Below are 87,913 nucleotides of genomic sequence, written 5' to 3' on the forward strand. Positions count from 1 at the left end.
CGTCATCGGGCCGCCAATGCCAATGAGCCTTTACAGAGGTTTGTCCGACGATGACGTTTACTCCATCGTTGCATTCCTCCGAACGGTTCCAGCAAGCGAGAATGAAACGCCATTCTCCACATATAATATTCCGTTGCCGCCCGCCTATGGGCCACCGCTTCAAAGTGTTTCCGCTCCCCCTCGTGCGGTAAGCGTCGAATACGGGGAATACCTCGCAGGACCGGTTGCACACTGCGTCGAATGTCATACTCCAATGGGAGAAAGAGGGCGGATGTTTGATACGCATCTTGGCGCAGGAGGGGTTGAGTTTCACGGGCCATGGGGAACATCGATAGCAGCTAATTTGACCACACATGAAGATGGGTTGGCCGGGTACAGCGATGCAGAAATAAAGACTATGATTACCAAAGGCGTACGGCCGGATGGTTCCAGGATGCATCCGCCCATGGGATATCATCATTATGCGGCGATGAAGGCAAACGACCTGGACGCTGTTGTATTGTACCTACGCCAGCTGCCGCCCCTCCCAGACGATAGTTAAACCATTTGAAGCTTGGTGGTGCACTGACAACGTAAGGTCTCCTTGGTCCGCAGACTGCAAGTTCGCTGATCATCATAATTCGCGGTCGCCGCGAATGGCGGCAATGACTGGACCTGTCGCGGTTCGATGCCGCTCCTTTGATAGCATTTACTGCCACAAAGGAGATTAAGTATGGGACTGAAACGGACAGACGAATTCCGCCATGATGCGGTGCGCATTGCATTGACCAGTGGGCTTACACGCAAGCAGGTCGCTGACGATCTTGGTGTTGGGATGTCGACGCTGAACAAATGGATCACAGCGCATCGAGACACGGATGTGGTGTCAAGAGGGGATATGAGCCTCGCCAAAGAGAATGATCGACTTCGACGTGAGATCCGGCTCCTCAAGGAGGAGAGGGAAATCCTAAAAAAGGCCACCCAGTTCTTCGCGGGCCTAAAGCAATGAGATTTAGGTTTATCGAAGAGCATAGGTCCGACTTTCCGGCCAGCCGAATTTGCAATGTTGTCGGTGTCAGCGCACGCGATCTACGTGCTTTCCGAAGTCGCCCCGCAAGCCGTAGACAGCGGTCCGATCTCGTCACACTGGCACATATCAAAGAACAATCTCGTCTCAGCTTAGGCAGCTACGGCAGGCCACGGATGACGGAAGAGTTGAAGGAAATCGGCTTGGACGTCGGACATCGCCGGGTTGGCAGGTTGATGCGCCAGAATGGTATATCCGTCGTCAGAACCCGTAAACACAAGGTCACCACAGACAGCAATCACAAGTTCAACATTGCGCCGAACCTAATGGATCGTGACTTCACCGCCTACGCGCCTAACCAGAAATGGGCCGGTGACATCAGCTATGTTTGGACCCAAGAAGGTTGGCTTTATCTTGCGGTGATCCTGGACCTGCATTCACGCCGTGTCATTGGCTGGGCGGTCAGCAATCGGATGAAGCGTGATTTGGCGATCCGTGCGTTGAAGATGGCCATCGCCTTCCGGTCACCGCCAACAGGCTGCGTCCATCACACGGATCGCGGGTCGCAATACTGTTCTCATGACTATCAGAAAATCCTGCGCCAGCATCGCTTCAAGGTATCGATGTCTGGCAAAGGTAATTGCTACGATAATGCGGCCGTTGAGACGTTCTTCAAGACGATCAAGGCAGAGCTGATCTGGCGGCATCCTTGGGAAACACGACGCAAGGCTGAGATGGCAATCTTCGAATACATAAACGGCTTTTACAATCCGCGCCGTCGACACTCAGCATTGGGTTGGAAAAGCCCGGTCGCTTTCGAACGCAAGGTGGCTTAAACGAGCACTTGGGGCGGCACAAAAGCGGGACAGGTCCAAACTTCGATTTGTATTTGTAGAACGACGCTGTGCTGATGCCATGCTTGCGGCACACCTCAGCCGTTGGGACACCGCCCTCCTGCTCTTTGATCATCCCGATGATCTGCTCTTCTGAAAACCGTGACTTCTTCATATTCCGTCTCCAATGCTTGGGACGGATCCTACTCAAAAGTGGAGGAGGTTTAAGGTCTCAGGTCAAGTCTGGAGCCTAAGAAAGGGGCACAACCGTGTTAAAGTCGCAAGAAGCGGCTATAGTGATATCGCATATAACGTAATTTAACGCTTGCGAATCATCGAGTGAGCGGCGACAACAGTGATACGAAATATCACTAAGGACGCCTACATGGATGACGCCGCTCTACCACTTACTATTCACGCCAGACAGCGCGCTGCTGAGCGCGCAATCTCGATTTCCGTGGTCAAGATGATCCTCGAGTATGGAGAGAGCCGAAAGGCCCGCGATGGAGCACGGAAGTATGCGCTTTCCAAAACCAGCTTGAGAAAGTTACGCGAGGACTTTGGGGTTAACGTTTCAAGTTCTCTGAACAAGTTTCGCAAAGCTTACGTTGTCTCTTCGAATGACAGGATAATCACTGTTGCTTTCTCTCAACGCCCACTCTTCCACTGAAGGAACCAATATGCCCTATACATTTGCACACAAATTTCTGCCTTGGATCGAGAACGCATCCGATGAAGAGCTGAAACGTGAAATTGACACTCCGGCCACCCTGTTGATTGACGGAGCGCAGCAAGGTCCCAAGCGGATCCATATTGCCTATGCGCCCTTCGATCATGTGAGCCGGGCAGCGAAGATAGTGATCGTCGGGATCACGCCTGGGCGCCAGCAGATGGCTAACGCATTGCAAGAATGCCGGCGCCAGTTGCGCGCCGGTATGGAGCAGGATGCAGCGCTCGCGGCGGCTAAAGTGCATGCGAGTTTTTCCGGGCCAATGCGGGCGAACCTCGTCGCCATGCTCGACGACATCGGCGTCGCCCAGTTGCTCAATCTCGAGAGCACGGCCGCCTTGTGGGGAACGGCCTCCAACCTAGTGCATTTCACATCAGCTCTTCGCTACCCGGTTTTCGTTGACGGGAAAAATTATTCGGGCGCCCCTTCAATGACGCGCGTTCCAGTTCTACGGAGCCAGCTTGAAACCTGCCTTGTCTCAGAGATGCGGCAATTGCCAGATGCTCTATATGTGCCCCTTGGCCCCAAGGTGAGTGAAGCACTGGAATGGGCCGCGCCTCGTGCAGGCATTCCAGAGGCACAGGTCTTGAGCGGGCTGCCGCACCCGAGCGGAGCCAGCGGCGAACGCATCGCCTACTTCCTCGGTCGCAAACCGAAAGCGCTGTTATCGGTCAAAACGAATGCCGCACGGCTCGATGCCGCGCGTGACGATTTGAAAACAAAAATCAAAGAACTGGGAGAGCGGGCATGACAGGGCTACCGCGCGATATGGATTATGAGGAGCGCATCCGCGAATTCGAAATTGGATATGATTACGCAAACGATCCCGGGGCAACACTCGTGGAATTGGTCCGGGCCGCCGGCGACTTTCTGAGCCAAATCGTTGGCGCCGAAAATGCCGACGTAGGCATGAAGCTTCTGATTGGCACCCTCGCCGAGGGAGAGGACGATTGGCGGGAAGGCCTCAAGACGAACGTGCAAGGTGCCTTCAGCGAATGGCCTCTGGGCCAGATGCTGCACAATCTTAGTGCCTACGCCCACTATGGGATCGATATCGAGGCACGAGAGCACGAGGACCAGTCTGTCATCGAAACACGTCTCGAGGGCATGGTGGACACAGCAGACCGCTTTTTGGCGATCTGTCCCTTGGAAGCTTGGCTAGGGCGGGATCGTGAAAGGCAACTTGAGGAGACCATTCTACTGGCCCGCGGACGGTGGGCACTCGACCACGACCGTCCAATCGAACCAGAGGCGCTCGCGCTCTTCGGTGGGGTCAAGATGAGTCGTATGCGTAACATGCTTTCTGGTCAAAACTCTACGCTGCGGCGCGAGAACGGACTTGTGCCGGCCAAATCCGCGATGGATTGGCTGGAGAAACGTCCCAGCTTTTGCCCGTCGATCTGGCGAACCGCGCGTCCGAATTACGATGGAGAGATCACCACCTATACCTATGCTCAGCCTCTATTCGTGCCTATGGCTCGGGATGGGTCTTTCTTCCATCACGGTCTGGAACGGCGCGGTACATTTACCATCGGGGAAAAAGGCAGTGAGAGACACGTTCACGGTTTCAGAGATGCCTTGCGCGATCTTCAGGAGATGTCTGACCCGGCCTGGCGTCGTCCGCCGCCGGGAGACAGGGGTGGATGGAGTATCGTGCGCGGGACCGGCTGGGTCCGCATGTCACAACAGGAACTGGACGCGCACGTCCGGTCGGAAAAGGAACTCATGAAACATATAAAAGAGGGCCACGAAGATGACTGAGGTATCCAGAGCTGCTACATTCTTGTCCGCCGCTATCAATTCCTCTGGCCTAACCCAAAAGGAGATCGCCCGTCGGGCGGTTTTTAGCCGACCAAACGTCATCTCCATGATGAAATCTGGTGAAACTAAGATTCCAATTCCTCGCGTCCCGGGTCTTGCCGTGGCCTGTGGCATCCCCAAACACAGGTTGCTTGAAGTCGTGCTTTCCGAGGAACATCCAGAGATCTGGGAAGTCATCAGCGATATGGTATGTTTTGATCCATGAGCAACGAACGACGACTTCTAGTGAAACCTCCGAACTAGGCTCAGGACCCATTGATCTCAGTCGAGCGTCTTGAGTCACCTCTGGAAAACTGAGCGGTGACATGTCTGATCCTTGCTGGTTGAGCGACGCGCAGATGGCGCGTTTGAAGCCCTAATTCCCGAAGTCCCACGGCAAACCGCGTGTTGATGGCCATAGGGTGCTGAGCGGGATTATTTTCATCAACCGTAATGGGTTACGCTGGCGCGATGCGCCCAACCGATCATCGGCGACGTGGCCAAAGGGATCGCGGAGTTGAAGAAGAAGGATGGCTTGCCGCTCAGCGTGCAAGGTAGCAGTCAACCTATCCAGACATTGCTCGAAAACCGGCTGGTTGACGAACTCTATGTCTGGACCTTCCCGGTTCAGGCTCTTGTCTGTCGACTGGCGGCTGCGCAGAAACGCTCCCCGCTAAGGGCTCATATGAAGGTCGGCTTCCTATGCTTGAGTGTGATCGGCTCGCACACACAGAGAAGGTCTGGAATTCGCCCTTCAGGTCGAAGCACCGCATCATGCCGCGCAAAGAACGAATGCCTTGAAAGGGCCGTCCTTGTTGGTGGTAGGCACCTAATTCGGGGAACATGCTGCGAACGATCTAACGGCTGTAGAGAGCCCATACCTCCCGAATGCTGCACGGCGCGCCAATGTCCGTTCTCTGGACTGGTGCGCTGGCAACCGAATTCAATTAATCTGTCAAAGATGCCACTCGTGGCCGACAGCTTTTTCGGATACCTCCCAGAGACGAGACATGACAGCCTTGTCATGGGCGTGAGCATTCAGTGTACCCTTGCCGACCGGGCCGACCGCTTCCATGCGGCCTGTCGGACCATAAAGGGCGCGTTGATCGATCAGGGTCTCTTCGGTTGCGCACATCACCTCAGGATATGAGCCTTGTTCTGCGGTCTGGACCATTGGCGTCTTGGTCATCAGCCACCAGATGAAACGCATCGTGCGGCTACCGCTTGTTGTGATCAGAGACGTCGCCGAAGAACCGGGATGGCAGACGAAAACCTTTACTTCTTTGCGCCCCGCAGCGGCCAGACGGTCCTGCAATTCGTATGCGAACATCATCTGCGCCAGCTTGCTTTGTGAGTAGGCGGTGTTTGCGCCGTAGCCCTCATCCCAGTTCATGTCGTCAAACTTGATGGTTTTGAGGCCCATGTTGTAGCCAAGGCTGGCGACGACCACGATCCGGCCTTTGCTTTCCGCGATGCGGTCAAAGAGCAGACCATTGAGCAGAAAATGTCCGTAGTGGTTGGTGCCAAGCTGGCTTTCGAAGCCGTCGACGGTCAGCTTGCGCGTCGGTACCTGCGCGATGGCCGCGTTATTTATCAGCGCGTCGATGCTTGGCACGGTATTCAGAACCTCTTCGGCAGCCTCGCGCACGCTGTCCAAAACGGACAGGTCCATGCGGATGAAACTTACATCGGCTTGCGCGCCGAATTCCTGTTTCAGGTCCGCGATGGCCGCCTCTGATTTCTCGGCTGAGCGGTTCAGCATCACCACCTTGGCGTTCTTCTTCAGCAAAATACGCGCGGCTTGGAACCCTGCGCCAGCGTTAGCGCCAGTGATGAGATAGGTCTTGCCTGACTGGTCGCCGAGTCGTTCGGGTGTCCAACCTTTGGGTCCAAATGTCGTATCTGCCATTTTCAGTCTCCTGCCAGTTCAAGCTGGCGTTTAAGGGTGTTGATGCTTGAAGGAGCAGATATTTCCAGATTGCGGATCTAAACAGACGAAATTCTCTCGGTTACTTGCCCAATTGTCTCAATTACATTGCAAAGAGGAAAGTCCTCTGCCAGCTAGAGTGCATGAGCAAAGAACAGATCAAAAACCTTATTGAGCGCCTTCTGCCCAAGGCAGGCCTTGTCGATACCGCGCTTAAAGGCGTCCAGCTTTTCCGGGTGACCGAGGCCATGCCTTGTATCCCTGCTATTTACGAGCCTACGGTTGTAGCCATCCTCAACGGCACCAAGGAAGCTGTGCTGGACGGAAAGCACCACGTCTATGGCTGCGACACATATCTGCTTTGCCCAATGACCATACCGGTAGAGGCAGGTACGCCACAGGCGTCGGAGGCGGAGCCTCTAATTGGCGTCATGATCACTTTGGTACCACGGATGATGCGTGAACTCACTATGGAGATCGATACCGCAGTCGGTGGCAACAGACAGTATCGGGAGGGAATACCACAGGCTTTAGCATTGGCGTCTTGGGATTCTAGGTTCACGCAGGCTTTGCTAGGGCTTCTGGAGTTGCTAGACAATCCGGTTGATCTGGAGGTACTGGGATCGGGGCGATTGCGCGAATTGTGTTACGCGGTGCTCATGGGCGAGGCGGGGGCCGCCGCAAGACGGGCCTTTGGCGTCGGCAACGAAATCGCGCGCACCATCGACTATCTCTCGAACCGCCTGAACGAACAGGTCACCATCGATGACATGGCCGATCATGTCGGCATGAGCCGCGCGGTGTTTCACCGTCGTTTCAAGGAAGCTACGACCATGTCTCCGATACAGTTCGTGAAAACGATGCGGCTGAACAATGCCGCTATGAAGATCTCCGAAGGAATGTCTGTTTCCGAGGCGGCCTGGGACGTGGGGTATCAAAGCGCATCTCAGTTCAGCCGTGAGTTCAAAAGGGTGTACGGCCAGTCACCCCGACAATGGAGTTACGACCAACAACTTGCGACAGGGGTGGTCTAGGGCCAACTTAGCGGACCTTTATGAAGGCACATCGAACGGCAGCTTCGTCCGCACACTGTGAGTTCGATTGCTACGGGATTTTGCGTACGCAGCGAACGGCTGGTTCGACGGGCCGCACCGCAGCATCCAAATCGCCCCGCGGACGGCGGCAAAGGGCCGGAAGCGCCGTCTCGTCATCAAGATGTTTGAAACAATTCCTAATAGAGGAAGCCCGTCAGCCACTCGATTTTTGCAATAAAGATAATGCTTCAGCCTGTGTCCCTGACCAGACATGTGATGTGCTATTAACCTATCCCGAGGTTCTTTCCGTATGTGACGGAGGATACGGGAGTGCGGCATCATGATAGTAGTTGTGGGTCAGAAACTAGCTAGGTGCGTAAGGATGTCGAATGCGCCTAGCCGACGTATATTCCGCGAAATAGGCTCAAGATGGGCAAGCATACGTTGGCGGCATGCCGGATGGCAAAGCACTTCGTTGTCCAGACTGCTCACGCGAAAGTTGTAAATCTGAAAGCCCTACAACTCTGAATGCAAAAACGTGCAGAATTATGCGCAGCGAATGCAAAACTATGGGGTGCGGGCAATGTTATCCGCACCCCTACAAAACATCAGAAATCCAAGTTCTCCACACTGAGCGCGTTTTTCTGGATGAACTCTCGACGTGGTTCAACGACATCGCCCATTAGCTTGGTGAACAGGTCATCGGCTTCGGCCATGTCTTCGACCCTGACCTGCAACAGCGTGCGGGCGTCTGGATCGAGTGTCGTTTCCCAGAGCTGCCCGGGGTTCATTTCTCCGAGGCCCTTGTAGCGTTGCAAGGTCAGCCCTTTTGCGCCCTCGTCTAGGATCGCATCCAACAGGCCAAGCGGGCCATAGATGGTTTGGTTTCGGTCGCGACGCACGAGGGTGATCGGAGTGGCGTAGATATCCTGCAGGCTCTTGGTGAAGCTGCCGGTCTTGCGTGCTTCGCCAGAGCGCAGCATTGGGCCATCCAGCGTTCGTACCTCTTCGACGCCGCGCAGAATGCGGGCCAGACGAATTCCGTGATCCTGTGTGATACGGCCTTGCCAACCGCGCTCGTATTCCAGCGCGATCAGGTCGAGCCGGGTTGCCACCTTGTCCGCAACCCCTTGCAGGTCGGCATCCACCGCGCCCGGAACAAAGGCGCCCGCAACAGCGGCCTGCTCCAGAATGTGGCGTGGATAGTGCGTCGGGAAGGCATCAAGCACCCGGCGCAGTTGTCGTGCCTCATCCACGACGCGCGCGAGGTCCTGTCCCGACAATTCCTCGCCGGATCCCAGACGCAGCACAGCACCGTCGACCCCTTGCTGAATCAGGTACTCGTCAAACGCGGCCTGATCCTTGAGATAAACCTCGGATTTGCCGCGCGCGACCTTATAAAGTGGCGGCTGCGCAATATAGAGATATCCGCCTTCGATCAGTTCCGGCATTTGCCGATAGAAGAACGTCAGAAGCAGCGTCCGGATATGCGCGCCGTCCACGTCAGCATCGGTCATGATGACAATCTTGTGGTAGCGCAGCTTGTCGATGTTGAACTCATCCCGGCCAATGCCGGTGCCGAGCGCCATGACGAGGTTGCCGATTTCCTGACTCGACAACATCCGGTCGAACCGCGCACGCTCCACGTTGAGTATCTTGCCTCTCAGGGGCAGTACGGCCTGTGTGCGTCGATCACGTCCGGTCTGAGCTGAACCACCAGCGCTGTCACCCTCGACGAGGAACACTTCGGTTTTGGACGGATCTTTTTCAGAACAATCCTTGAGTTTGCCAGCGAGAAAATTCACGTCCATCGCTGTTTTGCGCCGGGTCAAATCGCGGGCCTTGCGCGCAGCCTCTCGGGCCACTGCGGCCTCGATGATCTTGCCAACGATGACTTTGGCCTGGCTGGGGTTCTCCTCGAACCATTCGGCAAGTTTTTCGTTCATCAACCCTTCAACTGCCGGGCGCACTTCGGAGCTGACCAGCTTGTCCTTGGTCTGAGACGAGAACTTTGGGTCAGGAACCTTGACCGACAGGACACAGGTCAACCCTTCGCGCGCATCATCCCCGGTAAAGCTCACCTTTTCCTTTTTGGCGATGCCACTGGACTGGGCGTAATTGTTGATCGTCCGGGTCAGCGCGCCGCGGAAACCCGCCATATGCGTGCCGCCATCCCGCTGCGGAATGTTGTTGGTAAAAGGCAGCACCGTCTCGTGATAGCTATCGTTCCACCACATGGCCACTTCGACGCCGATATCGTCTCGTTCGCCCGTGATAAAGATCGGCTCTTCCATAACCGATGTCTTGTGGCGATCGAGGTATTTGACGAATTCCTTGACGCCGCCTTCATAGAACAATTCGCTCCGCAAAGGTTCGGCCGGGCGTTCATCAATCAGAATGATCCGCACGCCTGAATTCAGGAATGCCAGTTCGCGAAGGCGCCGTTCCAGAACCTCGAAGGAATACTCCAGGTTCGAAAACGTATCGGTCGATGCCAGAAAGCGCACTTCGGTTCCGGTCTTGCCTTCGGCAGCGCCCACGACGCGCAGATGCTCAGCAGTCTCGCCATGTTCAAAGCGCGCGTAATGCTCTTTGTCATCTCGCCAGATGCGCAATTCGAGCCAGACCGAAAGCGCGTTTACAACCGAAACGCCAACGCCGTGCAGACCGCCGGACACCTTGTAGGAATTGCTGTCGAATTTACCGCCCGCGTGCAGCTGGGTCATGATGACTTCGGCGGCGGAAACGCCTTCTTCCTCGTGGATACCCACCGGAATACCACGGCCGTTGTCGCTGACCGAAACGCTGCTGTCGGCGTGAATTTTAACGGTCACGGCATCCGCGTGCCCCGCCAAAGCTTCGTCGATGCCGTTGTCGACACACTCATACACCATGTGGTGCAGACCGGACCCGTCATCGGTATCTCCGATATACATGCCGGGGCGTTTTCTGACGGCCTCTAAGCCCTTGAGGACCTTGATAGAATCCGCGCCATATTCTTCCGGCAGCTTTACGTCTTCGGACATCCGAAATATCCCTTTTCTTTTTTGCATCTTATACGAATTATGGGGGGGGATGTCACGCGATTGCGCTATATTTTGTGGTGCGATGACGTGAACGACCTGATTACCCGGTACTGCTCAGGCGACGGCGATCTGAGAGACCCCATTCACCTCGGTCACTTCGACCCTCTGCGCCTTAGACCCCAGTTCCGCAAACAGTTCCGGACCGGTTCCGGTCATCCACGCCTGAGCGCTAAGAGCGCAGATCTCGTCATAGAGAGCCGCCCGCCGGTTTGCGTCCAGATGCGCTGACACCTCGTCCAGCAGCAGGATCGGCGGTGCGCCAATTTGCTCGGCCAGCGCCCGCGCGTTGGCAAGGATCAGCGACACCAGCAGCGCTTTTTGCTCGCCCGTCGAACAATCGCGCGCAGGCACCGATTTGGCCGCGTATACGCCGTATAGATCGGCTCGGTGCGGCCCCACCAGAGTACGACCGGCAGCCAGATCACGAAATCGGCTCTCGGCAAAGGCCTCGCGCAGGTCGCTTTGGGCCTCGGGCATCTCGCCCTCGGTCTGAACCAGTTCCAAATCTGCCGCCGGAAACGTGGTTTCTGCCTGCTCTTGCGCGCCGGACAGCAAGGCCAGCGCCCTGACCCGGTTCCGATGAATGCAATGCCCGGCCTCGGCCATCTGGGCTTCTAGCGCGCCATACCAATGGGCATCCCGCACCTGATCCTTGAGCAATCGGTTGCGTTCGCGCATGGCCTTTTCATACGTCAGCGAGACCTCGGCATGTTCAGGCATGAAACTGAGTGCCATCCGGTCCAGAAAGCGCCGCCGCCCGTCCGCGCCTTCGATCCACAGCCTGTCCATGCTGGGGATTAGCCACAGAACCCGCGCAATCCGACCCAAAGCGATTTGGCTGGCCGATTTCTCGTCAATCCGGACCTGCCGCGCCGCGCCTTTTTCGGACCATGTCTCGATCTCGTGCACCGATCCCTGCGCCTGCAAGACACCGGTCAGCTTCCACCCCAAGGCTTCGGGCCGACGGGTCATGTCGTCGGCGCTGGAGCGACGCAACCCGCGCCCCGGAGAGAACAGGGAAACCGCTTCGAGAATATTGGTCTTGCCCGCACCGTTAGGACCGAAGATCGCGACGGGACGAGAATCCAGCGTCAGACGCCCCAGCCTGTGAGACCGGAAATGCGATAGGGTGAGTTCAGTCAGGGACAGCGACATGCCTGTCCCCGCAATGACTGGGGCAAGCGATGATCAAAACCACCCAGATCAGACACGCATCGGCATAACCACATAGACCGCGCTCTGGTCATTGCCTTCCCGCATCAGGGTGGGGTCGCCTGCCGAGTTGAACATAAACACCGCGTTTTCGCGGTCGACCTGGCTAGCGATCTCAAGCAGATATTTTGCGTTGAATCCGATCTCCAGCCGTTCATCGCCGTAGGCGACGGCCAGTTCCTCTTCTGCCGCGCCGCTGTCGGGGGCATTCACGGACAGGATGAGCCTGTCTTCTTCAAGTTGCAGCTTGACCGCACGCGACCGTTCAGAAGACACCGTGGCCACACGATCGACCGCCTGTGCAAACTCTGCCGCGTCCACCTCGAGCCGGCGCGTATTGCCTTGCGGGATTACGCGAGAATAGTCGGGGAACGTGCCGTCGATCACCTTGGATGTCAGCGTGATGTCCGGCGTGGCGAAACGGATTTTCGTTTCGCTGACCGAGACGGCAATCGCCATATCGTCATCATCCAGAAGTTTGCGCAGTTCGCCAACGGTTTTGCGCGGTACAATCACACCCGGCATATCAGACGCTCCGTCGGGCAGGTCTGCATCAATACGGGCCAGCCGGTGACCATCGGTTGCAACGCAACGCAGCACCTTGCCGCCATCCGCATCGGCGACGTGCATGTAAACCCCGTTCAGATAATACCGGGTTTCCTCGGTCGAGATCGCAAACTTGGATTTATCGAACAACCGGCGCAGTACACCTGCAGGTGCGGAAAAATTGGACTCATAGTCAGAGGACGCCATCACCGGGAAATCTTCCCGCGGCAAGGTCGCGAGCGAAAAGTTCGAGCGCCCGGCTTCGACCGTCAACCGGCCTGCGGCTGCATCTGCCGTGAGCGAAACAAGCGCGCCATCGGGCAGTTTGCGAACAATTTCGTGCAAGGTCGTGGCGGCTACGGTGGTCGCACCCGCACGCTCAACCTGTGCCGGAGCCTTGTCGACCACCTCGATATCCAGATCGGTGGCACGGAACAGAACTTGATCACCTTCGGCTTCGATCAGCACATTCGCGAGGATCGGGATCGTGTTGCGGCGTTCCACGACCGACTGGGCCTGAGACACGGCCTTGAGCAGCGTGCCGCGTTCGATGCTGAATTTCATGTCCTTCGATCCTCTGCATAGGCCGGGATGGGCAACCTAACGGTTTGCCCGGTCAGCACAAGTTTTTTGTGAATTTGTCCGCTGGAATGATTCGGGCGTCAAGGGGCCAGACGCAGGCAGATCGCTTGTATTGCATCAGAGCAATGGTGCGAAACGGGGCGCACGCGCGCCCCATGTTGTTTTTAGCTGGGTAAAGATCAGGCTTCGAGCGCCCGGCGGAGGATTTCCACATCTTCCGCGATCTGGCCATCGATGCCCTTGAGTTCCTCGATCCGCTTCACGCCATGCATCACGGTGGTATGGTCGCGCCCACCAAAACGACGACCGATCTCCGGCAGGCTACGACTGGTCAATTGCTTGGCCAGATACATCGCAACCTGGCGTGGCCTTGCATAGGATCGCAGCCGTTTGGGTCCGATGATGTCGCTGAGGCGGATGTTGTAATAGTCGGAAACCTTGCGCTGGATTTCCTCGACCGTGATCTTGCGTTCCGAGGCGCGCAGTACATCTGCAAGACAATCCTGCGTCAGTTCCATGTCGATCTCACGCCCGACAAGAGATGCAAACGCAAAAAGCCGGGTCAGCGCGCCTTCCAGCACGCGAACATTTGTCGAAATTCGCTGTGCGAGGAATTCAAGCACCCCATTGGCAATTTCCAGACCGGGATAGGCATCGCGGTACTGCTGGACCTTGGCCTGCAAAATTCCGAGCCGCAGTTCATAGTCCGTCGGGTGCAGATCGACCACAAGACCGCATTGCAGACGGGATTTCACCCGGTCTTCAAGATCCTTGATCTCGCCCGGTGCCCGGTCCGCAGAAATGATGATCTGCTTGTTCTGATCCACGAGGGCATTGAAGGTGTGAAAGAACTCCTCCTGCGTGCTGTCCTTGCCGGCGATGAACTGAACGTCATCCACCATCAGAACATCAACCGACCGGAATAGGAACTTGAAGTCCATCATCTTGCGCTCACGCAAGGCCTGAACAAAGCGGTACATGAATTGTTCGGCCGACAGGTAAAGAACGTTGAGTTCGGGTTTGCGCTTGCGCAATTCCCACGCAATCGCGTGCATGAGGTGGGTTTTGCCGAGCCCGACGCCACCATAAAGAACCAAGGGATTGAAAGTGACGGGACCGCCTTCGCTGACACGCCGGGCGGCAGCATGGGCCAGTTCATTCGGCTTGCCGACCACAAACGTGTCAAAGGTAAAGCGGGAGTCCAGCGGCGCGGCCTGAAGCGCATCGCCTGTCGAAGTCGTCGCTTCGCTCGTCGAGACATCAGCCTTGGGAGCTTCGGACACCAGCCGTGGCGACGGGTTGGCGGTACTGTTGGCCGAAACGCGGAATGTCACACGCTGAACATTTGCGCCTGCAATGTTCAGTTCATACAGAATGACATCAGCAAAATTCTGGCTGACATAGTTACCCATGAAATTGGTGGGAACGTTGAATATGGCGACGCCGTCTTGCAGCTGCTCGAACTCAAGCGGTTCGATCCAGGTTGTATAGTTGTTCTGGCCCACCGTTTTGAGCAGCCCGATTTTGAGTTGTCCCCATTTTTCTTGTGTCATGCAGCGCCTCACGCATCCCGTGCTTATTGGCCTTTTGGCCTTTTTCCATTGTTTGACCGGAGCAGATTCCGGCTGGATCCACGCAACACGGGGTCATGCACCAGTCACACAACTGGTGCCGCACGCGCCGGTCCCATCGGCGCTGCAGTTGTGGTAACAGGGTCAAGGTTCGCTATCCGTACAGAATACGTTGGCTGACAAAGCACTGTTACACAGACATGTTATGACAGGGCTGCGAAAATCGGGTTTTACCCTAACCTTCGTAGCAAGCAGAAGCGGTCGGTTTGGCAGCCGTACCACCCAGCATGATATCCGTCACATGGCTAAAGCAGATCAGTCATGTTTTGGATACCGCCTGTCCCCCCAAGCAAGTGAATCGCTGGAACAGTGGTAGCAATTTCGGGTGCGGAGCGGCAATGAAACTCTGTTGTTGACTCACGATTCCGATGCAAAGAATCTCTGCGCCGTTTCAATTGTGCAGAAGAGACACAGCCAATAAAAAAAGGCGCTGCAGAGCAACGCCTTTGTATTACTTAACTTTTGTCCTAAGTTGACGAAGCGTTAACTCAGAGCTTTGACCCGTGCGGCCAGGCGGGACATCTTGCGCGATGCCGTGTTCTTGTGAAAGACGCCTTTAGACACGCCACGCATCAGTTCAGGCTGGGCTGCGCGCAGCGCTGTGCCTGCGGCTTCCTTGTCACCGGATTCGATGGCTTCTTCTACATTGCGCAGGAAGGTGCGAATCCGCGAGCGGCGGGCTTTGTTGACGGCAAAACGTGCCTCGTTCTGACGGGCGCGTTTTTTGGATTGCGGCGAATTTGCCATGGTGTTCAGACCTTTGTTCGGTTTCGGTTCATTTCAATTGCGCGATGCAAGTCCCCAACCGGATTCTGATCCACCAGTGTGATTCTAGCCTGAGCGGGCCGCACGCGCATGTATAGCAGAGGCTCCTACCCAGTTTCGGCGTCTTTGCCAACCGGTAATGTACCAAGCTGCCACTGTGAGGCTTACTTATCGCGGAACTGCGCCTGCCGCTTTTCGAGGAAGGCGGCCATGCCCTCTTTCTGATCTTCGGTTGCGAACATCGAATGGAACACGCGACGTTCGAACAACAGACCTTCCGAAAGGGTCGTCTCATAGCTGCGGTTAACCGATTCCTTGGCGGCGAGAACTGAAATCCTCGATTTTTCCGTGATCTTCTCCGCCACGCTGGTGGCTTCTTCCATCAGCTTTTTGGCCGGAACGACACGGCTGACAAGCCCGCTGCGCTCGGCTTCTTCAGCGTTCATGAAGCGACCGGTCAGGTTCATGTCCATGGATTTGGATTTGCCCACGAAACGGGTCAGACGCTGGGTGCCGCCCAATCCGGCGATGACACCAAGGTTGATTTCGGGCTGACCAAATTTGGCCGTATCAGCAGCGATGATAAAGTCACACGCCATCGCCAATTCGCACCCGCCGCCCAAAGCGTAACCTGCCACGGCTGCAATGATCGGCTTTCGGATCTTGGAGATGCGATCGTTGGCATCGGCAAACAGGTTGATGGTGAACACGTCACCAAAGCCCATCTCAGACATTTCCTTGATGTCCGCACCCGCCGCGAACGCCTTGTCGGAACCGGTGACGATGATGCAACGCACCTTTTCGTTGGCATCCGCGTCTTCCAGCGCCTGGCACAGCTCTTTCAGCAACTGCGTGTTCAGAGCGTTCAGTGCATCCGGCCGGTTTAACCGGATCAGAGCAATGTGATCATCAACATCGACGTTGATCGTCTCAAAGGCCATGGATTTCGCTTTCGGTTGTTCCGGTCAGATTCGAAGCCTTACCACGCAGATTTCACGTTTCAAGCTATCTTTGGCATTGCGCACAGTAGAAGGACGACCGTCCAGATTGCGTGATTCGCCTGATCTGCCCGTTGCAATCGACTGTGCGGCAAGGCTCTCCCTCGCGACCATACACGTCAAATGAATGCTGAAAATATCCAAGCTCGCCATCGGCTTGCCTGAAATCCCGCAACGACGATCCGCCCGCGTCAATGGCCTCTGAAAGCACCTGACGGATGATCGGAACCAATGCGCCGACACGCGCGGCGGCAATCTTGCCTGCCTTGCGACGTGGCGACAACGCGGCGCGAAACAGCGCCTCGCAAACATAAATATTGCCAAGCCCCGCGACCACCTTCTGATCCAGCAAGACCGATTTGACCGGACTCTGCCGGCCACGAAACGCATCTATCAATATCTGTTCGTGGAAATCATTGCCCAGCGGCTCTGGCCCCAGCACCGCCAGCAATTTGTGCTGCTCGGCTGTTTGAGTATCCAGCAGATCCATCGCTCCAAACCGGCGCGCGTCGTTAAAGGTGACCCGTGCACCGTTATCCATTTGCAGCACGACATGGTCATGTTTCTGTGCCGCCGGATGGTCGCGCACGAATCGACCCAACGGGTCGCCAGACACGGTCATGCGCCCCGACATCCCAAGATGGATCAACAATGTCTCACCGCTATCAAGATCGGCGAGGATATATTTGGATCGCCGGCGCAACCGCAACACCCTGCGTCCGGTCAGGCGCTCGGCCAACCGGGCTGGAAACGGCCAGCGCAAATCAGGGCGGTTCACCTCCGCGCGCGCGATGACCTGCCCCTCCATCGCGGGCAAAAGCCCGCGACGCACTGTCTCGACCTCTGGCAATTCGGGCATTTGGTGCCTTTCTGATCAAGGGGCCGCATTGTGCATGCCCCACAGCGCCCTATAACAAGGGCGAAACACTGAGGCGGCAAGACCCGATGACAGACAACACCGACAAAACCACCCATTTTGGGCGCGAGACCATCCCCGAGGGCGAAAAGGCCGGCCGGGTACAGGGCGTGTTCAACTCGGTGGCTTCTAAATACGACATCATGAACGATGTCATGAGCGTTGGCATCCACCGGGTTTGGAAAGACGCGATGATGGATTGGCTTGCGCCGCGTCCCGGCCAGCGCCTGCTCGACGTGGCGGGCGGTACCGGCGACATATCGTTCCGCTTTCTCAAACGCGCAGGCCAAGGACATGCGACCGTTCTGGACCTGACCGAACCCATGCTTGTCGAAGGCCGCAAGCGCGCCGAAGCCGCAGATATGGCCGACAGTCTGAACTGGGTTGCCGGGGATGCGATGTCGCTGCCGTTTCCAGACAACAGCTTTGATGTCTATACGATCAGCTTTGGCATCAGAAACGTGACCGTCCCCCAGCAAGCCCTGAACGAAGCCTTTCGCGTGCTGCGCCTAGGTGGCCGCCTGATGGTGCTGGAGTTCAGCCAACTCCCCAACGAGGGGCTGCAAAAACTCTATGATCTCTATAGCTTCAACGTCATTCCCCGCATGGGCCAGATGATCGCTGGAGATCGAGACAGCTATCAGTATCTGGTCGAATCAATCCGAAATTTCCCCGATCAAGACACATTCTTGGCCATGGTGCGTCAGGCCGGGTTTGAAAACTCAAAGTACCGCAACCTAAGCATGGGCATTGCCGCCCTGCATTCGGGCTGGAAAATCTGACATGCGCGGACCGCACAATATCATCCGGCTGATCCGCACAGGCGCCACGCTGGAACGCACCGGCGCCATGAATGTCGTTCTCGATGCGTTCGAGGCCCCTAGGGCGCTGCGATTTGTTGCCCACGCGCTTGGCAAACCCTTCATGTGGCTCGGCTACAAGGGCGACCCCGCCATGCCACCCGCCACACGGGCGCTGACCGCACTTGGTCCCGCCTACATCAAGTTCGGTCAGGTCCTGTCGACCCGGCCCGACGTCGTGGGTGATGAACTTGCCGTTCAATTGCGCGTCCTGCAGGACAAGCTCCCTCCGTTTTCGATCGAGGCCGCCAAGGCCGAGGTCGAACGCGAATTGGGTCACCCGGTTTCCGAGGTGTTTTCCGAGTTCAGCGAACCGATCGCCGCAGCCTCGATTGCGCAGGTGCACAAGGCCAAGCTGATCGACACCGGCGAAGATGTCGCCGTCAAGGTTCTTCGCCCCGGCATTGAACGCGCCTTCCGCAAGGACATCGACGCGTTTTACTTTGCGGCCCGCATCGTCGATCTGTTCGCCCCCGGCGCACGTCGTTTGCGCCCGATGGAGGTGATCGAACACTTTGACGGCGTCGTACGGGGCGAACTTGATCTGCGACTGGAAAGCTCTGCGGCATCAGAATTCGAGGCCAACACCCGCGATGACGAAGGTTTTTGCCTGCCGCCGATCCGCTGGGCCCTTTCGGCAAGACGCGTGATGACGCTGGGATGGGCCGACGGCGCGCCGTTGGGCGACAATGCCGCACTTGATGCCGCCGGACATAACCGTGGCGAACTCGCCGAGCGGGTGTTGCGCTTGTTCCTGCTGCACGCCCTGCGCGACGGCTATTTTCATGCCGATATGCATCAGGGGAACCTCAAGGTCGCACCGAACGGAGACATCATCGCCTATGATTTTGGCATCATGGGCCACATCGATGAATACACCCGTCGAGTTTATGCCGAAATCCTCTTTGGCTTCATCCGCCGTGACTACAAACGGGTCGCCGAGGTGCATTTCGAGGCCGGATATGTGCCCGCGGATAAGGACGTCGATGAATTCGCGCGTGCCCTGCGCGCTGTCGGCGAGCCGATTTTCGGAATGGACGCGACGCAAATTTCCATGGGCCGGCTTCTCAGCTACCTGTTCGAAGTGACAGAACGCTTCGGGATGGAAACCCGCACCGAACTGATCCTGCTGCAACGCACAATGGTGGTGGTTGAAGGCGTCGCACGATCACTGAATCCCCACACCAATATCTGGGAGGTCGCGCGCCCGGTCGTCGAAGACTATATCAAGCAGTCCATAGGGCCACGCGCGGTGGTTTCCGACCTTGGCAAAACAGCGCGCGTTCTCGCCCGCTTTGGACCACGGCTCCCCGGACTGGTAGAAGCAGCGCTTGTTCGCCAGGCCGCAGACCAGGAGCCGGCTCGGAAATCCATCTGGCCGCTCGTGCTCACTGCGAGTGTGGTCGGCTTTATCGTCGGAGGCGGATTTATGCTGCTGCTGGACGCCCTGACCTGATCCGACCAGAATTTTTCTTGCGGAAAATACCCTCGGGGGGTCTGGGGGGCAGACAGCCCCCCAGCCTTGACTGGCTTACAACCGTTCAATCGCCAGCGCGATACCCTGACCGCCACCTATGCACATGGTGATCAGACCCTTTGAGCCGCCAATCCGCTCAAGTTCGTAGAGCGTCTTGATAGTGATGATTGCACCAGTCGCGCCGACTGGATGACCCAGTGCGATCGCGCCGCCGTTGGGGTTCACCTTCGATGCATCCAGCCCAAGCTCCTGATTCACGGCCAACGCCTGTGCCGCAAAGGCTTCGTTGCTTTCGATGACATCGAAATCTTCCACACGCAATCCGGTGCGTTTCAACAGATTTTGCACCGCCGGGATCGGACCGATCCCCATGACTTCGGGGCGAACGCCCGCGTGGGCATATCCAAGGACGCGCGCCTTTGGTTTAAGACCCGCCTTCTCGGCCGCATCGGCGGTCGCCAGCACAACTGCCCCAGCACCATCGTTGATCCCGCTTGCGTTACCTGCCGTAACACTGCCGTCCTTCTTGAACACGGTGCGCAATCCGGCGAGCGCTTCAATGGTCGTTGGTTTGGGATGTTCGTCGACCTTGAAATCGACCATATCGCGGCGAACCTTGACCTGAACCGGGGCGATCTGGCTCTCGTACAGGCCGTCTTCAATCGCTTTCGCGGCGCGCTGCTGGCTGACCAGCGCAAATTCATCCTGTGCCTCGCGGCTGATCTGATGTTCGGAGGCGACGTTCTCGGCGGTGACTCCCATATGCCCCGTGCCAAACGGACAGTTCAGTGCACCCAGCATCATGTCCAGCGTCATGACATCGCCCATCTTGGCGCCCCAACGTTGTTGAGGCACGATGAACGGGCTGCGCGACATGCTCTCGGCACCACCGGCCAGCGCGAATTCCGCGTCACCCAGCATCAGAGATTGCACAGCAGACACGATCGCCTGGGCACCCGATCCGCAGAGGCGGTTGACGTTCATCGCCGGTGTTCCTTCGGGCACACCCGCCTGCATCGCGGCCACGCGCGACAGATACATGTCGCGAGGTTCGGTATTGATCACGTGGCCAAAAACGACATTTCCGATCTGGGCGGCTTCAACACCGGCTCTCTCAAGCGCCGCCTCGCTGGCGACAGTGGCCAGATCGATTGGCGCGGTGCTGGCAAGTGCGCCGCCAAAAGTCCCGATTGCGGTACGTGCACCGTCCAGAATTACAATATCAGTCATGTCAGTTCCTTCTCCTTTGGCCTCTATCCCATTCGCGATGCAGCGATAACCCACTGCGTAAACACGAATCCCAGGGTGACAATCGTATACAGTCGTACACCGATCCCTGACCGCTGCAATGCGGCATAGCGCAGCCATCAATGCCAAATGAGATCGAACCGTATTGACAAGCCTCGCCCGAACACTGAATGAATCCGTCATGGCGGAAAACGTGGACGATATCCTGACATTGCTGCCCGCGCGACTGAAAGAGGCGCGGCGGGAGCAAGGCTTGTCACTAGAAGCAGTGTCGAACCTGTCGGGCGTTTCCCGCTCGATGGTCAGCCAGATCGAACGCGGGGAAAGCAGCCCGACAATCGCGACACTCTGGAATCTCACCCGCGCCCTGCAAGTGGATTTCGCCGGGTTGTTGGATGCCGAGGCCGCGAACGATCAGATTGATCTGCTGCGTGCCAGCGACGTGCCTAGCATCGACAACATGGGGCAAGGATGTCGCATCCGGATCCTGTCACCCCCCGAAGAGGCCGGCGGGCACGAAGTCTACGACATCACGTTCATGTCCGGTGGTGCGTTACGTAGCCAACCGCACGCGCGAGGAGCGCGCGAACAGCTGACAGTGCTGGAGGGTTCGGTCCGCGTCACTTCGGGCGCGGCGTCGAACGTACTGAATACGGGCGATACCGGGCGTTATGCTGCGGATATCGATCATGCGATCGTCGCCGAAGACGGTGCGGCACGGGTGTTTCTTATCGTCAAAAACGCCTGAACCGATCGACAAACGGATCAACTCGGGTTGTCTTCGCCCAGTTTCGGCGCAGGGCGGTGCAGGGCAAGGTCAGCATCCGAAAATCGGAACGGCGCACGAATGCCTGGCACGCCGTCGAGTTCGATCTGCATACCGCGCGCGATGATCTGCGGATCGGCCATGACATCTGCCAGATCGTTGATCGGACCGGCCGGGATTCCCTGCGCCTCGCAACCCGCCAGCAGATCGGCCTTGCTCCAGCCCGCAGTTGCACCATTCAAACGGGCAATCATCACCCGGCGATTGGCCAAACGGTTCTTGTTGCGCAAGAATTCTGGTGCCTCGGCCATATCTTCCAACCCAAGCAGGCGACACAGGCGCTGATATTGCGCATCATTGCCGGTGGCGATGATGATGTGCCCGTCCGCACAGTCAAAGGCCTGATACGGCGTCAGATTCACATGGCCATTGCCCATCCGCTGTGGCGCGTCGCCGGTCGTCAGATAGTTCAAAGCCTGATTGGCCGTGACCGAAACCGCCACATCCAGCAACGCCATATCAATGTGCTGGCCCCGCCCGGTGCTCTGCCGCTGATGCAATGCCGCGAGAATACCTGTGACCGAATAGACGCCGGTAAAGATATCAGTAATCGCAACACCGGATTTCTGTGGCTGTCCATCCGGTTCGCCGGTGATCGACATCAGGCCGGACATGCCCTGAATGATGAAATCATACCCAGCACGATGGGCATAGGGTCCGGTCTGGCCAAAGCCGGTCACCGAGCAATAGATCAGACGTGGGTTGATCGCGGACAGGCTGTCATAGTCCAGCCCGTATTTGGCCAGCCCGCCAACCTTGAAGTTCTCGATAAACACATCCGCATCGCGGATCATGTCACGCAGTTGTGCCTGACCGGCAGGTGTGGAGAAATCAACCGTTATCGACGCCTTGCCTCGATTGGTCGAATGAAAATAGGCGGCGCTTTCGTCGTCATCGCGCGTGATAAAGGGCGGACCCCAAGCGCGGGTATCGTCACCATTGGGCGATTCCACCTTGATGACCTCGGCCCCGAGGTCCGAGAGCGTCTGACCGGCCCAGGGGCCGGCCAATATGCGGGCCAGTTCAACGACCTTTAAACCGGCCAGCGGTGCAGCCATCAGTCGGCGAGCTCGGCATCAAACAGCTTGGCAAACTCGGCATAGCTCTGGTTCGCGACCTTTTCGCCGTTGATCACGAAAGACGGTGTGCCTGTGACCTCGTCTGCTTCGGCGTTTTCTTGATACCAAGCGACCAGCGTCTGAGCGTTTTCGCCATCTTGCAGGCACACGTCCAGTTCCTCTTCACCGATCCCGGCCAGTCGTCCGATCTTGCGAAACTCATTCACGATTTCAGGTGCGCTGCCAAGTTTGGACCAATCCGACTGCCCTTTGTAAATCAGATCGGAGATGCCAAAGAACTTCTCGGGTCCGCCGCAACGTGCCACCATCGACGCCCACAGACCGTATTTGTCAAAATAGACTTCGCGGTAGATCAGTTTGACCTTCCCTGTGTCGATGTAATTTTTCTTGATCTCCTGATAGGTACCTTGATGGAACGCTGCGCAATGCGGGCAGGTGAACGACGCATATTCGATCATGGTGATCGGCGCGTCCTCGGCCCCCTGAACCATTTCTACGATGGTCGATGTGTCGACTTCGGCGGCATCCTGTGCGTTGGCGGCGCCAATGAACGAGTCAGTGACAATCGGGCCGCGCTGGCCTGCGTAAAATACCACTCCGACAGCCAACAGGGCCGCCGCGCCGAAAATCGCCTTGGATCGGGTCATGAGAACCTCTTTCTTAGTGTTTGGGCTTGCTTAGGACGTTGCGACCAAGCTGTTCAAGGGCTTGACGCAAGTCGTCGTTTTCAATCGGGCTGGCTGCCTGTGTGGCGCTGGCTAGAATTTCGGGGGCCAGCTCTGTTTGGCTGGCGGGCTTTTGCGATTCGAACTGGGCCTGACCTTCGGCAAACCCGGTGGCGGCGGTCTGGGTAATCCGCACCCGGCTGATCGCGTTATAACCATAAACCGCGTTTACTTTGGCGCGCAGCGGTTCCTTTTGCATCTCCAGCATCGGCGCCTGCGCACCGGTGCTCAGCAACGTCAGCGTCGCGCCAAAACCGCCCCGGCCATAGGTCACGTTCACCGGCCGCGCGATGCTGGAAATCTCCGGGCCCGCAATCTCGGCCCAATGAGTCAACAGGCGCGACACAGCAAAGCCACGGCTCTCCCCGGCCTTGCGGATCGGGTCGCTGAGAACGCTGGCGGTTCGCTTGAAGCCGCGGGTTGTTGATTTCCGTTGTGCCATGGCTGGTTTCCGTTTCGCTTGCGCCTATTGTAAAGCGCAGGCAGGCAGGTGCCAGCGAAACCGGAGGCCATCGGCATAAAGAATGCGTGACGAAGAAATGATCGCACCCGAATTCGGGACGGGCATCGCGGCGGACATGCTGCACTGGTATGATCGCAACGCCCGCGATCTGCCCTGGCGAATTCCGCCGGGTGACGCGCAGGTGCCTGATCCCTATCGCGTGTGGTTGTCCGAAGTGATGCTGCAGCAGACCACCGTTGCCGCCGTAAAGGACTATTTCCATCGTTTTACCGCACGTTGGCCCACGGTTGCCGACCTCGCCGCCGCCGAAGATGGTGCGGTGATGGGCGAATGGGCAGGGCTTGGGTATTACGCACGGGCACGAAACCTGCTGAAATGCGCGCGTGTGGTGGCACAGGAACATAACGGTCAGTTCCCCGACAGCTATGACGGCTTGCTCACCTTGCCCGGCATCGGCCCCTATACTGCCGCCGCGATTTCCGCGATTGCGTTTGATCGGCCCGAGACGGTTCTGGATGGCAATGTTGAACGGGTGATGGCGCGATTCCATGATATCCACACGCCGCTGCCCGCCGCCAAACCTATGTTGCACGACTGCGCGACAAAGCAGACGCCCCAACATCGCCCCGGCGATTATGCGCAGGCGGTCATGGATCTGGGCGCGACGATCTGCACACCAAAATCTCCCGCCTGCGGCATTTGCCCTCTGCGCGAGCCCTGCGCCGCACGGCTCGCTGGTACAGCAAGCGAATTGCCCAAGAAAATTCCGAAAATGCCCAAACCCACCCGTCGTGGCATAATCTATCTGGCGCGCCGGTCCGACGGTGCGTGGTTGCTCGAGCGACGTCCGGACAAAGGATTGCTGGGCGGCATGCTCGGCTGGCCCGGATCAGACTGGGGCGAGGTCGCTGTAGAAGCACCCCCCCTAAACGCCGACTGGGTCACCCTGCCGGCCGAAGTGCGGCACACCTTCACGCATTTCCATCTGATCCTGACGGTCCGATATGCTCAGGTTGCCAATGAAACGACACCCAATCAGGGGGCCTTTGTTGCAGTCGCCGATTTCCGCCCCTCTGATCTGCCCACCGTCATGCGCAAGGCTTTTGACCTCTGGCATGGCGCGTGACACAGCATGGACAAGGCAACACGGACAACCCGATGATACCCAACGCAACCCTGAAACGCTGGCAAACGGCCCTGCCCTTCTGGACCTCGTTCCTGCTGATTCCCATCGCGTGGGTCAGCGCCACATATGGCGGCTGGACCGTCCTGCTGTTGCCACTGGCCTCTTGGTACGTGTTTGCGGGCCTGGACGCGTTGACCGGGCTTGATCTCGAAAACGCCGTTCCACAAACACCCGAAGCGGATCTGATCTGGTACAGCACCCTCACGATTGTCTGGGTCCCGGTCCAGTTTGTGACCCTGTTCGGTCTGATCTGGTACGTGAGCGACGCCGATCATCTTTCGGTTCTAGAAAAGCTGATGGTGTTCTTTGGCGTCGGCGTGATTAGCGGAACCATCGGGATCAACTACAGTCACGAACTGATGCATCAACGAAGCCGCCTTGAAAGAACGCTCGCCGATCTGTTGCTCGCGATGGTCCTCTACTCCCATTTCCGCTCTGAACATCTGCTGGTGCACCACCGCTATGTCGGCACCCCTCGTGATCCTGTGACCGCGCGATACAACGAGGGCTTTTATCGATTCTATCCCCGGGTATTGAAACAATGTCTGCTGTCTGCATTTCGAGCCGAGCGGGAAAAACTGGCCCGCAAGGACCGGCCATGGACCGATCTGTCAAATCCGTTCTTCAGATATTGGGCTTTGCAGGCAGGCATGCTGGTGCTCGCGTTTCTGCTCGGGGGATGGGCCGGCGTTGGATTGTTCCTGATGCAGGCCGGAGTAGCGATCTGGCAATTGGAACTGGTGAACTACGTCGAACACTACGGGCTGACACGCAAGCATCTGGGCAACGGAAAGTACGAGCATGTGAAGCCCCGGCATTCATGGAACGCCGCGCAAAAGGCCTCTAACCGTCTGCTGATCAATTTGCAGCGCCATTCTGATCACCACTATAAACCCGACCGTCGGTTTCCACTGCTGCAAACATATGGAACAGCGCAGGCGCCACAGCTGCCCTTTGGTTATCCTGTGATGACGATCGCGGCGATGATTCCACCATTGTGGCGACGCGTCATGAACCCGCGCGTCAGACGCTGGCGACAGATTTACTATCCGGAAATCAACGATTGGCGGGCCTATAACAAGGCCACCAATCCGCTGCCACGACAGCCACCAACGGATCTTTAACGGTTGCGCGCCAAACTGGCTGCGCACAACCGTGGGGACTGTTGATATGCAATGCCGGATCGAACCAGAAACAACCCAGAGGTGCCTGATCGTCGAAGACAGCGCACACGATCAGCAGATGTTGACGCGAGCGGTGTGTTACGCCCAAAAGGACATCAGGGTTCAGATAACGAATACGCTACAGGATGCCCGGCTCGCCCTGATGCGGTTCCCGATATCGCTCATCTTGATGGAAAACACTCTTCCGGATGGCCGGGGCGTCGAACTGGCGCTTGAACTGTCTCAACACGCACGATTTCGCACCATACCGATCATCCTCGCAACGGATTGGCCTTCGCCCTTCATATGGCACAAGGCCAATAAGGCAGGGGTGCGCCATGTCGTGGCCAAGGCTGAATTTGGCCCTGCCCTGATTCGAGATGTGCTGAATATTGGTCGGGTTTATGGATAGCTATTCCACAATTTTTTCTTTGAAGCATATTCAATAGGCAAGACAATCATCCTGCATTTGGAGTTTTATCCGAAAGCCCATTGTCTATTCTCTGGCATTTAGATGCGCAGCCCAACGCTTAAAAGACAGCTGGCGCGGGGATTTCACCAAGACTGAATGAGATTTCGACACTCTGACAGGACCCATGCGGTACGCAACCGATCAACTTATGCGACACTTACTGCCCATGGATCGGGCCAAAGTGACCAAGACGACACCATTTTTCTTAACCATTTTTTACAATGGCTTACTTTTCTCCGCACTATGCTGTACCTCATAGGTGTACGTACCAGCAAACATGTCGATGACCTATGCCCACAACCTATACAGATCAATTTTGGACGCTTGACCCCTTTGCCCCGCCCGGCACGGGAACGCTTCTGACTGTCAGTGTCTATGACATCATAGATCAGAACGACGACGGATTCCTGACCGGGTCCGGCGGTGACAGTATTAATGGCATTGATATTACCGAAACCTATCTGGGCGATACCGTAACGGTCGTGATCGATGGCGCTCCTGTTACCATTACCGGCGCAACGTTCTATCTTGCCAACGGTACGCAGGTATTTACGCCGACCGACGGCAGTGTATTGCAGGATGCAATTATCAGCGTCGCAACCGGCGTCCCCAGCCAGTCGCCGATTCCGATCGCTGACCTCGCACCGCCCTGTTTCGTGAACGATACGCTGATCTCAACGCCAAGCGGGCAGCGCAAGGTTCAGGATCTTCGACCCGGCGACATGGTTAACGATAGTGATGGAACGCCGTTGGTGCTGCGTTCAGTAATGAGTCGTTCGATTTCGACGAACGAACTTCGCGCCTACCCTAAGCTGCGCCCGGTCCGCATTTGTGCGGGGGCTTTGGGCAATGGGTTGCCTCATCGTGACCTTCTGGTGTCGCGTCAGCATCGCATGCTGGTCGCTTCGAAAATCGTTGAACGCATGTTCGGTGCCAACGAGGTTCTGATCCCGGCAATCAAACTTACCGCGCTGCCCGGCATCTATACGGACGACACGGTCGAGACTCTGGAATACTTCCACCTCCTGTTTGCCAAGCACGAAGTGATTCTCGCCGAATCAGCCCCGACCGAGAGCCTGTATCTCGGACGCGAAGCGCTCAAATCCGTTTCGGAAGCGGCAAGGCAGGAAATCTACGCGATTTTTCCTGAACTCAACGAAACCGAGACGGATCCAATCCCAGCCAGACCGATCCCGTCAGGCAGGCGCCAGAAAAAGCTGGTAGAGCGCCACGCCGCCAACGAACAGCCGCTTTTACAGTCCGACTTGGTTCGCCACTGACACGGCCCCGCTACTCCGCAGCCAGCGGAACCCTGTCATACCCGATGGATGCGATCTCGGCGATCACACCGCGCATGATTGCGCGAAATGCATCAAAATCGGCGTTCGGGCGAATACGTCGTTCATCCATATAAAGCGCCCGGTCGATTTCGATCTGCACCGCGTGCTGACGGCGCGACGGTCGACCATAGGCTTGCGCCACATACGCCCCTGCAAACGGCGCATTTCGCGCAACCCGCAAGCCAGCCGCAGCAAAGGCCGCTTCGATCCGGTCGACGATTTCGCCATCCGCCGCGGCCCCGAATCTGTCACCCAGCACAATTTCCGGAGAGTGACCGCGTGAACGCGCCGCACCATCCATCGCTTCATGCGGCATGGAATGGCAATCGACGAGAATCGCCTGCCCAAAGTTCAAATGTGCCGATTCGAGCAATCGCTGGATCGCGTTGTGATAGGGCCGCCAATACCGGTCGATTCGGAACCGCACCTCACCCATCGTCAGCTTGCCAGCATAAATCGCCCGCCCGTTTGACACCACGCGCGGAATCACCCCCAAACCCGAAGCCACGCGCGGGTTCTGCCCTCGCCGGATGGCCCCGAGAATCAGCGCAGGGTCAAGCTCGTCCGGGCTGCGGTTCAGATCCACATAGGCGCGCGGCACCCCTGCAACCAGCAGAGGCGCTCCAAATTCCGGCGCTGAATCGACCAGATCATGCACAAAGGCATCTTCGGATGATCGAATCGCCACCTGATCCAGAATACTCTGGCTGAGGAACTCGGGCGGATAGGTAGCGGCACTGTGCGGCGACGCAAATACGACGCTGGACAGGCGTTGTTCCGGTTCGGTCAGATGAAAGGGCGGATGGTCCATTGAGTCTCCTCGTGCACTTCAACATAAACCGGAAAACTCTCTTGCCAAAAGCCCTTGATCACACTGACGACTCCTTTTATAGACCCCGCTACCGGCGCGGGTTTCCGCGCCCCATTTATTTGGGGCAGGGATCGCGCAGGTATTCATGGGCGCTTAGCTCAGCGGTAGAGCACTTCGTTGACATCGAAGGGGTCACAAGTTCGAACCTTGTAGTGCCCACCATGAATTCACTGTCCCGGAAATCTCCGGGGCACCCGCAACAGAGGCGCTGGCCCGCGCCGCAGGAACAGGAGAAGGACCATGAAGGTCAGAAACTCGCTCCGCTCGCTCAAGAACCGGCATCGTGATTGCCGTGTTGTGCGTCGCAAAGGCCGCGTCTACGTGATCAACAAGACGCAGCGCCGGTTCAAAGCCCGTCAGGGCTAAGAACTGTCTAGGCAATAAAATAAACCGCGTCTTTTCAGACGCGGTTTTTTGTTGTGCGCTACGCCCGTCAGGGCATCACAAACATTTCAGCCATAGCGCGCCGCCGTGAGGCCATCAAATGAGATCTCGGGCTTTTGGCCTAGCACGACATCGGCGACGGCGCGGCCCGACCCACAGGCCATGGTCCAGCCCAACGTTCCATGCCCGGTATTCAGATACAGATTGTCAAACCGGGTTTCGCCCAGAACGGGCGTGCCATCCGGTGTCATCGGCCGCAGCCCGGTCCAGCCTTCTGCCTGCGACAGATCACCCCCTTTGGGAAACAGATCGCCAATCACGTGTTTCACGGTATCCGTCGCATGGGGGCCAAGACGGTTGCTATACCCGGCGATCTCGGCAGTGCCCGCGACCCGGATGCGGTCGCCAAGGCGGGTAATGGCCACCTTGTGCGTTTCATCCATGATGGTCGATTGCGGCGCCATCGCATCATCCGTCACCGGCAGCGTCACAGAGTAACCTTTGACCGGATAGACCGGCAGCCGAATCCCAATGGGTTTCAGCAGTCCCGGCGCATAGCTGCCCAAAGCGCAGACATATTTGTCGCCTGTGATCCGCCCTGCAAGCTCGGTATCGACACCGACCACCTTGCCATTTTCCAACGCGATGCGCGGATCGACTGACCGTACTGAAATTGCACGCCCAACTCCGCTGCCTTTTCGGCCAGCGCGATGGTGAACAACCGACAATCCCCGGTTCGGTCCGCAGTCAAACGCAACCCGCCGACGAATTTGTTACGTACTTCGGCGAGCGCCGGTTCAACCTCGATACAGGCATCCCGCCCCAATTCTTCGAACGGGCTGTCAAATTCGGCAAGAATCTCCTGATCGGCGCGTGAACCTTTCATCTGCTTGGCCGTGCGGAACAACTGCAATGTGCCTTGCGCCCGACCGTCATATTCGATCCCTGTCTCGGAAATCAGGTCCGGCATCACATCGCGGCTATAGTTGGAAACACGCACCATCCGGGACTTGTTGACCCGATAGCGTTCATCGGTGCAATTGCTCAGCATCTGAACGCACCATTTCCACATGGTCGGGCTGATCAACGGCCAGATAAACAGCGGTCGGCGCTTCATGAACAGCCACTTTATCGCCTTGACCGGCACGCCCGGTGCCGCCCAGGGAGAGGTCATGCCATAAGACAGTTCTCCGGCATTGGCATAACTCGTCTCAAGCCCCGGTCCGGCCTGACGGTCCAGAACAACGACTTCGGCTCCGGCGCGCGCCAGATAATATGCCGTCGTCACCCCAATTACGCCCGCACCCATCACCACAATTTTCATGTTCACCACCAAGTCTGCCTCAGAATTCAATCTGAGCACAAAGGCGCAGCATTACCAATCGTAAACATCATGTAAGCGGCGGGATGCAGGCCGTTGCGACCGAGAGACAAACAAAATCCGAGTATTTCACTCGGAAACTGGTTGCATCCCGTCTCAAATTCTTTAATTGACTAATTCAGTCGGGAACAGCCCGAAACCGAGTACAATCTGACAGGAAATTGCTTCATGCTGAAATCATCCACCTGCATCACGGCCGCCCTGCTCGCCACAATGGCCAGCACAGCCAGCGCTGACGGCGAGCTGAACCTCTATTCCTCCCGTCACTATGATACAGACGAACGGCTGTATTCCGATTTTGAAGAATCCACCGGCATCACCATCAACCGCATCGAAGGCAAGGCCGACGAACTGATCGCCCGGATGCAGGCCGAAGGTGCAAATTCCCCTGCCGACGTGCTGCTGACTGTGGATACATCGCGGCTCAAGCGGGCCAAGGACGCCGGTGTGCTGCAGCCAACCGACAGCGCCGTGCTCGAAGCGCGCGTTCCCGGCTATCTTCAGGATGCCGACAACCAATGGTTCGGTTTTTCGCAACGCTCGCGCATCATCTACTATGACAAGGCCGACGTGACCGAGCCTCCTCTGACTTATGCCGATCTGGCCGATCCAAAGTACAAGGGCCTTGTGTGTATCCGCTCGTCTTCGAACACATACAACCAGACCCTGTTGGCCTCGATCATCACCCACACCGACGAGGAAACGGCCAAGGCATGGGCACAGGGCGTCGTCGACAACATGGCACGCGAGCCACAGGGCGGCGACACCGACCAGCTGCGGGGAATCGTGTCGGGTGAATGCGACATCGCCGTTGCCAATACCTATTACTTTGCCCGTTCGATCCGCAAAGACGTGGACGGCCTGTCCGCCGAACGCGACATGATCGGCTGGGTGTTCCCGTCGCAGGATGCGGAAGGCGCGCATATGAACCTGTCGGGCGGCGGTATCGCAGCCAATGCCCCCAACCACGACAACGCCGTCAAGTTCCTTGAATACCTGGCGAGCGATCAGGCACAGGAGTATTTCTCGGCTGGCAACGATGAATATCCCGCCGTTCCCGGTGTGGGCCTGTCGCCAGCGATTGCCGCGCTCGGCTTTTTCAAGCCCGACGATATCGACCTGTCGGATGTGGCCGAGAACATCCCTGCGGCCCAGCGAATCTTTAACGAGGTGAACTGGAAGTAACCTCGCACAACCCTTGCGAGCAGTGGCGGGTGCAAGGGTCAACCTTGCGCCCGTTTTCTTTGCGAGTTCTGCCAGAATCTGCCTCATGCATGGATTCTTTCGAGCAGTTCTGTCAAAATAAGGTATGGAAGACCCGTATACGGAGCAGCCACAAACTGTGGCAAATTGCGCAGAGTTGACGAGTTACAAATCGACTTCGAATTCCCTGCGGGCAAGGCCCGTACCACTTTAGACTAGATCAGGATCTCCTCCAGATGCCTCTTGCCTGTGTTCTGATATCTGACATTACCGGCAGTACCCAACTGTACGAAACCGCAAGCAATCAAACCGCGCTTGAGCAGGTCAGCAAGGTACTGGCGCGGATGCGGCAGATTATCGAATCCACCGGGGGCAAATGCGTCAAATCTCAGGGTGACGACGTTCTCAGCTTTTTTGAATCGTCCGAACAGGCGTTTCAGGCCGCATGGGCGATGCTCAATGAAAGCTGGCCAGCAGGGCTGTCGGTGCATGTCGGCACCTATTTCGGCGAGATTCTCAATCACGAGAACGACATTTACGGCAGCGCGGTCAACACGGCGGCGCGACTGTCATCGCTGGCCAAGCCCGGCGAGATCCTTGTGGGCGACCGTGGGTATGATGACCTGACGCCCGAAAGCAAAGCCCGATTGCTGATGATCGGAGAGATCCAGTTGCGCGGCAAGGCCAACCCGACGCGCGTCTATTCCTGTTCGGTGACCGAACTTAGTGAACAGACCGTGATATTTGGGGGCGCGAACAAGGAACGTGCCCGAGGTACTGAACTGGCCGATTTGCAATTAAACGGCAAAACTTGGCAGATCAGCGAAGGCGAAAGCCTGACGATAGGGCGGTCTGCGGATTGCGATATTGTCCTGAAACCGGCATGGGTTTCGCGCAAGCACGCCGCCTTGTCTATCCGCCGTGGACAACTCGAGTTCACCGATCACAGCAGTTCCGGAAGCCTGATCCGCATGGCCAATGGCAGCGAAGTGGCGCTGCACCGTCGCGCCACGCTCCTCAATGGCAGCGGCTCAATCCTTTTGGGGCCACGCACCCATATTGACGATGACTGCTGTATCCAATTCACGACCCACGACCTTGCACTGATGCAAACCAAGCAAGCGGTCTGACTCGCTCTGCCAGTCTCCCGTTCACTTTGGCATAGCGTCCGATGACGATTTCCGGTTTGCCTCGCCACGCCGCTGCGCTAGGGCTGCGGTAGTCAGGAGGGGCCAATGTCAGAGTTTACAACCATCACCACGATCACAGTGATTTCCGCCGTTCGGGACGGTGCAGATTTCCAGCGTGCCAGCAAGGTACGCCAATCATGACTGCGTCGCTGCCCCTCACCATTGTCAGCGGCTATCTCGGCGCGGGCAAGACCACGCTGATCAACCGACTTCTTGCCGAGGATCACGGGATACGCCTGATGGTCATTGTAAACGATTTTGGCGCGATCAACATCGACAAGGCGCTGATCAAGACGCGGGGCGATGACACGATCGCCCTGACCAATGGCTGTGTCTGCTGCACCATGGGCACAGATTTGACCATGGCGCTTAACGATGTCCTCGACCGGGACGACCGGCCCGATCACCTGATCATCGAGGCCAGCGGTATTGCTGACCCGGCGGCGATTGCCAGCGCCGCCATCGCGGAACCGGAACTCAGCTATGCCGGGATCATCACATTGGTCGATGCACAGAATATCGAGGGTCTGCTCAACGATCACTTGATTGCCCCGCAGGTCACACAACAGATATCTGCGGCCGATCTGGTGCTGCTGACCAAAACTGACGCCGCGGCGCCTGCCCTTCTTGACCGACTCGCCACGATGCGCGCGCGATCACCCGCGGTGCTGGACGACACCCCCCTCGCCCCGCTTCTGTTTGATATCGTGCCTCTGCCTCAAGGCCGCAGTACCGCCCCGCACCCGGCCTATGCAAACTGGCAGCATGACAGCGACATGGTTCTCGACCGCAGGGCCATGGGCGACAAACTCGCCAATCGCCCGCATGGGCTCTACCGTCTCAAGGGATTCATTCAGACAGATGATGGCGGATACGAAGTCCACGTCGTGGGCCAATTCGTCAAAGCCAAACGTGTCCAAACCGACCGCACCACGCTGGTCGGTCTCGGACCGGCTGCCCGTATCAGCAGGGATGAAATAGAAACCTGGTGGTGCGCATGAAGCATTCTCTGAACATTGCAAAATTGATCGCGGGAAAAGTCCGAATTCAACACTCTACAAAGTTGTTTCCAGTCCGTTTGCGCCATATCAAGGCGCCAGGCGCCAAAGCGCGCCAATACTAGATCTCAGATCTCAATCAATGGGGACATCACCATGAAAATCTCGACCGCCATGCTGAAGACCGGACTCGCCAGCAGCGCCATCGTCCTATCGCTTGCCACATCGGCACTTGCGAATGAAAACACCCAGCAAGGTGTTCTGAAATGCGATGTCGAGGGCGGCGTCGGCATGTTGCTCGGCTCCAAGAAAGACATGACCTGCGTTTTCACAAAAAATGACGGAACCGTCGAAAACTATACCGGTCGCGTTCTGACCATCGGTGTTGATATCGGCGTGACCAAAGACAGCCACATCACCTGGGCGGTTCTGGCACCTTCGGGTGACAACGAAGTCGGTGCGCTGGCCGGGAGCTATGATGGCGTCAAGGCCGAAGCAACCGTTGCAGGCGGCGTCGGTGCCAACGTTCTCGTCAGCGCCGGAAACCAATTCACGCTTCAGCCGATCAGCGTACAAACGCAAAAGGGCCTCAACGTTGCAGCGGGCTTTGGTTCGATCAAACTCGAATACGCAAAATAGAGTCCAGATTTTACTTCAGAACGCCAGACACGGCGCCCTTGCAAAAGGGCGCCGTTTTTCTGCGTCAGGGCTTTAACTTGATATGGGGCCCACAATCTAATGCGTTGAAACCTGTGATGCTCGTTGCCTAGCGGTTTCGCCCGACCTGCCGGCAGATCAGGATCACCGGCAACAATCCCACGGCCACGATCACCAGCGAAGGCACCGCAGCGCCTTCCAATCGTTCATCGCTGGCCAGACGATAGGCCTGAACGGCCAGCGTATCATAGTTGAATGGTCGCATGATCAAGGTTGCAGGCAACTCCTTCATCACGTCCACGAAAACGATCAGCAGCGCCGTAAGCAAGCTCGGCGTCAGGATCGGCAGATGCACCCGCCGCAACGTGCCCAGCGGCGTTTCGCCAAGGGATCGCGAGGCCGCATCCATGTTGGCGTGAACCGTGCTTTGCCCGCCCTCATATGCACCGAGCGCCGCCGCCAGGAACCGCACCATGTAGGCCGCAACGAGCAACCAGATCGACCCTGTGACCAAGAGACCGGTCGAGATGCCAAACGTCGCCCGCATCCAGGCATCCAACGCGTTGTCAAAGGCCGCAAACGGCACCATCAGACCCACCGCAATCACGCCGCCCGGCACCGCATAACCCAGCCGCGCGACATAGCCGGCCGTGGCCGAACCACGGCCCGGACGGAGCCGCTGAAAGAACCCGACTGTGATCGCCGCCATTAAGGTCACGACCGCCGCTGTCCCGGCCAGCGTGATCGAATTCTGGATAAATCCGATGTACCGACGGCTGAGCAGATCCTGTTCCCCACCCAAACCCATCACAAACAGCACGATCGCAGGCAAAACACAGCCCAGGACCACCGGAATTACGCACAGCAACATCGCCAGCGCCGCCCGCCAACCGCGCAGCTGCGCAGGCTCCATTGCCATCTGGCGCTTACCCGCCTCGTGGTACTTTGCGCGTCCTCGCTGCAACCGTTCGGTTACAGCGAGAAGCAGGGCGAAACTCAGCAGGCACAGCGCAAGCTGGGCAGCTGCCGCTCGATCCGCCATCGAAAACCAGCTTGTGTAGATACCGGTCGCAAAGGTTTGCACGCTGAAATAAGCCACCGTGCCGAAATCGGCGATCGTTTCCATCACCGCCAGCAACACACCCGCCGCAATCGCAGGGCGCGCCATTGGCAGGCTTACGGTCCAGAATGCCGCCCATGCGCTCTTGCCAAGCGTCCGCGCCGCGAGAAACGCGGCCGAGCTTTGTTGGAGAAACGCGGCGCGTGCAAGAAGGTAGACGTAGGGATAGAACACCAGCACCAGCATGGCGGCTGCGCCCCAGAGCGAACGAATTTCGGGAAACCAATAATCACGTGGCCCCCAGCCGGTCACGTCACGCAAAGTCGATTGCACGATCCCCGGGTGATCCAGCAAATAGGTATAGGCGTATGCGAGCACATAGGCCGGAAACGCCAGCGGCAGCACCAGCATGATTTCGAGGATCCGCACCCCTGGAAACCGTGTCATCGTCACCAACCAGGCCGCCCCGACACCAAGCGCAAAGGTGCCAGCAGCGACCAACGTCACAAGCGCGAGTGTCGAGCCAACGTATCGCGGCAGGACAGTATCCAGCAAATGGGAAACCGTGTCGGTGCCACCCGTGACCGCCGCCAATACGACCGCCAGCATCGGGAGCAGGCAAACCGCCGCTACGGTATAGGCGAGTCCGGCAAGCGGCCCGGCACCACCATGTCTGCGTCGCCGCTTGCCATTTGCGGCCAGCTCGATGGCTTCGGACATTGCGGGGGCCTTTACCTCACGTGACAAAACAGGGGGGCAGGTACCCTCCTGTCCCTTATTCGATCAATTGCGTCGGGTTTTCCAGCCCGAAACCGCAAAACTGCGACAGCATTGCGTTGCTCCGGAACCCTCACAGGCAGGCGTAGACCCTAGTCGTAGCTTCGCTGATCCTCGATCACCAGACCATCCTTTGGCAAGCTGCCGGGCGCAACAACGTCGATTGCACCCTTAAGCTTGAGCACATCTGCCACGGTCTTGGCATAGGCGCTGGCATCACCCCCGGCGGCCTCGATCATGACGGTCATCGCGTCCATCTCACCCTCGCGGCTGGCAACGACCCGTGCCTTGACGATCTCAGCGTGCCGTTCGACCAATGCGGCGACCTGCTCGGGGCGAATGAACATGCCTTTGATCTTGGTGGTCTGGTCGGCACGTCCCATCCAACCCTTGATCCGCATGTTCGTGCGTCCACAGGGACTTTGGCCCGCCATCACTGCGCTCAGATCGCCAGTCGCAAACCGGATCAGCGGATAGTCGGGGTTCAACGTGGTCACCACCACCTCACCAACCTCACCCGGCGCAACCGGCGTGCCGGTTCCGGGGATGACAATCTCGACGATGACCTGTTCGTCGACGATCATTCCCTCCATCGCGGCGCTCTCATAGGCGATGTTGCCCAGATCCGCCGTGCCGTAACTTTGCAGACACAGGATGCCACGGTCGGCATATTCCGCACGCAGGCTGGGGAACAATGCGCCGCCGCCGACTGTCGCCTTGGTGATCCCAAGCGCCACGCCCATGCTGTCGGCTTTATCGAGGATCACCTTTAGGTAATCGGGCGTCCCCGCATAGGCCGTTGTACCGACGTCTCGCGCCGCCGTGACCTGCAGTTCGGTCTGCCCGGTTCCGGCGGGCAATACTGCCGCGCCGACAGCACGCGCGCCGCTTTCAAAAAGCATCCCTGCGGGCGTCAGATGATATCCAAAACAGTTCTGCACGATGTCGCCCGCACCGATGCCCACGGCATGCAGCACCCGGCCAAATCGCCACCAATCATGATCGACGCCACCCGGTTCATAAATCGGGCCGGGCGACTGGAACACATGAGCATAGCCCGACGCCGGTTTCGCCGCAAAGCCACCGAATGGCGGGTTGGCCGATTGCGCCTTGCCCAGCTCTGATTTGCGCAACACTGGCAATGCCGCAAGCGCGTCGGCATTCGTAATCGCATTTGCGTCAATCTGCCCAAGAGATGCGGCATAGCCTGTTAGCGTCTGAGCTCGGGCAATCTGCAACGGCAGCGCCCGCGCCAGATCTTCGGCTCTCTGGTCGGCGCTGCGGGTTTCAAGCTCGTCGTAGAAAGATGATGACATTTCGCCCTCGTGTCCTCTGACGTTAAGTGCGGGTCGGCGGGCGGAGCCACGCCAAAAGAAGACCTGCGGTAAAAATGGGGATGGGTGGCAGCAGGCCTGCCATCAACTCAGCCAACGCTTGCGGCGACGGTAAGAACGCACATCGCGAAACGATTTACGCCCTTCATCCGACATGCCGAGATAGAATTCCTTGACGTCCGGATTTTCGCGAAGTTCGGCGGCAGGGCCGTCCATCACCACACGTCCGGATTCGAGGATATAGCCATGATGCGCAAAGCGCAGTGCGACGTTGGTATTCTGTTCCGCCAGCAGGAAGGACACGCCTTCCTTTTCGTTGAGATCTTTTACGATCCCGAAAATCTCTTCGACCAACTGCGGCGCAAGACCCATCGAGGGCTCGTCTAGCAAGATGGTCTCGGGTCCGGCCATCAGCGCACGTCCGATTGCCACCATTTGTTGTTCGCCACCGGATGTGTAACCGGCCTGACTCTTGCGGCGTTCGCGCAAGCGCGGAAAATACTGATAGACCTTTTCCAGATCGGCCATCATCTCGCCGCGGCCCTGATTGCGGGTATAGAATCCGGTCAGCAGGTTTTCCTCGACCGTCAAATGCTCAAAACAATGACGGCCTTCCATCACCTGAATCACGCCGCGCTTGACCAACTCGGCAGGGTCCAGATCCTGCACCCGGTCTCCGCGATACACGATAGAGCCCTTGGTCACTTCGCCACGCTCGGAATGCAAAAGATTGCTGATCGCCTTCAACGTCGTGGTCTTGCCAGCGCCGTTCCCGCCCAGCAACGCAGTGATACCGCCCTTGGGCACCTTCAGGCTGACGCCCTTGAGCACGAGGATCACGTGATTGTAGATCACCTCGATATTGTTGACTTCCAGCAGGGTCTCGGCCTGCACGTCCGTAGGTTTGGCAGCGTCCAGCATGGGGTGTCTTTCCGGCAAATCTTGTGATGACCCGACGGCGACCAAAGCCGCCGCCGAGCGTTATTCGATTATTCGCAGTTCGGCGCGACGTTGTTTTCGGCGGCAAACGCTGCAGAATCCTCGTCGATAAGTGGCTGAACCACGTCTTGGTCGGACTGAACGAATTCGCTGATCAGGTTCCACTGCTTCGCATTCGCATCCCACTGGGTTACAGCCACAAAGCCGTTGCCACCGTGGTTTTCGCAGGTCACCTCGAATTCAGGACCGAAGTTTGGAAGACCAAGCGCGGCCATCTTTTCCTCGGTGATCTTCAACGCTTCCATGCCGTCACGCATCTGGCCCGGAGTGATGTTGGCGACTCCGTGGATTTCCTGTGCCGTCTTGGCAGCTTCGGACACGAGCATCGCCGCATAGAGACCTCGGTTATAGAGAACCGTACCGACTTGGTCGCCTGCACCCGCTGCTTTTCCAGGTTCGATGACGAATTTCTGCAAATCGTCGTACAGCGGATAGTCGCTGCCGACGTTGTGGAAGGTAAGGGCCTTGTAACCGTTGGCCGCTTCACCGGCAGGCAACACGTCGTTTTCGGAACCCGACCACCAGATGCCGATGAACTTGTCCATCGGAAAGCGAATGTTGGCCGCTTCCTGGATCGCGACCTGGTTCATGACGCCCCAGCCATACATGACCACATAGTCCGGACGGTCACGACGCACCTGAAGCCACTGAGATTTCTGTTCCTGACCAGGGTGATCGACCGGCAGCAGGACCAGTTCGAAACCGTGCTTCTTGGACAGTTCTTCAAGCGTGCGGATCGGTTCTTTGCCATAGGCAGAGTTGTGATAGACCAGCGCGATCTTCTTGCCGTTCAGGTCACCACCTTCTTCGTCCAACATGTATTTGACCGCTACCGACGCGCCGTCCCAGTAGTTGGCCGGAAAGTTGAACACATGGCTGAACACGTTGCCGTTCTTGGCCGAGGTTCGCCCCAGACCCGAGGTCAGCATCGGGACGTCTTCGACGGTCACTTTTGGGATCAACTGATAGGTAATTCCGGTCGAGAGCGGCTGATAAACCAGCCCGCCGCCGTCTTTCAGCGATTCATAGCATTCGACGCCCTTTTCGGTGTTATAGGCCGTCTCGCATTCGGGAACGAGAATGGTCTCGCCGCCGATGCCGCCATCGCGCTCGTTCAACAGCGTGAAATAGTCGGCATAGCCATCCGCGAACGGAATGCCACCCGCCGCATAGGGGCCGGTGCGATAGCTCAACGATGGGAACACAAGGTCCGCCATCACCGGCCCGGCGGCCATGACGGCGCCAAGCGCCAGAGTTGTCAGTTTCAATTTCATCGGTTCGTTTCCTCCCTGTTGGTCTTATCCGATGGTGTGTCTGTCCCCGCAGGGACAGTCGATCCGTAAGATGGGTGCGTGCACCAATCCTGCGTTAGTATGGGAACGGCCAAAGCCTCAGCTTCTCCTTCGCCAGCCGCCACAATTGTGCCAGCCCGTGTGGTTCGACGATCAGAAAGAACACGATCAACGCGCCGACGACGACCAATTGAAGATGCGCAACGATATCGGTTGGCCAGCCGAACATGTCGACGCCCACAACCTTGAGAACAACCGGCAGCAACACCAGAAAGGCCGCGCCGGCAAAGGAGCCGAATATCGACCCCAGGCCGCCAACAATCACCATGAACAGCACGAGAAACGACTTGTTGATGCCAAACACCTCGCCGACCTCGACCGCGCCAAGGTAGACCGAAAAGAACAGCGCTCCGGAGATGCCGATAAAGAAGGAACTGACCGCAAACGCCGTCATCTTGGCCTTCAGCGGGTTCACCCCGATGATCTCGGCCGCGATGTCCATGTCGCGGATCGCCATCCATGTGCGACCCATCGTACCACGCGTCAGGTTCCGCGCAATCAGGGCGCTGAACGTGACAAAGATCAGACAGAACATATAGGTGGCCCAGGCCGGCGCGCTCGCACCGGTAATCAGCACGCCGAAAACTTCGCGCTCGGGTGCACTGATCTGACCAGAGGCAGAATAGTTGTAGAACCAGGGCACCCGGTTGAACAGCCAGACAAGAAAGAACTGCGCCGCCAGCGTCGCGACAGCTAGGTAGAACCCCTTGATCCGCAAACTTGGCAGCCCGAACAAGACCCCGACACCCGCAGTTACGACACCTGCCAAAGTCACATGCACGAACATGCTGACATCCGGGAACGAGGTCATCAGCTTATAGCAGGCATAGGCGCCCACCGCCATGAACCCACCGGTACCCAGACTGACTTGCCCGCAATATCCGGTCAGGATGTTCAACCCAATCGCCGCGATTGCATAGATCAGGAACGGCAACAGAATTGCGTTGGCCCAGTAATCGTTGATGATGAAAGGCACCACCAGAAAGGCAATGACAAGCACCGCATAGTATCGGTACCGATCGAACCGGATCGGAAAAGTCTGGTTGTCAGAGGCATACGAGGTATGGAAATCCCCGGCTTCACGATAGAACATGCTCAGCTTGCCCCCTTGGCATGTGCGCGGTTGCGCGTTTCGGCATCAAGCTGGTTGGACTTGCGCGCATAACCGCTCGCCTCCGCAGCACGCACCAGTTTCATGTAGGCCAGAATGCCCCCGACGAAACCAGCAAAGGCCAGCAGCGCCGCAATTACGATTTGCTTGTCACTCAGCCCGTCGGCGGTCAGGGCGAGATAGCCAAAGGCCCAAAACCCCGACCAGGCGATCACGTTAAGGATGGCAACGAACTTGGTCATGGCTACACCCTCTCGATGATCTTTTCGCCAAACAGGCCCTGCGGACGGAACAGCAGGAACAGCAGCGCCAAGACATAAGCAAACCAGTTCTCGGTGGCACCACCCACCATTGGGCCGATCGCGAATTCAAACATCTTTTCGCCAACGCCAATGATCAATCCGCCGACAATCGCGCCGGGGATCGACGTAAAGCCACCCAGCATCAGGACCGGCAACGCCTTGAGCGCAATCAGCGACAGGCTGAACTGCACGCCCGATTTGGTGCCCCACATGATACCAGCAACCAGCGCCACGATTCCGGCCAGCGACCAGACCAGTACCCAGATGAAATTCAGCGAAATCCCAACCGACAATGCAGCCTGATGGTCATCCGCAACGGCCCGCAAGGCGCGTCCCTGCTTGGTATACTGGCTGAAAAGCATCAACGCGATCACCAGCAGCGCCGCGATAATACTGGCCACGATGTCAAGATTGTCGATAAAGAACCCATAACCAAAGATTTCGTAAGTCACCGTATCGATCGTCTCGTTGATCCCCTGCGGCAGCCCGACATCAAGTTTCTTGATCTCTGAACCCCACATCAGATCGCTCAGACCTTCAAGGAAATAGGCCAGCCCGATGGTCGCCATGAACAGGATGATCGGTTCCTGGTTGACCAGATGCCCCATGACGAACTTCTGCACAGCCATCGCCAAAAGAACCATGACCCCGACCGTCAGGATGATCGCGAACAGCGCCGGGACATGCCAACCGAAATGGTGGATATCCGTGCCGAATATCGCGTTGATCAGATGCGAGAACGGCACCTGCCCTTCCATGATCCCAACCAGCGTCATTGCTGCAAACAGCGCCATGACACCCTGCGCGAAATTAAAAATCCCGGACGCCTTGAAGATCAGCACAAAGCCCAGCGCCACCAGCGCATAGAGTACCCCGGCCATCAGACCGTTCAGAAAGACCTCCATCGCGAAAACCAACTGCTCAGGCATGCGCCACACTCCCCATCATCACTCGTGCCGGCTCAGTCATGGCTCACTCCCAGATAGGCATCGATCACATCCTGATTGCTGCGCACCTCATCCGGTGTGCCATCGCCGATCTTTTTGCCGTAATCCATCACCACGACCCGGTCGCTCAGGTCCATGACCACGCCCATGTCGTGTTCAATCAACGCGATGGTGGTGCCGAATTCGTCGTTCACATCCAGGATAAAGCGGCTCATGTCCTCTTTCTCCTCGACATTCATCCCCGCCATCGGCTCGTCCAGCAACAACAGGGTCGGCTCCGCCGCCAACGCCCGCGCCAACTCAACCCGCTTCTTTAGGCCATAAGGCAGACGTGACACCGGGGTCTTGCGAATATGCTGGATCTCCAGAAAATCGATGACCTTCTCCGCAATGTCACGGTTCGCGGTTTCCTCAGTCTCGGCCTTGCCCTTCCACAGCGCCTGCGACAGCAACCCACTCTTCATCTGTGTCAGCCGGCCGGTCATCACGTTGTCCAGAACGCTCATGCCCTCAAACAAGGCAATGTTCTGGAACGTCCGCGCGATGCCCTGGCGCGCCACTTCGTAGGGTCGCATCTGCGGGCGGCGCGATCCCTTGTACCAGACCTCGCCTTCCTGTGGCACGTAGAACCCGGAAATCACGTTCAGCATCGACGACTTACCGGCCCCGTTCGGGCCAATGATCGCCCGGATCTCACCCTCGCGAATGTCGAAACTGATGTCGGTGATCGCCTTCACCCCGCCAAACCGCAGGGTGATGTTCTTCATCTCCATGACAACGCCGCCAATCTTGCGGCCATCCTCGGTCACATATCCTTCGGATGCATCAAGCATCGCGGCGTCCTTTCATGTTCGAGCAGTCCGTACCTTCATGGGACGGTGGGCGGGGCGATGACCGCAGGTCGAGCGTCGTCCGGCCGACCCTCATTCCGCGGCAACCTTCTGCGGGACAACTGGCAAAACCTTAGCATCACGAACTTCAAGCGTCGCCTTGATCGAACCCTTTCGCCCGTCTTCATAGGTCACTTCGGTCACCGTGCTCACCTTGGGCGAGCCATCATACAGTGCCTTGACGATGTCATCGTATTTGTCTTCGACAATCCGTCGCCGAACTTTGCGGGTGCGGGTCAATTCGCCATCATCCGCATCCAGTTCTTTGTGCAGCACCACGAAACGATGCACCTGACAGCCCGACAACATCGGGTCTTCTGCAACCGACCGGTTGACCTCTTCGACGTGGCTCTGGATCGTATCCATCACCTGCGGGTGCCCGGCCAGTTCCTGATAGGACGCATAGGCGACATTGTTCCGTTCAGCCCAGTTGCCCACAGCCGACAGGTCAATGTTGATAAACGCCGTGCACTGGTCGCGGCCATTTCCAAAGACCACAGCCTCCAGCACGTTGGGATAGAATTTCAGCTTGTTTTCAACGTATTTCGGCGCAAACAGGCTGCCATCCGCCATCTTGCCCACATCCTTGGCGCGATCGATGATCCGCAGATGCCCGGTCTCTTCCTCAATGAACCCGGCATCGCCCGTCGCCACCCAGCCTTCGGCATCCTTGGTATCCGCAGTGCTCTCAGCGTTCTTGTAGTACTCGACGAACACGCCCGGACTGCGATAGAAAACCTCGCCGCTGTCCGCGATCTTCAGCTCCACGCCGGGGCTTGGCACACCCACCGTGTCCGACCGCACCTCACCGTCCGGCTGCGCCGTGATGAACACAGTGGCTTCGGTTTGCCCGTAAAGCTGTTTCAGATTGATCCCAAGCGAGCGGTAAAAATCGAAAATCTCCGGTCCGATTGCCTCGCCCGCCGTATAACCAACGCGCACCCGCGAAAAACCCAGCGTGTTCTTCAGCGGACCATAAACCAGCTTGTCCCCGATCTGGTACTTCAGCCGATCGACAAAGCTCACCGGTTTGCCATCCAGAATATCGGGTCCGACTTTGCGCGCGTGGGCCATATAGGTGTCAAACATCCGCTTTTTCAGCGGGCTGGCATCCTCCATCCGGATCATCACGTTCGTCAGCTGCGTTTCAAACACGCGCGGCGGCGCAAAGTAATAGGTCGGCCCGATCTCGCGCAGATCGGTCATCATGGTTTCCGGACTCTCCGGGCAATTGACGCAAAAGCCGCGCCAATACGCTTGTCCGATGGAAAAGATGAAATCGCCCACCCAAGCCATCGGCAGATAGGCCAGGATCTCGTCGCTCTGGCGCAGATCATCGAAATCAGAGGAGTTCTTCGCGCTTTCGATCACATTGCGGTTGGACAACACGACGCCCTTGGGTTTGCCCGTGGTGCCCGACGTGTAGAGCATGACGCAGGTGCTGTCGTAGTCGAGCTTGTCCTGCCGAGCTTTCAGTTCTGCGCTGAACTCATCGGACGCAGCACGGCCCTGATTCTGCACGTGGCTGTATTGGTGCAGATGTGAATGATCATATTTGCGCAATCCGCGTGGATCGAGATAGATCAGATGTTCGAACTGGTGCAGTTGATCCTGCACTTCGATCACCTTGTCGACCTGTTCCTGATCGCCCGCGATCACGAACCGCGCACCGCAATGACCCAGAACATAGGCCATCTCTTCCGAATTGGCATCTTGGTACAGTGGCACCGGAACGGCGCCAACCATCTGCGCGGCAACCATCGACCAATAAAGATACGGTCGGTTGCGCCCGATAATTGCGATGAAGTCGCCTTCGTTCACGCCGAGATTGATCAATCCCAGCGCAAGCGCTTCAATCTCGTTTGCGGTTTCTTTCCAGGTCCAGCTTTGCCAGATCCCGAATTCCTTCTCCCGATAGGCGGAAGACGAACCGAATTCGTTTACATTGCGATGAAGCAACGCCGGTACGGATTGCAATCCACCGGCGCCTGTCAGCGGCTGAGCCAAGTCTGTTTCCTCCCACAACCGGCCTGTTAACCGGTCTTCGATCGTATTGTCTGCGACCTTACTGACTACACAACCCGGCGCGACACTCGTCGTCAACTTTTTCCTGAAGATTGCCCAATCCTTACGAATTGTAACACCGACCCACTCTGCCTTGACAAAGCCCGTCATGCGCCGGGAACTGAGGGTGGGAATTTGCTCAAGGGACGCCAACGATGACAAAACCTGTCGTGGACTTCTGGTTCGAATTTGCCTCGACATATTCCTATCTCAGCGCCATGCGCCTGCCCGGCGCAGCCGAGGCTGCCGGGGTGTCGATCCGCTGGCGACCGTTCCTTTTGGGCCCGCTCTTCGCAGCACAAGGATTGCCGGATTCACCGTTCAAGGTTTATCCGACGAAGGGACGTTACATGTGGCGCGACATGCAACGCCGTGCCGACCAGCTTGGCCTGCCCTTTCGCCGGTTGGAAAAATTTCCTCAAAACGGACTGCATGCAGCGCGCATTGCACAGCTTGCCTTGCAGGAACCCGGCGGCATCGCCTTTTGCCAGAACGTCTATCTCGCGGAATTTGCCGAAGGTCGCGACATTTCCGATCCCGACGTCCTTGGCGACTGCGCCGCGCGTGCTGGCCTGACTGAGGACATCCTGACGCGTGCACACATGGCCGATAACAAGCTGGCCCTGCGCCATGCGACGGAAACCGCCAGGGAACAAGGCCTGTTCGGCGCGCCAAGCTTTCTGGTCGGAACGGAACTGTTCTGGGGCGATGATCGACTGCAAGATGCCTTGGACTGGGCTGTTCGCCATGGTTAAATGATCCATCCCATTTGTGAGGAGACCACAGCCATCCCCCCTCGTGCCGACCAGACAAAGGCGATGACAACTGTCGGTCTGAACCTGATTGCCCAGGCAATTTCGATTTATGACAGTGATCTGCGGCTTGCGGTTTGCAACCGTCGGTTCAAGGAAATGTTCGACCTGCCCGATCATCTGGTGCAGGTTGGCGCCCGTTTCGACGACACGATCCGCCATATGGCAACCAAGGGCGAATACGGCACCGACCATGATATCGAGCGCGCGGTGCAGCAACGCGTCAATCAGGCGCTCGCCTTTGAACCCCATTATGTCGAGCGCGAGCGACCCAATGGCCAGACCATTTCGATCGAAGGCTCGCCCCTTCCGGAGGGTGGTTGGGTCACCGTCTATACCGACATTACACGCGCCAAACGCTCCGAAGCGCTGTTGCGCGCACGCTCCGAAGAGCTGACCGATCAGGTTCTTTCCCATGCCGAAGATTTGGCGGCCACCAACCGCGAACTTGCTGCAACCATTACCGCGCTTGAGGAAGCCAAGCGCCAGTTGACCGAAATCGAGGCCCGAACACGGCTGACTACTGAAATGATGCCAGCCCATATCGCCCACGTGGATGATAACGGGCGCTACACCTATTCCAATCGTCGACTGTCCAGCGTCATGCCCGGTCGTCCGCAGGACATTGTCGGCATGCATATCGCCGAGGCACTTGGCGCGTCCGCCTTCGATCGGATCGAACCGCATCTGAACGCCGCCTATCAGGGTGAAAGCCCGGTGTTCGAGTTTACCGAGAACCACAGTGCCCGGCGTATTCGCGTGGCCTTTACCCCAGACGGCACCGGCGGGGTCTATATCCTGTCAATGGATGTGACCGGCGAAACCCAGGCACGGGTCGCGCTTCAGCAATCGCGACGTCGCGCACTCGCCGCGCAGATGACCAGCGGGCTGGCGCATGATTTTTCGAACCTTTTGACCATCATCCTTGGCATGCAATCCAAACTTGCCCGGATGGATCTCGCGCCCGAAGCCAACAATCTGGTGACGGCGACCCAATCGGCAGCGCGGCGTGGTGGCCGGTTGCTTAACCGACTTGCCGATATGACCAGCGGCCGCACCTTGCGTCCGCAGGCAACCGACATGCACGCGCTGCTCTCTGACCTCAAGCTGCTGGCGACACCTAGCCTGCCGCAGGCCGTTGGTTTCACCGTACTTGATCACATGCCAGACGAGGCGCTGTTACTTGATCCGGGCATGCTACAGGACGCGCTGTTAAACCTCATCCTGAACGCCCGCGATGCCTGTGGCGCCACCGGCCAGATCACCATCAGCGCCCATTGCATCGGCCGAACATGGATCGAGATCACTGCGACCGATACAGGGCCGGGTTTCTCAGCCGACGCGCTCGACAACGCGCTGAATCCGTTTTTCACGACCAAGGGCGGCGAAGGCAGCGGGCTGGGGCTGCCGATGGTCTATGACATGACCAAGCTCGCCGGCGGCGACCTGCAACTGGGCAACACAACAACCGGGGCGAGCGTAACGCTCCGCCTGCCTTATCGTGCGGCGCCCACCACCAGCGGCGGACTGACCCTGCTGGTCGAAGACAGCGAAGACCTGCGCGCCACCTTTCGTGACATGCTGATCGACCTTGGCCATGCAGTGATAGAGGCGACGTCGGTAGACGAGGCCACCGCCCTGACCGCTGATATCGACGACATCTCGCTGGTTCTGTCTGACATCAATCTACGCGATGGCGGGTCGGGACTTGACCTGCTAGACAGGCTGTCCGCCAGCGGCCTGCCCTGTATCCTGATGACGTCGCTACCTCCGGATGATCCGCTGCACACCGCCGCCCTCGCCCGCGCGCCAGTCCTGCGCAAGCCCTTTTCCGCCGCCCAACTCGCGGCGTTGATCCAACCCGAGGTCGCCGCATGAGTGAACCCTTTGTCACCATTCTCGACGACGAGCCGGAAATCCGGCAGATGCTGGGCGAGGTTCTGAGCGAGGCGGGTTTCCGCACCCAGAGCTTTGCCCGAGCCCGCGAATTTGAGGCGGCGCTAAAGCACGTCACACCGGATGTCTGCCTTGTCGATCTGTCTTTGCCCGACACCGATGGCCTAGCGCTGGTGCATCGTCTAGCGCTGGAGCAGGGTGCGTCGGTCATCATCATTTCGGGTCGGGCGCAGGTACAGGACCGGGTGGCGGGGCTCGAACTTGGTGCCGACGATTATATCACCAAACCTTTTGATCCGACCGAAGTGGTGGCGCGCATTCGTGCCCGTCTGCGCAGCAATCGTGCGACGCCAAAATCAGGCAATACCGCGCGCTTTAACGGCTGGACCGCGCATTTTGAACGTTACACGCTAGAAAACGCAGACGGCGAGGAGACGCCCTTTTCCCATGCCGAAGCCGAGGTTCTGCGCCTGTTTCTAGACAGCCCCAAACGCCTCATCAGCCGTGCACAGATGCAGGAAAGCCTTGGCGGCGCTGCCGGAGAAAGCTTTGACCGCGCGATGGATGTGCGTATTTCGCGACTGCGCACGAAACTGGGCGAAGACCCCAAGAATCCGCGGCTGATCAAGACCATTTACGGTGCCGGGTACATCTTTCTTGGCGATGTCGCCTGGAGCTGACCGACAGGCTGTTTTCTCCCTTGCCCGGCGTGATTTCGCGCCCTAAGATTCGGTCATGGCCATCTGTCTGCTCTATCGCCAAACACCCTGCCGCGCCCCTCGGTTTTATCGCGTTGAAATCGCGATGAACCTGTTTGGCGAGGTTTCTGTGCTGCGTGAATGGGGTGTGGCACGTGGGCGCGGACACGGTGTGATCAACGTTTACGGCAACCTGCGCGATGCGTCGATTGCGGCAGATCAGCATCGCAACCGCGCGATCGGCCGTGGTTACGCCAGAGCCTGATCCCGGGATTTCAACAGTAATCTGATAGCGCCGAACCCACAGATTCCCAATGCGAATTGCGCAGTTATTTGCCTGTATACTTCGTGCCCGCCATCGATCTGCAGTCACTGTTCGGTCATTTGAGGCGTGCAAATTTCAGACCGGCAGCGCCGTCGTCTTGAACACCGTGCGCAGGGCAAAACTGCTCTGCATCTGTGCGACTCCCGGCAAGCGGGCCAGAAACTGCCGGTGTATCCGTGCAAAATCTTCGGTGTTCTCGGCCACCACCTTGAGCAGGTAGTCGGCCGTTCCTGCCATCAGATGACACTCCAGTACATCGGGAATGAGCGCGACCGCCTTTTCAAACGCATCCAGAACCTCGTCCGCCTGCCCTTGCAGCGTGATTTCAACAAAAACCGTGGTTCCCACGCCCATCTTGCGTGCATCCAGCAAAGCAACGTAGTCGCGAATGTATCCCTCGGCGTCCAGTCGCTGAACCCGCCGATGACAGGCCGAAGGGGACAGGTTTATCTTTTCCGACAGGTCCGAATTGGAGATCCGACCCGACGCCTGCAGGACCGCAAGAATACGTCTATCGAGTGCGTCCAGCCCCAATTGTGCAACTCCCTTGCGTAAAATCATAAGTTCTTGGAAGATTATTCAATCGGCAATCTGTTGACCAGCAACATTATCACGATACTTGCTGCGGTATCCGCCGATACTTGCGCCAGACCTGAACTCAAAAGAGGATTCGTCATGAAGCTCGGCTGCCCCAAGGAAGTCAAACCCCAGGAATTCCGTGTCGGTATCACCCCGAATGCCGCGCAGGAGGCTGTCGCGCACGGGCATGAGGTGTTGATCGAGACACAAGCCGGGATAGGCGCGGGCTTTGACGATGACGCCTATGTCGCCGCAGGTGCGACGATTCTGGCGACTGCACCAGAAGTGTTTGCCTCTGCCGACATGATCGTCAAGGTCAAGGAACCACAGCCCCTTGAACGCAAGATGCTGCGCGAAGGGCAGTTGCTTTTCACCTACCTGCACCTTGCACCCGATCCAGAACAAACCCGCGATCTTCTCGACAGCGGCTGCACTGCCATCGCCTATGAAACCGTGACCGACCGCAACGGCGGCCTGCCATTGCTTGCCCCAATGTCCGAAGTTGCCGGGCGACTGGCCCCACAGGTTGGTGCATGGACGCTCCAAAAGGCCAACGGTGGGCGCGGGGTTCTGATGGGCGGCGTGCCCGGTGTCGGACCGGCCCGCATCATCGTGATCGGTGGCGGCGTCGTTGGGACACATGCGGCTCGGATCGCCGCCGGGATGGGCGCGGATGTCACCGTGCTTGACCGTTCGTTGCCGCGGCTGCGCTATCTCGATGATGTCTATGGCAACGTGTTCAACACCGGTTATTCGACCGGCGGACTGATGGCGGAACTGCTGCCTTTGGCGGACATGGTGATCGGGGCCGTTCTCATACCCGGCGCTGCCGCTCCAAAGCTGGTGACGCGCGCGCAGCTGAGCAGCATGAAACCCGGCGCAGTCCTTGTGGATGTGGCGATCGACCAGGGTGGATGTTTTGAAACCTCAAAAGCGACGACCCATAGCGACCCGATCTATGAGGTTGATGGCGTCATGCATTATTGCGTCGCCAACATGCCCGGCGCTGTTGCCCGCACATCGACGATCGCGCTCAGCAATGCGACCATGCCGTTCATGCTCGCCCTTGCCGATAAGGGTTGGAAAAAGGCCTGTGCCGATGATCCGCATTTGTTGGCGGGTCTGAACGTGCACGCAGGCCAGTTGACATATGCCGCCGTGGGCGAAGCATTGGGACTGGATGTCGTCGCGCCCGAAACGGCAATTGCCTGAAACCGGCCACCGTCAAGCTGTCCACGCAAAGATTGAATCCGTTGGCTTTCGGGGCTGGTGGGTTCCATGATCTGCCCTTATTCAGAAGGACGGATAAGGTCATCGCCGTGCGCACTGCGGTGTTGCGGCTGTAACCGTCGCTTTCGGGTTTGATCGTCTCCAAAACGGCTCAATCACGCTCTGCTCGTCTGGGTCGCCTCATCGCTGGGACCAATAGTACTCTGGCCAGACCCGAACGAAACGCCGTTTATCTGTCCATCGGCCAGAGTAGACCAGCAACAAAAAATCTTCGCAGCAGGCAGCCGTTGCACCAACCCTGTCACCCGGTCAGCATGCGTAGCCCTTGTGTCACATCTGAACGCACCGCCAATCTGAGACCCGGTTCATCCCCTGCTTTGAGTGCAGCGATGATGAGTTTGTGGAAATGCGGCGGCTCGGTGCGGCGCAGACGACCATAGAGCGACCTCATGGTCGGCCCCAGCTGGAGCCAGACAGTTTCTGCCATCGCCAGCATGGCCGGTGCCTGGGCGCGCAAATACAGTGTGCGATGAAATTCGAGATTGGTGCGGATATAGCCAACCGCATCGCGTGCGGCGACGGCATCGGCAATGTTGGAATTGATGGTCTGCAACCTGTCGATCAGCGCAATATGGGCGCGGGGCAGCGCCCGGCTGGCAAGTTCGACCTCAAGCAAGGCGCGAAGCGCAGCGAGTTCCTCGATCCGCTCGCTTGTCAGCTCCGGGGTCGAAACACGGCCAGATGCTGTCAAGGACAGCGCCCCTTCGGCGACAAGCCGACGCACGGATTCCCGAGCGGGCGTCATGGAAACATCAAATTCCTTGCCAATCCCGCGCAAGGTCAGCGCAAGTCCAGGCGCAATCTCACCATGCATGATCCGCGCGCGCAGAGTCCGGTACACCCGATCGTGTGCAGCAACCAAGGGTGATTCCGTAGGGCGTGTCGTGATCATGATCCTTTGTGATCACAAATCCCTGACAGGTCAACCTGCTCGCGCGTCAGAACCGGTACCGATGCAACGTTGCCCCCTCGCGGCGCAACCACCGTCGTTCTGCCTCGCAAGGCCCATAGAGCCTGTCGACAGTCGCCCAGAACGCTGGCGAGTGGTTCATTTCCGCAAGATGCGCGACCTCATGTGCCGCCACATAGCGCAGGATTTCCGGAGGTGTGAGAATGAGTCGCCAAGAGAACATGAGCCCACCATCCGAGGTACAGGAGCCCCAGCGGGAGCGCGTGTCGCGCAGCGTGATCCGCGTGTAGGGACGCCCCAGTCGGTCCGCATAGTGATCACTGGCCGCCACAAGCCGATCACGCGCCAGTTCCTTAAGCCATGTCTGCAAACGGCGCCCGGGGGCATCTTCGGGCACGCCAATTTCGCCCTCGTGCCGCATGACGCGCCGCCCGGTCGCTGGCACGATTCTGTGCTCTATCCCCTCAATCGGCAAGCTTGCCCCGATCTGAACCGACATTTCGTCGGGGCGCTTGTCCAGGTGGCCACGAATCCAATCGGCTTTGGAGGCTGCGAACTCAAGTGCTTCGACCTCTCTTACGCCCGTGGGGAGGGTCAGTGTCACTCTGCCATCGAGCTGCGAAATCCGCAGGCTAATTCGCCGCGCGCGCCCGGATCGCCTGAGTGTTAGGGCGACGGGTGGCGTGCCGGGCAGGACGTGATCAGCCATGTTACATACTCCAACCAGGACTAAAGCCTTTGACAGTGCCCACCTCATATGGCACGTGACCGGAATCGTCGATGCGACTCAGCAGATTATCAAGGGGATAAACATGCCCAACGAAGAATGGGGCACCAAACGCCTGTGCCCGACAACCGGAAAACGGTTCTACGACCTGAACAGAGACCCAATCGTCAGCCCATACACGGGTGACATCGTTGAAATCGTCGCCGGCAAGAGCCGGATGATTTCGGCCGACTCCGAAGACGCCGAAACGCTGAAGGCCAAGAAAAAGGCCGGAGGTGACGATGACGCCGTACTGGAAGATGACGACGACACCGTTGATGTAGATCTGGATGATGATCTACTGGAAGACGATGACGACGATGATGATGTCTCTCTGGAAGAAATCGCGGACGTCCCGGTCGAAGAAGAAGACTGATCATAAAATCGCGACTGGCGGGATATTTTTGCACTTGATCCCGCCGGTTCTAGCGCCTAGACACCACGGCACGGTTTTGGGGCCTTAGCTCAGCTGGGAGAGCGCTTGCATGGCATGCAAGAGGTCAGGAGTTCGATCCTCCTAGGCTCCACCAAAACACACTCCAATCAGATACGTTTCTAGTTCAGATGTGTGGTGAGATTCTACCGATTTGAATGGGCGAGTGACGTCGACCCATCGGGCGCGCCACAGCAGCACCGACATGGACCGTTTTGCACAAATTCTCGAACGGCTCGCCTGCTGCCTGTTAATGACCGGCTGGGTTTCATAGACCTGCTGCGGCAAATTCATGGAGCGTTTGCCGCAGCATCAGAGAATGAGTTCATCTCTTCGACGCTAAAAGCGACCCAAGGTCTGTCGTGCCATTTCGGGCGCTATCTCATGACCGACGAGGATCAGAGATTTTGCACGGCGCTTTATTGTGCGATGCTTGAGGGTCTGAACTGGGGCGACACGGGCGCGCCTGTACTAAAGTCCGATGAACAGATGACCTATTTGCAGGACTTCACCAAACGCCAGATTGAAGCACTTGTCTGATCGGGGCCCCATGTCCCCGCCTTATGGTCTCAGGGTAATCAGGGTGCCATCCGTTACCATCGCATAGATCTCTTCGATCTCGTCATTCTTGACGGCAATGCATCCGGCCGTCCAATCGCGGCCCTTGGCCTTTTTGGCATTCGGCTGGCCGTGAATGAAGATTTCACCACCGGGGCGTCGGCCCGCTGCGATCGCATTCGCGATATCCTGGGAGTTCGGATAGGAGATTCCGATCGACAAGTGGTATTGGCTGCGGGGATTCCGCCGGTCGATCAGATAGGTGCCTTCCGGCGTCTTTCCATCGCCCTCAAACTGTTTATGCCCGGTCGGTGTGAACCCCAGATCAAAATCATAGGATTTCAGAATATCCTCGTTGTTCAGCAGGTACATACGCCGCTGACCCTTGTTCACGACAACCGATGTCACTTCTGGGCCGTTGTACCTGCGAAACTTCGACTGGGTCGAACACCCAGCCACCGCGAGGGACGCCACCGCCCCCAACCCGAATATACGCCGCTTCATTTGCTGCTCTCTTTTTTTTCTGCCTCAATTCACCGAATAACGTTTGTTGCGACAAACGCAAAATCACATTTGCGGGGAATGACCAATTTCTTATGCTTCATTGCGCGAAAACGCAGCCACGAGTTCAATATGCGAAGACCAGCGAAATTGATCAACCACCTGAACCCATGTCAGATGATAGCCGGACGACACCAGCACCCGCGCATCCCGCGCAAAGGTCACCGGGTTGCAGGACACATACGCGATCAGGTCCAGCCGGGAGTCGGCAAGCGCAGCAACCTGCGCTTCGGCACCAGCGCGCGGTGGGTCGAGAACCGCCGCATCGAATTTCCGGAGTTCATCTGGGACAAGCGGCCTGCGAAACAGATCACGCACTGCGCCGGTGATTTTCTTTAGCCCCTGTGCCCGACGCCAACCCTGGTCGAGCGCCTTAATCATTTCGGCGTCACCCTCAACGGCGAGAACCTCGGCAGAGGCCGCCAGCGGCAGGCTGAAGGTACCACATCCGGCAAACAGATCGACAATGCGGGCGGCGTCCCCGACGATTTCCTGTACGCTGGCAAGCAATGCAGCCTCGCCCTCTGGTGTTGCCTGCAGAAACGCGCCCGGCGGTGGCTCGACATTTGCGGCGCCGAATCTCTGAACCGGTGGTTGCCGCTTGGCGATGACCTCGGCGTCCCAGGCAAGCCGCGCCAGATCGAACCGTTCTGCCACCTGTGCCAGCGCAATTTCCAAAGGTCCATCGGTCGGCTTTCCACCTGTCGCCGCAACGTCCAGTCCGTTTTCTGTCACGGTCAGGGTGACGGACAATTCGCCCTTGCGACTGGCCCCCACAACCGCAAGCGCCTCGGCGACCGGCAATCCGGGTAGCAGTTTTGGGTCAACCAACTGACAGTCGGGTATCTGGATGATCACGTCAGAGCCGCGCGCGTGAAAGCCAGCCATCGCCCCCTTTTTGGTTCGCCGGGCAGACACCACCGCGCGCCTGCGCGTTTGGGCTGGCGACGTGACGATACCGCGTATCGGCGCCGCGAGCCCCTGTGCCTCAATGGCCGTCGCAACAATCTCTTGCTTCCATGCAGATACGAACGCATCCGATGCATGTTGCAATTGGCACCCGCCACAGGATTTTGCGTGACGGCACGGTGGTTGCACCCGGTCCGCAGACGGCGTTTCGATCCGAACCTCTGTCAGCTGGGACCCACTCAGGGTTCCGCTAACTGTTTCTCCGGGCAATGTGGCCGGTGCATAGACCGGCCCCGCTGCGACGCCATCGCCCTGATGCCCAAGACGCAGGATTTCATGTTGTGTGACCATGGGGCCTGATACAAGGCAGAGTGCCTCGGCAAAAGCCCTTATTCCGCAGCTTCGGTATGGATAAACCCGCCAGACTGCCGATTCCAGAACTGGGCATACAAACCGCCCTTGGCCAGCAGATCCGAGTGTGCGCCGGATTCCACGATTCGACCCGCATCCATGACGATGATGCGGTCCATTTCAGACAGCGTGGACAGCCGATGCGCAATCGCCAGTACCGTCTTGCCTTCCATGACTTTGTGCAAAGCGTCCTGAATCGATGCCTCGACCTCGGAATCAAGCGCGCTGGTGGCCTCGTCAAGCACGAGGATCGGCGCGTCTTTCAGGATCGCACGAGCCAGAGCGATACGCTGTCGTTGGCCACCTGACAACTTTACCCCGCGCTCGCCCAGATGGGCGTCATACCCTTCCCGGTCGCGCGAATCCTGCAGGTCATTGATGAACTCATCTGCTTCGGCATGTTCGGCGGCGGCTATGACCTCGGCCTCTGTCGCGTCTGGCCGCCCATACAAGATATTGTCACGCGCCGAACGGTTGAACATCGCGGTTTCCTGCGTGACCATACCGATCTGCCGCCGCAGACTGTCCTGCGTCACCCCGGAAATGGCCTGACCATCAATCCGGATTTCGCCACCCTCGGAATCGTAGAGTCGCAGCAATAGCGATACGAGCGTCGATTTTCCGGCCCCGGATGCACCCACGATCCCCAGCTTTTCGCCCGGTTTCACCGTCAGGTCGATCCGCTGGACACCGCCCACGTCCCGCCCATAGGCAAATTCGACCCCGTCAAACACGATTTCACCGCGATTAACAGTCAGTTCGTTTGCACCGGTGCTGTCTTCGACGCGGTTGCGGGTGGCCAGCGTTTGCATGCCGTTTTCGACCTCGCCCACATGCGCATAGATGCCCATCAAGGTGAAGCTGACCCAGCCTGTCATCTGCGCGATACGGATCGAAATGGCACCGGCCGCGACGATATCACCGGCCGATGCGCCACCTGTTCGCCACAGCAACAGCGTCGCCCCAATCAGCATAACCGGCAGAACCCCGGCGAGTGTCATCAGAAAGAACCGGAAGCTGGCCGAGAGCCAGCCAAACTCCAGCGCCCGATCCCGCAGCACGGCCATTGCCTCGCGCGCGGCGTCGTCTTCGTTTTCCGCATGCGCGAACAGCTTGACCGTCTTGATGTTGGTGATCGTGTCCACGACCTGACCGGTCACCATTGCCCGCGCCCCGGCCCGCGCCGCAGAGCGTTCGCGAATGCGCGGCAAATACCAGCGGATCAGCAGGAAGTAGACCACCAGCCATGCCGCAAACGGCAGCATGACGCCGGGGTGAATGGATCCCAGCAATATCAACGACCCCAGCATCGATGCCAACGCAAAGACAATCGCGCTGATCACTTCGGACACGATGGAGGTCAGCGCATTTGCGGTCTGCATCTGTTTCTGTGCGATGCGCCCGGCGAAATCATCGTCAAAGAACGTCACCGACTGGCCTAACGTCCAACGGTTGAGCCGCGACAGAACCAACGGCGTGATATTGGGCATGACGATATAATTGTTCGCCACCGAAGACAGGCCGAACAGCGCCGGGCGGATCATCATAAAAAACGCAATCGCCGCGGCGATCCGCACCATGTTCGCGCCGTCAAAAACCCCTTCTGGCCCGCTGGATACCGCCGTATCGATGACGATGCCCAGCATCCACGCCGTCCCCGCCTCCATCGCGCCAGCCAGCCCGGAGAACGCCGCCGCGACAAACAGCATCGGCCAGGCACCCGTCAGGCACCAGCGGATGAACGCCCCCAGCGTTTGTGGCGGGGGCGTTTCGATTCGGCGAAAGGGTTCGATCAGATTGGCAAGTTTCATTCAGCGGCCTCGGTACTCAGGAAACCTCCGGACTGGTGCGCCCAGAACTCGGCATATTGGCCTTGTTGCTCCAACAGTTCAGCATGGCTGCCCTGTTCGACAATGCGGCCTTGATCAATGACAAGAATACGATCCATTTGTGCAATGGTAGAAAGCCTGTGCGCAATGGCAATCACCGTCTTGCCCTGCATCATGCCATAGAGCGTATCTTGAATCGCTGCCTCGACCTCGGAATCCAGTGCGCTTGTCGCTTCGTCAAGCAGCAGGATCGGCGCATTCTTTAGGATCACCCGCGCCAGCGTCACCCGCTGCCGCTGACCTCCGGAGAGCTTTACGCCCCGCTCACCGACCTGCGCGTCGTAACCGGTGCGCCCCTCCATGTCAGCGAGATCGAGAATGAAATCATGCGCTTCGGCCTGTTTTGCCGCCGCGATCACTTCGGCCTCGCTCGCATCTGGTCGTCCGTAGAGGATGTTGTCCCTCACAGAGCGATGCAGCAAAGCACTGTCTTGTTGCACCATGCCGATATGGCTGCGCAGACTGTCCTGAGAGACGGTTGCGATGTCCTGCCCGTCGATCAGGATCTGCCCCGACTCGACATCGTAGAACCGCAAAAGCAGCTTGACCAACGTGGATTTACCCGCGCCGGACCGCCCGATCAGTCCGATTTTTTCACCGGGCTGAATCGTCAAGCTGATGTTATCCAGCCCTCCGGTTTCGCGCCCATAGTGGTGCGACAGATCGCGAATTTCGATCTTGCCTTTGTCCAGCTTCAGCGGCTGTGCATCCTTTGCATCGACCAGATCAATCGGCTGCGCGATGGTCTGCATCCCTTCGGACACCACGCCAAGCTCGCGGAAAAAGCTGGTCAGCGCCCACATGATCCAGCCCGTCATTGCATTCAGCCGCAGGGTCAGCGCGGTGGCCGCCGCAACAACGCCAACGCTCGACTGGCCAATCGCCCAAAGATAGATCGCCCAACCGACCACCCCGACGATCAGCAACCCGTTCAGCGCGACCAGTGTCATGTCCATGATCGTGAATATCCGCATCTCGACCTGAAAGGTCCGACGTGTGTATTCGATCGCCTCTTTGGCATAGGACAATTCGTGGTCGTGATGCGCGAACATCTTGACCGAATGGATGTTGGTATAACTGTCGACCACACGCCCCGTGACCGTCGACCGTGCATCGGATGCCGCCTGCGAGGCTGGTCCGACACGGGTAACGGTCCAACGGATCAGCGCACCATAAAGGACAAACCAGATCAGCAAGGGAATGATCAACCGGGCATCTGCCGCCATCAACAGGACCGCCGCGCCGATCATGTAGGCGAGCGAAAAGGATATCGCGTCAAAGACCTGAAACACCACCTCGCCGGCGGCAGGCGGGGTTTGCACAATGCGGTTGGCGATCCGTCCGGCAAAATCATTCTCGAACCAGCCAACCGACTGTCGCAAGACATGCTTGTGCGCCCGCCAGCGGATCAGCGTGCCAAAGTTCGGCAGGATCGCATTGTTCAACATCGCGACGTCAAACATATGCAGGATCGGGCGCAGAAACACGATGAACAGCGCCACCAGCGCCAGTTCAAAGCCGTGCTCGGAGATCACCTGCCTCGGCTCTCCGCCCAGCATATCGACGATCCGGCCCATGTAGTAGATGAGCCAGATTTCGACCGCGGCAACCACAATCGACAACAACCCAGTCCACCAGAACACCTTTTTAAAAGGCTGGGCATAGGCCATCATGAACGGCCAAAGCCGGGTGGGCGGGCGATCTACCTCGGGGTAGTCACAATAGGGGTCAACGAGATTTTCAAAGTAACGAAACATGGCGGGCGCTCCTGACGAGCCGAATACGAAATGCAAGGGGTGACGTCTGTCAGCCACCCAAACGGGTGGCGTATCAGCGTAGGCTGAACCAAATCCCGTAATACATTTCGTACCCTCCGAATGTTTCAGGAGTTGAATTAGACGAAGATCGCCAATTTGTCACGCCAAAAGTCAAAGGGCGAGCAGCGCATCCCGATCCAGGCAAAAATCGGAGCCGATCCAAAGCGTTTCCAAACGAGCCAGTTCCGCACCCAGTTCCGGCCCCTGAAAGCGTGGCATCAGATCTTTGGCCCGTATCGGAAACTGTGCGGCGGCACCCCGGCTGACCTGATCTTCAAACTCTGCGCTCCATGGTTGCTCAAGGAGAGCAGAACGGACCAGCAGCGCATCCCCCGCCTCACCTACACCAAGCCGATAGCCGAGTTCCGCAGCACCGGTCGTCGAAACCGCCGCATTGCGCAACCGGTCGAGCGATGCCGCCTCTGCACGGCTGAGACGCAACGCATCCGCGGCATCCGTTCCACCCAAGACCGCCAACCGGCGCAATGGATTTGGGAGTACACCAGCCACGGATTCAACATGTACCAGCGGCGCCAATGATCTGTCATCCGCACCGGGTAGGAAGCGTGCAAACGCACCTGTCGTCCGCATTGCCGCCACCGAAGGCGCCGGGTCGGGTGCTGACAAGAGCTTTCGCATCTCCGACCCGATCCGCTCTCGCGACAAGAGGTCTAGGCCGTCCAGATTGGCGGCAATCGCCGCCAGCGCATCGGTGTCAAATCCGGACTCCTGATCGCCATACCAGGCATGAAAGCGGAAATACCGAAGCGAACGGAGGTAGTCTTCGCGAATCCGGTCCTCTGCAGTGCCGATAAACCTAACCCGGCGCGCGCGCAGGTCAGGCAATCCATCCAACGGATCAACCACCGTTCCGTCCGGGCGTGCATAGATCGCGTTCATGGTGAAATCCCGCCGCGATGCATCCTCTGCCACATCGGTCGAAAATGCCACAATTGCACGGCGGCCATCGGTCGAGACGTCTCTGCGAAAGGTTGTCACTTCGTGCGGCAGGCCATCCTGCAAAAGTGTCACCGTGCCATGGTCGATACCCGTCGGCACAGTCCTGATCCCAGCAGCCTTGGCGAGCGCCACAACCTGATCTGGGGTCGCATCGGTGGCAATGTCGATATCGCTGACATCGACATCCAACAACGTATTGCGAACGCAACCGCCGACAAAGAGAACCTGCGCACCCTCACCGCCCAAGGCGATACAGACAGCGCGGGTCGCGGGGTTTGTAATCCAGTCGGCGGTAAGTCTGGTCATTCCTGCATCCGGTCGGCCAAGGCTCGCAGCATGCGCGCGGTGGCACCCCAGATGTAATAAGGACCGTAAGGCACCGTAAAGTAATACCTGCGCTGCCGGCGCCAACGACGCGACTCGATCAGATAGTTTTCCGGCCGCATCAAGTGGTCAAGAGGCACGGAAAACACCTCGTCGACTTCGCCCGGTTCGGGCACGATACGGAAATCCTGCCGCAGCACTGCAATCACCGGCGTCACTCTGAATGACGTTACCGTTTCGTGCTCTGGCATGTGTCCCAGAACCTCGGCCAGCCCCTCCGGCAATCCGATTTCCTCGCGTGCCTCGCGCAGAGCTGCGGCGGTCACATCCGCATCGCCTTCGTCCTGCTTGCCGCCAGGAAAGGCGATCTGTCCCGGATGATGCTTGAGAAACGAAGACCGTTTGGTCAGGATTACGCGCGGCTCGTCGCGTGCCAGCGAAATCGCCACCAGCACGCCCGCGGGGCGCAGCTTACGTCCCGGCGGCAGTACCGTTCCCGGGTTCAGGTCAAAATCGGAGGAGGCAGCTCCCGACCGATCAAGCGCTGCTTTCAGCCGAGAAATCGTATCACGTGCCATCTGCATCCTTGGCGTCAAACCCGACCGTCGCCGGATCAAGCTCGTAATGCGCGCTGCAGAACTGGCAATCTGCTGTGACCAGACCCTCTTCGGTGGTCATCTTTTCGATGTCCTGTGCGGAGTAAATCGACAGACTTTGCCGCACCCGGTCCTCTGAACAGGTGCACCCAAAGCGAACCGCCTGCGCGTCAAAGACACGGGGTTGTTCTTCGTGGAATAGCCGAACCAGCAGATCAGTGGGCGGCACCACAGGCCCGATCAACTCTAGGTCCTCAACCGTATCGAGGAGGATATTCACCCGGTTCCAGTTTTCACCTTCTGCGCCATCAACGAGGTCTGTTGCGCTCAACACCTCGCCGCTGCCTTGCTCGGTCGCGACAAAAGGCGAGGCTTTGGGCATATGCTGAAGCATGATGCCGCCCGCGCGCCAATGTTCGGGATTGCCGGGTTCGGAAGATTTTCCGAAACTCAGAGAGAAACGCGTCGGCAATTGTTCGGACTGAGCGAAATAGGCTTCGGCACAGGCACTCAGCGACTCTCCGGCCAGAGGCGTAATACCCTGATAGGGTGCCATGCCCTTGCCCTGATCGATCATGATTGCAAAATAGCCCTCGCCAACCTGCGCAAATGGAGCCTCGTCAGTCAGCCGATCCGCATCATAGCTGGCATAGGCCCGAATGCGCGCCGGCTCACTCTCGGTCGTGGGCGCATAGTAATCCGTGGCGATCATGCGAACCGCACCCTTGGATTGAACCTGCAAAGACAGTTTCCAACGCAGCTTGACCGTCTGGCCGATCAGAGCGGTCAGCAAGGCCATTTCCGCGACCAGCGCCTCGACTTGCGGGGGATAGGCGTGCTGTCCAAGGATGCCGCCCAGTACGCCATCCAGCCGGGCAACCCGGCCGCGCATATCCGATGCGTCCAGTTGAAAAGGCAGAACCGTGTCGTCCCACGCGAGTTTTGATCCAATAGTCATGGGGTTTCCTTACGCGCCGCAGATTGGCATACCGAGGCTATATAGGGGCCGCAACCGGCGATGTAAGGGCAAAATCAATGATACGACGCTTTGGCGCGCCGCCGGAGAAGGGCCAAACCTATGTGCGCCGGGTCGGAGCCTATGCGCTTCTGCCCAAGGGCAAGCATCTGCTTTTGACCTGTCAATCCGATCCGGACCCCGATCTGCAGCTTCCTGGAGGCGGAGTGGACCCGGGTGAATCTCCGGTCAGAGCGCTGCATCGAGAAGTATACGAGGAAACCGGCTGGCATATCGCGGAACCACGCCGTATCGGGGCCTTTCGCCGTTTCGTCTATATGCCCGAGTATGATCTCTGGGCAGAAAAGATCTGTCTGATCTACGTCGCCCGGCCAACGCTGCGGATCGGCCCCCCGACCGAACCTTTGCATCAGGAGATCTGGGCGTCGGCCTCTATGGCGGCAAAAGTGTTGGGAAACGCGGGCGACAGACATTTTGCGTCGATGCTTGTCACGTCAATCATCAGGCCCTGAACTCGAATAAAGTGGCGGAGACATCATCCTCCATTCCAAATTCGGGCGACATTTTTTGGGTCAAGGCCCAGAAAAGATCATTCAGAAATTCCTTTCCCGCGCGCTTGTCCGGGCATCCTTTGATCAGATTCACCAATCCCTGCTCTTCCAGCATCTCGCCATTGGTCAGCCTGCTTTCCGTAAAGCCGTCAGAGTAAAGCAGGACCCTGTCGCCCGGCCTCAATTGGATATCAAATTGCGTGCACTTGATTTCCGGCAGCAATCCAATGGGAACGCCACCCTCGCCCACGAATTCCGAAGCTCCGTCAGCGCGCAGTATCAACGGACACGGATGTCCTGATTGTACCATCTTCAGAACGCCGGATTGCAGGTCAGCTACGGCGTAGATCATGGTAAAATATTCCTCGATCCCGGAATCCGCGAGCAATCGTTCGTTCAGCATCTTGGCAACTGTTCCAGGATCCCGAAAGGCGTAGCTTCCATCAGCCTGCCGATCCATGCCCAAATTCTGATCCGGATAGTCACTGCTCAGCAAACCACCCAGTTTGGCGGTCATCATCGCGGATGTAATGCCATGACCGGAAACATCGATCGAATAAAATGCGACTTTTTGATCGTTTGGCGAGAACATCCCCACCAGATCGCCACCGATATGGCCACAAGGTTTCAACAACAGGCTTACCCGCGAGCGGCCAAAGGTCCGCGAGAGTTCGGGGACGAGGGATTGCTGGATCTTCTTGGCCTGAATCAGATCCTTGTCGATCGTGTCATAGGCTACGCGAAGCTGGGCGAGCGTGTCGGATATCATCTTGTTCTTATCCGACAATTCGCGCTGCATCTCGAGAATTCTCTCGCCTGCAGAGATGCGCGCGCGCAACTCGTCGGCATTAACCGGTTTGGTCAGAAAATCATCCGCCCCAGCGTCCAGACCCTGGGCGACCTCGTTCTTTTCGCTCTTGGAGGTGAGAAGGATAAAATAGGCATAATCAGCACCAGACAAGTCTCGAAAGACGCGGCAGAATTCCAGCCCGGACATCCCCGGCATCATCCAGTCGCTCAAGACCAGATCGGGGCGGAAATTGCGGCATAGTTCTATCGCCATATCACCGCTTTCCGCTTCGATGACATCAAAGCCCCACTTTTTGAGCGATGAGGCGATGATGCGGCGTTGCAGGCGGCTGTCATCCACCAGAAGAACCTGTCGAATCGACCTGAAATCAGATTGGCCTGCGATCTGAATCCGGCTTGCCGGAATAGCAGTAGACATGGTGAATCCGCGTTTTGTTACCTGTTTCGCCTCATCTTGAGCGCTACAGCTTAACCGCGAATGAAGGTTAAATTTGTTCGCAGTATGCCCCTGTTCATTTACCCGGCATTTGCCCAGTCTGTGCGCATGCTATGGTTTTCGAGTATGATGATGGATGAGACATGATTGATTGGTCTCGGGTAAACGAACTGTGTGGCGAAGTTGGCGCTGAAGAATTTGACGAGGTCGTCGAACTCTTTCTGGAAGAAGTCGAAGAGGTCATTGCAAAGTTACGGACGGCACCGGACATATCGCAACTTGAGCAGGATTTGCATTTCCTCAAAGGCAGCGCACTAAGCTTGGGTTTCGCTACTTTCTCAGACCTTTGTCAGGTCGGGGAACGCGTTTGCGCAGATGGGCAGGCAGATCAGGTGAACGTCCCCGAAATCATAGCGGAATTCGAGAGATCCAAGGCTGGATTTCTTGCCGAATTGCCAGTGCGGCTGGCCGCTTGATCGAAAGTCGGTATGTGAACTTGCCGCGTACGAAGATAAGATTGGTGATCTTGGATTGGCACGTGGTCGACATTTTCTAGACCAGAAACTGCGCCAAGGTGTCGTCATTGGTGATGTCGCGGTAGGCAAACCCGGCCTCGTCTAAGCGCGCGAACAACCGCACGAAGCTGTCCGAGTGCTTGCTTTCGATACCAATCAGAACCGACCCGAAATTGCGTGCCGATTTCTTTAGGTACTCAAATCGCGCGATATCGTCGTCTGGTCCAAGAATTTCGAGGAAATCTCGCAATGCACCGGGCCGTTGCGGTAATCGCAAGATCAGGTATTTCTTGACCCCTGAGTACCGTAACGCACGTTCTTTGACTTCAGGCAGGCGTTCGAAATCGAAATTGCCGCCCGACGTGACGCAAACGACCGTCTTGCCGCGAATCTCGGTTTGCAACTCGCCAAGCGCCTCGACAGACAAAGCTCCGGCCGGTTCAAGAACGATGCCTTCGACATTCAGCATCTCGATCATCGTGGAGCATATGCGGTCTTCGTGCAGAACGATCACGTCTGACAGGGGAAAGTCCTTCAGTAACGCGAACGTCTTTTCCCCGATCCGCCCAACGGCCGCACCGTCAACAAAGGTGTCGACGTGCGGCAAAGTAACCGGATGCCCTGCCGCCAGCGCGGCTTTCAGGCAGGCACCACCGGCCGGCTCGACAAAGACGGCGTGGGTGTCTTGACCAAAATAGGTAGACACACCGGATGACATGCCACCGCCACCCACGGGCAAGAGGATCATATCCGGAGCCTTGCCCAACTGATCCTCAATTTCAACGGCGACCGATGCCTGCCCTTCGATGACATCCTCGTCGTCAAACGGTGACAGAAAATATCCACCTTCTTGTTTGCACCACTCCTGCGCCTTAGCCAGAGTTACGTCGAAATAGTCACCGACCAGATGTATCTCGACATGATCACCGCCAAACATGCGGGTCTTTTGAATTTTCTGCTGCGGTGTGGTGACCGGCATGAAAATCACGCCTTTGACCCCCATATGCATGCACATGAATGCCACGCCTTGCGCATGGTTTCCGGCGCTGGCGCACACAAACAGCTTCTGTTCCGGCAATTTGCGCATGGCATTGAAGGCCCCGCGCAGCTTGTAGGATCGGACCGGGCTCAGGTCTTCGCGTTTAAGCCAGATATCCGCGCCGAATCGATCGGACAGATGAACGTTCCGCTGCAGCGGCGTTTGCGGGAACACCTCGCGCATGGCTACCTCGGCAAGCCGGGCCTTATCCTGAAAATCGCTCATCCGGCATCAATGGCCCAGCAAACCGCCCATAACAAGCCCCGGAGCCCGCCGCGCCTGACGGTTTAGTCAAAAGACCGTCCCTCGACAAAATGCCCGTACAAGGTGGTCATCAGGCTCGCGTTGAAGAACAATTGGAGCATCCATACGATCAAAAGCGACGGCCACATAAGAAATGGCGTGAGCATGGAGGTTGTGCCGATAAGAAGACTCAGCATGAAATTCACCAAGCCAGCAAACAGAACGACCACGATCAACGTACTCGTCGCACCATTGGTCGCGGCCCAAGCTTCGGACAACTTCAGTGGCTTTTCAATCGCAGCCGCCGGCAAAACGGGAAGGAACCGATAGAACGCGAGTGACAAGACGAACATAAACAGCAGGTAGAGAAGATTTACTGCGACGGCCCCGCCTGAGCCGATCCCACCGAGGGATGTGAGCCCGAACATGACTATAAACATAAACAGGCCCAGGATCAGACAAATCATCAGAAACCGACCGACATAGGCAAGCACAGGGCCAAGCCGAAACGGCGGGAGCCATCGATTGGGGTATTCCTCAAGTAAAACAAATCGATGCCAGGAAATGACGATCCACAAGAAGCCCAACATGTAGATGATCACTGCCAGACTCAGGTAAGCAAAACCTTCATCGGCCTTTAACATCTCATACATTGCCTCCGGGTCGATAAGCGAGATCATGCTGAACCCTCCCATCGACAGGATCGCATACACAACCGCACACACGATCAACAACGGCAGCAGGCCGATCTTTAGCACCTGCTCGGCGTTTCTGATCAACATCCCGACGGAATGGACAACGATGTTCCAAGCTTTCAAAGTTCTAACTCCCAAAACAGTCTTCTCCCGGACGTTAAACCCTGCTTTGGCCTATAGAAAGCCCCGGCATCTTGCCCCTTCGGCCAAAAGACGGTATCGGCGCTGCAATCCACTGATGAGGTTACTTTTATGTCTGCGCCCAAAAAAGTCGTACTGGCCTATTCCGGCGGTCTGGATACGTCGATCATCCTGAAATGGTTGCAAACCGAATACGGTTGCGAGGTGGTTACCTTTACCGCCGATCTCGGTCAGGGCGAAGAGCTTGAGCCGGCACGACGCAAAGCCGAGATGATGGGCGCGAGTGACATTTATATCGAAGACCTGCGCGAAGAATTCGTGCGCGACTTTGTGTTTCCGATGTTCCGCGCGAATGCCCTCTACGAAGGGCTTTACCTGCTGGGTACCTCGATCGCGCGCCCGCTGATTTCCAAGCGACTGGTCGAGATTGCGGAAGAAACCGGTGCCGACGCGGTGGCCCACGGCGCAACCGGCAAAGGGAACGACCAGGTCCGGTTCGAACTGGCCGCTTATGCGTTGAACCCGGACATCAAGGTGATCGCGCCCTGGCGCGAGTGGGATCTGTCCAGCCGGACCAAGCTGATTGATTTTGCTGAAAAGAACCAGATTCCGATCGCCAAGGACAAGCGCGGCGAGGCACCCTTTTCGGTAGATGCAAACCTGCTGCACACGTCGTCCGAGGGTAAGGTCCTTGAGGATCCTGCCGAAGAGGCGCCGGATTACGTTTACCAGCGGACCGTCCACCCCGAGGATGCGCCGAACGAGCCTGAGTTCATCGAAATCGGCTTTGAAAAAGGCGATGCGGTCAGCATCAATGGTGAGGCGATGTCGCCCGCCACCATCCTGACGCGGCTGAATGAGCTTGGTGGCAAACACGGCATTGGCCGGTTGGACCTTGTCGAAGGGCGCTTTGTCGGGATGAAATCGCGCGGCATCTATGAAACGCCGGGTGGCACCGTTTTGCTCGAGGCGCATCGCGGGATCGAACAGATTACGCTGGATCGCGGAGCCGCGCACCTCAAAGATCAGATCATGCCGCAATATGCGGAACTGATTTACAACGGCTTCTGGTACAGCCCCGAACGCGAGATGTTGCAGGCACTGATCGACAAGAGCCAAGAGCACGTGACCGGTACCGTCCGCCTAAAACTCTACAAGGGTCTCGCGCGCACGGTTGGTCGTTGGTCGGATATGTCACTCTACTCCGAAGAACACGTCACGTTCGAGGACGACGCGGGTGCCTATGATCAGAAGGACGCCGCCGGGTTCATCAAGCTCAACGCGCTGCGTCTGCGGTTGATTGCAATGCGGAACCGCCGCCTCAAATGACAGATGAAACCGACGCCGAGCTCTTTATAGAGGCACAGGATACTGTGTGGGCGTCGGTGATTTCTGAACTAACGGCGGGCAAGAAACAGAGCCACTGGATGTGGTTTGTGTTTCCGCAACTGGCGTCGCTGGGCCAGTCACACATGGCCCAGCTTTATGGCATCCACAATCTAGCCGAAGCGCGTGCCTATCTGGGCGATCCTGTATTGCGCGGGCGCCTCGTCGAAGTGAGCCGCCTGTTGCTGAGCCATCGGGACACGTCAGCAGAGGACATACTGGGATCGACTGACGCACAAAAGCTTCGGTCATCGATGACGTTGTTTGCCGCCGTACCCGGCGCGCCCGACGAATTCTCGACTGTTCTCGACGCCTTTTTCAACGGTGAGCCCTGCCCGTTGACGCAACAGGCGCTGAATATCTAGAGAGCGACTGTTTTCAACCGGTTATAGTGCTTCATCGCAGCGTCGTGCACGTCCTGCAGATGTTCCGGCACATGTGGCAGCGGCCCTTCGGCGGCAGCAAATCCGGTGCTTTTCCAGACAGATCCATACCAATGCGGCGCCCATGGGCCATCTTCGGGGTGTCCACCGCGCGGCCAGGACAGCATTTTGGGCGTGAACGGCAGGCCGATGGCCTTGCAGAGTCGCCTCAGCATCTTGTCCGGATCCTTGCGGATGTCTGTGCTGTCGATCACCACCGGGCTGCCCTGCCAGCTGTTCACTTCGTCAAACAGTTCCGCTTGCTGGGCAAAGCCGATGTCATCAAGCGTCGGATCCTCGCGTTTGGCGGCATAGCTGGCAATCACACGCGCGGGATGCCGGATCAGGAACACATTGACCATGTCCCGCATCCATTTGCGCGACACGCCCGGCACCATGTGTTGGGTCATGTGTTTTTGGTAATAATGGGCGAAATCTCCGGGTACCGGGCCGGTGATCGACTCAATCACGTCACTGGGATCGGTCGATTGCGCTTTGAGAATCGCCTCGCTCATTGGGTGGTCCAGCCCCGTTGCGGCAAGATAGGCGGCGTAGAATGGTTCATCCACCACGGCGCAATCGTCGCGCGCGCCGAACGAATACATCATTGCCGTCGACAGATTTCGTGGCCCCGACCACATTGCAATCCGCATCAGGCGCATTCCTTTTCGATGAGGCCCTTGTACAGCGCGCGAATCCGTTCCGTCATCGGACCCAGATCACCGCTGCCGATGCGTCGCCCGTCGATTGACCCGACTGGCGTTTGCGCGCCGAACGTGCCGGTCAGAAACGCCTCGTCTGCGCCATAGGTATCAACCAGGCTATAATTGCGCTCGTGCACGGGGATGTCATTTTCCCGGCATAGGTCGATCACTTTTTGCCGGGTAATCCCGTTCATGCAATAATCCCCGGTGCTGGTCCAAACTTCGCCTTTGCGCACGATAAAGAAGTTGCAGGCATTGGTGGTATTTACGAACCCGTTCACATCCAGCATCAGCGCCTCGTCGGCCCCGGCTTTTTCCGCCGCAATGCAGGCAAGGATGCAGTTCAGCTTGGAATGGCTGTTCAGTTTGGGATCTTGCGTCATCGGCAGCCCCCGCAGATGCGGAACTGTTGCCAGTTGGATGGGCCGGGGCAATCGGGGTCGCGAATGCTCCATGATGATCACCATGGTCGGACCCGATTTGCTGAGGGAGGGATGCTGAAACGGACGCATCTTGACCCCGCGCGTCACCATCAGCCGCGCATGGGCATCGGTTTGCATGTCATTGGCGGCCTGTGTTTCACGCAAGGCCGCGATCACGCCCTCACGATCCAGACCGATATCCAGATCAATCGCCTTGGCGGCCTCAAACAGCCGGTCCATGTGCTCGTTCAGAAACGCCCATGTCCCGTTGTAGAGACGCAGCCCCTCCCAGACGCCATCGCCCAGCATGAAGCCGCTGTCATAGACACTGACCGTTGCTTGGGCCTTGGGTACGATTCGACCGTCCACGTAAATGCGGATGTCTTCGTTTCTGGCGTCTTCTTCGGCCTGATGTGTCGACATTTTCTCTGTCATAGGTGTCTCCCGACCCGTTCTTGCGCGGCGCTTCCCGGTCACTTGCCGTCACCTCGGCGTGACATTTCATGTCATGTCTTGCCCGGTCTCTGGCAACAAGACAACCTGTGCGTTGATGGAGAGAGAAATGAAAACACTGAACACCTTTAAGCCGATTCTTCTGACGATCCTGATTGCGACCGCGTTCTGGATCAAAGGACACGAAGTCAACGCCGCAGAACCGCAGACCCTGACGGTTGCAGGAGGGTGTTTCTGGTGTGTAGAAGCGGATTTTGAAAAGGTGAACGGCGTGATCGGCGCGGTGTCAGGCTATACGGGTGGTCAGATCGCGAACCCTACCTACAAACAGGTGACGCGTGGTGGAACCGGCCACTACGAGGCGGTACAGATAACCTTTGATCCGGATACAATCAGCCGGACGACGCTGATGGACATGTTCCTGCGTTCAGTTGATCCCACCGATGCCGGCGGACAATTCTGTGACCGCGGCGATAGCTACAGAACCGCAATATTTGTATCAGGCCAAAGCGAAACGACTTTGGCCAAAAAGGCCGTTGCCGCCGCGCAGGCGGAGTTGGGCCAAACGATTGTCACACCGATCCTGCCCGCATCACCGTTTTATCTGGCTGAGGATTATCACCAGGACTATTACAAAGGGCGCTCGTTGGTTTTGACGCGAGCCGGACCGAAATCACAGGCTACGGCCTACAAGTTCTATCGCGATGCCTGCGGCCGCGACGCGCGTGTAAAGGAACTTTGGGGCAAAGCGTTGGGGTGATCCTTGCCTGTCAGCACGGGTAAGGCTCGGTGGGTTAGATAAGGTTGAAGACCCTCAGCCACCCATCAACATGGTCCACCAGATCTTGCCACTGGAATCCTGATACCACGAGAACCCCATGTCGCGGGCGCGTCGGTCCATGATCACATCGCGTGTGCCGGTTGCATCCATCCACGCGGCCAGTGTTTCCAGTTCGGTCTCGTAGGTTTCAGAGATGTTTTCGCCAAGCATCGCGCCCGGATAACCGGCGCGCTGCGCCCGGTCGATGGGCGACGATCCGTCAGAACCGAAATGCCATGGCCGGTTTTGCACCGACATATCTCGGGAGTGGGTGGCTGCGGCGGCGTTGAGCTGTGAATTCAGCTGTACCGGTCCGGCACCTGCAGCCGAACGGAGGGCATTGACGGAATCAAGAACGCGAAACTGGATGTCGTCTTTTTGACTGTTGCGGATCTTATAGACCTTGGGAAGTGGCAGCCCATCGGCACCGATGCCACCCGATGTGGGCGTGTCACATGCCGAGAGCACCAAAAGACCGGCCAACAAGAAGGAAATGAAGCGTATCATGGGCTACCCCGACATGTATGTTCCGATTGCAATTAACCTGAAGAGCAGCGATGCGCAAACTCACACTTGCTGTCTTACAGGCCATTGCAACCGATTGATTTGCGACTGCGGCATTCTGGCCATATGATTCGTACGATTCGGTACGTCGACGTAACGCAGGTGATCGAGATGAAATTTAAACCAAATACGACGCAGACACGCCGCAGTTTTCTGGCCACGGGCGCTGCCTTTGCCGCTGCGCCACTTATTGCTCAGGAAGAGGGATATGACCCGCTGCGGCCACCGCCAGAAGCCGAAGCGCCGGTGCGACACAATATTTCGAGCTTTCGGTCGGTCGACTGGCGACCGCATTTCAGCTCTCTGAGGAACGGCGCGATTCTGGTTGATACCCGCTCGCGGGCGCTTCATTTTTGGTCAGAGGACCAAACGACCTACAAACTCTTCCCGTCCAGTGTTCCCCTGACCGAAGAGATGACGCGTCGCGGTCGGACCAGCGTGATCCGCAAGGTTGTCGGCCCCAGCTGGAGCCCGACTCCTTCAATGCGAAAGCGGAACCCGGAATGGCCAAGCTATGTCCCACCCGGACCCGATAACCCACTGGGTACGCACGCTTTGTATCTGGGCTGGAAATACTATCGAATTCACGGCACGCACGATACGCGCAAAATTGGGCGCCAATCATCGAACGGTTGCATCGGTCTCTATAACAACCACATCGAAGAGCTATTCGGGATGACCAAGGTCGGCACACAAGTGTTGCTAATTTGACGACATTGCCGTGTTCGTGGGCCTCATCCTTCAATCAACAGTTTGCAATCGCTGCACATTGCTGCATAGAAAAAACACGAGGTAAGTCATGGTGCGCGGTTCGTTTGAATGGACCGTGCTAACTCTGGAGGTTAATATGAAGAAACTCGTTCTCGCCGCTGCACTGGCTGGTGCTGCTTCGACCGCAACTGCTGGCAACCTGGCAGAGCCCGTCGTGGAAGCACCCGTTATCGTAGAAGAAACAACCAGCTCTTCGAGCGGCATCTGGCTGCCGTTGCTGCTGCTGGTTCTGGTTGGCGCCGCTGTTGCAGCAAGCTAATCACTGGCACTAGACTAGGGAAAAGGCGGTGGATTTCCACCGCCTTTTTCTTTGGCTGACCGGGATTAATCGTCAGTCGATCCATCCGTTCAGATTCTGATCGATCACCCCCGCGAGCGCCGCGATATGGGCGTCGTCATCGTTCAGGCATGGGATATAGGTAAAGGTTTCACCGCCAGCCTCGATGAAACTGTCCTTTATCTCCTCGTTGATTTCTTCAAGTGTCTCAATGCAATCAGCGGAAAACGCCGGCGCACAGATGGCGATGTTCTTCTTGCCGCTCTGGGCCAGACGGGCAACCTCTTCGACGGTATAGGGCTGTAGCCACTCTTCCGGCCCAAACCGGGACTGAAAGGTTGTCGTGATGTCGCTGTCGTCCCAACCCAACCGCTCGCGAAGCAGTCGCGAGGTTTTCTGGCAGTGGCAATGATATGGATCGCCTTCGGTCAGATAACGGATCGGGACACCGTGATAGGAACAGACGAGAACATCAGGTCGACGATCCAGACCCGCATAGGCGCGTTCGACAGATTGCGCGAGCGCATCGATATAGGCGGGCTGATCAAAATATGGGGCAACCGTGCGCGCGGCAGGCTGCCATTTTTCATCCATCAACGCGCGAAAGAACGCATCATTTGCTGTCGCCGAGGTAGCACCCGCATATTGCGGGTAGAGCGGAAAGAACAGGATCTTGCGGCACCCGGCCGCGATCATATTTTGGACCCGAGATTTGGTCGATGGATTACCATAGCGCATGCAAAAATCGACCATGACACGGTCACCATGGCGGTCGGCCATCGCCTGGGTTATTTTGGCAGTCTGATCCTTGGTGATGGTCATGAGCGGGCTTTCCCCCTGCTCTTCATTCCAGATCGACTTATATGCTGCGCCGCTGGAAAATGGTCGCTTTGACAGAATGATCAGCTGCAGCAAGGGCTGCCATTTCCACGACGGATAATCGATGACGCGCTTGTCCGAAAGAAACTCGCTCAGATACCGCCGCATGGACCAATAGTCGTAATTGTCGGGCGTCCCGAGATTGGCGAGCAACACACCAACCTTTTCAGGAGGAATACCGGGGTGATCGGCGGGGGCATGCGCAGGGCGCGGTGCGGCATTGGATGTGTCGAGCATTGTGTATCCTGATCGCAGGGTGTTTCTGTGCAGATAACCGCTTTTGCCTTCGGGTCAATCAGGCAGTTTGGTTTCACGAGTCATCAGGGCATCCGCAAGGCGGGCCTGTGCCGAACCTGGACGCAGCGGCTTTGGCTGGCTGTCATCGGGCGACCAACCCGTCAGGCAAATCATCTCAAACGTGGCAGGCAGGTATCCATCAGGCGTGGCATAATTCTCGCGATAGAGCGCTTGCGCCATCTCGAACACCGGGCGCGGTGTTGGCCGGCGCAGCCGTGAGGCGAGCGCATTTGTTTCGCCCATGTCACGCAGATCTAGCATGAGGTGGGCCAGATCCCGGTATTTCGCAATTGATGCGTGCCCATCCGCGACCGGAAGGTTCAGCCCTGCACGCTGGAGTAGCGCTCCGACTTCGCGGATTTCCGCCATGGGCGAAACTCGTGGAGAAATTCCCCCTGACACACGGCTTTCTGCATCAGTCAGCGCGGCGCGAAGTTCGTAAAGCGTACGCCCACCAAGCAAAACCCCCAGGAACAGACCGTCTGGGATCAGGGCGCGACGGCATTGAATGATCTGACCAACCGGATCGTTCGACCAATGCAAGCACATGGCATGGATGACCAAATCATGCTGCCCTGCCTCAAGCTCCAGCGTATCGCTGTCTGAAACCAACTTTGCGTCCGTGAAGTCATGCTGCCAGATCTCGGGAAATCCGGTCACGATGGCGATGGATTTAAAGGTCCTGTTAACCATCGAAAGGCGATCCTTGATCTCGTCGACAGCGAGTTGCTGCAAGAAAAGGTCGTCAGCGCGGGCGCGACTGCGGTGGCGCAGCAGGGCAATGCGGTCAAATATCCGGGGTGCATGGGTCATGGGCGGAAACTAGGCGGATGTTGGCAAGGATTCAAACAGCAGTATCCCTACTGTACCCTCCGCGGTGCCTTGGTTGTGGCTACATGGTGGAAAGCGATTTTGGCTTATGTGGACCCTGCTGGCGCGAGACCTCGTTCATCGGTGGGACAGTATGCGAATCCTGTGGCACTCCTTTGCCGGGCGCGGTTGATGGACACCGGATCGAATGCGACGATTGCATGGCGCACCCGCACCCCTGGTCCCACGGCCGTGCGGCACTGATGTACGAGGGCCGCGCCCGGCAACTGGTTCTAGCGCTGAAACATGGGGATCGACCAGAGATCGCCCGCCCCGCTGGTCGCTGGTTGGCACATGCGGCACGGACGATCCTTGTACCGGATACGATTGTGGTGCCCGTTCCGCTACACTGGTCCCGGTTTCTGAAACGGCGTTACAATCAGTCGGCCTTGCTAGCGCAGTCTTTGGCACAGGAACTGGGGATCGAAGTCTGCCCTGACCAATTGCTGCGACGAAAACGGACTGCGACGCTCGAAGGGAAAACGGCCGAACAACGGTTTATCACCCTCAAGGACGCCATTCAGCTCAATCCGAATCGCATGGAACGGCTGCAGGGGCGCACCGTATTGCTGATTGATGATGTCATGACCACCGGCGCGACGCTCAGTGCCTGTTCCGTGGCTTGTCAGGCGAGCGGAGCGAAAGATGTACGGGTGCTGACACTGGCACGAGTTGCAATGGATGCTTAGATCATCGACAACACGGTCACATATCAGAGGTACGCGAATGCAAACGGTCGAAATTTATACATCGCCACTTTGTGGTTTTTGTCACGCTGCCAAACGGCTGTTGGATCAGAAGGGTGTCGATTTCTCTGAAATCGACGTCTTGGCCAATCCGGAACGCAAGCCGGAAATGATCCAGCGCGCGCAAGGCGGGCGAACCGTGCCACAGATCTTTGTCGGCGAGATGCATGTTGGTGGCTGCGATGATCTCTTTGCGCTCGAACGGGCAGGCAAACTCGATGCATTGCTGTCCATATCATGAAAACGGCTCTGGTTCAGCTAAGTTCTTCCGACGATCCTGATGAAAACCTCGGGAAAATTCAGGGATTTGTTGCCGAGGCTGCCAGTGCTGGAGCAGGTTTTGTTCTGACGCCAGAAGTCTCAAACTGTCTCTCTACAAGCCGGCGTCATCAGAATGATGTTCTCAAGGTGGAATCCGAGGACGCAACGCTTGCCGCTCTACGTGCACAGGCCGCCGAGCTGAACATATGGCTTCTGATCGGTTCACTGGGGCTCAAGACTCAGGATGCGGACGGACGATTCGCCAACCGATCCATTCTGATCGCCCCGGATGGCGAGATTCAGGCGCGGTATGACAAGGTCCACATGTTTGATGTGCAGGTCACGCCGGAAGAAACATATCGCGAATCGGACGGATACCGCCCCGGAGACCGGGCGGTTGTCGCCGATACTCCCTTTGGAAAGATCGGCTTGAGTATCTGTTACGATATTCGTTTCCCCTATCTTTACCGAGCCTTGGCGCAAGCTGGCGCGCGCATCCTGACGGTTCCTGCCGCGTTTTCCTATGTCACCGGCGCTGCGCATTGGCATAGCCTTCTGCGCGCCCGTGCAATTGAAAACGGCTGCTATGTGCTGGCCCCTGCACAGACTGGTGTTCATCAGAGCGGCAATGGGAAACCCCGTAAGACATACGGGCATAGCCTCGTGGTATCACCCTGGGGGGAAGTGTTGCTCGATGCGGGCACTGAAACCGGCGTGTTCGTCTTTGATATGGATGACTCGGCGGTAGATGAGGCGCGCCGCAAGGTGCCCTCTCTCACGCATACCCGCCAATTCGAGGGCCCATAGCGATGCCACGGTCATGAACGACGACACGAATGCCCTCGCTGTAACTCTGTTCAGCGAGATTCTGGCGGCGGACCAATTGCTGCGAAATCGGCTAAGCAAAGTGTTGCCCAAGGGGATGGAGATCTCGCATTTCTCGGTGCTCAACCACCTTGCGGTCATCAGCAAGGAGCGCACTCCGGCGCAGCTGGCCGATACATTCCACGTCACCCGTGGGGCGATGACAAACACTTTGGGCAAACTTGAACTCGCCGGTTATGTGCACATTCGCCCGGATTGGGACGATGCCAGACGCAAGCTTGTCGCGATCAGCCCTGCGGGAAGACAGGCGCGTGAACAGGCGATTTCGGCGCTGACGCCGGTGATCAATCAGGTCGTGGGCGAATTGGGCACCGCCAAGGTTCGCGCCGTTTTACCCGTGTTGCGGGAGCTTCGGATGCGCCTTGAAGCAAATGGTTGAGTATTATACGCATCTTTTGTGACAATTTCGCCAACGTTGCGTAACTTTCGCAATAATTCCGCTCCTGCTGGAAACATATACCAATTTATTAGTAGTTTGATGTCAATTTGTGCATATTGTTGAATGGCGTAGTTTTGGGAGGAACGGGATGCTTCGCACAATTCTCATCGGCACATGCATTTTGATTCAAGGCACATTTGTTCGTGCGTTGCCTGACGGCCGTATTGCGGTTCGCGTCGGGTCAAGCGAGTTCATGGGCAAGCCGGTTAGCTCGGCTATCTGATCAGCCTTAAGGCTCAAAATGACGAAGGGCACGCTCGAATTGAGCGCGCCCTTCATAAGCAGCTTCTATTTTCCGGATCAGTCCAGCGTACGTGTCACTTCTTCGCGTTCAAAGATCTCGATCACGTCTGCCGGGCGGATGTCGTCATAGTTTTCGAACGCCATACCGCATTCCTGACCTGACTGTACTTCAGCAACTTCGTCCTTGAACCGCTTCAGCGTTTTCAGCGTCCCTTCGTGGATCACCACGTTGTCACGCAGAAGACGCACACCAGCGCTGCGGCGGGCGACGCCCTCGGTCACCAGACAGCCGGCAACTTTGCCAACGCCTGTCACCTTGAACACTTCCTTGATCTCGGCGTAACCGATGAACTTTTCGCGAATCTCGGCGCTCAGCAGTCCGCTTGCCGCGGCTTTGACGTCGTCAACAAGGTCATAGATCACCGAATAATACCGTATCTCAACACTCTTCTGGTTCGCCGTGTTCCGCGCACTCGCATTGGCACGAACGTTGAAGCCCATTATCGGTGCACCGCTTGCCTCGGCCAGGCCGACATCGGTTTCAGTGATGGCACCAACACCCGAATGCAGCACGCGCACGCGGACTTCGTCGTTGCCGATCTTCTCCATTGCCTGAACGATCGCTTCTGCAGAGCCCTGCACATCGGCCTTGACCAGAATCGGCAACTCGCTGACGTTCTCGTCTGCCTTGGCGTTCGCCATCAACTGTTCGAGCGTGGTCGCAGCACCAGCCGCAGCACGTTTTTCCTTGGCGAGATTGGCACGGTAATCAGCGATTTCGCGCGCTTGTGCTTCGGTATCGACAACGTTCAGCACGTCGCCCGCTTCAGGTGTGCCATTAAGGCCGAGAACCTCGACAGGAACCGACGGGCCGGCGTCATTGACCCGCTCACCCTTGTCGTTCTCCATGGCGCGAACCTTACCCCACTGCTCACCGACGACAAAGATATCGCCCTGACGCAAGGTGCCATTCTGCACCAGAACTGTTGCCACCGGGCCACGACCTATATCGAGCTTGGCTTCGATAACGGCACCCTGTGCCGCGCGGTTCGGGTTAGCGTGCAGTTCAAGGATCTCTGCCTGAAGCGCGATTGCTTCGAGCAACTGGTCCAGACCCGTGCCATTGATTGCCGACACTTCGACGTCTTGAACATCGCCTGACATCTTTTCGACGACCACTTCGTGCTGAAGCAGATCGGTGCGCACCTTGTCAGGATTGGCATCCGGGCGGTCGATCTTGTTGATCGCCACGATCATCGGGACCTTGGCCGCCTTGGCGTGGTTGATCGCCTCAATGGTCTGCGGCATCACCGCGTCATCCGCAGCAACGACCAGAACAACAATATCGGTGACCTGGGCACCACGCGAGCGCATTGACGTAAACGCAGCGTGGCCAGGTGTATCGAGGAAGGACAACAGCTGTCCGTCTTCGGTTTTGACCTGATAGGCACCGATGTGCTGGGTAATGCCACCCGCTTCGCCGGAAACCACCTTTGCTTTCCGAATCGCATCAAGCAGCGAGGTCTTGCCGTGGTCGACATGGCCCATCACGGTGATGACCGGCGGACGCGGCATCAGATCCGCTTCATCATCCTCGGTCTGGGTGATGACGTCTTCGACGTCGGCGTCAGAGACGCGCACAACCTTGTGGCCAAATTCCTCGATGATCAGTTCTGCGGTATCCGCATCAATGGTCTGGTTCTGCGTGACCATCATGCCCATGTTCATCAGCGATTTGACGACTTCACCGACGCGTTCCGCCATGCGGTTCGCCAGTTCGGAAACCACGATCGCCTCGGGCAGATTTACGTTCCGCACCACCTTTTCGCGCTCAACACTGCCGCCCATCGCCTTCTGGCGTGCGCGTTCCTGTTTACGCTTCATTGCGGCCATCGACCGCTGCCGTCCACCTTCGCCGCCACGCAACGCTTGGTTCAACGTCAGCTTGCCTGAACGACGCCCATCATCATCACGGCCCTTGCCGCGCGTGTTGCGTTGCTCGCGTTCGCGGTCCGTCTTGCGAGGGGCCGTGGCTGCGGGTTTGTTTGCTGTCCTTGGCGCGGCGGCCGCTTCGGGCGCGGCGGCCGGTGCAGCAGCGGCGCGCTTTGCCGCTTGTTCCGCTTCCAGACGCTGGCGTTCTTCTTCGGCGGCCTTGGCCTTCAGCGCTTCTTCGCGCTCGCGCTCTTCACGCTCCTTGGCCTCGGCTTCGGCACGGCGGCGCTCACGATCTGCCGCGCGTTCGCGTTCTTCTGCCGCGCGTGCAGCAGCTTCTTCGGTCTCGCGCGCCTTGGCGGCCTGCACGGCCTTAAGACGACGGTCCATTTCCGCATCGGTAATACCGGCAGGGCGCCGCGACGGATCGCTGGCGGGCGTGGACATCGGAGAACCGGACTTGCCGGCACCCGGCTTGGGAACCACAACGCGCTTGCGCTTGGTTTCGACCACAACGTTCTTGGTCCGACCGTGACTGAAACTCTGCTTCACGTTCCCCGGACGGGAACCACCACGCAGGCCCAATGTCTTTTTGCCGTCAGTATCGCTCATAAAGCTCTTTATCCTTCCAGGCGGCCCTTGCCGCCTTCCGTTTTGCGTACACCGCGCAACCGCTGCGCTTCCTCTACAACACGTTGGGCGAGTCCGCCAGAGGCGAGCGCCGCATGTATCACAGTTTCGCGACCGAAGGCCAATCCCAACTCATCAGACGTCAACCAACCGATGTAATGGCCAAAATGGGGTGTGCTTAGTTTCGATTTTCCACGGCCTGAACCGTCCACGGCCTGAAGCAGGATCAATGCCTCTTCCTTGGACAGCCAGTCCTTTACTTTTTCGTACCCGGCAACAGCGGCGCCAGATTTGCGGGCCAGGCTGATCAGGTCCACGACCCGGCGCGCCAGTTGCCGCTCTACTTCATCGGTCAGCCCCTCGGGGATCTGAACCTGTGTCTTGAGGCCACGGGCAAACAGCTTTTTGGCAACTGCCTTGTCCACCGCCGCGCGATCTGCCGCGACATAGACACCCCGCCCAGGCAACTTGCCCAGAATATCCGGAACCACCTGCCCATCGGGGCCCAGAACAAACCGGACCAGACCGAATTTAGGCTGCACTTCGCCCGTGACTATGCACTTGCGATCCGGACCGTCCGACCGGTCCTTGACGACGCCACCGCGACTCATGTTGTCCCTACCGGGGCCTGAGATCAGGCCCCGACCTCCGAAGTCTGTTCTTCGCTGTCTTCTGCCGTCACGTCCTCGTTTTCTTCTGTTTCGTCGGCTTCCAGATCGGCAGGATCGACCCAACCAAGCAGGATACGTGCAGTCATTACGAGAGACTGGGCTTCTTCCAGCGACATATCAAAGGGTTCCAGGATACCGTCATCCTTGACCCGCTCGCCATCGATTGTCGTCCAGCCGCCGGCCAGCTCCCAATCCGCACAGGTTGCAAAGTCTTCCAGCGTCTTGACGTCGTCCTTGGCAAGCGCCTCAATCATCTGGGGTGTCAGACCCTCAAATTCAACCAGGCTGTCCTCGACACCCAGAGCGCGGGCATTATCAAGCGCCGCTTTGGCCTGTGCTTCGAGGTTTTCGCGGGCACGTGTCTGGAGCTCTTTGGCGGTGTCTTCGTCAACACCGTCGATCACCAGAAGCTCATCCAGCTCGACATAGGCAACCTCTTCGAGATTGGTAAAGCCTTCGGAAACCAGTAGCTGGGCAAAGAACTCATCGACATCCAAGGCGTCCATGAACAACTTCGTGCGCACTTCGAACTCTTTCTGGCGACGCGCGCTTTCCTCTTCTTCGGTCATGATGTCGATATCCAGACCGGTCAGTTGACTGGCCAAACGCACGTTCTGACCGCGACGACCAATGGCGAGGCTCAACTGCTCTTCCGGCACCACGACTTCGATACGCTCGGCTTCTTCGTCCAGAACCACCTTGGTGACTTCTGCAGGTTGCAGGGCGTTCACGAGGAAGGTTGGCTGATCTTCATTCCATGGGATGATGTCGATCTTTTCGCCCTGAAGTTCGTTCACCACGGCCTGCACCCGGCTGCCGCGCATACCGACACAGGCACCGACGGGGTCAATGCTGTTGTCATAGGAAATCACGGCGATCTTGGCGCGGCTTCCCGGGTCACGGGCAACGGCCTTGATCTCGATGATGCCGTCATAGATTTCGGGCACTTCCATTTTGAAGAGTGCCGCCATGAATTCCGGGGCAGTCCGGCTCAGGAAAATCTGCGGACCGCGCGGCTCGCGGCGCACATCCTTGATGTAGCAACGGATACGATCGTTCGGTCGATAGCTTTCGCGGCCGATCTTTTCGTTGCGGCGCAGGATCGCTTCGCCGGTGCCGACGTCAACCACGACGTTACCATATTCCTCGCGCTTGACGACGCCGTTGATGATGGTGCCGGCACGATCCTTGAATTCTTCGAACTGACGGTCACGTTCGGCTTCACGGACACGCTGCAGAATCACCTGCTTGGCGCTTTGCGCTGCAATCCGGCCCATTTCCACCGGGGGAACTTCTTCGATGTATTGATCGCCGATCTGAGGCTCCGCGAGATACTGTTTCGCCTGATCAACGGTGAACTCGGCCTGATAGTTCTCGAGTTCTTCTTCATCGACCACTGTACGCACACGGGTAAACGTCGCCTTGCCGGTCTTGCGATCGATGGACACACGGATGTCCATTTCCGCGCCATAGCGGCTCTTGGCGGCGCGGGCGAGCGATTCTTCCATCGCCTCGACCACCAGTCCGGGGTCGATCATCTTTTCGCGCGCCACGGCCTCGGCCGTTTGCAGCAGTTCGAGCTGGTTGGCGGATGTAATGGCCATCAGTTGTCCTCCTGAGGAGACTCTTCGGTCTCGATCTCGTCAAAATGGTCTTCGTTCAGAGCGCCCGCCGCCTTGCGTTGGCGGAGCATTTCCTTGATCAGATCGTCGGTCAACACCAGTTTGGCATCACTCAGCCAATCGAATTGCAGACCGATGGTGCCTTCTGCGATATTGATCAACACCTCTTCGCCTTCGACCCCGGCCAGCTCGCCCTTGAAGCGGCGGCGGCCATCGATCAGCTCGGTGGTTTCAATCTTGGCCTCATAGCCTTCGTAGGTGTCAAAATCTTTCAGCCGGGTCAGCGGGCGGTCGATGCCGGGGCTCGAGACTTCGAGCGCATAGGTATCCAGAATCGGGTCTTCGACATCCAGCGTTGCGCTGACAGCATTGGAGACTTCGGCGCAATCATCCACTTCGATTCCGCCGCCGGGCCGATCGACCATGATCTGCAATGTTGTCTGCTTGCCGCTCATCAGCCGAATGCGCACGAGCTCAAACCCCAGGTCTTCGATAACCGGGGTAATGATTTCGGCGAGACGCCGGTCAATCGCAGCTTTTGCAATCAGATCGTTCATCGTGTCTTTCTATCCAGAGCGCGGGCACAAAAAAACGGGCCCGCGGCCCGTCAAAATTTCCGGTGGAGCCTCGGGACCAGAGCCCGACGCGCCGCTGTTGAAAAGGCATATACGCCCAGCATTCCGAATCTGCAACCCCCGACGGGTATCGCCGCGCTATATCACCGGCAAAAGGCGTTTCAGCCGAGCCACCACCGCTCGGCCAAACGGCCATCATCCAGCAGCCCCGCGCCAATTTCGCGCGGCCTTCCGACACTTTTGCGCATCGCCAGCGCCATGTTTTCGGAAGACGGGTAAAAGACCAGATCCGCGTGCCCTCGTAGGGATTCATCCTTGGGAATCGCTGCGATATCGACAAACCCGTCGCGCAGTGCCTCAGCACGAACGGTAGCATCGGGAATGACCAAGGCCTCGACCGTGTCCACCCATCCCGCGCGTCCGGCCTTGTAGTGGTCCGTAACCTTTTGCCCCAGATATTGCCGATCCGGCACCAAACGCTCGGTCCGGTAACACCCGGTGCCAATATTTCCATGTCGCGCGATGGCAAATTCGGGAGAGGCAAGGACAAACGGCAGGTCGGATCGCGCCTCTTCAAGCTCGATTCGCAGCTGCATCGGGTTTGTCGCCTCAATGTGCTTTGCGAGATCAAGTGGCTCAGTCAGACACTCAACGACACCTGCGGCACACACCGCTGTTCCGTCATGAAACCTGACGCCCTCGCGCAGATCAATGACCCATTCACGGCCCTTTGCCTCAGCGTACCAGCCTGTTGCAAGCTCGCCGTTGAGCGCCCCGTTCGGCGCAATTTCGGTCAGCCTATCGTATGCAGCACCATGCGCCAGCCGCGCAAGATTGTCGTCGCTTCGCGGGAGCGCGATTCGCAAGCGCCCACCCTGACGCGGAGATGCCTCAAGCGACACGCCCGTTGCAGCGAGCAGTGCTGCAGCAACACCGGAGGAAAAAAGGGCGCGGCGATCAAGTCTTGTCATATCAGGTCAACGCCTCGGCAATCCGGTCCATCACCCGTACCAGTTCCGCGCTGATGCCCGGCTCGGACAGCGCGTGACCTGCATTGCGGATCAATTTAAGATCTGCAGCAGGCCAGGCCTCGGCCAGATTCCAAGCGGATGTTGGTGGACAGATCATATCATATCGCCCTTGAACAATGACGCCGGGAATATGAGCGATCCGATCGACCTGAGCAAGGATTTGCCCATCACGATCCAGAAATCCCTTATTGATGAAATAGTGATTCTCCAGCCGGGCAAAGGCGCGCGCGTAGTCGCCGGGGCCTTCTCCCGACATGCCATTTGAATGAATCGAGGCGAGCGAATTCTCCCACGCCGACCAAGCGCGCCCATAGCGGGTTTCAAGTGGCAGGTCCCCGGAGAACAGGCGCCGGTTGTAGGCGCCGATCATGTCGTCGCGTTCATCTTCGGGAATCAGGGCAGAGAATCGCGCCCAGGCTTCGGGCCAGAACTTTCCGGCACCGCCACCGTAGAACCAATCAAGCTCTGCCTGCGTCATCAGAAAGACGCCACGCAGGATCAGGTGCCGGACTCGATCCGGGTGCGCCTGCGCATAAATCAGCGACAATGTGGCGCCCCAACTGCCACCAAAGACCAGCCACGAGTCGATATCGAGTGTTTGGCGAATCAGTTCTGCATCATCCACGAGGTGCCAGGTCGTGTTGTTCACGACCGACGCATGCGGCCGCGACCGTCCGCATCCGCGCTGATCAAACAGGATAATGCGATAGAATTCCGGGTCGAAATACCGCCGCATTGCCGGGCTGCACCCGCCTCCGGGGCCGCCATGCATGACAATCACGGGAGTTCCCGCAGGGTTGCCACATTGTTCGACATAAATCGTGTGCCCGTCGCCCGTTTCCAGCATCTGCTGGTCATATGGGTCAATCGGCGGATACAGATACTGAACTGCGCGCTTTTGGTCCGGGTATTTGTCCATGCGTGCCCTATATAATGCGTATCTGATAAAAGAGCACATGGAGACAGGAATGCAAGCGTCCCCAAATACTGTTGACCCGGCGGAAGTCGCCAAGTTCGAAGCGATGGCGGCCGAATGGTGGGACCCGGCGGGAAAGTTCAAACCGCTCCATATGCTGAATCCTTGTCGCCTCGACTATATTACGACACAGATTGCCGGAGAATTCGATCGCGACCTGACCGAGCACCTTCCGTTTAAAGGGCTTCGCATTCTGGATATCGGGTGCGGTGGCGGTCTTTTGTCCGAACCGATGGCCCGCTTGGGTGCCGAAGTGGTCGGAGCGGACGCGGCAGAGCGCAACATTCCCGTCGCGCAGGTGCACGCAGCCCAATCGGGGCTGAACATTGATTACCGCCATACCACGGCCGAAGCGCTCGCCGATGCGGGCGAGCAATTTGACGCAGTTCTGAATATGGAAGTGGTCGAGCACGTTGCCGACCCACTGGCCTATCTGACCGCCTGCAAGACGCTTTTGAAACCGCGCGGCCTGCACATATGCTCGACGATCAACCGGAACGCCAAGTCGTATATGGTTGCAATCGTAGGAGCTGAGGTGGTGATGCGCTGGCTGCCGCGTGGCACTCATGAATGGTCCAAATTCATCACACCCGACGAACTTTACGACTTGCTGACACAGGCGGGTCTGACCCCCGTGGATCGCAAGGGCTTTGTGTTCAATCCGGTGACTTGGGACTGGAGCCTTTCGGCGCGCGATCTCAGCGTTAATTACGTAACCGCCAGCACCAAGGCCTGACGGCCTGATCACGCCAAAAGCTGGCCGTTTTCGCTTCCCGTGATCGTCGCTTGCACAATCTGCCCCTCGGGTTGGGGCGCGGCGAAGCGAACTTCGGTGAATTGTTCCGTGCGTCCCATGTGGGCGTTTTCCATCAGAACCTTATGCGTTCTGCCAATCTGGGCCGCGAGGTGGAGTTTGACCTGACGCTCACCTTCGGCCCGCAGACGCGCGGCGCGGTCTTTGATGATGTTGCCGTTCACCTGGCTCGGAATGCGTGCGGCTGGGGTGCCTTCGCGCTTGGAATAAGGGAAGACATGGAGCCAGGTCAGGTCGCACTCCTGCACCAGCTTAAGGGAATTCTCGAAATGCGCCTCGGTTTCGGTCGGGAAACCGGCGATGATGTCCGCCCCGAACGTCATATCGGGCCGCAATGCCCGCGCCTCTTGCGCGAACCGGATCGCGTCATCGCGCAGGTGTCGGCGCTTCATCCGTTTGAGAATCAGGTCATCCCCGTGCTGTAAAGACAGGTGCAGATGCGGCATCAGGCGCGGTTCCGTGGCGATTGCAGACATCAGGTTTTCATCGACTTCGATACTGTCGATGGAACTGATCCGGAGCCGGGGCAAATCCGGCACCAGCTTTAGAATGCGCATGACGAGATCGCCCAGACGTGGTTCCGACGGCAGATCGGCCCCCCAACTGGTCAGGTCCACTCCCGTCAGCACAACTTCGTTATAGCCACGATCGACCAGTCGCTTGATCTGATCCACCACAACGCCAGCCGGAACGCTGCGCGAATTGCCCCGGCCATAGGGAATGATGCAAAACGTACAGCGGTGATCGCAGCCGTTTTGAACTTGCACATAGGCGCGCGAGCGCGTGCCGAAGCCGTCGATCAAATGGCCCGCCGTTTCAGTCACGGACATGATGTCGTCGACCTGAACGGCTTCGGTGCCGAAATCCCCGGCAAGTCCCGTCCAGGTCCCGGCCTGCATTTTTTCAGTATTGCCGATAACCGCGTCGACTTCGGCCATTTCGGCAAACGACTCGGGATCGACCTGAGCCGCGCACCCGGTGACGATCAGGCGCGCACCCGGATTTTCGCGCCGCAGTTTCCGGATCTCTTGTCGGCCCTTGCGGACCGCCTCTGCGGTCACGGCGCAAGTATTGACGATCACTGCATTGTCTAGCCCAGCCTGAGCGGACAACTCTTTCATCGCCTCAGTCTCATAGGCGTTCAGCCGGCATCCCAGCGTGGTAAACTTCGGCGTGTTCATCGAATACTGTCCAGAAACTCGGCGGTAAACCGGCCCGAAAGGACGGTCATTGTCGGCCCCGTCATCCAGACACCATCATCACGCCAATCGACCAGCAGGCTGCCGCCATCCAGATCAATCTGCACAGACCGGCCTGTCAAACCGCGCCTCGCCGCCGCAACTGCCGTCGCACAAGACGATGAGCCGGACGCAAGTGTCACTCCGACACCACGCTCCCAAACCCGCATACGGATGTGGTCGGGTCCGACAACCTGCGCCACCTGAACATTCGTACGCTCGGGATAGAGCGGGTGATGCTCGTAACGCGCCCCAAACTCCACCAGCGGAATTGCTTCGGCATCCGGGACAAAAAATGTACAGTGGGGATTGCCCATGCCGGTCGCAGTCGGCGCCCCTTCAATCGGAAGCTCAAGAGTATCCATCGCTTCGGCCAGCGGAATATCCTGCCAGTCGAGCTGGGGCTGGCCCATGTTGACCGCCGTTTGCCCTGCGCCAACGTCCTTTGCCAGCAATTTCCCACGATCCGTTGTCAGACGAAGCTCAGTCTTTCCCGTTTCGTCCATCAGATATCGCGCGATACAGCGCGTCGCGTTGCCACACGCCGCAGATGTAGACCCATCCGCATTGTAAAAGGTCAGATGCGCGTCACCGTCACCGTTGCCAATCAGGGCTAGCTGGTCAAACCCAACGCCAAAATGACGGTCCGCAATAGCCTGTGCCATTGCCGGGTTGATCCGCCAATCCTGCGCACGTGCGTCCACAACGACAAAGTCGTTGCCAAGCCCGTGCATTTTCATGAAGGGCAAACCAGTGTCCAAATCGTTCTGCATCCCCGGCATATATCCACGCCATGTAAGAGAATCCAGTCCGCCGATACGAAACTGTTCATCAGGACTTGACCGCAGCCTGCGGGTTTTCTAGGTAGGCCGCCGTGCTCAAACGCAGGAATCGCCGTATCAGGCGGGTTTTTGCGAAATATGTGGTTGATCCCGTCGGATGGATTAGCATAGAGAGCATCACGGATCGGCAAGCGATTCAAAATAGTGTGGGCCGTTAGCTCAGTTGGTAGAGCAACTGACTTTTAATCAGTGGGTCGCAGGTTCGAATCCTGCACGGCTCACCACTGAATTTATCAACAAAATGAATAGCTTAATACTCCAGCCCCCAGCGGAAACGCGCGGGAAGTGCTCACGGAGTTACTTCTTGGGGGACATATGGGGGGCAATACTCGCTGATAAGTTTTGAACAGCCCCACTTGAGTGGTCCAAATTGAGAGTTAGTGCATGAATGGCCCTTGGTCCATCTGAACGATGGCCTCTGGCGCAGGTGGGCGGTAGCCTAGGGTCTGGACCCATTGATTTCAGGCGAGCATCATGATTCACCGCCGGAAAACTGAGCGGTGATATGTCTGATCTTTTCTGGTTGAGCGACGCGCAGATGGCGCGTTTGAAGCCCTATTTTCCGAAGTCGCACGGCA

84 protein-coding genes, 3 tRNA genes and 4 pseudogenes are annotated in these 87,913 nt (G+C 57.8%); 41 read left to right on the forward strand and 50 right to left on the reverse strand.

All coding sequences use genetic code 11. From position 1 onward, the window contains the following. Positions 1 to 541: pseudogene (locus ABJO75_RS13745) on the forward strand (cytochrome C); the annotation flags it as partial. A 171-nt stretch (positions 542 to 712) separates the two neighbouring features. After that, positions 713 to 1,842 (forward strand): IS3 family transposase gene (locus tag ABJO75_RS13750; RefSeq protein WP_348126846.1). Its coding sequence is split into 2 segments (ribosomal slippage): positions 713 to 956 and positions 956 to 1,842, totalling 1,131 coding nucleotides; the frame shifts between segments, so codons are not numbered across the junction. 34 nt (positions 1,843 to 1,876) lie between these two features. Here ABJO75_RS13750 and ABJO75_RS13755 read toward each other — a convergent pair. Next, positions 1,877 to 2,014, reverse strand: a pseudogene (locus ABJO75_RS13755) (transposase); the annotation flags it as partial. A 505-nt stretch (positions 2,015 to 2,519) separates the two neighbouring features. On the opposite strand from ABJO75_RS13755, the gene ABJO75_RS13760 reads away from it, so the two are divergent. The 4 genes and pseudogenes from ABJO75_RS13760 to ABJO75_RS13775 all read left to right on the forward strand — a co-directional run. After that, positions 2,520 to 3,320 (forward strand): hypothetical protein, encoded by an 801-nt coding sequence (locus ABJO75_RS13760; protein WP_348126849.1) that lies wholly within the window; start codon positions 2,520 to 2,522, stop codon positions 3,318 to 3,320. After that, positions 3,317 to 4,330, forward strand: coding sequence for a hypothetical protein (locus tag ABJO75_RS13765; protein ID WP_348126852.1), 1,014 nt, complete (start codon positions 3,317 to 3,319; stop codon positions 4,328 to 4,330). Before ABJO75_RS13760 ends, ABJO75_RS13765 begins: the two co-directional genes overlap by 4 nt. Further along, on the forward strand, positions 4,323 to 4,595 hold the full coding sequence (locus ABJO75_RS13770; protein ID WP_348126855.1) for a helix-turn-helix transcriptional regulator: 273 nt from the start codon (positions 4,323 to 4,325) through the stop codon (positions 4,593 to 4,595). The genes ABJO75_RS13765 and ABJO75_RS13770 overlap by 8 nt, the downstream gene beginning before the upstream one ends. Positions 4,596 to 4,695: 100 nt before the next feature. Further along, positions 4,696 to 4,848: pseudogene (locus ABJO75_RS13775) on the forward strand (transposase); the annotation flags it as partial. A 476-nt stretch (positions 4,849 to 5,324) separates the two neighbouring features. Here ABJO75_RS13775 and ABJO75_RS13780 read toward each other — a convergent pair. After that, the gene (locus tag ABJO75_RS13780; RefSeq protein WP_348126858.1) at positions 5,325 to 6,278 is read right to left on the reverse strand and encodes an SDR family oxidoreductase; all 954 of its coding nucleotides are present in this window, start codon (positions 6,276 to 6,278) and stop codon (positions 5,325 to 5,327) included. A gap of 161 nt (positions 6,279 to 6,439) precedes the next feature. Between ABJO75_RS13780 and ABJO75_RS13785 the strand changes: the two genes are divergently transcribed. Further along, positions 6,440 to 7,330 (forward strand): AraC family transcriptional regulator, encoded by an 891-nt coding sequence (locus ABJO75_RS13785; protein ID WP_348126861.1) that lies wholly within the window; start codon positions 6,440 to 6,442, stop codon positions 7,328 to 7,330. A 608-nt stretch (positions 7,331 to 7,938) separates the two neighbouring features. Here ABJO75_RS13785 and gyrB read toward each other — a convergent pair. The 7 genes from gyrB to mutM form a co-directional block, all read right to left on the reverse strand. Then, positions 7,939 to 10,356, reverse strand: coding sequence for a DNA topoisomerase (ATP-hydrolyzing) subunit B (gene gyrB, locus ABJO75_RS13790; RefSeq protein ID WP_348126862.1), 2,418 nt, complete (start codon positions 10,354 to 10,356; stop codon positions 7,939 to 7,941). Positions 10,357 to 10,470: 114 nt separating this feature from the next. Continuing rightward, positions 10,471 to 11,571: a DNA replication/repair protein RecF gene (gene recF, locus ABJO75_RS13795; RefSeq protein ID WP_348126865.1), complete on the reverse strand. Its 1,101-nt coding sequence runs from the start codon at positions 11,569 to 11,571 to the stop codon at positions 10,471 to 10,473. Between the two features lie 48 nt (positions 11,572 to 11,619). Further along, the gene (dnaN, locus tag ABJO75_RS13800; protein ID WP_348126867.1) at positions 11,620 to 12,738 is read right to left on the reverse strand and encodes a DNA polymerase III subunit beta; all 1,119 of its coding nucleotides are present in this window, start codon (positions 12,736 to 12,738) and stop codon (positions 11,620 to 11,622) included. 197 nt (positions 12,739 to 12,935) lie between these two features. Then, a complete protein-coding gene (gene dnaA, locus ABJO75_RS13805) occupies positions 12,936 to 14,309 on the reverse strand; it encodes a chromosomal replication initiator protein DnaA (protein WP_348126870.1) in 1,374 nt (457 codons plus the stop codon). Positions 14,310 to 14,870: 561 nt separating this feature from the next. Then, the gene (gene rpsT / locus ABJO75_RS13810; protein ID WP_348126873.1) at positions 14,871 to 15,134 is read right to left on the reverse strand and encodes a 30S ribosomal protein S20; all 264 of its coding nucleotides are present in this window, start codon (positions 15,132 to 15,134) and stop codon (positions 14,871 to 14,873) included. Positions 15,135 to 15,316: 182 nt separating this feature from the next. Beyond that, the gene (locus ABJO75_RS13815; RefSeq protein ID WP_348126875.1) at positions 15,317 to 16,093 is read right to left on the reverse strand and encodes an acryloyl-CoA hydratase; all 777 of its coding nucleotides are present in this window, start codon (positions 16,091 to 16,093) and stop codon (positions 15,317 to 15,319) included. A 64-nt stretch (positions 16,094 to 16,157) separates the two neighbouring features. Next, the gene (gene mutM / locus ABJO75_RS13820; RefSeq protein ID WP_348126878.1) at positions 16,158 to 17,009 is read right to left on the reverse strand and encodes a bifunctional DNA-formamidopyrimidine glycosylase/DNA-(apurinic or apyrimidinic site) lyase; all 852 of its coding nucleotides are present in this window, start codon (positions 17,007 to 17,009) and stop codon (positions 16,158 to 16,160) included. An 86-nt stretch (positions 17,010 to 17,095) separates the two neighbouring features. Here mutM and ubiE point away from each other — a divergent pair, with 86 nt between their 5' ends. After that, positions 17,096 to 17,848: a bifunctional demethylmenaquinone methyltransferase/2-methoxy-6-polyprenyl-1,4-benzoquinol methylase UbiE gene (gene ubiE, locus ABJO75_RS13825; RefSeq protein WP_348126880.1), complete on the forward strand. Its 753-nt coding sequence runs from the start codon at positions 17,096 to 17,098 to the stop codon at positions 17,846 to 17,848. Between the two features lies 1 nt (position 17,849). Next, positions 17,850 to 19,382 carry a 2-polyprenylphenol 6-hydroxylase gene (ubiB, locus tag ABJO75_RS13830; RefSeq protein WP_348126883.1) on the forward strand — a complete coding sequence of 511 codons (1,533 nt, stop codon included), beginning with the start codon at positions 17,850 to 17,852 and terminating at the stop codon, positions 19,380 to 19,382. A gap of 75 nt (positions 19,383 to 19,457) precedes the next feature. Here the strand turns inward: ubiB and ABJO75_RS13835 are convergent, their stop codons facing one another. Further along, complete coding sequence (locus tag ABJO75_RS13835) at positions 19,458 to 20,633, reverse strand: acetyl-CoA C-acyltransferase family protein (protein WP_348126886.1); 1,176 nt, start codon at positions 20,631 to 20,633, stop codon at positions 19,458 to 19,460. Positions 20,634 to 20,832: 199 nt separating this feature from the next. Here ABJO75_RS13835 and ABJO75_RS13840 point away from each other — a divergent pair, with 199 nt between their 5' ends. Then, positions 20,833 to 21,399: an XRE family transcriptional regulator gene (locus ABJO75_RS13840; protein ID WP_348126889.1), complete on the forward strand. Its 567-nt coding sequence runs from the start codon at positions 20,833 to 20,835 to the stop codon at positions 21,397 to 21,399. A gap of 17 nt (positions 21,400 to 21,416) precedes the next feature. On the opposite strand, the gene ABJO75_RS13845 is transcribed toward ABJO75_RS13840, so the two are convergent. Genes ABJO75_RS13845 through ABJO75_RS13855 form a run of 3 tightly spaced genes read right to left on the reverse strand, consistent with a single transcriptional unit; the run spans position 21,417 to position 23,723 of the window. Then, complete coding sequence (locus tag ABJO75_RS13845) at positions 21,417 to 22,535, reverse strand: CaiB/BaiF CoA-transferase family protein (RefSeq protein ID WP_348126892.1); 1,119 nt, start codon at positions 22,533 to 22,535, stop codon at positions 21,417 to 21,419. Beyond that, on the reverse strand, positions 22,535 to 23,203 hold the full coding sequence (locus ABJO75_RS13850; protein WP_348126895.1) for a DsbA family protein: 669 nt from the start codon (positions 23,201 to 23,203) through the stop codon (positions 22,535 to 22,537). The genes ABJO75_RS13845 and ABJO75_RS13850 overlap by 1 nt, the downstream gene beginning before the upstream one ends. Before the next feature lie 13 nt (positions 23,204 to 23,216). Next, positions 23,217 to 23,723 (reverse strand): DciA family protein, encoded by a 507-nt coding sequence (locus ABJO75_RS13855; RefSeq protein ID WP_348126898.1) that lies wholly within the window; start codon positions 23,721 to 23,723, stop codon positions 23,217 to 23,219. An 82-nt stretch (positions 23,724 to 23,805) separates the two neighbouring features. Here ABJO75_RS13855 and mutY point away from each other — a divergent pair, with 82 nt between their 5' ends. The 4 genes from mutY (at position 23,806) to ABJO75_RS13875 (ending at position 27,845) form a co-directional block, all read left to right on the forward strand. After that, on the forward strand, positions 23,806 to 24,870 hold the full coding sequence (mutY, locus tag ABJO75_RS13860; protein WP_348126901.1) for an A/G-specific adenine glycosylase: 1,065 nt from the start codon (positions 23,806 to 23,808) through the stop codon (positions 24,868 to 24,870). Between the two features lie 32 nt (positions 24,871 to 24,902). After that, positions 24,903 to 26,054, forward strand: coding sequence for an alkane 1-monooxygenase (locus tag ABJO75_RS13865; RefSeq protein WP_348126905.1), 1,152 nt, complete (start codon positions 24,903 to 24,905; stop codon positions 26,052 to 26,054). Positions 26,055 to 26,100: 46 nt separating this feature from the next. Beyond that, positions 26,101 to 26,505 (forward strand): response regulator, encoded by a 405-nt coding sequence (locus ABJO75_RS13870; protein WP_348126908.1) that lies wholly within the window; start codon positions 26,101 to 26,103, stop codon positions 26,503 to 26,505. A 350-nt stretch (positions 26,506 to 26,855) separates the two neighbouring features. After that, positions 26,856 to 27,845, forward strand: a complete 990-nt coding sequence (locus tag ABJO75_RS13875; RefSeq protein ID WP_348126911.1) for a Hint domain-containing protein — start codon at positions 26,856 to 26,858, stop codon at positions 27,843 to 27,845. A 10-nt stretch (positions 27,846 to 27,855) separates the two neighbouring features. Here the strand turns inward: ABJO75_RS13875 and ABJO75_RS13880 are convergent, their stop codons facing one another. Further along, positions 27,856 to 28,716, reverse strand: a complete 861-nt coding sequence (locus tag ABJO75_RS13880) for an N-formylglutamate amidohydrolase (protein ID WP_348126914.1) — start codon at positions 28,714 to 28,716, stop codon at positions 27,856 to 27,858. Positions 28,717 to 28,863: 147 nt separating this feature from the next. Between ABJO75_RS13880 and ABJO75_RS13885 the strand changes: the two genes are divergently transcribed. Then, a tRNA-Val gene (locus tag ABJO75_RS13885) sits at positions 28,864 to 28,938 on the forward strand. Positions 28,939 to 29,016: 78 nt separating this feature from the next. After that, positions 29,017 to 29,142 carry a type B 50S ribosomal protein L36 gene (gene ykgO / locus ABJO75_RS13890; protein WP_005850168.1) on the forward strand — a complete coding sequence of 42 codons (126 nt, stop codon included), beginning with the start codon at positions 29,017 to 29,019 and terminating at the stop codon, positions 29,140 to 29,142. 86 nt (positions 29,143 to 29,228) lie between these two features. On the opposite strand, the pseudogene ABJO75_RS13895 reads toward ykgO, so the two are convergent. Further along, positions 29,229 to 30,484 (reverse strand): annotated as a pseudogene (locus tag ABJO75_RS13895) (D-amino acid dehydrogenase). 225 nt (positions 30,485 to 30,709) lie between these two features. Here ABJO75_RS13895 and ABJO75_RS13900 point away from each other — a divergent pair. From ABJO75_RS13900 to ABJO75_RS13915, 4 genes are all read left to right on the forward strand, one after another. Then, positions 30,710 to 31,726, forward strand: a complete 1,017-nt coding sequence (locus ABJO75_RS13900; RefSeq protein WP_348126916.1) for a Fe(3+) ABC transporter substrate-binding protein — start codon at positions 30,710 to 30,712, stop codon at positions 31,724 to 31,726. Positions 31,727 to 31,980: 254 nt separating this feature from the next. After that, on the forward strand, positions 31,981 to 32,874 hold the full coding sequence (locus ABJO75_RS13905; RefSeq protein WP_348126918.1) for an adenylate/guanylate cyclase domain-containing protein: 894 nt from the start codon (positions 31,981 to 31,983) through the stop codon (positions 32,872 to 32,874). A gap of 197 nt (positions 32,875 to 33,071) precedes the next feature. Further along, on the forward strand, positions 33,072 to 33,935 hold the full coding sequence (locus ABJO75_RS13910; protein WP_348126921.1) for a GTP-binding protein: 864 nt from the start codon (positions 33,072 to 33,074) through the stop codon (positions 33,933 to 33,935). Between the two features lie 153 nt (positions 33,936 to 34,088). Beyond that, positions 34,089 to 34,571 (forward strand): DUF992 domain-containing protein, encoded by a 483-nt coding sequence (locus tag ABJO75_RS13915; protein ID WP_348126924.1) that lies wholly within the window; start codon positions 34,089 to 34,091, stop codon positions 34,569 to 34,571. A gap of 127 nt (positions 34,572 to 34,698) precedes the next feature. Here ABJO75_RS13915 and ABJO75_RS13920 read toward each other — a convergent pair whose 3' ends face one another. The 9 genes from ABJO75_RS13920 to ABJO75_RS13960 all read right to left on the reverse strand — a co-directional run bounded on the left by ABJO75_RS13920 (position 34,699) and on the right by ABJO75_RS13960 (position 45,368). Then, positions 34,699 to 36,369 carry an iron ABC transporter permease gene (locus ABJO75_RS13920; protein ID WP_348126927.1) on the reverse strand — a complete coding sequence of 557 codons (1,671 nt, stop codon included), beginning with the start codon at positions 36,367 to 36,369 and terminating at the stop codon, positions 34,699 to 34,701. Positions 36,370 to 36,518: 149 nt separating this feature from the next. Continuing rightward, entirely contained in the window at positions 36,519 to 37,742 is a 1,224-nt protein-coding gene (locus tag ABJO75_RS13925; protein WP_348126930.1) for a phenylacetate--CoA ligase family protein, read from the reverse strand. A 102-nt stretch (positions 37,743 to 37,844) separates the two neighbouring features. Then, positions 37,845 to 38,681: an ABC transporter ATP-binding protein gene (locus ABJO75_RS13930; RefSeq protein WP_348126932.1), complete on the reverse strand. Its 837-nt coding sequence runs from the start codon at positions 38,679 to 38,681 to the stop codon at positions 37,845 to 37,847. 68 nt (positions 38,682 to 38,749) lie between these two features. Next, a complete protein-coding gene (locus tag ABJO75_RS13935) occupies positions 38,750 to 40,033 on the reverse strand; it encodes an ABC transporter substrate-binding protein (RefSeq protein ID WP_348126935.1) in 1,284 nt (427 codons plus the stop codon). Positions 40,034 to 40,127: 94 nt separating this feature from the next. Then, on the reverse strand, positions 40,128 to 41,204 hold the full coding sequence (locus tag ABJO75_RS13940) for a branched-chain amino acid ABC transporter permease (protein WP_348126938.1): 1,077 nt from the start codon (positions 41,202 to 41,204) through the stop codon (positions 40,128 to 40,130). Between the two features lie 2 nt (positions 41,205 to 41,206). Further along, complete coding sequence (locus tag ABJO75_RS13945; RefSeq protein WP_348126941.1) at positions 41,207 to 41,464, reverse strand: hypothetical protein; 258 nt, start codon at positions 41,462 to 41,464, stop codon at positions 41,207 to 41,209. 2 nt (positions 41,465 to 41,466) lie between these two features. Beyond that, positions 41,467 to 42,453, reverse strand: a complete 987-nt coding sequence (locus tag ABJO75_RS13950; RefSeq protein ID WP_348126944.1) for a branched-chain amino acid ABC transporter permease — start codon at positions 42,451 to 42,453, stop codon at positions 41,467 to 41,469. A 32-nt stretch (positions 42,454 to 42,485) separates the two neighbouring features. Continuing rightward, entirely contained in the window at positions 42,486 to 43,304 is an 819-nt protein-coding gene (locus tag ABJO75_RS13955; RefSeq protein WP_348126946.1) for an ABC transporter ATP-binding protein, read from the reverse strand. A gap of 90 nt (positions 43,305 to 43,394) precedes the next feature. Further along, entirely contained in the window at positions 43,395 to 45,368 is a 1,974-nt protein-coding gene (locus ABJO75_RS13960; RefSeq protein WP_348126949.1) for an AMP-binding protein, read from the reverse strand. A gap of 212 nt (positions 45,369 to 45,580) precedes the next feature. Here ABJO75_RS13960 and ABJO75_RS13965 point away from each other — a divergent pair, with 212 nt between their 5' ends. The 4 genes from ABJO75_RS13965 to ABJO75_RS13980 all read left to right on the forward strand — a co-directional run bounded on the left by ABJO75_RS13965 (position 45,581) and on the right by ABJO75_RS13980 (position 49,096). After that, complete coding sequence (locus ABJO75_RS13965; RefSeq protein WP_348126951.1) at positions 45,581 to 46,180, forward strand: 2-hydroxychromene-2-carboxylate isomerase; 600 nt, start codon at positions 45,581 to 45,583, stop codon at positions 46,178 to 46,180. 63 nt (positions 46,181 to 46,243) lie between these two features. Beyond that, positions 46,244 to 48,115, forward strand: coding sequence for a PAS-domain containing protein (locus tag ABJO75_RS13970; RefSeq protein WP_348126954.1), 1,872 nt, complete (start codon positions 46,244 to 46,246; stop codon positions 48,113 to 48,115). Next, a complete protein-coding gene (locus ABJO75_RS13975) occupies positions 48,112 to 48,813 on the forward strand; it encodes a response regulator transcription factor (protein WP_348126957.1) in 702 nt (233 codons plus the stop codon). The genes ABJO75_RS13970 and ABJO75_RS13975 overlap by 4 nt, the downstream gene beginning before the upstream one ends. 55 nt (positions 48,814 to 48,868) lie before the next feature. Continuing rightward, a complete protein-coding gene (locus tag ABJO75_RS13980) occupies positions 48,869 to 49,096 on the forward strand; it encodes a WGR domain-containing protein (protein ID WP_348126959.1) in 228 nt (75 codons plus the stop codon). 135 nt (positions 49,097 to 49,231) lie between these two features. Here the strand turns inward: ABJO75_RS13980 and ABJO75_RS13985 are convergent, their stop codons facing one another. Further along, positions 49,232 to 49,690: an Lrp/AsnC family transcriptional regulator gene (locus tag ABJO75_RS13985; RefSeq protein ID WP_348126962.1), complete on the reverse strand. Its 459-nt coding sequence runs from the start codon at positions 49,688 to 49,690 to the stop codon at positions 49,232 to 49,234. Between the two features lie 141 nt (positions 49,691 to 49,831). On the opposite strand from ABJO75_RS13985, the gene ald reads away from it, so the two are divergent. After that, positions 49,832 to 50,947: an alanine dehydrogenase gene (ald, locus tag ABJO75_RS13990; RefSeq protein ID WP_348126965.1), complete on the forward strand. Its 1,116-nt coding sequence runs from the start codon at positions 49,832 to 49,834 to the stop codon at positions 50,945 to 50,947. A gap of 319 nt (positions 50,948 to 51,266) precedes the next feature. On the opposite strand, the gene ABJO75_RS13995 is transcribed toward ald, so the two are convergent. Beyond that, the gene (locus tag ABJO75_RS13995; RefSeq protein WP_348126968.1) at positions 51,267 to 51,917 is read right to left on the reverse strand and encodes a GntR family transcriptional regulator; all 651 of its coding nucleotides are present in this window, start codon (positions 51,915 to 51,917) and stop codon (positions 51,267 to 51,269) included. Between the two features lie 46 nt (positions 51,918 to 51,963). Beyond that, positions 51,964 to 52,644, reverse strand: coding sequence for a SprT family zinc-dependent metalloprotease (locus ABJO75_RS14000; RefSeq protein WP_348126970.1), 681 nt, complete (start codon positions 52,642 to 52,644; stop codon positions 51,964 to 51,966). 103 nt (positions 52,645 to 52,747) lie between these two features. On the opposite strand from ABJO75_RS14000, the gene ABJO75_RS14005 reads away from it, so the two are divergent. The 3 genes from ABJO75_RS14005 (at position 52,748) to ABJO75_RS14015 (ending at position 53,674) form a co-directional block, all read left to right on the forward strand. After that, on the forward strand, positions 52,748 to 53,077 hold the full coding sequence (locus ABJO75_RS14005) for a TIGR02300 family protein (protein WP_348126973.1): 330 nt from the start codon (positions 52,748 to 52,750) through the stop codon (positions 53,075 to 53,077). A 78-nt stretch (positions 53,078 to 53,155) separates the two neighbouring features. Continuing rightward, positions 53,156 to 53,231, forward strand: a tRNA-Ala gene (locus ABJO75_RS14010). 287 nt (positions 53,232 to 53,518) lie between these two features. Then, entirely contained in the window at positions 53,519 to 53,674 is a 156-nt protein-coding gene (locus ABJO75_RS14015; protein WP_348126976.1) for a hypothetical protein, read from the forward strand. 21 nt (positions 53,675 to 53,695) lie between these two features. Here the strand turns inward: ABJO75_RS14015 and ABJO75_RS14020 are convergent, their stop codons facing one another. From ABJO75_RS14020 to ABJO75_RS14050, 7 genes are all read right to left on the reverse strand, one after another. Continuing rightward, entirely contained in the window at positions 53,696 to 54,196 is a 501-nt protein-coding gene (locus tag ABJO75_RS14020; protein WP_348126979.1) for a L,D-transpeptidase family protein, read from the reverse strand. A gap of 90 nt (positions 54,197 to 54,286) precedes the next feature. Next, positions 54,287 to 55,513 (reverse strand): class I SAM-dependent RNA methyltransferase, encoded by a 1,227-nt coding sequence (locus ABJO75_RS14025; RefSeq protein ID WP_348126982.1) that lies wholly within the window; start codon positions 55,511 to 55,513, stop codon positions 54,287 to 54,289. A 38-nt stretch (positions 55,514 to 55,551) separates the two neighbouring features. Beyond that, positions 55,552 to 57,384 (reverse strand): ABC transporter ATP-binding protein, encoded by a 1,833-nt coding sequence (locus ABJO75_RS14030; RefSeq protein WP_348126985.1) that lies wholly within the window; start codon positions 57,382 to 57,384, stop codon positions 55,552 to 55,554. Then, positions 57,381 to 59,219: an ABC transporter ATP-binding protein gene (locus tag ABJO75_RS14035; RefSeq protein WP_348126988.1), complete on the reverse strand. Its 1,839-nt coding sequence runs from the start codon at positions 59,217 to 59,219 to the stop codon at positions 57,381 to 57,383. The genes ABJO75_RS14030 and ABJO75_RS14035 overlap by 4 nt, the downstream gene beginning before the upstream one ends. A gap of 171 nt (positions 59,220 to 59,390) precedes the next feature. Further along, positions 59,391 to 60,545, reverse strand: a complete 1,155-nt coding sequence (locus ABJO75_RS14040) for a CCA tRNA nucleotidyltransferase (RefSeq protein WP_348126991.1) — start codon at positions 60,543 to 60,545, stop codon at positions 59,391 to 59,393. Continuing rightward, positions 60,542 to 61,141, reverse strand: coding sequence for a CoA pyrophosphatase (locus ABJO75_RS14045; RefSeq protein WP_348126994.1), 600 nt, complete (start codon positions 61,139 to 61,141; stop codon positions 60,542 to 60,544). Before ABJO75_RS14045 ends, ABJO75_RS14040 begins: the two co-directional genes overlap by 4 nt. Next, positions 61,131 to 62,117, reverse strand: coding sequence for an Hsp33 family molecular chaperone HslO (locus ABJO75_RS14050; RefSeq protein WP_348126997.1), 987 nt, complete (start codon positions 62,115 to 62,117; stop codon positions 61,131 to 61,133). The genes ABJO75_RS14045 and ABJO75_RS14050 overlap by 11 nt, the downstream gene beginning before the upstream one ends. A 77-nt stretch (positions 62,118 to 62,194) precedes the next feature. Here ABJO75_RS14050 and ABJO75_RS14055 point away from each other — a divergent pair, with 77 nt between their 5' ends. Further along, on the forward strand, positions 62,195 to 62,647 hold the full coding sequence (locus tag ABJO75_RS14055; RefSeq protein ID WP_348127000.1) for an NUDIX hydrolase: 453 nt from the start codon (positions 62,195 to 62,197) through the stop codon (positions 62,645 to 62,647). Here the strand turns inward: ABJO75_RS14055 and ABJO75_RS14060 are convergent. Next, positions 62,637 to 63,914, reverse strand: coding sequence for a fused response regulator/phosphatase (locus ABJO75_RS14060; protein WP_348127003.1), 1,278 nt, complete (start codon positions 63,912 to 63,914; stop codon positions 62,637 to 62,639). The genes ABJO75_RS14055 and ABJO75_RS14060 overlap by 11 nt on opposite strands. Positions 63,915 to 64,075: 161 nt before the next feature. Between ABJO75_RS14060 and ABJO75_RS14065 the strand changes: the two genes are divergently transcribed. Then, the gene (locus tag ABJO75_RS14065; protein ID WP_348127005.1) at positions 64,076 to 64,408 is read left to right on the forward strand and encodes an Hpt domain-containing protein; all 333 of its coding nucleotides are present in this window, start codon (positions 64,076 to 64,078) and stop codon (positions 64,406 to 64,408) included. A 76-nt stretch (positions 64,409 to 64,484) separates the two neighbouring features. Here the strand turns inward: ABJO75_RS14065 and ilvA are convergent, their stop codons facing one another. Continuing rightward, a complete protein-coding gene (gene ilvA, locus ABJO75_RS14070; RefSeq protein ID WP_348127007.1) occupies positions 64,485 to 65,711 on the reverse strand; it encodes a threonine ammonia-lyase IlvA in 1,227 nt (408 codons plus the stop codon). Positions 65,712 to 65,773: 62 nt separating this feature from the next. Continuing rightward, positions 65,774 to 66,547, reverse strand: a complete 774-nt coding sequence (locus ABJO75_RS14075; protein ID WP_348432490.1) for a hypothetical protein — start codon at positions 66,545 to 66,547, stop codon at positions 65,774 to 65,776. Positions 66,548 to 66,676: 129 nt separating this feature from the next. Between ABJO75_RS14075 and ABJO75_RS14080 the strand changes: the two genes are divergently transcribed. Both ABJO75_RS14080 and ABJO75_RS14085 read left to right on the forward strand, forming a co-directional pair. After that, positions 66,677 to 67,894 carry an argininosuccinate synthase gene (locus tag ABJO75_RS14080; RefSeq protein ID WP_348127012.1) on the forward strand — a complete coding sequence of 406 codons (1,218 nt, stop codon included), beginning with the start codon at positions 66,677 to 66,679 and terminating at the stop codon, positions 67,892 to 67,894. After that, on the forward strand, positions 67,891 to 68,316 hold the full coding sequence (locus tag ABJO75_RS14085) for a DUF1810 domain-containing protein (RefSeq protein ID WP_348127015.1): 426 nt from the start codon (positions 67,891 to 67,893) through the stop codon (positions 68,314 to 68,316). Before ABJO75_RS14080 ends, ABJO75_RS14085 begins: the two co-directional genes overlap by 4 nt. Here the strand turns inward: ABJO75_RS14085 and ABJO75_RS14090 are convergent. Beyond that, complete coding sequence (locus ABJO75_RS14090) at positions 68,313 to 69,026, reverse strand: HAD family hydrolase (RefSeq protein ID WP_348127018.1); 714 nt, start codon at positions 69,024 to 69,026, stop codon at positions 68,313 to 68,315. The two genes, ABJO75_RS14085 and ABJO75_RS14090, sit on opposite strands and share 4 nt — an antisense overlap. Beyond that, on the reverse strand, positions 69,026 to 69,934 hold the full coding sequence (locus tag ABJO75_RS14095) for a D-amino acid aminotransferase (protein WP_348127020.1): 909 nt from the start codon (positions 69,932 to 69,934) through the stop codon (positions 69,026 to 69,028). The genes ABJO75_RS14090 and ABJO75_RS14095 overlap by 1 nt, the downstream gene beginning before the upstream one ends. A gap of 127 nt (positions 69,935 to 70,061) precedes the next feature. Between ABJO75_RS14095 and msrA the strand changes: the two genes are divergently transcribed. Then, the gene (msrA, locus tag ABJO75_RS14100; RefSeq protein ID WP_348127022.1) at positions 70,062 to 70,712 is read left to right on the forward strand and encodes a peptide-methionine (S)-S-oxide reductase MsrA; all 651 of its coding nucleotides are present in this window, start codon (positions 70,062 to 70,064) and stop codon (positions 70,710 to 70,712) included. A gap of 54 nt (positions 70,713 to 70,766) precedes the next feature. On the opposite strand, the gene ABJO75_RS14105 is transcribed toward msrA, so the two are convergent. Next, positions 70,767 to 71,279, reverse strand: a complete 513-nt coding sequence (locus tag ABJO75_RS14105; RefSeq protein WP_348127025.1) for a CAP domain-containing protein — start codon at positions 71,277 to 71,279, stop codon at positions 70,767 to 70,769. Positions 71,280 to 71,447: 168 nt separating this feature from the next. On the opposite strand from ABJO75_RS14105, the gene ABJO75_RS14110 reads away from it, so the two are divergent. Together ABJO75_RS14110 and ABJO75_RS14115 are read left to right on the forward strand one after the other, a co-directional pair. Further along, positions 71,448 to 72,047 (forward strand): L,D-transpeptidase family protein, encoded by a 600-nt coding sequence (locus ABJO75_RS14110; protein ID WP_348127028.1) that lies wholly within the window; start codon positions 71,448 to 71,450, stop codon positions 72,045 to 72,047. A gap of 136 nt (positions 72,048 to 72,183) precedes the next feature. Continuing rightward, positions 72,184 to 72,366: a hypothetical protein gene (locus ABJO75_RS14115; protein ID WP_348127031.1), complete on the forward strand. Its 183-nt coding sequence runs from the start codon at positions 72,184 to 72,186 to the stop codon at positions 72,364 to 72,366. A gap of 72 nt (positions 72,367 to 72,438) precedes the next feature. Here ABJO75_RS14115 and hemH read toward each other — a convergent pair whose 3' ends face one another. Further along, positions 72,439 to 73,500 carry a ferrochelatase gene (gene hemH, locus ABJO75_RS14120; RefSeq protein ID WP_348127034.1) on the reverse strand — a complete coding sequence of 354 codons (1,062 nt, stop codon included), beginning with the start codon at positions 73,498 to 73,500 and terminating at the stop codon, positions 72,439 to 72,441. A gap of 54 nt (positions 73,501 to 73,554) precedes the next feature. Continuing rightward, on the reverse strand, positions 73,555 to 74,373 hold the full coding sequence (locus tag ABJO75_RS14125; protein ID WP_348127036.1) for a methyltransferase domain-containing protein: 819 nt from the start codon (positions 74,371 to 74,373) through the stop codon (positions 73,555 to 73,557). A gap of 17 nt (positions 74,374 to 74,390) precedes the next feature. Here ABJO75_RS14125 and ABJO75_RS14130 point away from each other — a divergent pair, with 17 nt between their 5' ends. Genes ABJO75_RS14130 through ABJO75_RS14145 form a run of 4 tightly spaced genes read left to right on the forward strand, consistent with a single transcriptional unit; the run spans position 74,391 to position 76,701 of the window. Next, positions 74,391 to 75,119, forward strand: coding sequence for a ComF family protein (locus ABJO75_RS14130; RefSeq protein WP_348127039.1), 729 nt, complete (start codon positions 74,391 to 74,393; stop codon positions 75,117 to 75,119). A 37-nt stretch (positions 75,120 to 75,156) separates the two neighbouring features. Further along, positions 75,157 to 75,417 (forward strand): glutaredoxin 3, encoded by a 261-nt coding sequence (gene grxC / locus ABJO75_RS14135; RefSeq protein ID WP_348127041.1) that lies wholly within the window; start codon positions 75,157 to 75,159, stop codon positions 75,415 to 75,417. Beyond that, entirely contained in the window at positions 75,414 to 76,244 is an 831-nt protein-coding gene (locus tag ABJO75_RS14140) for a carbon-nitrogen hydrolase family protein (protein WP_348127044.1), read from the forward strand. The genes grxC and ABJO75_RS14140 overlap by 4 nt, the downstream gene beginning before the upstream one ends. Before the next feature lie 13 nt (positions 76,245 to 76,257). Continuing rightward, positions 76,258 to 76,701, forward strand: coding sequence for a MarR family winged helix-turn-helix transcriptional regulator (locus ABJO75_RS14145; RefSeq protein ID WP_348127047.1), 444 nt, complete (start codon positions 76,258 to 76,260; stop codon positions 76,699 to 76,701). A gap of 360 nt (positions 76,702 to 77,061) precedes the next feature. On the opposite strand, the gene infB is transcribed toward ABJO75_RS14145, so the two are convergent. The 6 genes from infB to pip form a co-directional block, all read right to left on the reverse strand. Next, positions 77,062 to 79,548, reverse strand: a complete 2,487-nt coding sequence (infB, locus tag ABJO75_RS14150) for a translation initiation factor IF-2 (RefSeq protein WP_348127050.1) — start codon at positions 79,546 to 79,548, stop codon at positions 77,062 to 77,064. An 8-nt stretch (positions 79,549 to 79,556) separates the two neighbouring features. Next, a complete protein-coding gene (locus ABJO75_RS14155) occupies positions 79,557 to 80,177 on the reverse strand; it encodes an RNA-binding protein (RefSeq protein WP_348127053.1) in 621 nt (206 codons plus the stop codon). A gap of 23 nt (positions 80,178 to 80,200) precedes the next feature. Beyond that, positions 80,201 to 81,841 carry a transcription termination factor NusA gene (nusA, locus tag ABJO75_RS14160; RefSeq protein WP_348127056.1) on the reverse strand — a complete coding sequence of 547 codons (1,641 nt, stop codon included), beginning with the start codon at positions 81,839 to 81,841 and terminating at the stop codon, positions 80,201 to 80,203. Next, a complete protein-coding gene (rimP, locus tag ABJO75_RS14165) occupies positions 81,841 to 82,416 on the reverse strand; it encodes a ribosome maturation factor RimP (protein WP_348127058.1) in 576 nt (191 codons plus the stop codon). The genes nusA and rimP overlap by 1 nt, the downstream gene beginning before the upstream one ends. Positions 82,417 to 82,595: 179 nt before the next feature. Further along, positions 82,596 to 83,405, reverse strand: coding sequence for an ABC transporter substrate-binding protein (locus ABJO75_RS14170; protein WP_348127060.1), 810 nt, complete (start codon positions 83,403 to 83,405; stop codon positions 82,596 to 82,598). 1 nt (position 83,406) lies between these two features. Beyond that, on the reverse strand, positions 83,407 to 84,384 hold the full coding sequence (pip, locus tag ABJO75_RS14175) for a prolyl aminopeptidase (protein ID WP_348127063.1): 978 nt from the start codon (positions 84,382 to 84,384) through the stop codon (positions 83,407 to 83,409). 49 nt (positions 84,385 to 84,433) lie between these two features. Between pip and ubiG the strand changes: the two genes are divergently transcribed. Then, positions 84,434 to 85,177 (forward strand): bifunctional 2-polyprenyl-6-hydroxyphenol methylase/3-demethylubiquinol 3-O-methyltransferase UbiG, encoded by a 744-nt coding sequence (gene ubiG / locus ABJO75_RS14180; protein WP_348127065.1) that lies wholly within the window; start codon positions 84,434 to 84,436, stop codon positions 85,175 to 85,177. 8 nt (positions 85,178 to 85,185) lie between these two features. Here ubiG and mtaB read toward each other — a convergent pair whose 3' ends face one another. Together mtaB and dapF are read right to left on the reverse strand one after the other, a co-directional pair. Then, a complete protein-coding gene (mtaB, locus tag ABJO75_RS14185; RefSeq protein ID WP_348127068.1) occupies positions 85,186 to 86,436 on the reverse strand; it encodes a tRNA (N(6)-L-threonylcarbamoyladenosine(37)-C(2))-methylthiotransferase MtaB in 1,251 nt (416 codons plus the stop codon). Continuing rightward, positions 86,433 to 87,275: a diaminopimelate epimerase gene (gene dapF / locus ABJO75_RS14190; protein ID WP_348127071.1), complete on the reverse strand. Its 843-nt coding sequence runs from the start codon at positions 87,273 to 87,275 to the stop codon at positions 86,433 to 86,435. Before dapF ends, mtaB begins: the two co-directional genes overlap by 4 nt. 208 nt (positions 87,276 to 87,483) lie before the next feature. Between dapF and ABJO75_RS14195 the strand changes: the two genes are divergently transcribed. Next, positions 87,484 to 87,559: transfer RNA gene (locus ABJO75_RS14195), tRNA-Lys, on the forward strand. Positions 87,560 to 87,913: the final 354 nt, after the last annotated feature.

This window comes from Sedimentitalea sp. (assembly GCF_039973035.1).
Taxonomy (GTDB): Bacteria; Pseudomonadota; Alphaproteobacteria; order Rhodobacterales; family Rhodobacteraceae; genus Sedimentitalea.

Excerpts from the sequence above, each read along its gene's own strand:
- ABJO75_RS13760 (WP_348126849.1), top strand. The coding sequence starts at position 2,520 with ATGCCCTATACATTTGCACACAAATTTCTGCCTTGGATCGAGAACGCA.
- ABJO75_RS13765 (WP_348126852.1), top strand. The coding sequence starts at position 3,317 with ATGACAGGGCTACCGCGCGATATGGATTATGAGGAGCGCATCCGCGAA.
- ABJO75_RS13770 (WP_348126855.1), top strand. The coding sequence starts at position 4,323 with ATGACTGAGGTATCCAGAGCTGCTACATTCTTGTCCGCCGCTATCAAT.
- ABJO75_RS13780 (WP_348126858.1), bottom strand. The coding sequence starts at position 6,278 with ATGGCAGATACGACATTTGGACCCAAAGGTTGGACACCCGAACGACTC.
- ABJO75_RS13785 (WP_348126861.1), top strand. The coding sequence starts at position 6,440 with ATGAGCAAAGAACAGATCAAAAACCTTATTGAGCGCCTTCTGCCCAAG.
- gyrB (WP_348126862.1), bottom strand. The coding sequence starts at position 10,356 with ATGTCCGAAGACGTAAAGCTGCCGGAAGAATATGGCGCGGATTCTATC.
- recF (WP_348126865.1), bottom strand. The coding sequence starts at position 11,571 with ATGTCGCTGTCCCTGACTGAACTCACCCTATCGCATTTCCGGTCTCAC.
- dnaN (WP_348126867.1), bottom strand. The coding sequence starts at position 12,738 with ATGAAATTCAGCATCGAACGCGGCACGCTGCTCAAGGCCGTGTCTCAG.
- dnaA (WP_348126870.1), bottom strand. The coding sequence starts at position 14,309 with ATGACACAAGAAAAATGGGGACAACTCAAAATCGGGCTGCTCAAAACG.
- rpsT (WP_348126873.1), bottom strand. The coding sequence starts at position 15,134 with ATGGCAAATTCGCCGCAATCCAAAAAACGCGCCCGTCAGAACGAGGCA.
- ABJO75_RS13815 (WP_348126875.1), bottom strand. The coding sequence starts at position 16,093 with ATGGCCTTTGAGACGATCAACGTCGATGTTGATGATCACATTGCTCTG.
- mutM (WP_348126878.1), bottom strand. The coding sequence starts at position 17,009 with ATGCCCGAATTGCCAGAGGTCGAGACAGTGCGTCGCGGGCTTTTGCCC.
- ubiE (WP_348126880.1), top strand. The coding sequence starts at position 17,096 with ATGACAGACAACACCGACAAAACCACCCATTTTGGGCGCGAGACCATC.
- ubiB (WP_348126883.1), top strand. The coding sequence starts at position 17,850 with ATGCGCGGACCGCACAATATCATCCGGCTGATCCGCACAGGCGCCACG.
- ABJO75_RS13835 (WP_348126886.1), bottom strand. The coding sequence starts at position 20,633 with ATGACTGATATTGTAATTCTGGACGGTGCACGTACCGCAATCGGGACT.
- ABJO75_RS13840 (WP_348126889.1), top strand. The coding sequence starts at position 20,833 with ATGGCGGAAAACGTGGACGATATCCTGACATTGCTGCCCGCGCGACTG.
- ABJO75_RS13845 (WP_348126892.1), bottom strand. The coding sequence starts at position 22,535 with ATGGCTGCACCGCTGGCCGGTTTAAAGGTCGTTGAACTGGCCCGCATA.
- ABJO75_RS13850 (WP_348126895.1), bottom strand. The coding sequence starts at position 23,203 with ATGACCCGATCCAAGGCGATTTTCGGCGCGGCGGCCCTGTTGGCTGTC.
- ABJO75_RS13855 (WP_348126898.1), bottom strand. The coding sequence starts at position 23,723 with ATGGCACAACGGAAATCAACAACCCGCGGCTTCAAGCGAACCGCCAGC.
- mutY (WP_348126901.1), top strand. The coding sequence starts at position 23,806 with ATGCGTGACGAAGAAATGATCGCACCCGAATTCGGGACGGGCATCGCG.
- ABJO75_RS13865 (WP_348126905.1), top strand. The coding sequence starts at position 24,903 with ATGATACCCAACGCAACCCTGAAACGCTGGCAAACGGCCCTGCCCTTC.
- ABJO75_RS13870 (WP_348126908.1), top strand. The coding sequence starts at position 26,101 with ATGCAATGCCGGATCGAACCAGAAACAACCCAGAGGTGCCTGATCGTC.
- ABJO75_RS13875 (WP_348126911.1), top strand. The coding sequence starts at position 26,856 with ATGCCCACAACCTATACAGATCAATTTTGGACGCTTGACCCCTTTGCC.
- ABJO75_RS13880 (WP_348126914.1), bottom strand. The coding sequence starts at position 28,716 with ATGGACCATCCGCCCTTTCATCTGACCGAACCGGAACAACGCCTGTCC.
- ykgO (WP_005850168.1), top strand. The coding sequence starts at position 29,017 with ATGAAGGTCAGAAACTCGCTCCGCTCGCTCAAGAACCGGCATCGTGAT.
- ABJO75_RS13900 (WP_348126916.1), top strand. The coding sequence starts at position 30,710 with ATGCTGAAATCATCCACCTGCATCACGGCCGCCCTGCTCGCCACAATG.
- ABJO75_RS13905 (WP_348126918.1), top strand. The coding sequence starts at position 31,981 with ATGCCTCTTGCCTGTGTTCTGATATCTGACATTACCGGCAGTACCCAA.
- ABJO75_RS13910 (WP_348126921.1), top strand. The coding sequence starts at position 33,072 with ATGACTGCGTCGCTGCCCCTCACCATTGTCAGCGGCTATCTCGGCGCG.
- ABJO75_RS13915 (WP_348126924.1), top strand. The coding sequence starts at position 34,089 with ATGAAAATCTCGACCGCCATGCTGAAGACCGGACTCGCCAGCAGCGCC.
- ABJO75_RS13920 (WP_348126927.1), bottom strand. The coding sequence starts at position 36,369 with ATGTCCGAAGCCATCGAGCTGGCCGCAAATGGCAAGCGGCGACGCAGA.
- ABJO75_RS13925 (WP_348126930.1), bottom strand. The coding sequence starts at position 37,742 with ATGTCATCATCTTTCTACGACGAGCTTGAAACCCGCAGCGCCGACCAG.
- ABJO75_RS13930 (WP_348126932.1), bottom strand. The coding sequence starts at position 38,681 with ATGCTGGACGCTGCCAAACCTACGGACGTGCAGGCCGAGACCCTGCTG.
- ABJO75_RS13935 (WP_348126935.1), bottom strand. The coding sequence starts at position 40,033 with ATGAAATTGAAACTGACAACTCTGGCGCTTGGCGCCGTCATGGCCGCC.
- ABJO75_RS13940 (WP_348126938.1), bottom strand. The coding sequence starts at position 41,204 with ATGTTCTATCGTGAAGCCGGGGATTTCCATACCTCGTATGCCTCTGAC.
- ABJO75_RS13945 (WP_348126941.1), bottom strand. The coding sequence starts at position 41,464 with ATGACCAAGTTCGTTGCCATCCTTAACGTGATCGCCTGGTCGGGGTTT.
- ABJO75_RS13950 (WP_348126944.1), bottom strand. The coding sequence starts at position 42,453 with ATGCCTGAGCAGTTGGTTTTCGCGATGGAGGTCTTTCTGAACGGTCTG.
- ABJO75_RS13955 (WP_348126946.1), bottom strand. The coding sequence starts at position 43,304 with ATGCTTGATGCATCCGAAGGATATGTGACCGAGGATGGCCGCAAGATT.
- ABJO75_RS13965 (WP_348126951.1), top strand. The coding sequence starts at position 45,581 with ATGACAAAACCTGTCGTGGACTTCTGGTTCGAATTTGCCTCGACATAT.
- ABJO75_RS13970 (WP_348126954.1), top strand. The coding sequence starts at position 46,244 with ATGACAACTGTCGGTCTGAACCTGATTGCCCAGGCAATTTCGATTTAT.
- ABJO75_RS13975 (WP_348126957.1), top strand. The coding sequence starts at position 48,112 with ATGAGTGAACCCTTTGTCACCATTCTCGACGACGAGCCGGAAATCCGG.
- ABJO75_RS13980 (WP_348126959.1), top strand. The coding sequence starts at position 48,869 with ATGGCCATCTGTCTGCTCTATCGCCAAACACCCTGCCGCGCCCCTCGG.
- ald (WP_348126965.1), top strand. The coding sequence starts at position 49,832 with ATGAAGCTCGGCTGCCCCAAGGAAGTCAAACCCCAGGAATTCCGTGTC.
- ABJO75_RS13995 (WP_348126968.1), bottom strand. The coding sequence starts at position 51,917 with ATGATCACGACACGCCCTACGGAATCACCCTTGGTTGCTGCACACGAT.
- ABJO75_RS14000 (WP_348126970.1), bottom strand. The coding sequence starts at position 52,644 with ATGGCTGATCACGTCCTGCCCGGCACGCCACCCGTCGCCCTAACACTC.
- ABJO75_RS14005 (WP_348126973.1), top strand. The coding sequence starts at position 52,748 with ATGCCCAACGAAGAATGGGGCACCAAACGCCTGTGCCCGACAACCGGA.
- ABJO75_RS14015 (WP_348126976.1), top strand. The coding sequence starts at position 53,519 with ATGACCGACGAGGATCAGAGATTTTGCACGGCGCTTTATTGTGCGATG.
- ABJO75_RS14020 (WP_348126979.1), bottom strand. The coding sequence starts at position 54,196 with ATGAAGCGGCGTATATTCGGGTTGGGGGCGGTGGCGTCCCTCGCGGTG.
- ABJO75_RS14025 (WP_348126982.1), bottom strand. The coding sequence starts at position 55,513 with ATGGTCACACAACATGAAATCCTGCGTCTTGGGCATCAGGGCGATGGC.
- ABJO75_RS14030 (WP_348126985.1), bottom strand. The coding sequence starts at position 57,384 with ATGAAACTTGCCAATCTGATCGAACCCTTTCGCCGAATCGAAACGCCC.
- ABJO75_RS14035 (WP_348126988.1), bottom strand. The coding sequence starts at position 59,219 with ATGTTTCGTTACTTTGAAAATCTCGTTGACCCCTATTGTGACTACCCC.
- ABJO75_RS14040 (WP_348126991.1), bottom strand. The coding sequence starts at position 60,545 with ATGACCAGACTTACCGCCGACTGGATTACAAACCCCGCGACCCGCGCT.
- ABJO75_RS14045 (WP_348126994.1), bottom strand. The coding sequence starts at position 61,141 with ATGGCACGTGATACGATTTCTCGGCTGAAAGCAGCGCTTGATCGGTCG.
- ABJO75_RS14050 (WP_348126997.1), bottom strand. The coding sequence starts at position 62,117 with ATGACTATTGGATCAAAACTCGCGTGGGACGACACGGTTCTGCCTTTT.
- ABJO75_RS14055 (WP_348127000.1), top strand. The coding sequence starts at position 62,195 with ATGATACGACGCTTTGGCGCGCCGCCGGAGAAGGGCCAAACCTATGTG.
- ABJO75_RS14060 (WP_348127003.1), bottom strand. The coding sequence starts at position 63,914 with ATGTCTACTGCTATTCCGGCAAGCCGGATTCAGATCGCAGGCCAATCT.
- ABJO75_RS14065 (WP_348127005.1), top strand. The coding sequence starts at position 64,076 with ATGATTGATTGGTCTCGGGTAAACGAACTGTGTGGCGAAGTTGGCGCT.
- ilvA (WP_348127007.1), bottom strand. The coding sequence starts at position 65,711 with ATGAGCGATTTTCAGGATAAGGCCCGGCTTGCCGAGGTAGCCATGCGC.
- ABJO75_RS14080 (WP_348127012.1), top strand. The coding sequence starts at position 66,677 with ATGTCTGCGCCCAAAAAAGTCGTACTGGCCTATTCCGGCGGTCTGGAT.
- ABJO75_RS14085 (WP_348127015.1), top strand. The coding sequence starts at position 67,891 with ATGACAGATGAAACCGACGCCGAGCTCTTTATAGAGGCACAGGATACT.
- ABJO75_RS14090 (WP_348127018.1), bottom strand. The coding sequence starts at position 69,026 with ATGCGGATTGCAATGTGGTCGGGGCCACGAAATCTGTCGACGGCAATG.
- ABJO75_RS14095 (WP_348127020.1), bottom strand. The coding sequence starts at position 69,934 with ATGACAGAGAAAATGTCGACACATCAGGCCGAAGAAGACGCCAGAAAC.
- msrA (WP_348127022.1), top strand. The coding sequence starts at position 70,062 with ATGAAAACACTGAACACCTTTAAGCCGATTCTTCTGACGATCCTGATT.
- ABJO75_RS14105 (WP_348127025.1), bottom strand. The coding sequence starts at position 71,279 with ATGATACGCTTCATTTCCTTCTTGTTGGCCGGTCTTTTGGTGCTCTCG.
- ABJO75_RS14110 (WP_348127028.1), top strand. The coding sequence starts at position 71,448 with ATGAAATTTAAACCAAATACGACGCAGACACGCCGCAGTTTTCTGGCC.
- ABJO75_RS14115 (WP_348127031.1), top strand. The coding sequence starts at position 72,184 with ATGAAGAAACTCGTTCTCGCCGCTGCACTGGCTGGTGCTGCTTCGACC.
- hemH (WP_348127034.1), bottom strand. The coding sequence starts at position 73,500 with ATGCTCGACACATCCAATGCCGCACCGCGCCCTGCGCATGCCCCCGCC.
- ABJO75_RS14125 (WP_348127036.1), bottom strand. The coding sequence starts at position 74,373 with ATGACCCATGCACCCCGGATATTTGACCGCATTGCCCTGCTGCGCCAC.
- ABJO75_RS14130 (WP_348127039.1), top strand. The coding sequence starts at position 74,391 with ATGTTGGCAAGGATTCAAACAGCAGTATCCCTACTGTACCCTCCGCGG.
- grxC (WP_348127041.1), top strand. The coding sequence starts at position 75,157 with ATGCAAACGGTCGAAATTTATACATCGCCACTTTGTGGTTTTTGTCAC.
- ABJO75_RS14140 (WP_348127044.1), top strand. The coding sequence starts at position 75,414 with ATGAAAACGGCTCTGGTTCAGCTAAGTTCTTCCGACGATCCTGATGAA.
- ABJO75_RS14145 (WP_348127047.1), top strand. The coding sequence starts at position 76,258 with ATGAACGACGACACGAATGCCCTCGCTGTAACTCTGTTCAGCGAGATT.
- infB (WP_348127050.1), bottom strand. The coding sequence starts at position 79,548 with ATGAGCGATACTGACGGCAAAAAGACATTGGGCCTGCGTGGTGGTTCC.
- ABJO75_RS14155 (WP_348127053.1), bottom strand. The coding sequence starts at position 80,177 with ATGAGTCGCGGTGGCGTCGTCAAGGACCGGTCGGACGGTCCGGATCGC.
- nusA (WP_348127056.1), bottom strand. The coding sequence starts at position 81,841 with ATGGCCATTACATCCGCCAACCAGCTCGAACTGCTGCAAACGGCCGAG.
- rimP (WP_348127058.1), bottom strand. The coding sequence starts at position 82,416 with ATGAACGATCTGATTGCAAAAGCTGCGATTGACCGGCGTCTCGCCGAA.
- ABJO75_RS14170 (WP_348127060.1), bottom strand. The coding sequence starts at position 83,405 with ATGACAAGACTTGATCGCCGCGCCCTTTTTTCCTCCGGTGTTGCTGCA.
- pip (WP_348127063.1), bottom strand. The coding sequence starts at position 84,384 with ATGGACAAATACCCGGACCAAAAGCGCGCAGTTCAGTATCTGTATCCG.
- ubiG (WP_348127065.1), top strand. The coding sequence starts at position 84,434 with ATGCAAGCGTCCCCAAATACTGTTGACCCGGCGGAAGTCGCCAAGTTC.
- mtaB (WP_348127068.1), bottom strand. The coding sequence starts at position 86,436 with ATGAACACGCCGAAGTTTACCACGCTGGGATGCCGGCTGAACGCCTAT.
- dapF (WP_348127071.1), bottom strand. The coding sequence starts at position 87,275 with ATGCCGGGGATGCAGAACGATTTGGACACTGGTTTGCCCTTCATGAAA.